This window comes from Granulosicoccus sp. 3-233 (genome assembly GCF_052681095.1).
In genome coordinates, this window is record NZ_JBQYLE010000006.1 from 316,880 (window position 1) to 432,222 (window position 115,343).

Sequence of the window (115,343 nt, forward strand, 5' to 3'; positions counted from 1 at the left end):
CCTGCAAGCTTCGGTCTGATTCATGCCAAGTGGCATGAGCATGTAACATGCAGACAATTGTTTGACATAAAAAAGTCGAAAATATGTCGCACCAGGTTCTCGAACTATGATATTAGGAACCGCCTTATCAACAAGAGACCAATGCTGATGTAACCTCGCTCACCGGCACCTGCCCTGCGGATATAAACACCGGAAAACATTCTATCTATCTGTTTTTATTGGCCTTTCAGCATTGTTCAAAAAAAGAACAATATGTCACAGGCGTGAAGTGGCAAGGGCTGCAGGGCACTATCCTACTTAAGTCCACAACCTTATCCACAGATTTTGTGGATAAGCAGCGTGAGCCGGAGTGGCGAGCGACTGGATACTGACTCGGTAATACGCTTGTGATGTATCACGACGGTGAACATCGCGTACGCACCCATCGAAACGCGTAATCGTGCAGGATTGTTGTCTCCCGTCCTCGGGTGCACTGTAGACGCCAGGTTCGAGGTTCGAGGTTCGAGGTTCGAGGTTCGAGGTTCGAGGTTCGAGGTTCGAGGTTCGAGGTTCGAAAGATTGTCGGTCAGCTGAGAAAATTCATGTACCGATACCTTCCTGAAGCCTACATGGCATCTAACCTGTTGCTGCCCGAAAAAACTTGTTTGATTAACCTTTTGCCCTCCCGGAAACTTGACTTGTTCAGAAACAGTCAGCTGTCTTATGCACATTGAGGCCAGTAGGGAAACTTCTATCTCTCAAACAGTGGTCTTGTTGAACGAATACAGTTCAAGTATCTGTTTTTCATGGAATTTTTTATTGTTCAAAAATTAACCAATTTGACAATACTGTTACATTCTGCGGGATACAAGGCTAATTCCGGCCTTCATCCACAACCTTATCCACAGATTTTGTGGATAAGCTTTTGCAGGTGATGATCGATTGACACCTGCCCGGGTACCACCGTCCTGACGTTAGTGTGATCACGGTTTCGCACGCACGACAAAGACAACATCTGGCGATGCAGTTTTGCCTGCTCGGCAGACACGGTGAATACGGCCGGCTCAAGTACCTTCATCTCGTCCTTCCGGTGTTTGTGGCCCTCCTGAGCACCTCCAATCGACTCGCGGACGCCATGTTCGTGACTGCACTCGCTCGTGTCCGGATATCGGATAACCTGCCTCGCTGATTCCGCTGATTCCCGCTACCCCCGCTACCCCCGCTACCCCCGCTACCCCCGCTACTCACATTAGAATTGACAGTCTGACTGAAAATATCGGGTGTTCAGACACCCCCGACACTTGACCCGGGGCGCATCAGCTGATCTGTGCACAGGCATTAATAATGGTGCCAACATCAGAAACGGCCCCTTCGTACAGCGTTACACTCTGAACGGTTTCAGTAAACCATTGAATTACATGACAAATTGGACTTGATCAATTAATGCACAATATGACGGAAGCGTTACGCTGAGCCATTTCGGAGCGTTTTCAGCGCTCGATCCACAGGCTTATCCACAGATTTTGTGGATAAAGCGAAGAAAGGTTGATTACAGGCGGTATTTCCAGGATTCATTGCTCGGGACTTCTGCCCGAAAAGAAGCGAAAGAGCTGAGGAGCGAAACGCCTCTGGGGTCGAACGAGCTGGCAGTCGCCAAGCCAGGATTGCCGCAGGACCCGCCTCTCGTCACTCGTCACTCCAGGGTTGTCTAGTGGTCAATCAACTCAATGGGGTGCGCTGAGCGAAAGCGACAGCAAGTGTGCCACCATCAGTGTATTCAAGCTCACTGCCAACCGGCACACCTCGCGCAATCTGCATGACCTGAACACCATGCCGAGCTGCGATATCGCCGATATACCGAGCTGTTGCCTGCCCTTCAACCGTCGGATTGGTCGCCAGAGTGATGTCATCGATACCACCTTGCTCAAGGCGAGACTCAAGCAGGTCGAGCCCCAGGTCCTTGGGGCCTATGCCGTCCAGTGGTGACAGGTGACCCAGCAGAAGAAAGAACTTGCCGCGGTAAGAAGTCGACCGGTCGATAGCCAGAACATCGGCCGGCCCCTCGACGACGCAAAGTTGCGACGACAGGCGCGCGGGGTCCGAACACCAGCGACACAACTCGTTCTCCGTGAAGATTCGACATTGTTGACAATGATGAACCTTGTCCATCGCCTTGATCATTGTCTCACCGAGTCGTCGTGCCGCATCACGATCGCGCTGCAACAGGTGCAGCGCCATGCGCTGAGCCGACTTCGGTCCTACTCCCGGCAGACAGCGCAGGGATTCGACCAGGTCCTCCAACAAGCCACTGCTAGACACGCTCTACCACTCCTGAACCCGGTCGATCAGAATGGCAGTTTCATGCCGGGAGGCAGTTCCATGCCATTGGTCAGACCACTCAATTTGTCCTTTGAAGCCTCTGCCAGACGGTGACTAGCATCATTGACTGCAGCAGCAACCAGATCTTCCAGCATGTCCTTGTCATCGCCGACCAGAGAATCATCGATGGACACCTTGCGCAGCTCGTGCTGACCATTCATGGTGACTTTCACCAGTCCACCACCACTCTGCCCCTCGATCTCCATATTGGCGATCTCTTCCTGCGCGCGCTGCATGTCCTCTTGCATCTTCTGCGCTTGTTTCATCAGATTACCGATGCCACCTTTCATGTTTCAATCCTCAGTCAATCAAAGAAATAGTCTAGACACAATAACGGAGACTGATCGTGCTGCAGCGCTACCCCTGAAAATTACCGAACGATTCTGATCGGCAAGCGACAGTGACCGGCGACAGGCTGCGTTCAGCTGTCTCCCTGCGGCGCAATGCTGGCTTCGTCCACCGACCCGTCAACTCGATCAATCAGCTGTCTGACCAGCGGATCCTGATCGATCGACATCCGGGCTGCAGCCATATCATCCTCTCGCTGCTTTTCATCCAGGCGAGAAGGTGTCAGGAGTTCCGCCGTGGAAAGCTCGACGCTGACACGCACCGGTCGGCCCAGCCATTGTTCCAGCGCGGCCTGAACGCGCTCGGTAAAACGCGGGGTATTGAGATGCTCCGAAGCAGCCTCCAGACGCAGCTGGAAATGATCGGCCTGCAACGCTGCCAACACGCAATTGCTGGCCAATTGCCGAGGCATGCCCGACACGTCCAGCTCTGCCACGATCAACGGCCAGTCTTCCGGCTTGATGTTGTTCCGATCAATTGTCGTCACGGTAACGCTGCCCTGCGTGCCTGACATCTGAACAGCCGTCTCCGGCGTCTGAGCAACAGATGCCTGCGGCGCTGGAGCCTGGCTAGCGGGTGCTCGAACCGACTCGGCCTGAGTAGCTACCGCCGGAGTCGGCGGCGCTTGATGAGCTGCGACAACCTGGGCTGCTGCCGGCGCCGATTCTGCCGGGGCAAGCGACGCTGCCTGCGCAGACCCTGCCGGTTTTGCGACCTCGGGTGGCGCTTCTCCTCGAGCGGCTGCCAGAGCCGCTGCGCGCAAGTCTCCACCTGCCGACACCGCCCCACGAACGGGCAGACTGGGCGCTGCCGCTGAACTCACCGGCGTCGAGCCTGCCGCACCGCTAACCGCCCCGGACGCTGAACCACCACTACTCGAGTCTGGCTGATCGGTGGCATCTGTCGAGCCTCCCGGCCCGGGCTGATCGGTGGTGAGTTGTTGCGGAATGCCCTGCGGCCGGAAAGTGTTCATGCGCAGCAGAGCCATATCAAAGGCCTCACGCGGATCCGGCGCAAAAGGCATGTCACGCCGCGCGTGTGTGCCTATCTGGTAATACAGCTGGACTTCATCACCGGCGAGGCTTCTGGCCAGCTCGCTGAGTCGTTCGTAGCCCGGGGATTCTTCCGGCACGCTGCCAGGCACTGTCTGCAACAGAGCCACGCGATGCAGCAGACTCAGAAGCTCACCCATCAATTCATTGAAATCAGGCGCATACTCGGCCAGCTGCTCCACCCGTTCGAACAACTGGGCCAGATCACCGGCACCCAGAGATTCGATCAGGCCCAGCAGGCGATCAACGGATGCCCGCCCCAGCATGGATTCGACATCGGCTTCGCGCACAGCCCCCTCGCCGAATGCGGCCGCCTGTTCGACCAGGCTCAGAGAGTCACGCACACTGCCTTCGGATGCACGGGCAATCAGATCCAGCGCAGGTCGTTCATGTTCAATGGACTCTTCGCTCAGAATCTTCGACAGATAATCGGCCAGAGAACCGGGTGCCATGCGTTTCAGATTGAACTGCAGGCAGCGCGACAGGACTGTCACCGGGACCTTCTGCGGATCTGTCGTGGCCAACAGGAACTTGACGTGTTCGGGAGGCTCTTCCAGTGTCTTCAACAGCGCATTGAAGCTGTGGTTGGAGAACATGTGCACCTCATCGATCAGGTACACCTTGTAACGGCCGCTGGACGGTGCATAAGGCACGTTCTCCAGCAGCTCACGCGTTTCTTCCACCTTGGTACGAGACGCAGCATCGACCTCGATCAGATCGAAGAAGCGACCAGCTTCGATATCCTTGCAGGCGCTGCACTCGCCACAGGGTGTGGAACTGACCCCATTGGTCTCACAGTTCAGACACTTGGCGAAAATGCGCGCAATGGTGGTCTTGCCAACGCCCCGCATACCCGTGAACAGATAGGCATGGTGCAGTCGATCGGTATCCAGCGCATTGATCAGGGCGCGCAATACCGGCTCCTGTCCGAGCATGTCTCGAAAGTGCTGCGGCCGCCATTTGCGCGCAAGTACTTTGTAGCTCATCGATGCCGATAAATGGATAGGGAGAAGGTGTGAGGGGAGCCCATGAGCCTGTCATAAGGCGGCATTCCGTACCAGCCGCATCCCGGCGCCCGAATCCACTGCTGCCGCTGCTCCCTTCCGGGCCTGACGGGGTTCACAGCTTGTCGTCGCGAGAGTGCCGATACGGAACACCATTACCCCCCCATTCTGAGGGCAGAAAGCCCACGGTGCAAGTCTCGGGTGAATTGTTTTGAGTGAATTGCACTCGTTGCACGAGCCTGAATGCGCCTGATTCACCGTGTTGTCACATTGATTCAACACACTCGCGCCAAATTCGATAGCGCGTTACCATTTGATGAATACGAGCCAACAGACGAAAAACACGGATATGCCCGCGCATATACTCACGGTGGAAGACGAAGCCGCCATTCGCGACATGGTCAAATTCGCTCTCGAGCGACATGGTCACACGGTACACAACTCCGGCACGGTGTCCGAAGCGCGCCACCTGATGGCAACGCAGGACATGGACCTGGCCATTGTCGACTGGATGTTGCCCGGAGGCAGTGGTCTTGAGTTCGTCCGATCGCTGCGCAAGGATCCACTGCACAACAATCTGCCGATCATCATGCTGACCGCTCGGACCGAAGAGCACGATATCACTGCAGGGCTGGATGCAGGTGCCGATGACTATGTGACAAAACCCTTTTCACCGCGAGAGCTGCATTCGCGCATCAAGGCCCTGTTGCGCCGTAGCCAGGATTTCAAGGGAGACGCCACCATCGTTCACGGAGCCTTGAGCCTCGACATTGCCGCACACCGCCTGACCGCCAATGGGGAGGAAGTCACCCTGGGTCATACCGAATTCAAGCTCTTGTCATTCCTGATGAAGAATCCCGATCGCGTCTACAGTCGCACCCAGTTGCTGGATCATGTCTGGGGGCCAGGCACCTTCATCGAAGAGCGCACGGTCGACGTTCACATCCTGCGCCTTCGCAAGAGTCTCAAACCTCACGAAGCGGATTCCATGCTCGATACCGTCAGAGGTGCCGGATACCGCTTTACACACAGCTGAAACACTCCAGTGGTATCCAGTCAGCCCATACGTTTCACCTAGCCCCCAATGAGCACAATGAAGTCGGTATTATCTGATCTTGCCGTATCCATGATGCCGCCCTATATGCTCTCGTCCGGACTCAAGAAGGAAATCAACACTTTCCTGTACGGGCTGATCGGTGTGGCGCTTGCCGGGTTCATCATCGGCTGGCCAGCCATGTTGACCATTGTCTATCTGACCGGGTACAGCCTGTGGTTGCTGCGCCGCATGGATGCCATGGTGCATTGGCTCAGCGAAGGTGCGCGCCCCAACAAGGCGCCGCCGACCACCGGCCTGACCAATGACATGGTGCAATTGATTCATCGCGAGAAGAAATACAGCCGCAAGCAGAAGAACCGTTATCGCAACACCCTCGCCCAGTTCAATTCCCTGGCTGCCGACCTGCCGGACGCAACGGTGGTTCTGGACAAGAGCTACGAGATTCGCTGGTCCAATTCGGCGGCGCTGGAACTGCTGAATATCCACCCCGATCGTGATCGCGGTCAGCGTATCGACAATCTGGTCAGAAATCCCGAGTTCCGTGAATTCCTGCACAAGGGCGCCGAGCAGGAAGAGCTCGAGATGTCCGGAACCGGCTCATCGGCGGAACGCGTCATTGCTATACGCAAGGTTCCCACCGGGAAGCACATGATGGTACTGATTGCCGCCGACATCACGCAGCGCGTACAGGTCAGGGAAATGCGCAAGGCCTTCGTTGGCGATGTCTCGCACGAACTGCGAACCCCCTTGACCGTCATACGCGGCTATCTGGAAATGTTACGGGAAAATGACACGCTGGACCCTGAAGTCACCGAGGGACTGGCACAGATAACCGCACAGTCCGACCGCATGCGCGGCATCGTCGAGGACCTGCTGCAGCTGTCCAAGCTTGAAGGTAACCCATTGGCGGACAACGAAGGCGACGCGCTCAATGTCAGCGCCATGATTCGCTCGATGGTCAGCACGCAACATGAAGCTACCGCTTCCCATCAGTTCGAGCTGGCGCTGGACGACACTCTGGCAATACTGGGCTCGGAAAGAGAGATATACAGCGCCTGTCAGAACCTGCTGACCAATGCCGTACGCTACACGGATCCCGGCACTCTGATCAATGTCTCCTGGCAGATCGGTGATCAGGGGGAGGCGGTTTACACAGTAGCCGACGACGGTCCCGGCATCGAGGCAAGGCATCTGTCCAGGCTCAGTGAACGCTTCTATCGTGTGGATGCCGGTCGCTCTCGCGATGATGGCGGTACCGGACTGGGTCTGGCCATCGTGAAACATGCTGCGCAACGCCATGGCGGCCAACTGAGCATCGAAAGTACGCCGGGTAGCGGCTCGGTTTTCTCCATAACCTTTCCCAAGTCCCGCTGCATCCTGTTGCCGCAGGCAGTGAACCAGTAGATTTCACGGATCTCCGGAGGTTACTCGTGTCACAAAACAGGATGACAATCACCGTCGTGTAACTGCTGTGTCATATTCGGCTCCGATACTGCTCGTGTTGACACAACGTCCCCTTCACGTAAAGAGATCACCATGAAAAAGTCAGTATTACTGCTTGGTTCAGCGGTATTGGCCTCGGCCTTCGCCGGCAACGCCGCAGCTCGCGATGGCATCAGCGTCGTTGGCTCATCCACCGTCTATCCGTTTGCGACTGTTGTTGCCGAACGTTTCGGCAAGACAACCGACTTCAGCACCCCCAAGATCGAATCGACCGGTTCAGGTGGCGGCCTGAAGCTGTTCTGTTCCGGCATCGGTGTCGATACACCGGACATCACCAACGCTTCCCGTCGCATGAAGACCAGCGAATACGAAATGTGCCAGGAGAACGGTGTCACTGATATCGTTGAAGTACTGATCGGATTCGACGGCATTGCCGTGGCCAATTCCATCAACGCTGAGCAGTTCGACATGGGCACAAAGGAACTCTACCTGGCCCTGGCGAAGATGGTGCCCAACCCTGACGGCTCCGAGTCTCTGGTGGAAAACCCCTACAAGCAGTGGTCAGAGATCAACCCTGAGCTGCCTGCCACCGACATCGAAGTGTTGGGACCGCCTCCCACATCCGGTACTCGTGACGCCTTCGCCGAGCTGGCCATGGAAGGTGGCTGCAAGCAGTTCGAATTCATCAAGGGCATGGAAGACGACGACTTCAAGGCAACCTGCCACACCATGCGTGAAGACGGTGCCTACATCGAAGCCGGTGAGAACGACAACCTGATCGTGCAGAAGCTGGAAGCCAATCCCGATGCACTGGGCATTTTCGGCTTCAGCTTCCTCGAGCAGAATTCCGACAAGGTGCAAAGCTCTGTCATCGATGGTTACGAAGCTGATTTCGATGCCATCGCCAGCGGCGACTACGGCATTTCACGTCCCCTGTACTTCTACGTGAAAGCTCAGCACATCGGCACCGTACCCGGCATCGCCGAGTACCTGGCGGAATTCACCAGCGAGCAGGCTTGGGGTGAAGACGGTTACCTGGCAGACAAGGGCATGATTCCTTTGGGTGACGAGCAGCGCGCCGAAGTCGGTGCAGCGGTAAAATCACTGCAGAAACTGGTTCTGAACTAGAATCTGGTCCCGCCGCAGAGCGCACTTTTCGCTCTGCGGCCAGAACACCAGACAGTGATCAAAAGGTCTTGCCTTCGGTGGCAAGACCTTTTTTCTTGACAGAACCACCTCTGTATTGCCCCGTCCGCCCACGAGTACCTTCCTCTCCATGTCCGCAACTACCCTGCTGTTAGTCACACTGGGCCTCGCCCTGGCATCCTTTGCCTACGGTAGAAGCCGCGCCTACTCCGTCGCAAGACTCGGTGGCGGTGTGCGATCCATGCATTCCCTGCCCAGCCACTACGGCATGATGGTCGCCCTGTGGTGCGCCTTGCCGGCGCTGGCCATCATCGTCGGCTGGAAACTGTTCGAGCCGAGTGTCGTCAGCGGGTTTCTGCAAGATTACATTCCACAGAGCGTCTATGAAGCCGGCGAGAAATCGGTAGAGCTCTACAAGAACGATATCGGCAACCTGGTGGACAGCCAGGCCATTGCCGACATTCAGGATCCCGACAAGAAGATCGCCGCACAGCAACTGGCCAGCATGCGCCATATCAGCTCGCTGGCGCTGTTTGTACTGGCGCTGGCCGCAGCGATTGCCGGTGCAACGCTGGCGCTGAAGAGAATCAAGGCCGACACACGAGCCCGACACAACGTCGAGAAGATCGTGCAGTTCTTCCTGATCAGCTGTGCATCCATCGCGATTCTGACCACGCTGGGGATCGTGCTGTCGGTACTGTTCGAATCCCTTCGCTTCTTCCAGGAAGTCAGCATCATCGAATTCATCACGGGCACCACCTGGAGCCCGCAGACTGCCATCCGTGCCGATCAGGTCGGATCGTCAGGTTCTTTCGGAGCCGTGCCCCTGTTCCTGGGCACCATGCTCATCTCCTTCATCGCCATGGTGGTTGCCGTCCCCTTCGGCTTGATGTCCGCCATCTATCTGGCAGAATACGCCAGTCGTCCGGTCCGCAGCATCTGCAAGCCCTTGCTGGAGATTCTGGCTGGCATTCCCACCGTGGTCTACGGCTTCTTTGCCGCATTGACCGTGGCGCCGGCCCTGCGCTCATTCGGCGCAACGCTGGGTCTGAGTGTCTCCTCTGAAAGTGCACTGGCCGCCGGTGCTGTCATGGGCATCATGATCATTCCCTTTGTCTCCTCCCTGTCTGACGATGTCATCACCGCGGTACCCCAGTCCATGCGTGATGGCTCCTACGGACTGGGTGCTACCAAATCCGAGACCATTCGAAAGGTGGTCATCCCGGCTGCATTACCGGGCATCGTCGGCGGTGTCCTGCTTGCAGTATCGCGTGCCATCGGTGAAACCATGATCGTGGTCATGGCCGCCGGCCTGGCCGCCAATCTCACTGCCAATCCACTTGAAGCCGTCACGACCGTCACCGTGCAGATCGTCACTCTGCTCACCGGCGACCAGGAATTCGACAGTGCCAAGACGCTGGCTGCCTTCGCACTGGGTCTGATGCTGTTTGTCGTCACCCTGTGCCTGAACGTGATCGCCTTGCATGTCGTTCGCAAGTACCGGGAGCAATACGAATGAGTGATTCAACGACCAAGGTTCGCGCATCCTTGAAAAAGCGCTACGCCGCAGAGAAACGCTTCCGGCTCTACGGCGTGACCGCCATTGCTGCCAGCATCGGCTTTCTGTTCATATTGCTGTTCAGCATTGTCAGCAAGGGCTTGCCGGCATTCCAGAGCACTTTCGTCAAGCTGGATGTTCAACTGGACAGTGCCACGCTGGGTATCAGTGATGACCCGACCGAGGCTGAGTTGCGTGCGGCCAACTTCGGTGGCCTCATCAAGCAGACCATGCGTGAGCGCTTTCCGGAAGTCAGCAGTCGAGGTGACAAGAAAGCGCTGTATCAGATGATCAGTACGGGCGCCGAGTACGAACTGTATGACCAGGTAGCAGCGGATCGTGCATTGCTCGACACCTCGATCAGCCTGTGGCTGCCTACTGATGACGAGCTCAGCGCTCTGATCAAGTCCGACGCCGATCTGAGCAACCCCGACTCGATCGTCACTCGCATGAGCGACAAGCAGATTGCCTGGGCCAAGTCGTTGAAGGATGCCGGTCAACTGGAGGTTCGCTTCAACCGTACCTTCTTCACCAACGGTGACTCTCGAGAACCGGAGCTGGCGGGCATCAGGGCTGCACTGATGGGTTCTGCGTTCACCTTGCTGATCACCTTTGCCCTGTCGTTCCCGATTGCCGTTGCGGCCGCCATCTATCTCGAAGAATTTGCGCCGCAGAATCGCTGGACCGATATCGTTGAGGTCAATATCAACAACCTGGCAGCAGTGCCGTCGATCGTCTTCGGTCTGCTCGGGCTCGCGGTATTCATCAACTTCTTTCACCTGCCGCGCTCTGCCCCGGTGGTTGGCGGTATCGTGCTGAGTCTGATGACCTTGCCGACCATCATCATCTCCAGCCGAGCGGCCCTCAAGGCCGTTCCCCCGTCGATTCGGGAAGCTGCCCGCGGTCTGGGTGCATCGCCCTTGCAGGTCGTCACCCATCACGTACTACCGCTGGCCATGCCGGGCATTCTGACCGGCACCATCATAGGACTCGCCCAGGCACTCGGCGAAACTGCCCCTCTGTTGATGATCGGCATGGTGGCCTTCATCGTCGATATTCCGGCATCGGTCACCGATGCTGCCACCGTACTGCCCGTGCAGGTGTTCCTGTGGGCAGATAGTCCCGAGCGTGCCTTCGTCGAGAAGACATCCGCAGCCATCATGGTGCTACTGGTCTTTCTGGTCGTGATGAATGCACTCGCGGTATTTCTTCGCAAGAAATTCGAACGTCGCTGGTAGGAGATACGAATCATGAATACAGCAGTCGCAACAGATACAATCGATACCTCCTTCATCCCGAGAGATCCAGTGAAAGACAGTGCTCAGGAAGCCTTCAACAAGTTGACCGAAACCGTCGGCACGCCCACGGTCGAGAATGCCAAGATGCGTTCTCGGGGTGTCAACGTCTTCTATGGCGAGAAACAGGCCATTTTCGATGTCGATCTGGACATCGGCAACAATGAGGTGGTTGCCATGATCGGCCCATCCGGCTGCGGAAAATCCACGTTTCTGCGCTGCCTGAATCGCATGAATGACACCATCCCGTCCTGCAGGGTCACCGGTGATCTGTCTCTGGATGGCGAGGATCTCTACGGCGCTGACCTGGATCCGGTGCTGCTGCGTGCTCGCGTAGGCATGGTTTTCCAGAAGCCGAACCCCTTCGCCAAGTCGATCTACGACAATGTTGCCTATGGTCCGCGCATTCATGGTCTGTCCAGCAATCGTGCGGAGCTTGACGATATCGTGGTCGACAGCCTGCGCAAGGCCGGACTCTACGATGAAGTCAAGGATCGGCTCGATGCGCCCGGCACCAGCCTCTCGGGTGGTCAACAGCAGCGATTGTGCATTGCGCGCTCCATTGCCGTGAGCCCGGAAGTCATCCTCATGGATGAGCCCTGCTCGGCACTCGACCCCATCGCCACTGCCCGCATCGAAGAACTGATCGACGAGTTGCGCCAGAATTACGCGATCGCGATCGTGACTCACTCCATGCAGCAGGCGGCTCGTGTATCACAACGTACAGCCTACTTTCATCTGGGAAAACTGGTCGAAGTCAATGCTACCAACGATGTCTTCACCAATCCTCAGCATGAGCTGACAGAAAACTATATAACCGGTCGATTTGGCTAGAAGACGCAACTCCCTTCTATACTTGTCTGCATCTTGATGATGCATCTGCAGTTCAAGTACAGCGGCAGTTGCCTGAATCTGATCTTCTCAATACATTGCACCATCAGTCTTCACTGAAAGGCCTCGGGTACCCCTTATGGACAAGCTCCATCTTGATCAACATATCTCTCAACAGTTCAATCTGGAACTGGAGGATATCCGCAACAAGGTTCTCACCATGGGAGGCCTGGTCGAGCAACAGGTCACCAATGGTCTGACGGCCCTGTTGGAAGCCGATAACGACCTGGCGACCAAGGTTGCCGAGAGTGATCACGAAATCAACCGCATGGAAGTCGACATCGACGAGGATTGCACCCAGGTGCTGGCCCGTCGCCAACCGGCTGCCAGCGATCTACGACTGATCGTGACGGTCATCAAAGTGATCACCGATTTGGAGAGAATCGGTGATGAAGCTGAAAAGCTGGGCCGGTTTTCACGGGATCTGACCGAAATGGCGGATGATCTGCCAAGTTATCGCAAGGAATTGCGGCATCTCGGTGAACTGGTGAAGTCCATGCTGCACGACTCTCTGGATGCGTTTGCCCGATTGGACGTGGATGCGGCACTGGCCATTGCCCAGCGCGACGAGGACGTCAACAACGAGTACCGGACTCTGGAGCGACTTCTCGGTACACACCTGGTCGAGGATCCACGGCAGGTATCGAAATTGTTCAAGATCACCTGGTGCGCCCGTGCACTGGAACGCGTCGGCGATCACTCGGTGAACATCTGCGAATATGTCGTCTACCTGGTCAAGGGGCGTGACATTCGCCACACCAGCTTCGACAAGATCCGATCGGAATTCATCAAGTAGTTCATTGGTCACTGCTGACCTGGATCAGATGAAGCTGATCCGGGTGCAGTGCCTGAGCTTCGTGCTTCGTGCTTCGTGCTTCGTGGGACGTGGGACGTGGGACGTGGGACGTGGGACGTGGGACGTGGGACGTGGGACGGCAGTGTGCTCAGGCTTGCTGGCGTTGTCCAGTTCCGCCCCGACTCGGCTCGGCTCGGCTCAGTCAAATCGAGGATCGCTGTCGAGTAATACCGGCAGCGATTTCGCCAGCTTTCCATCAATGAACTGCAAGCCCCTGCCTGGCTGGAAGCGGATCTGATCCTGCCATTGTCGCCACAGGTGGGGCTCGACCGGTTGGCGGTAGCGCGTATTCAACAGCTCGGCCAGCCGAGAGTCCAGCGCTTCGGCCGGGGCCGTGGCAGCGTCGGGGTTCTCTCCACGATCGCCGTCCATGATCAGAACCAGGTCGATTCTCGACAGTTTTCCGGCGATGAGCACATAGGAGATCTGCGGTACGCGCCAGTCAGCCAGTCTCTGGTCTTCCCTGGCCAGAACAAAGCACTGCTCTGTCATGAACAGGCGGCCCGTGCCACGCACCGCAGTCTTGCCTGTCCGGCATTGCGGCTCCTGCCAGAATCTGGCCGGTAGTGCCTGCATGACCGCTTCCCGATCAAGACCCAGACGCAAGGCGTCGATACCGGCTCGCTGCCCGCCCTTGTTGAATTCCAGTTGCCGGTCAGCATCGGTCAGATCCGGTTTTTCAGTGGAGTGGGCACTGCATCCTGTCAGACGCAACGCAGCAGCCAACACGAGCAACAGCATGACGGCCGGGTTCAGCGCACCACCAGACCGGGTACTGGCTGTCCCATCCGCCCCCTTGGGTGAACTGTCCGTCGATGCACTCGCCTGACGACTGGCCACAAGATCGGCAGACTGTTCGGGCACGCTGATGTAATCACTCAGCCACGGAATATAGTGCGAAATATTGGTGTAGATACCGTAGAAATTCGCTTGAGCGCAGCCATTGCCGAAACTGGTAATACCCACCTGCACAGGCTGACCACTGTCGAGAATGTACAAGGGTCCACCACTATCACCGGCGCAGGTATCCACCGCTCCAGTGCTGAAACCTGCACACAATTGCTCCTGCTCGAGAAGCCCGTTGTAGGAAATGGGTGCGTTACAGGTCTCCAGCGACACCAACGGCACGCGAGCTTCCTGCAAGATCGTCGGATATCCACTGGCCTGATCGTTGCTGTAACGCGTCGCTCCCCAGCCGAGAATAAAGCCCAGCGTATCGGTGTACTCTTCCGTCTCCCCGGCAAACAGCTGTCCGACAGGGGCATCCACCGTGTTCGACAGCTCCAGCAAGGCTATGTCATCAGGGGGAGATTCGAGCGAGTTGTCATAGTCCGGATGGAGGATGATGTTGGTGACATCGATTTCCTCAAATCCTTCGTCATCGGACAGATCATGGATGCCGGCGACAATTCGCAAGCTGGATACCTCCTCCAGCCTGCCATAGATATCGAACAGGCAATGGGCCGCAGTCAGCACATAACGCTCGGCCACCAGGGTTCCAGCACAAAAGAACCGGTCTTCCAGCGGGAAGATACCGGCAGTGGCGATGACCACCATGGACGGCCAGTCGCCGAACTCTGCATCATCCCCACCAAGGACGCGTCGCGTGATTTCCAGATCGTTGATGATCGCGTGCGTTTCGCTGGCGGCCTGACCCTGCTCGTCCGCAATGACAGACTCAGCCGACCAGACCGCCCCGTTCATCAACAGGCAGGTACTGATCAACAGGCCGAGCAGCATCAGCCACCGGCGCCAAAGAGCCACGATGTGGTGTTTTGCAGCGTGTTGCCACACACGACGGAAAGTCAGGCCCTGCATCTCGTTGGCGCTCTCGATTCTCTTCTCAATCAATCTCTTAGCGACCACTACAGCAGTTTTCACACCATCGAAGAGGCTGTTTGTGACGCAGACGCCTTCCACCAGCCGTACTGGCCGTGGTCGGAAAGCAAGAAAAGCGGGGCCTGGGTAACTTCCGTTATCGGGCGGCGGCGAACCGGAAGAGCGCCATCAAGGGCTCTCGCCTGTCAGGATTCGTCCTCGGACTCGTCCTTCTCGAGGGGGTAGCCCGGCATCAGTTTGTAGGGGTGTTCCCAGCCCGGGAGCAGCCTGATACGTTCCAGCCAGACTTCGATGGCGGGAAAATCCTGCCAGGAGCCATAGCCGATTTCGTCAGGCCAGAACAGATAGCCACACAGGGAAATATCGGCGATGGTCGGTTCATCGCCGGTAACGAACTCCGATTTGTCGAGTCGACGATCGAGCACTGTCAGCGCCGCTGTCGCGCGACGATGGAGAAACGCGGTCACGTCGTTCTCACCCTGATCGGTGAATTGCCGAATGAAGCGCAGCGGAGCAACACTGCCTGTCAACTTGTGGTTGTCAAACAGAATCCAGCGCAGGACTTCCCGGTGCTGGGGTACCGAACTGGCGTCATATTGCTCGAAGGCATCTGCCAGATAGTCGAGAATGACCCCCGATTGCGCCAGCGTGACATTCTTGGCTTCCAGGGTAGGCACTTCACCCATCTCGTTGAGCTCGAGATACTCATCGCTACGGGTGGCGCCATTGAAGAAATCAACGAATACAGGCTCCCAGTCTGCAGAACACAGGTTCAGCATCAGGGCAGCCTTGTAGGCGTTACCCGATTGGGCAAAGCAATGGAGTCTGAATTTCATCGGATAAACCGCTTTCCGGACAGTGCCGTCAGGTGAACAGTCCGTAGTTTATCCAGCTATCGTCAAAATTGCTCAGATCAGGAAAAATGCCAGCGATATCGGAATTGGACAATCCCATCCACGACGCCAGGGCTGCACCATACTGGTTTACCGACATGGAAGGAATGACACGCCCCTTGTCACCGGTGTCATCATTTCCGCCGATGGCGTAGCTGGGCCAATCTCCCACCAGCTTCCGCCCGTTGACGGCGCCGCCCATGACCAGGTAATGACCTCCCCAGCCGTGATCCGAACCGTCACCGTTGACCGTCAGGGTTCGCCCGAAGTCCGATGCGGTGAAGGTCGTGACCGCATCGGCCACACCTAGGGCTGCCAATTCCTGCTGAAAGCTGCTGAGCCCCTTGTCCAGGTCCGCGGTCAATTGCTCCAGTCGAGGAGACTGTGCGTCATGGGTATCCCAACCGCCCATTCCGACAAAGTAGATCTGCCGCTTCTGCCCCATGATTTCACGACCCGCGATCAATCGAGCGACCATCTGCAGCTGTTCTCCCAGATTGCTGTTTTCGGTATTGAAATCCAGGCTGGAAGGCCCGTGTTGATTCATGACGGACGCCAGTAGCCGCGAGCTGTCACGAGCGCGTCCGAAGGACTCGCCGGCAAACTGCTTGAGTATGTGATCGTTCTGCAACGCTAGAATCTGTGACATCGCGGCATCCCGGCCCGCATTGCTGCTGTAGCTGTTGGCATCCAGGTAGTCAAGCAGCTTGGCCCCGGACTTCGCATTGATCGAAATCGGTGATGTCTGGTTGCCCGACTGGAAGTAGTTGCTGCCTGCCACCGTAAAGGATGGTGGCAAGGTCGAACCGGCATTGGCATCCCGCAACAGATCGGCCATTCGTCCGCCCCAGCCGGCACCGACAACAGACGTTGGCTGACTCGCCAGACCTTTCTGCCATTGTTCCTGCTGATGGTTGTGCGCGAACAGGTCAGCCGGTATGGACGCCGAGCCGTTGAGAAGGCTGCTGCGGGTGACCGGCTGAATCAGATTGCCGGCATTGGCCACGATGGCGGCATTGCCATCTTCATAAAGCTGTCGAATACCGGGCAGATTGCCGTTGAAACTGACGATGCCATCACTGGCTGGCAGCAATTGACTCTGATCCAGGGCCAGACTTCCGCGCGCGCTGCTGTATTCCGCATAGCGAGCACTGTCGGACGGTACGAACAGGTTGAACGAATCACTGCCGCCGTACAGAAAGACGCAGACCAGTGCCTTGTAATCATTCGTGCCTGCAAAATTACTGGAGTCCGCCAGAGCGGAACCAACCAGGCTCAACTTGCCACTCATGGCACCGGCACCGCTGCCGGCAATTGCACAGGCCAGCGAGCGCTTCAGGAATCGACGTCGTGCTTGATAGTGTCTGTTCATCAAGTGCTCCTTACATTTGAACCAGATAATCGGGCGATGCCATGATCAGGCTCAGAGCATCACGCACTCGTCGAGATTGGCCTTCCCGGGTGTCCGCCGACGGCAGCGATTCCAGATGATTGCTCAGGATATCGCGCAGTCCATCACTCATGCTGCCCGAGAGCAACAGCAGATCGAGCCTGTCCAGCAAGGCATCGGTACTGACCGCGGCCAGCGCCCTTTCTCGGGACAGATCGATATAGGACGACTTCCGGGCATTGCTGTCGCCATCATCATGCTCGTACTGTATCTGCCGGTCTATACGGTTGGTCATCAGCAGGATCTTGTCCTCGGTATAGATCTCTGCCTCAGGTGCCACTTTGCCACTGCTGTAGATCGGCCCCAGCGGCGCATAGTCCGGATGAAAGAAATTGAAGACCGAGGGGGACTTCAGTACGGCCTGGCCACCCACCGAATCCAGATCCTTCAGATGGGGAGAAGCCGTGTTGTACACCCCGTTTACACTCTGCGAACCCACGCTGACATTGAACGCTCGCCACAAATGCGACAGGCGCAGGATCGGCTCACGCAATTTACCGAAATCCTTGATATTCAGATGCCCGGACCGGGCTTCTTCATCGAGCAGAATCGCCTTGACGACAGCGCCGAGATCGCCTCTCTCGCCCTGACCATTGTCATTGAACACACGGCTGACTCGAGCCACATAGGCAGGTGTCGGGTTGCTCGTGACCATTCTCTGGATCAACTGCTTCGACATGAAGGGAGCCACATTGGCATGGCCTGCGATGGTGTCCAGAGCCATCTGCAGATCCAGCTCCGCACTCTGTCCGGCCGCCAGCGTCACGCCTCCCAACAGGGCTTTTGCACCGTTATCATGATACTCGGGCCAGGCTTGCATGGGCGCGATCTTGTCGGCACGGCTGTTGATGGCAGCCAGAGTCCAGTCGGTAGCGCCACCGAAGTTCCAGCCGGTAAAGACCCGTGAGTATTCCTCGATCTGCTCCTGCGTATAGGTATGAATGGGCTTGCCACCCGATTTCTTCTGGGTGCCATCGATGTTCAATTCGTACAGGCCGATACTGAACAGTTGCAGGACTTCACGTGCGAAGTTTTCGTCAGCCCGTGTATTGCCCTGCATCTCCCCACGCTGATTCTGCAACATGCTCAGATAGACCCCCATCACCGGACTGAGCGTGACCGTTTCCAGCAGGTCGCGGTAATTGCCAAAGGCGCCCTCCTGCAGCTGATCGTAATAGTGGGTCACACCGTATTGCGCGTTACCCAGGGTGTATCCCTGATCGGAGACCACGAATATCTGACTCAGCGCGAAGGCCACGCGCTGACGCAACTGGTCTTCCCCATTGACCACATCACGCCACCAGACCTCATGCCGCGGTTCCTGACGGCTGCCATTGCTGTGGGCCCGCACGAAGTCCAGATGCGGTGCACCCATCGGCAGGCTCAACTGCTCGTCGATCCAGCCTTCAAGGCCCAGAGTCTGAACTCTGGCAATCGATTCACTACTCGGCCCGAATGTGGCCTGTGCCAGCAATCGCGCGGCATCTTCAGGGGTCACGCCATTGTTCGGGTCGGCGGCATTGACGGTCAACATCAGAGTGGCAACGGACTCCGCCTCCAGTTCGTCACGCACGGTCAGGGTGACCGCGTATTCCCCGGCAACCGTCAGCTGAGTCTCGACACTGATACCCGTTGCGCTGATGCTGTCTTCTGCCAACGGCTCGCCGGACTGGTCAAGTCGTGACACCAACCACTGGTAGCTCAGATCACCCTGTCCACCACTACTACCGGAGGCATCCAGAGTGACATCGAAAGGCGCTTCGCCGGACACCGCGCTGGCCGTTACCGACGCAAGCAGGGGTTCACCTTCGTCGTCCAGCTCGGTGATCGTGATCACTTGCGTGGCTGTATCCATCTGGCCGGCATCGTCCACAACGGTCAACGTCACCGTGTAGTCACCCACCGAAGAATAGCTGTAGCTCGGGTTGTGCTGATCGGATTGTCCGGTTTCGGTCGCGTCACCAAAATTCCACAGAACACTGGCGATCTGACCATCGTCGGTCGAGTCATTGACAAAGCTGACCGTGGAGCCTTCGATCGGTGATGCCACCGTGAACGCTGCCACGGGCGGTTCATCGACTGGCTCGGACTCAACCGTGATGACAAGGCTGGCGCTCGACTGGTTGCCATTGGCATCGCTGACCGTTACCCGCGCCGTATACTCCCCGGCCTCCGTGTATTCATGACTGATGGACACCAGGTCTTCACCTTGCTGAACAGCGCCATCACCGAAATCCCAGGCGTATGACACGATCGCCTGATTATCGGAGGACCCCGACGCATCGAACACGGTTGTCAGAGGTGCCTCGCCTTCGCTGACACTGGCCACCAGATTGGCCGTCGGAGCCTGCGAATCATCCAGAACCTGAATCGTCACCTGATCACTGGATTGCTGACCTGCCGTATCCGTGACCGTCACGACAGCCGTGTAGCTGCCCGCCAGCGGATAGACGTGGGATGCCTCATCCTGCTCGCCACTGACCGGCTCACTTCCATCACCGAAGTCGAAGGAGTAGCTGACGATGCCATTGTCATCACTGGATTCACTGGCATCGAAACTCGCCAACAAGGGTCCATCGCCCTCTAGCGGACTGGCGGACAAGGCAGCCAGTGGCAGTGCATCGGTCACCGTCAGCATGCGAATGTCATCCACCCGGAAGTCGCCCCGGAACTGCACACCGTGGACCGCAATCAGCTCGTTGTCCGGTTGCAAGGCCGCCAGATCCTGTCGCACATTGCGGGTGAATGTCTGCCAGGTATTGTCGTGAGCACTGCTGCCCAGCCCATAGCGCAGGTTGCTACTGCTGCTATTGCCACGGTTGCCGTTGTATTGATCGTAGATCAGATAGCGAAAGCCCTGTGTGGTTTCCACCGGGACATTGACCGAGAAGCCCGCGTCGGTCTTCATCGACCAGCGCAGATGCGACTGTTCGGTATTGTTCCAGCCAGCCCCGCGACTGTCGGTATTGCCGATCAGATAGGCATTGGCCTGACCGTTGCCGGAAAGTTCGATGACCCGGCTGTTGCGTTCGTTGTCCTGCACATTGGCCACCACAGCACCACCAGGCGTGGTATCGGTGATGCGCCACCGTGCAATGGATGAATCCTCGGCGTCCTCGTACACCGGTCCCTCGTCACCGCCGCCACCATCAGTAGCGATGAACATCTGGATGTCGTCCACCCTGAAACTGCCGCGAAACTGCACGCCATGAACCGCAATCAATGCATTGTCGGGTTGGAAGGTCGCCAGATCCTCGTAGACATTGCGAGTGAAAGTCTGCCAGTGTCCGTCATGGGCACCGCTGCCCAGGCCGAATCGCAGACTGGACGCGCTGTCACTGCCACGATCGGTGCTGTACTGGTCATAGATGAGATACCGCAGTCCGTCCGCTGTCTCCAGTTGCACATACACCGAGAAGCCGCCGTCTGTCTGCATCGACCAGCGCAGGTGCGTCTGGTGAAAATTGTTCCAGCCGGGAGCCTGACTGTTGTGGTGACCGATCACGAAGGAGTTCTGCTGGTCGGTGCCACTGAGTTCGATGACACGGCTCCCCTGATCCGCATCCACGATGTTCTCGACAGTCGCACCCGACGGCGAGGCATCGGCAATACGCCAGCGACTGGTCGAAGAATCCTCGCCATCTTCATAGATGGTGGCAACCGAACCATCCTGAACCGTCAGCGTCGTTGTCGCGCTATCGCTCAGTCCTTCATCATCGGTCACCGTCAGCTGATAGGTGAAAAGACCGGCCGATTCGGCGCTGACGCTCAACACGGGATCGGAGCCCAGAACGGTGCCAGACTCGTCCGTCCACTGATAGGCGGCCACCGCCGAATCGTCGGTGCTGCCCGAGCCATCGAGTTCGACGATGTCGCCGATCAGCAGGACCTGGTCCCCTCCGGCGATGCGTGCCTCGGGTGCAATGGCCTCGACGTCGTCTGCTGCCGACAAGCGGATGTTGTCCAATCTCAGGCTGCCACGAATCAGCAATCCGTGAACGGCGATGAGCGTATTGCCAGGCTCACCGATTTCCAGATCAGCGGCCAGATCACGACTGAACGTGTGCCACTGCCCGTCCTTCGAGGTACTGCCCAGTCCGAAGCCGATATTGCGACCATTGGAGGCCAGCAAGCTATCCGAATTGCTGTTGGAATACACCAGATAGCGCCAGCCATTGGCCGTATCCACGCGCACATAGACCTGATAGTTCTCGGATACCCGCATGTCCCAATCCAGCTGGAACTCGGACTGGTTGTTCCAGCCATCAACCGTATCCAGCCCTCCCAGCTGATAGCCATTGCTGCGTCCGGCACCCGTCGTCTCGTACACCAGGCTGCCGCTGAGTTCATCGCTGACAACCGCAATCGTGGCACCCGCCGGTGAGTTGTCGAATATCTTCCAGCCAGCCGTCGAGCCATCTTCTGCCGTGGCATCGACGACACTGCTCACAGGAGGCAACACGGTTTGATTGACTGCTTCCGTGGCCAGGGTGATGTCATCCAGGCGCATGGAGCCACGCACCAGAAAACCGTTGACCGCCAGCAAGGTATTCTCAGGCTGGGCGTTGGTCAGGTCACTCGCCAGATCCCGACTGAACACCCGCCAGGTGCCATCTGTTGAACTGCTGCCAAGACCGTAGCGAATGTACTGGCCGGTGGAATTGGCCAGAGCGTCGCTGTTGCTGTTGGAATAGGTCAGATAGCGCCAGCCATCGCTGGTGTCGATGCGGATGTAGAGCGTATAGGCCTCCGTGACCTGCATACGCCAATTGGCGTGAAACTCGCTGGTGTTGTTCCAGCCGTTTTCCGCGCTGGTGCCACCCAGCAGATACCCGTTGTTGCGACCGACACCGCGAGTCTCGATGACCTGACTTTCCAGAATGTCATCATATTCGGTGACAATCTCGGCACCTGCCGGTGATTGATCATAGACCTGCCAATCTCCGACACCGCTCTCGGCATCCGAATAGGTCGTGGCAAATGCCGGCGACAACAGACACGACAGGAGCACGGCGGCGGCCAGATACCCTTTTCTCAGGCTGCCTCGCAGTCCTTTTGAAGGCATGGCCACATGCGGTTTGCGGGCAAGTCTCGGCATCCTGAACACTCCTGATCAAGGTTTCTTACAGCGGAATAGTTTCGACGTCAGCCATGACGGAAATGTGACGCAGAAGGAGTTTAACCTTGAACTGTGACGGAGGAAAGTACCTCGTTGCCATCAGTCAACATCGCACCGAATCAACGACACACTATGGTGCAGAAATTTTTCGGGATTGCCTGCCAGCACGCTGAAAGACTGATCTGACGAACCGCATTGATGAATCCCGGGCGACCTGTCACCGAGATGTCTTGACCAGCGAGGCCTGCTCTTCCATCCGCATCAATACAAGCATGGGTAGCGAGATCTCAGCCACAGGACACTTCACCGGGCAACCATCCTTCCTCGCTTTTCACTCGATGCGCTTTCGGCAAGGCAACTGCCGCGGATGACTATCGATGGGAGATGGTGTTTCGGCTGACCGGATGCCCAGTCTGGGTCTGGTGGGGTTGACTGCGCACCTGCGCAGAGGGCAATTGGCGGAGAGAGAGGGATTCGAACCCTCGATACGAGTTACCCCGTATACCAACTTTCCAGGCTGGCGCCTTCGACCACTCGGCCACCTCTCCGTACTGCTTGCCTGCGTCGACCGATTGAACCTCAACCTGTCGAGCGCCGTAGTTTAACCTGTTTATGCGTCCGGTGTACGCCCCGGAGTGTAAATTGGCGAAGGAAATTGCGTGACGTTACCCTTCAGCTCGACAACTTTCGCCGTGCCGCGCTTTTCCACCTCATCAATCCGGATGATGGAATGCATGGGAATGATGGTCTGCGTCACCCCTTCAAACTCGGTCTTGAGCTTTTCCTCGCCCGGATCGACAACGACCGTCTTGTTGGTGTCGAACACCAGTTGCTCGATCACGACAAAACCGTACAGATCGCCCTGATAGACCTCGCGAGCATAGATTTCATACACCTTGTCCTGGCTGATGAAACGCACGCGGTAGAGAACCTTGTCTTCTGTCATTTACGGCTTCTTTGCTGTGCCTTGCGGCGGTGTCTGGGATGAACGGGGATGATACGCAACTTGGCCGGCGGCCGCGGCTCCAGCCCTGCGGCCTTGGCAATGTCCTCGATATCCTTCGGTGGCAGTTCGAATACCTTGCCTCGAGCCAGCCAGCGCGGCAGAGTCACCGGTCCGAACCGGGTTCTGATCAAGCGACTGACCTGCATGTCCTGCGATTCCCAGAGCCGTCGAACCATGCGGTTGCGCCCCTCTTTCAACGATACGCGAAACCATTGATTGGCATGCTCGGTATCCGCCTCAGCAACAATCTTCTCGAACTTTGCCGGGCCATCTTCCAGCTCGACTCCGGTTGCCAGACGCTCGATGATTTCCGGACTGACGCGACCATTGACGCGGACAGCGTACTGGCGTTCGAATTCCGAGGATGGATGCATCAACGCATTGGCCAGTTCGCCGTCATTGGTCAGCAGCAGCAGGCCCAGCGTGTTGATATCCAGCCGTCCCACGGCAATCCAGCGGCCATGATGCAAGCGCGGCAGGCGATCGAAGACTGTACGACGACCTTCCGGATCGTCTCGGGTGGTGACCTCGCCAAGGGGTTTGTGGTAGACAATGACCCGACGCAGATCCTGATCATCAGTGACGACCTTGTAGAATCGCCCCTTGACCACCAGATCGTCGTTGAGATCGGCCCGGTCGCCCAACTTGGCCACTTGCCCATTGATCTTGATTTCGCCAGCCGCAATCCAGGTTTCCAGCTCTCGCCGTGAACCCAGACCGGTATTGGCCAGTATTTTCTGTAATCGTTCCGCCATCATCGAAGTCTAACAGGCGCGAGCCCTCGTCATGTTGAATATGCATCACTATGAGCAATACAAATTTCAGTAAATTCAAGCCGCTTAACATTGCGGTGCTGACCATCTCCGACACACGCACCGAAGAGGAAGATGTTTCAGGCAAGAAACTGGTGACGGCCCTGACCGCGTCCGGCCACCAGCACTACGAAAAGGCTCTGGTTCGCGACGACAAATACGCCATTCGCGCCGTGGTGTCCCGCTGGATTGCCGATCCGGAAGTCGATGTGGTGCTGACCACCGGTGGTACCGGCATCACTGGCCGTGACGGCACCCCCGAAGCCATCAAGCCTCTGATGGACAAGGAGATCGAAGGATTCGGTGAGATGTTCCGCGTGCTTTCCTACGAGGACATCAAGACATCCACGCTGCAATCACGCACCGTGGCAGGTGTTGCCAATGCCACTTATCTGTTCGTACTGCCCGGTTCCAGTGGTGCCTGCATGACCGCCTGGGAGAAACTCATCTCGCATCAGCTGGACGCTCGCACCAGACCCTGCAACCTCGTACAACTGATGCCCCGCCTCAACGAGGTTTGATCGGACGATAGGGTTGTCTTTGTCGGACGCCCACGTACGCAGGCGTTGCGGCCGACTGGCGGGGATACGGAGTCCGTGCCATTGGCAAGTGCCAGCAGGCCATTTGCACGCCAGCCGGAGCCGGCAATTCGAGCCTGCTCCGGCCCCCGCTCTACCAGCCCTTGCTCTCCTTGATGCGCTCGTAGGCCTTCTGGATATGCTGGGTCTTGTCGGTGGCCAGCTTGATCATCTCATCCGGCAACCCCTTGGACACCAGCTTGTCCGGGTGGTGCTGGCTCATCAATCGTCGGTAGGCCCGCTTGACCGAGGCCTTGTCATCGGACGATTGCACGCCCAGCACCTGACAGGCATCCTCCAGACTCATGCGCTCGACGCCCGGCGAACTGCGCCGACGGCCCTGAGATCCCGGCCCGGTGCCCCGCCCTGCCCCATAGCCACGACCGGTACCGGCTGACTGGTCGGCCCCCATGCTGAAACGCACCAGCATCTCCAGCTGCCTGAAGGAATACTCCGAGAAACCGAGAATCCCGGCCACCTTCATCAGAGCTGCCTCTTCTTCGGGCGCCATGACGCCATCGGCCAGCGACGCCTGAATCAGAATCTCCACGAACATGCGGTAGAGACTGGTGCGACGCTGACATTCCTGGCGAAATTGCAGGACCAGGCCTTCGACATCGAATCCCTCCTGCTTGCCTTCATTGAACAGCTTGATCGCGGCGGCACGCAGTTCGGCATCCAGGTTCATGCGCGACATCAGTGCTTCGGCCAGCGCAATCTCCGACTTGTCCACCTTGCCATCGGCCTTGGCGATATAGCCCATGACCGAGAAAGTGGCGGTGAAAAACGCCATCTTGATACGTTCGGCATCTCCCGGTGGCAGATCTTCATCCGGCGTGTCGTGTGCCAGCTGCAGATTCATGCCCTTGTCGAAGGTATGACCCAGTGCGGCTCCCAGCACGGCTCCCAATGGCCCGCCAATCATGAAGCCGAACGTACCGCCCAGCAGTTTTCCCCACACCATGTCAATACAACCTCGATTTGAACGGATCTCGACCCCCGGTCGGACCCTGAAAGCAGCCGCCTTTCAAGCAGAACGGTACAACATCTGCCACGAAAACGGGATTATCGTTCCGGTTCGGCACACAGACCCAATTCCCGGAGCAAGGTGGTGGCGAAAACACCCGGCGACAAGTGGAAAGCCAGCTGCAGCGTTCTCGCATCCAGCCATTCGTGCTGGAGGTCGGTGGCACAGGCTCGCAAGGCACGTCGCTCCTGAGGCAATCCCGAGCGTTCCAGCCCGGCACACAGATCAGCAGCATTACTCAGCACCGACTCCTCGAACTGAGCGCATGTCGAACTGGCCAGCGTTCGGCCACGTCCCCACCAGGGCGCACTGGGATGAATATCGAACCGACTCAGACGCGCTGCCAGATCCTCTGCCGATTCGGTTTCCGAATCAAAGAAACTGCGACTGCCGGCAAGGGCCGCGGGTTCACCGGCCAGCAATTGCTGCCAGTTGTCGTTCTCGACCCGCGCTGCACAGACACGATTGAACAGCTCACTGCGAGCGGCTGACAGCCACAGACTGCGCTGTTGGCGAGACGTGCGCTTTTTGGGCTGACGGAACCACTGCCGCGCGCGCACCAGATTCTGCCCGCCACGACCAAAGCGCTGTGGGCCGATGTAATTGGGAAATCCGCACTGTCGGATCTGCTCGAGCCGCTGTTTCACGCGGGAGGCAAGATCGGCATCATCGAGCTCGGCCAGGGCGTTCAGGTCGCGCAGAATGATGACGAAGGCGTTGGCGCTGTGCGTGCCGCGGCGCAACTTGCGTGAATGTCGGGCTGCCTGCAGCAGCCTCAGCTGCTTGCCGCCGGATGCAGCGGCCGATGCAGTCTGTTGCTCATTGAATGTCTGCAGGGCTTGTTCGATCTGTTCCCGAGGCACTGGCGAGCGTACGCTGAACCATTGTGTCGTCACCGCATGCCGATCTTTCATGCCCGACAGACCGACATCAGCCGAGTTCGCCGAGCAGGTGGACTCCAGCAGGCTCGCCACTTCATCGGTATTGGTCGCCGTCTTTTCGATCTGCAGCAGCCAGTGCTCACCAGCACCATCCGGCTCGATACCCAGCACTTCATCTACCCGAAAGTCGGCAGCAAGCACCTTGAAGGAGGCGGAGAACAGAGCGGGCCCCAGGGCGGCAGGCATATCAGACATGGGCGGACAGGTTTCGACAGAGAATTGTGAAAGAGCGGAAGCCAGTGAGCGACGCGGTTGGATAGTACAATGCGCAGCGTACTCATACGGGAAACAGGAAATACATGTCTCAATACGCTCGCCTGTCAGTCGACGACGCACATCAGATGATGCTGAACCGCGAGGTCAATGTTATCGACATCCGTGACGCCGACAGCTTTCGTGTGGGTCATATCACTGATGCCGTTCATATGGACAATACCGGTATCCAGTCCTATATCGAAGACACAGACCAGGACATTCCGCTGATCGTCTGCTGCTACCACGGCAACATGAGCCAGAGTGCCGGCGCCTACCTGGCCGAAAAGGGCTTCGCCCAGGTCTTCAGCCTTGACGGAGGCTACGCCGAGTGGTCAGCCCGATTTCCGGATGATTGTGAGCCTGACTGAAGTGTTCCGGTATTACCTTTCTATACACGTCTGCAAGCAGCGGACGCGTTGCGGTAAGGCGAACGCCGCCAATGCCGGGTGCAGCCCGCATCAATCGAGGTAAGTATCTGAAGTAAACGTGGTTCACTTGACCAGAAACCAAACCATGTAAGTGTTACAAATTGTCGTGACAGTCGGCATGAAATCGTGCGCTCGCTGCCAGACTGGATTCATCCGCTCAAGGGAACTGCGAGCCGTTGAATTCATCACAAAAGCAGATGCTTAACGACTATATTGTCACGGGGAGTACAGCTCTTGCATACGTTCGCGAAAGGCAGGCCTTTCATCGTCGAATTCTGTATTGCGTTGGCCTTCCAACGCTGGCTGAAGCTGCCGATCATGCCAGACCTGCGGCCTCATCTCCGGTAACGTCATTTTCGTGAACAGTACTGCCTCCAACTCTTTCCACAGACTTGTCGCGACCTGCCTGCTGATCCTGCTGCCGCTGGGGGCTAGCCTGGCCGACACCACGCTGACCGTCAGCGGTGTCAAGGGAGAACTCAAGCAGAACATCGAGTTGGTGGTCGGCAAACCGCCGCCAGCCGAGGAAAGCCGGCAATACCGACGATACATTGCCGGTCTTCCGCAACAGAGCGCTGCGGCCCTCAGCGCACTGGGTTATTACGCTGCCGACGTTCAGGTATCGGACAGAAGGGATGCCTCCAGCGGCAATACGGTGGTCTCCATCACGGTCACGCCCAATGACCCGGTACGGATCAACAACATCGCCATCCAGATACAGGGAGACGCGCAAGACGACCCGTCCTACACCCGTATACTGGACGATCTGCCCATCAGAAAAGGCAATATCTTCGTCTCCGGGCAGTATGAATCGACCAAATCGCTGCTGCTGGATCAAGCGCAGGATCTGGGCTACTTCCAGTTCGAGTTTTCCGACGCTGCGGTGAGAGTCAGCCGCCGGCAACTCACGGCAGACATCACACTGACAGCCGTCAGCGGGCCGCGCTACACCTTTGGCGACATCATTTTCGAACAGAACATCTTCAGTCGCACCTTTCTGGAGCGCTGGCTGCCGTTCGACACCGGCGACCCTTACGAATCCAGCCTGATCGGTGAGCTGACGCAGAATCTGCAGACCAGCGGCTATTTCCAGAGTGTCAGGGTCATCCCTCAGCAGGATCGGCGCTACGGCACGCGAGTGCCGGTCAAGGTCAATCTGAAGACCCGTGACGAAAACGAGGTGGCCGTGGGCATCGGCTATTCAACCGACACCAGAGCCAGAGTCAAGCTGAACTGGGACAAGCCCCTGATCAACCGCCGAGGGCACTCCATCTCGACCCAGTTCGGCGTCTCCCGAGACCTGCAGAATGCCAGTATCGCCTACCGGATTCCACGCCGCAACGAGCCCCTGTTCAACTACTGGGGCATTGAATATGGTCTGCTCAATGACACTACCGGTGACAATGACTCGTTTCTGGGCACATTGAATTTCCAGCGTGTATCGAGGACCTCGACGCAATGGATAGAATCGATCTTTCTGCGTTGGGAGCGGGAGACCTTCACCGCCGGTGACAATGGTGTCGAGCAGTCCACCGACCTGGTGCTGCCCGGTGTCAGCTACAGCCGCAGTCGCAGCAAGGGCTCACCCTTTCCTACCTGGGGTCAGTCCGCCAGCTTTCAGATCATGGGTGGCTCGAAAGAGGCTCTGTCCACCATCGACTTTCTGAAGGCAACGGGCAGGTTCCGTTACTTGCGAGCCATCTCCGATCGCAACACGCTCATCGGCACACTGCAGTACGGCGTCATCCAGTCGAATGACTATCCTCGCGTGCCGATCACCCAGCGATTCTTTGCTGGCGGTGATCGCAGCGTTCGCGGGTTTCGATACAAGGATATCTCGCCCAAGAACACCGATGGTGAGGCCGTCGGCGGACGCTTTCTGGAAGTTGCCAACATCGAATACAACTATCGCTTTCTTGACCTTTGGAGTGCCGCCGTCTTTGCGGATGCGGGCCGTGCCTTCAACAATTACAGTGACGGTTATTCCGTTGGCGCCGGGGTCGGCTTGCGCTGGCAATCACCCGTCGGCCCCTTTCGCATCGATCTGGCCGTTCCGGTCAATGACCCTGACGACGTCGGTGGATTCCGGGTTCACCTGTCACTCGGACCGGATCTCTGACCATGAAAAGGCTCCTCAAATGGTTGCGCCGATCCGTTCTGGCAGTGCTGATACTGGTGCTGCTGATTCTCGGGCTTGCAGTTTTCCTGCTGGGCACCGATACCGGATTCGGTACAGTGGTCACGCAGGTATCGAAACGCATCGATGGACTGGATCTGGGCAAACTCGAAGGCAATCTGACACGGGGCCTGGTCAGCGATGAACTGTCCTATGGTAACGAGGCCATGGCAGTGAAAGCACGCGGTCTGGATTCCGAATGGCGCCTGGCCTGCCTGGTTCATCGCGAGTTCTGCCTGGACAGGATCACCATCGATGAACTGGATATCGAGACCTTTGCCACCGATACGCCGCCCAAGGATCAACCCAATGGTCCAGTACAACTGCCCAGCATTCATCTGCCCATTGACCTGACAGTCGATGACATCCTGATTCGCCAGCTGCGTTTTCAGCCGCCCGGCGACACCCCTGTTCAAGTGCTGGAAAACATCCATCTATCGGCCAGAACACGCGGTAGCGAATTGACTGTCGATACATTGTCCCTCGATTATCAGACATACGACGCCGAGGTGAACGGTAACGTCACCCTCGAAGGTGATTACCCGCTGGATCTGACAGTGACCCTGAATGCGGCAGATCTGATACCTGATGAGCTACCGGAAGGCACAGGTGCACAAGCTGCCACAGTGGTTATGCGACTCGGCAACACACTGCGCCAACTCGACATCGACACCACGGTATCGGGCACCGTCAACGCCTCCCTGTCGGGAACCGTACAACCACTGGAACCGGACCTGCCAGCCTCCATCACGCTCACCAGTGAGCATCTGGGTTGGCCCATTCAAAGCCAGTCTCAGGTTCAGGCCGACGATGTGTCGCTTGGCGCAGATGGCACGCTGGCAGACTATCGGTTGACGCTTGCCGCCACTATTGACGGCGAACAGCTGCCATCAACGGAACTGGCCGTGTCCGGCACTGCCAATACCGAACGCCTGTCACTACCCGGCATCGACATTCGTACCCTGGGCGGCACCGCCAAAGCCAGCGCGAACGTGTCGTGGAAAGATCTGCTGCAGTGGGATACACAGTGGACACTGCGGAACATCAACCCATCACTGCAAGTGCCGGAGATCAGCGGCAAGCTGAACGGTAACATCCAGGCGTCCGGCCGAGTCGAGGATGGCAACTGGACATTGAAGCTGCCTAGAGCCAACATCAACGGCTCCTTGAGAAACTACCCCTTCTCGCTGGACGCCGTGGTGTCCAAGGGCCTGGACAATGTCTGGCTGATCGACAGGGTACTGTTGAACAATGACCAGAACCGGATCGATGCCAAGGGCAAGGTTGGCGATAGTTGGGATATCAAGGCCCTGATCAATCTGCCGCAGTTGCAGAACCTGATGCCGGAGCTCGCCGGTGGTTTCACGGCGGATCTGAGCATGTCAGGCCCTCTGACAACACCTGATATCGACCTGAATGCAACATCGTCTGTCGTCAAGTTCAACGACATCGTGGTTCAGGGGATCAGCATCAAGGCGGATATCCAGGAACTGTTCGTCAAGCAGAGTAGCCTGAATGTGGCGCTCGGCACTCTGCAATCAGGTGATCAGCTTGTTCAGAATACACGTCTGACCCTTGCAGGTCGACGCGCCGAACACCGTCTGACTTTCTTTGCAGATGGTCCTGATGCCACGACCATCAACCTTGCCGCCGAGGGTTCCCTCAACGAGCAGTTCGACTGGAATGGCAAGCTGGAAAGCGTGGAACTGGAAGTTCCGGCGCATGACATCCGGCTCGATCAACCCACCGCGCTGAGCTGGAACAACGCCACCGGAAAATTCGCCGTGGATGCACACTGCTGGACAACGGAAGGCAGCAATCTGTGTCTGCAGAACCAGGTCGTCGCCGAAGCCGATGGCCACGCCACCATCACTCTGGATCAGTACGCCCTGGCCCGCCTGAATGCCTTCATGCCGGCTGAGACCACGTTGCTCGGCAGCTTGCAGTTGGATGCGGAAATCCATTGGGGTGAAGGCCAGCCGGGTGGTTTTGCCGCCGACATCAGCACCCGGGTCATCGACGGTGGCGCGCGAGTCTCGGATGCGGACGATAACCCGGTGACGTTCACTTACGACACATTGAATCTTGATGCCGAGGTGAATCCGGAATCGGTCAGTGCCCGGTTGGACCTGAGTTCGAAGGATCTGGGACAGGCCAACATTGCCTTGCAGTTGGATCCCGCTGGCGACGCCAAGCCGATCAACGGCACGGTGTCTCTGGATGGACTGGATATCCGCATAGCCAAGGCCTTTCTGCCGGACTTCGACGATATCAGCGGCAGCATCAGTCTGAACGGCGAGGTCTCGGGCCAGTTGACCGACCCCAGATTCGACGGCCAGCTGGTTCTGGATAACCCGATTCTTCGCGCAGAGATGCTACCGCTGCCGATGACCGGCGGACGTGTCGTCACCAGCATCAAGGGCAAACGGGCCGTCATCGACGGCGAGCTGAAGAGCGATGAAGGACGGATAGTCATCGAAGGCAGCGCGAACTGGCAGGATCTGGCCGCCTGGCGCGCCGACATCAGCCTGGATGGCAACAAGCTGAACCTGCAAAGCGACCCCTTGCGGGAGTCCGAGGTCAATCACGAAATCCAGATACGCGCCCGGCCCGGTGTCATTCGTATTGACGGCGACATCGACATTCCCATGGCCAGCATCGATGTCGAGGATCTGCCACAAGGTGCGGCCAGCGTCTCCAGTGATGTGGTCATCGTCGAAGACATTGAAGAAGACAGACGTGAGCAAGCGGCCAACCCACCGAGCGATACCAGACTGCAAATGGCCCTGGCCATCAATCTGGGCGATGATGTCAATCTGTCTGCCTACGGACTCACGGCTCGTCTGACCGGTGACATGGATGTACGCATGAACAGTCCGAAGCCGGTACAACTGGGTGGAGAAATCGAGGTCGTCGATGGAATCTACAAGCAATACGGCCAGAATCTGCAGGCCGACGGTCAGATTCTGTTTGTCGGCCCAGTCAACCAGACGCGCCTGGCGATTGATGCCGTGCGGGTGATAGACACCGAGGATCCGGAACGTACTGCCGGACTGCACATCACCGGAACGGTTGCCAACCCGGAAATCACGCTGTTCACCGAACCGGATGACAAATCCGAGGATGCCATTCTGTCCTATATCGTTCTGGGAAGAGATATCAACGAGACCAACGATCAGGAAGCCAATCTGCTGGCCACCGCAGCGCTGGCACTGACAGTCAAGGGTGGACGCAACATCGCCGGTGGCATTGCCAACGCGCTGGGTGTTCAGGACTTTGCACTGGAAACTCGTGGCAGTGGCGATGACACCGAGCTCGTCGTCAGTGGTCGCCTCAACGATCGTCTGCTGTTGCGCTATGGGCGAAGCGTGTTCGAGACCACCAGCACGCTCTATCTGCGCTATGACCTGACCAAGAAACTCTATCTGGAAGCCGCCCAGGGAGCAGTCGATCAGGCCGTTGACATTTTCTATTCGTTTTCCTTCTGACACCGGCGCCCTGAGGGTAATACCGGCCAGCATTCGAGGTGACGCGGGCCAGCCTGCCCAGCTGTTTGCTATACACTGAAGAAAACAGCAGAAATGACTATCACATGGCCCCAGCGACAGACCAGAGCCCGGAAGAACTGTACTCTCAGGCACTCTATATCGATACAAGCGAGGCCCTGGTAGAGCTGTGCAAGGAGCTCCGCCAGCGACCCTATATCGCCATCGATACCGAATTTCTGCGCGAACGTACCTATCGTCCCGATCTCTGCCTGGTGCAAGTCAAGCATGAAGAACTGCTGGCATGCATCGACACCCTCGCCATCGACGATCTGGACGCCCTGTCCGAGCTGTTGCTGGACACCTCCGTCACCAAGGTATTCCATGCAGCCTCTCAGGATCTGGAAATCTTCTATCTGCTGGCAAAAAAGGTCCCGACTCCCCTGTTCGATACCCAGACCGCCGCCCCCCTGCTTGGCTACAACGAACAGATCGGCTATGCCAATCTGGTGAAGGAACATCTGGGGGTGGAACTGGCCAAGACTCACACACGCGCGGACTGGACACGGCGTCCTTTGCCGCGCCAGCAGATCACCTATGCGCTGGACGATGTCATCTACCTCGAAGCCCTCTATCTGGACATGCACAGCCAGTTGCGGGAACTGGGCAGACTGGCTTGGTTGCAACCGGAATTCGACGATGCCGCCCGAGTCGAGAAATACGATCAGCCTGCCGGTGAGCGCTGGAAGAAGATTCGCAACATCCAGCGTTACAAGGGGCCAGCGCTGTCCATCATCCAGGCACTGGCCAAGTGGCGCGAGATCAAGGCGCGTGAGATCAATCAGCCGCGCAACTGGCTGCTGAAGGACGATGTGCTGCTGAACATCGCCCAGCAGCAACCGGATTCCACGACCGAGCTGGCGCACATCAGAAGCCTGGAGCGCAAGACACGCGAGCGCTTTGGTGAAGAGATACTGGCAGTGGTGGACGTGGCCAGACACGAGCCACCCGAGCCTCTGCCACCCTTCAGCAAGAAACAGAAGCTCAATGGCGCCAATCTGGCACGTGTACAGCTGCTCAACGCCTGGGTCTTCCAGCGCAGCCAGGAGTTGGGGATCGCACCGACCATTCTGGCGCCACAGAAACTGCTGGAGAAGATGGTCACCTCCGACGGCCGGGCGGCCCTGAGCGGCTGGCGCGACCCGCTACTGGGCGACGACCTGATGTCGCTGCTGGACGGTCGCGCAGCGATTTCCAGCACATCGAAGGGTCTTGTATTGACGGCAACGTGACGGATGTGAAACGCTGTTGTAACCTTTAGCCGCCAAGGCAAAGGCCAATTCCAAGCAAACCCACCGAGTTCCCATGACCTCCTCCAGTACTGCTGTAACGCTCAATCGTCCGCTTTCCAATACCAACATCCTTGCAGAGAAGACGCTTGTCTCTCCGGATACTCTCAAGCAGCGCTATCCGAGAACCGAGAAGGCCAGCCAGACCATCGAAAACGGCCGAGCCAGTGTCGAAGCCATTCTCGATGGCCATGACCAGCGCCTACTGGCCGTGGTCGGCCCCTGCTCGATCCACGATGTAGACATGGCGAGGGACTATGCGCAACGATTGATGAAACTGCGAGAACAGGTCGCCGACCGTATCGAGCTGGTCATGCGTGTCTATTTCGAAAAACCGCGGACCACCGTCGGCTGGAAAGGCCTGATCAACGACCCACATCTGGACGACAGTTTCGATATCGAAACCGGCCTTTCACGTGCCCGCGAGCTGCTGGTCTGGCTGGCCGATCATGGCATGCCAACCGGCACCGAGGCACTGGACCCGATCAGCCCGCAATACCTGTCAGATCTGTTCACCTGGTCTGCCATTGGTGCCCGCACCACCGAATCCCAGACGCATCGGGAAATGTCCAGTGGCCTGTCCACGGCCGTCGGCTTCAAGAACGGCACTGACGGCGGACTGGAAGTCGCTATCAATGCCATGCAGTCTGCCGCCAATCCGCACAGCTTCCTGGGCATCGACACGCGCGGCCAGGCAACGGTACTCAAGACACGCGGCAATGCCTACGGTCATGTCATTCTACGTGGTGGCAATCAGGGGCCCAACTACGACTCGGTCAACGTTTCTCTGGCCGAACAGGCCATGGAGAATGCCGGTCTTCCCAAGCGCATCATGATCGATTGCTCGCATGCCAATGCCAACAAGGACCACAACCGCCAGCCACTGGTTGCTCGCAACGTGGCCGATCAACTGGCGGCCGGCAACGATTCCATCATCGGCATCATGCTCGAATCCCATATTCATGCCGGCAACCAGTCCCTGAAGAACCCCGAGGATCTCGAATACGGCGTTTCCATCACGGATGCCTGCATCGACTGGGATACCACCGAAGCGCTGATGATGCAATTGCACGGCGTACTGGCTGGACGGTTCCAATAAGGCATGAGCAGCCCTTCTCCGTCACAGTCACGCGATTCGATTTTCGCCGCCCCGCTGGGAGATATCGAAGGATTTCGATTCAACCAGGCGGTTGTCGACGTCTTTCCGGACATGCTGCGACGCTCGGTGCCCGGCTACGAAGCGATCATTACCCAGTCAGCACTGCTGGCCAGTCGCTACGTGCAGCCGGGCACCCACCTGTATGACCTGGGGTCATCGCTGGGTGCCACAGCCATCTCCATGCGCGATGCCCTGTTGCAGATCGATCCCGCCAGCAGTCAGGGGTGCGAGATTCATGCGATCGACAACGCCCCGGCGATGATCAGGGCCAGCCAGGATCTGATTGCATTGCATGAAGACCAGCAGGACACGGCGCATCCGCCTGTCCCTATCTTTCTGCACGAGGCCAATCTGGAGGAACATCCGCTCTCCCGGGCATCGGTGGTTGCGATGAATTTCACGCTGCAGTTCGTCAATCCGGCGGCCCGTGCGTCCCTGATGCGCAAGATCGCCGATGCGCTGCAACCGGGAGGCGTTCTGATCCTGAGCGAAAAGGTGTGTTTCGACGATCCGGTCGTCAACGAGATGCACATCGACATGTACCACGCCTTCAAGAGTCGCAACGGCTATTCCGACCTTGAAATCAGTCAGAAGCGCACGGCACTGGAAAACGTATTGGTACCGGACACGCTGGAGCAGCATCGTGCACGCCTGCTGGATAGTGGCTTCACCCATTGCACGGTCTGGTTCCAGTGTTTCAATTTCGCCTCTCTTGTTGCCATCAAGCGTTGACCAGCTGGCACACTGCGAGGTCTCGCCGCGATCATGCACGGATGATCGCGGCATCACTATCACCCGGACGTTCAGAACACCCTGACCGGCCAGTAGATTCCACGCTGCATGTCTGAACTACAATTCGATGCCGAAGGACTGATTGCATCACTGGCAGATACCTCACTGGCGCCCTGGAGCGAGGCACTCGCTGCCGCGGTGCTGAACCAGGGGCATGCGCTCAAGCATGGACATCTTCCGCGTTGGGAGGCGGCCATCAAGGCCTTGCCCGAACACGATGGTTCTGGCTGGCGGATCGAGGATGGTGCCGTGTGTACTGCTGCGCAGCTGGCATCCGATCAGACTGATGCGCTCGAGAAGGCACTGTCGGAACTCATGCCCTGGCGCAAGGGCCCCTTTCTCATCGGCCCCATCCTGCTCGACACCGAGTGGCGTTCGGACTGGAAGTGGGATCGCATCATTGACCATCTGGAGCCTCTGCAGGACCGCCTGGTTCTGGATGTCGGTTGTGGCAGCGGATACCATCTGTGGCGCATGCGTGAGGCGGGTGCCAGGCAAGTACTGGGGATAGACCCCAGCCTGCTCTACCTGAAACAGTTCGAAGCCGTACAGCACTATGCGCGTGAAACGGCCATGCATTTTCTGCCACTGCCCATGGAAGCATTGCCGGAAAACATGCAGGTTTTCGACACGATCTTTTCCATGGGTGTGCTGTACCACCGGCGTGAACCGATGAGCCACCTTGCCGAACTGCGTCAAGCCTTGCGCCCGGGTGGCGAGCTGGTACTCGAGACGCTGATCATGCCGGGCGAAGGCGATGCCTCGCTGGCGATTGGCGAGCGCTACGCCAATATGAGAAACATCTACGAACTGCCCACCATCGAGCATCTGGAGAACTGGGTAGCGTGCGCCGGGTTCAACAAGGTACGCACGGTCTCCGTGCAGGAAACCAGCCTCGAGGAGCAACGCCGCTCCCACTGGATGCAGTCACATTCGCTGGAACAGGCCCTGCGCGCCGATGATCCTTCCCTGACCATCGAAGGGTATCCGCGCCCCACACGAGCGGTTGTACTGGCAACAGCCTGACATCAATTACTTCGGATATCCTCTGCGCTGTCGACATCTGGCCTGCTGCAGGATCGTTCGACTTGACTGATCTGCCCGTCCTGCCCGACCTACTCGACCTGCAAACCCACCGATATATTTTGTCGACCAGATCACATTGTTTACAGTCCAGAATCTGCTCACGCACATCTGTAATGTCTGTCTCAGATTTCGGACAGTGCAGCATCCGACACTGAAAATCTGTTTCTTATCAAATGGTTGAATTTTCTGCGCGGGGTGTTAGCCAGATTGCCTCTGTAGGAAAATTACCTGAATGGGATCGGTTTTGTAAAAAGCGGTCATCTCAGGGCTGGCACAACCTATCCATCTGGTTATACTGCCGCCTTGAGAGCAGTTTGACCGGTGTTACATGCATATAGCCCAGCCATCAATCCACCCTGCAGCAACCGATCGTCCTACCTTGCTGGCCAATGCGACGCCACCTGATAATGGTGAACGACGCACGGTGGATGGTGCCGACTACATTCACTTTCATGGTTACTGGGTTCGCTACTACCCACCTCTTGAAGAATCTCTGGCTTCACGCAAGACACTGATCGACCACCTGACACGTCGCGCCTTTCACCACACCGAACCGGGTATCAATACTCCCGGTGAGCGACTGGACACCGCGCGCGCCTATTACATGAACCAGACAGACCCTGCCATGAAACGGGTCAATGCCGCCATGCTGGCCGGTGCGCTGTTCAATCGTGCAACCGACATCTTCACGGCCATCGTGGAACTCGAGGAAAAAGGTGTTCGCATCAGCCGCGACAACGAACTGATGAGAGCCTGCGGCGATTATTTCAAGGAAGCACTGGAGCTGGGACGTGAAGTTCGCCATTTCAGCGGTGAAGAAGGTATTGACGAGCTCTGGGGAGAGCCCTTTCGTGCCTTTACTCTGCCAATTACGGCCTACTACGAGTCCCGCTTCATCAAGGTTGCGCAGGCCATGGCCAATATCGACAAGATCGTGGCCCGCCTGTGTGAACTGTTCTGTTCGCGTCCGGAATTTTCCGAAATCGCGCCCTTGCTGGATGGCTACGCATCAGCGGCCAGACACGAATGCGAAACCATGAAATCGGACGTCTGCATCTTTGATATCTGGCCGCGCTTCATTGCTGCCGGCGAAGCTCTGGGCAATGTTCAACCGCGCATTCAGAACGACTGTTCGAGAGAATGCCGCTATGTCATGGAAGAGGCACAGAAAACACTGATTGCCGGCCGTAATCTGATCAACTGGATTGCACGTGCCCGAGTCCCCATGCCGCGCAGTACTGCCGCCTACTTTGCCCGCTGTGAAGCACTGAAGGAGCGCATGCAATCCTGCTGAGGCGGCCCTCAACCGGCACGCAGCCAGGCTGTACGAGCCTGCCCGCACCTCGCATTCATTGAACTGACCGACGCTTCGAATACCCGAGCAACACAAACTGTGACCACGATCCTTACTGCCGATGGGTCTCGCACGCTGCACAGTGAACGTTACGGAGAGACCTTTCACTCCGTCAATGGGGCTGTTACCGAATCACGCCACGTATTCCTGAACGCCACCGGCGTCGCCGATCGACTGGCTGCCAGGCAACCCACGCGCATACTCGAAGTCGGATTCGGTCTCGGACTCAATTGCCTGCTGAGTATGGATCTGGCCAGCGATTGCCAGACACCTCTCGACTACCACGCCATTGAAAACGACCCATCGGTTCTGTCCCTGCTCCCCACGGTGCATTACCGGGAGCTTCTGAACAATCCCGGCTTGTATGATCGCTTGATTGAAGGACTGAACGCCATCGGCCCCCTGTTCGACTCTGGCGACTCTGGCGACTCTGGCGACTCTGGCGACTCTGGCGACTCTGGCGACTCTGGCGACTCTGGCGACTCTGGCGAAACGGGCGAAACGGGCGAAACGGGCGAAACGGGCGAAACGGGCGAAACGGGCGAAACGGCAAAGGTACCGATTACCTTGGCACTGAGCGCAAACATCACCTTGACGCTGCGTTTAAGCGATGCGATTCAGGATGAACTGCCAGGCGGGCGGTTCGATGCCATATACCTCGATGCCTTCAGTCCTGACAGCAATCCGGAATGCTGGTCCCCGGAATTCCTGTCTCGCTTGCGTGGCAAAACGGCCGTAGACGGCGCACTGACTACCTATTCCGCCAAGGGCAGCGTGCGTCGGGCACTGATTGCTGCCGGTTACAACGTCAAGAAAATGGCTGGTCCACCGGGAAAACGGGAAATGTTGCATGCCGGGGCTTGATTTTCGAAACGATCACACAGTTTTTACAATGCGTTGCTCACATCTCATCAAGATGTTGACGGCTACTCATTACCATTACCCGCGTTGGACACTATAATCCCCCCTGACTTTTCTCATCTGGCAAAACCGGATCAAGGTTTTTCACTGGCACGGTTCGCGCAACCAACAACCCGAATTCTCCCGATCTCATCGTGCTGCCTTGAGGCGCCGATAAGCGAGTACTTTTTTCTTTTCAATGTAGTGGAAAGGCAGTCAGTGACTGCCACAATTCAGGAATAATAATGAAAGTAACGATTTACGGCTCCGGCTATGTGGGCCTGGTGACAGGCGCACTGATTGCGGATGTCGGCAACGAGGTACTGTGCGTTGATGTCGACGAAACCAAGGTAGCCAATCTGCGCAAGGGAATCATCCCGATTTTCGAACCGGGTCTGGATGACGTCATCAAGCGCAATGTGGAAGCTGAACGCCTCGATTTCACCACCGACATGGACCGGGCCGTTGCCCACAGTGAAGTCCAGTTCATAGCCGTTGGCACACCACCGGGTGAAGATGGTTCGGCAGACATGCAATACGTCGCTGCTGTTGCCAAGACCATTGCCGATCGCATGACCGAGTCCAAGATTGTCGTCAACAAGTCAACCGTACCGGTAGGCACCGGCGACATGGTTGAGAAAGTCATTGCCGAAGGCCTTGCTGCGCGTAACGAAACCATCGACTACGCCGTCATCTCCAACCCGGAATTCCTGAAGGAAGGCGCGGCCATTGAAGATTTCATGAAGCCGGATCGCATCGTCATCGGTACCGACGATGAGCATGCCACGGAAGTGATGCGTGAGCTGTATGCGCCGTTCTGCCGTAATCGCCGTGACCGTCTGATCTTCATGAGCCGCAAGTCTTCCGAGCTCACCAAATACGCGGCCAACTCGCTGCTGGCCACCAAGATCAGCTTCATGAACGAGTTGTCCAACATTGCCGATCGACTGGGCGCCGACATCGAAGATGTCCGTGTCGGCATCGGTTCCGATCCGCGTATCGGTTACCACTTCATCTACCCTGGCTGTGGCTATGGCGGATCGTGCTTCCCGAAAGACGTCAAGGCGCTGATTGCCACGTCGCGCGAGAACAACTACGAGGCCCAATTGCTGCAGGCCGTTGACAGCGTCAATGATCGCCAGAAGCATGTGTTGTTCGAAAAACTGATGAAGCATTTCGACAACAACATCGAAGGCAAGAAATTCGCAGTCTGGGGACTGTCATTCAAGCCCAATACCGACGATCTGCGTGAAGCACCCAGCCGCGTTCTGATCGAATCCATCTTCGAGCATGGTGGCACGGTTCGGGCCTACGATCCGGTAGCGATGAAAGAGATGCGTCACTTCTATCCGAATGAGAAGCGCCTGGAACTGGTCGGTACTGCTCAGGACACGGTCGACGGTACCGATGCGCTGCTGATCAACACCGAGTGGCGTGAGTTCCGCAGCCCGAATCTGGACTCCTTGAAGGAAAGCCTGAAGAACCCACTGGTGATTGACGGTCGTAACCTCTACGATCCGGAACACATGATGGAGATGGGATTTACCTACGACTGCATCGGGCGTCCTCGGTAGTTCCTGGCAGTGTACTGAACCTGCAGCCGCATGACGTACTGATGGTCGCTACACTGAAGCTGTAAATGTCGATGTCGATGTCGATGTCGATGTCGATGTCGATGTCGCCAGTTTGAACTGAATCGACGGGGCGGCGGGCACGCAGCCACAACGCTGGCAGAAGTCAGCACTCGTCGCGTTTCGAACAGGGGCTCCGGATATCATTCCGGAGCCCTTTTTCGTTGAACAAGGCAGGATCGTGCCGGGACTGCTGTAACATGATGCAGTGATAACGGAAGCCGCCAGCCAGGCGCAATGGCGCAAGTATCTTCTCGGACTCTCCCTGCCCGTCATGCTGTCCAACGGCATGGTGCCGATCGTGGGCATCGTGGATACCGCGGTCATGGGCCGCATGGGCTCTCCGGAATGGATAGCGGCAACAGCAGTCGGAGCCTTGCTGTTCAGCAGCATCTACTGGATGTTCGGCTTTCTGCGCATGGGAACCGGCGGGTTGGTAGCCCAGGCTTTCGGTGCCAATGATCTGATGGATGCCGGGCGAATCACAACGCGTGCCCTGGCGATTGCCTGCGTTCTCGGTGCTCTACTGATTGCCTTGCAGGTCCCGATACTGCACATCGGACTGGCAGCTTTGACCGACAGCGAGGACTGGAAATCGCTGACAGCCGTCTATTTTTCCATCCGTATACATGCCGCACCGGCCACCCTGATGCTGTACGTCATCATGGGCACCTTGATCGGCTTGCAGCTGATGCGTCAAGTGCTGATGCTGCAGTTCCTGCTCAATGCACTGAACGTCGTGCTGACCATCAGCTTCTTCTCCCTGACAGAGCTGAATATCGCCGGAGTGGCCTGGGCGACGCTCATCAGCGAGTACATCACGCTAGCCTATGGCCTGTATCTGCTGCGTCACGTGCTGCGCAGTGCGCTGGCACACAAACCGGTGCTCGGCTGGTTGCTCGACTCACAGCAGTGCATCAAGTATTTTCGCATCAGCGGTAATCTCTTCATCCGAACACTTTGTCTGATTCTGGCCATGTACTGGATGACTGTGCTCGCCAGCCGTATTGGTGTGGCGACGCTCGCTGTCAATACCGTCCTGCTGCATATGGTCAATCTCGCCGCCTATTGCCTGGATGGTTACGCGCATGCGATTGAAACGCTCACCGGGTATTCCATGGGTAAACGCAGCCTTGCACTGTTCAGGCGAGCCGTTGCCACGGCAGTGGAACTGGCAGCCGTTACCGCACTGGTCTTCTCGCTCGCCTTCTGGCTTTTCGGTGAGTCGCTTACCGCCCTCATGACAACCGATGAACAGATCCGTGAACTGGCCGCAGTGTGGCTACCCTGGGTCATCGTATTGCCAATCACCGGTGTCTGGAGCTTTCTGCTTGATGGCATTTTCATTGGCGCGACCCAGACAGCCAACATGCGCGACAGCATGCTGGTCTCGTTGCTGGTTTTCGGCCTTGCGTCACTGGCCCTGGTACCCCTGCTGGGCAATCATGGTATCTGGTTGAGCTACCATGTCATGTTCCTGACCAGAGCTTTGACGTTGGTCAGGTACTGGCCGTTGCTGATTGCACGCATATCTTGACCGCCTGCGACTTTTGTTACTCGGGCAGTCAGCGCAGGCATGCCTGTTGTTCGCAACGTCAGATGACAGATAGGCGTTTCAACGGTATTTCCACCGATTCGATAATACAATTGGTGCACATCAGACGAGGTCCAAACGCGCGAGACATGGTAATTGAGCATGATGTCGATCTGACTCCGTATACAACGTTCGGCTTCAAGCAACGTGCGGCGCATTTCGTGGAAGTCGATGGAGAGCAGGCGTTACTCGAAGCGGTTCGGCATGCCCAGCAGCGACACTGGCCCATTCTGGCGTTGGGGGGTGGCAGCAATCTCGTCTTCACCAGGGATTTCCCGGGGCTCGTGATCCGACAGATTGACAGCTCAGTCCGATACACCGATGCAACCGATGGGAATGGCACACATGTCACCAGCAGTGCGGGTGTGCTCTGGCATGAACTGGTCATGGATACTGTGGATCGCGATTTCATCGGCCTGGAAAACCTGAGTCTGATTCCCGGACAGGTGGGTGCCGCCCCTGTACAGAATATCGGGGCTTATGGCGTAGAACTGTGCGATCGCTTCGTGGCCCTGCGTGCTCTGCACGTACCAACCGGAGAATGGTTGACGATGACCGCAGAGGAGTGTCATTTCAGTTATCGAGACAGCCTTTTCAAGCGACAGCAAGACGAATACATCATCGGACAGGTGACACTGCACATTGGCGGTGATCTGGAATTGAATACCGAGTATCGTGCTCTGGCCGAATATCTCGCTTCGCATTTTCAGGATCGCAGACCCGATGTGAAGCTGGTCAGCGAATCGATCTGTGCGATACGAACATCCAAGCTTCCCGACCCTGCCCGGCTACCGAATGCAGGAAGCTTCTTTCACAACCCGGTTGTCTCCCGCAGCCATTACACCGATTTGTTGCAAAATTACCCCGACATGATCGGCTACCCACAGGAAAACGGCAGCTACAAGCTCGCAGCCGGCTGGTTGATAGATAAACTCGGTTACAAGGGATATCGGCAGAACGGTGTGGGTGTACATGGGAAACAGGCACTGGTACTGATCAAGTACCACCAGACTGACGCCGTTGCCTTGATCCGACTTGCCGAGAAAATCCGCGATCATGTGCTTCAGGAGTTCCAGGTCTCGCTGAAAATCGAACCTCGAATACTGTAACCGGCATCAAGCTCTTCTTGTCAGACGACTTTCCGCGAGACCATATCCAGACATGAGCAATCCATCAGAACCGCTCACCGGTATTCAGCTCCATCAACTGATCACCGAGCTGTATCCGATCATGCGCAGCATTACAGGCCCCGGAGTCAGAGAGTCGCTTGTGAAGCTGCAAGCATTGGCACCAATCGATATCCGTGAGGTTGCCAGTGGTACGCCGGTACTCGACTGGACCGTACCCGAGGAATGGCACTTCAGGCGCGCCTGGATAGAAGATCAGAACGGTATACGTCTGGTCGATACCAACAACTCCAATCTGCATGTGGTCAACTTCAGCGTGCCGGTGGACGCAACGCTGACACGGGAGGAACTGCTACCTCATCTTCACACCTTGCCCGACAAGCCGCTCAGCATTCCCTACCGAACCAGCTATTATGCCGAGAACTGGGGTTTCTGTCTCAGTCAGGAAAAGCTGGATGAATTGGGCGATGGGCCATTCACGGTGCGGATCGATGCCGAGCGCAAACCCGGTGTGCTGAATTATGGCGAACTGCTCATCACAGGCAAGAGCGAACAGGAAATACTCGTCAGTACGCACATTTGCCACCCCCAACTGGCCAATGACAATCTTTCCGGCATGGTGCTGTCCGCGGCGCTCGCCCAGTGGCTCGCTTGCCGCGAGCAAGAGCTCTCATGGCGTTTCGTGTTTGTACCCGGCACGATCGGAGCAATAAGCTGGCTCGCCAACAATCGGCAGAATCTCAGCAATATCATCGGTGGCCTCGTCATTACCGGCCTGGGGGATGAAAGCCCGTTCAACTGGAAACAGACGCGCGAGGGATCTCGATGGATGGATCGACTGATGGAGCAGTGCCTCCGGGAAATTCACCCGGACAGGCATCATATTCTATCGTTTTCTCCCTACGGCTACGACGAAAGGCAGTACTGCTCGCCCGGTTTCAATCTGCCGGTGGGTAGACTGTCGCGCAGTGTGCATGGCACCTTCCCCGAATATCACACCAGCAAGGACGATCTGGATTTCGTGACGGCGGCCGGGCTGGAAGAGTCGTTTTCCTTGCTGAGGCGCATTGCCGACTCATGCAACAACGACATCATCTATCAGAATCTCGCCCCCTATGGCGAGCCTCAGCTCGGCCGCCGAGGACTCTATGGTGCGCTGGGTGCCAATACCGATCCGGGAAAGTTGCAGATGAGTCTGTTGTGGCTACTCAATCAGTCTGATGGCGAGACCCCACTTTCCACAATCGCGGCCAGATCAGGTATCAGCATGAAGGAGTTGAATGAAGCCGCTCGGCTATTGCAACAACACCAACTCCTAGCACCACGCAGACATGCCGGAACCTGGCTTAATCCAGTATCCGGGGATGTGGAATCGGCACAATGAATTTACCGCCCCAATCGCGCACATGTGCCAGCTGTGCTGTGATTTCCTGTTGCAGATTCCAGGGCAGGATCAAGACATAGTCCGGCTTCACCTCATCGATATGCTCAGGTGGAAATATCGGTATTCTGGACCCAGGGCAGAATCGCCCATGCTTGTGCAAGCTTCTGTCGCAGGTTGATGACAACAAGTCGGTCTTGATACCGCAATAATTCAGCAGCGTGTTTCCCTTTCCCGGCGCGCCATACCCGATCACTCGCTTTCCCTCTCGCTTCAATTGAATGAGCAAGCTCAGCAACTCATTCTTCACTTCAGCCGCTCTGGCGCCGAAGGCCAGATAAGTGCTCATGTCACGCAATCCGGCGTCTGCCTCCTCCTGAAGTATTTCCGCAACGCTTTCGGTCGCTTCATGTCCCAAGGCCTTGTGCTCGAGAAATACGCGCAGCGAACCGCCAGCCGTTTTCAGTCGCTGCACATCAACGACATGCATATCCACGCTGTCGAACATGCGGCAGATCGTATATAGCGAGTAATAGGAGTAGTGTTCGTGATAGATCGTATCGAATTGACACTGCTCGATCAGTTTCATCAAATGCGGGAATTCGAATGTCGCCGTCCCATCCGCTTTCAACAATGTGGCCACGCCTGCGATGAAGTCATTGATGTAGGGCGTGTGGGCCAGTACATTGTTGCCGATGATCAGATCCGCCTGCTCACCGTTTTCGCACATTGATCGGGCCAGCTCATCGGTAAAGAATTCCACGCGGGTGCTGACCCCGACCTTCTCTGCCGCCGCTGCGACGTTCCCCGCTGGATCGATCCCCAGACAAGGTATGCCCTTGTCGACGTAATTCTTCAGCAGGTAGCCATCGTTGCTGGCTATTTCCACCACTAAACTGTCAGCAGTCAGCCCGAAGCGCGGAATGGACATGTCGACATAACGACTGGCGTGTTCCAGCCAGCTCGTTGAGTACGATGAATAGTAACCATAGTCGTCGTCGAAAATTTCGGTGTTCGAGCAATACTCCCTTGCCTGTACCAGCCAGCATTCGGAGCACACCAATACTTCCAGAGGAAGAAAGACTTCCGGTTGGTCCAGCTCATTCCGACACAGAAAATCCTCGCACAACGGCGACAAGCCCAGATTGACCATCGAGTGTTGCAGCCCGGTACCGCAGAATCGACAGCTCATCGGTTTGCTCACTACCGAATGGTGTACTGCAACATCAAGTTCGGCCGGAGAAACTTTCGGGATGTTACCGGTCAGGTTATTTTCCACGTTCGTGGCAATGGATTTGTTCATGCTGATCTTTCCTTGAAACTACGCGGCACCTTGGCAGCATCGAAGACGCCCGCCAACTTTGCCATGGTTTGAATGTCGTGAAATGAGGGGTAGCTCCCCAAACCTGCAATCAGTTCCGTTTTCGGTAAGCGGACTGACTTGCAGGACCATGCAGGAAGTGCTCGACACCTTCATCCAACGCCCGCCGATAGACTTTGCAGGCGCTCTCCAGCGCAACAGTGGTCTGTTCGATATCCGCAGTTTGATGTGCATAGCAAGTGTAGAAAGTTGGTGCCAGAACCCCTGCGCCACACAGCTCCTGCAGAAACAGGGTTCGCAACGCCTGCGATGGCATCCCGTCTCTATCGGTGGTCGAATACATGAGGTTGCAGTCTCGTCCTGCAATAGTGACGTATTTCTCAACACCCGCCGCCTCTGCGGCCTGTTTGAACCCGACTCTCAGCCGACGCCCCATGTCATAGAGATGCTCGATCACCGGCTCATCACGATAGATACGCATCGTCTCGATAGCCGCTGCCAGAGCCACGCTTTCAGCACCGTGTGTCGTGGAGAGAAGGAAGACACGATCTGCTGTCGTCTGCTTCAAACCACCCAATTCCATCAACTCGCGTTTACCGGCCAATGCTGACAGGGAAAACCCATTGGCCATCGCCTTGCCGAAACAGGACAGATCAGGGGTCACGCCATAGAGTTGCTGCGCGCCGTTCAGATGCACACGAAATCCGGTCAATGTCTCGTCAAAGATCAGCACTGCTCCGTGTTGACTGCACACCCGTCGCACGCCTTCCAGGAAGCCTTCAGCCGGTTCGATCAACCTGCTGGGTTCCATGACCACGCACGCAATATCACAGGGGTAGCTATCGAAGAGCGATTCCAGTGATCCGAGGTCGTTGTAGTCAAAACCGACGGAAAGATTCTTGATGGCTTCGGGAACTCCAGTGTCGACGGCTGTCTTGCCGATGAACCAGTCGTCATACGAATAGAAAGGACTATCGTTACACATGGCAATGCGCGTGCGTCCCGTAGCAGCTCGTGCCAGCTTGACGGCTGCCGTCATGACGCTGGAGCCGTCCTTGGTGAACTTGACCATGTCTGCACCGGGAATCAGCTCAAGCAGCATTTCCGCACACTGCACCTCCAGTTCGTGAGGTCTGTTGAAATTGTTACCCAACTGCAAGGCATCGGTAGCCGCCGCAACAACAGACGGCCAGCAATGGCCCAGAGTCGTCGATCGAAGTCCAAGGGCAAATTCGATGTATTCACGCCCTTCAACATCCCAGACATGACAACCCTGACCTCTGGCAATGAAGGCAGGCGCATTCACCGGGTACTGATCATCGCCTTTCGCGTAGGTATGGCACCCTCCGGGAATCGCCTTGTGGGCACGCAGTTGCAAGTCGCGTGATCTTGCCCGTTCTGATTCGCCGGGTTCGAGCTTGGAGGAAAGGGTGTTTAGGTCAGACACTGCTTTTTCTGTGGTGGACGGGCATGGCGCAAGGGGCAATTTCCGTAAATACGATCACGCTCGAACGCGAGCGGCCAGAACGATATATACCACTGAAATCGATGTCCTGCCGAGGTATTATTACCCCGTTTTCAGGGATTTCTGATGATCCACTATCGAAGAAATCCTGTCTGCAAGCATGTCTGTATCCAGCGACAGATTACCGTAATATCTGTTCATGCTACTCAACACGGAATCATTGTCGAAGACCAGATACTGGTAGTCCATACCCAGATAACAGGCAATGGAGGTATAAAAATAGGTAACGTAGCTTGCCGGAAACAATTCAAGCACACAGGCGTCAGAGCGGCACAACATCAGATTCGTCAGCCCGGCACCGGTCAATCCGACTATCATTTCAGCCTGAGCGAACAAGGCAATCTTGTCGTTGAAGTCGTAGCTTGACATCTCGACGGGCTCGAAGCCGAACTTCTCCAGACAAGCAATGATCTCCTCCTCATTCACGAACTTGCGGCTACCGGCATCACGGCGCGAGATGTAGATCCGTTTCCCTGCGGCCACAGCGCCTTTTGCTGGCAGTAGTGCCTGGCGAAAACCGTCTATCAACCAGCCTGGCGTATTTGACGAGCTGAAACCGCGAGGGGCAGTCGTCACGATCAGCCGCTCGCATCGTACGCATTCGAGGACGTCGATCTCCACGATCTTGTGGCTGGGTATGCCCAACTCCAGAAGGCTTTCTCGCTGAAAACCGTACTTCAATTTAGGGACGAGCACGTGATCGATACTGGTCAGATCGTGGTGACGCAATGCCAGAAAAAGCCTTGCCAGACCATCGATCATCCAGTGTCCGATGTTGCCCGCTGTATTCTCCACATTGCCATACAGCGACAGTGTGGTCCCAGGAACGTACCGATCGATATCCAGGTGCCTGGAAACCGGAACCACTTTGCCGTACTTCGCATACGAAAACTCCGGAACGCGTCGGTCGTGGCGGTCGAATACCGAGACATGAGTGACGCCGTTGCTGCAGAAGGACGCTTCGTGGTAGATCGCACTCTGGTACTGATAAGTTGCCTGCAGGCGCCCATCCGGCAGCTTCTGGTCCTGACGAAAACGAGTGCCCTCTCCCTCGAGCAATGCCTCCGGCATACTGACTTGCGACGTGTAATCCCACTGCTCATGATCGGACCTCACGGCGTATTCGGTCCCGGCTTCGACAACCCCTTCCTCACGAGCGACAGACCGCCGCCCGTCGGCAAGTTTGCGCAGCCCATGAAGAGAGACCAGCCAGCGTTCCTGAATCAGAATCCCGACTTTCGCCCACTTCGCTCTGGAAGTCAGCATTTCCACGACAGCAAAAATCATTGCTTATCCATTGTATTAGTCAGCAACATCAACCGTTGCAAAATCAGTAAGCATCCTTGCCCGAAATGACGTGAGCCACCGTCAGCAGGATAATCTTGATATCGAGCCATGGAGACCAGTTGCGTATGTACTCGAGATCGTACCGAACACGCCCTTCCATCTTCTCAAGCGTATCGGTTTCTCCTCGCCAACCGTTCACCTGGGCCCAACCCGTGATACCCGGCTTGATCTTGTGTCGCATCATGTAACCGTCAATCTTTGACCGGTATTCCTCATTGTGCGAAACCGCATGTGGCCGAGGCCCCACGATGGACATACTGCCCTGCAAGACATTGAGAAACTGAGGCAGTTCATCCAGAGAATGCTTGCGCAAGATGGCTCCAATGCGAGTGACGCGAGCGTCGTTACGCGTGGCCTGTACCACATCGCCGCCGTTCTCCTGCACGCTCATGCTGCGAAATTTCCAGACCTCGATTTCCTTGCCATCGACGCCATAACGATGCTGGCGGAAAAGAACCGCCCCCCGACTTTCGAACTTGACAGCCATGGCAATGATCAACAGAACCGGCGCAAGCACAATGACCGCCAGCAGTGCAACGACCCAGTCGAACAGTCTCTTGAACAGTTCGGCCGACCCGGGCAAACGGATATCGGACACATTGATGACAGCAACATCCGCGATATTCATTGCAGCGCCGGTGACCAACTGCATGCCAAAGGCATCGGGTACGACACATACGTCCACCGAGGAATTTCGCAGACTTGAAATGATCTGCTTGATACAGGACTCCCGAGCCAACGGCAGCGCAATCCATACCTCGGCAACAGGATCCGACGCCTGCCTCTGGGTCTCGACAAAGCCCGACAGCGCTTGCAACACACCGGATGCGTCGATCGGATTCTCCGCGCAGGCATCGATAGGCCCATCAAGACGAAAGACTTTCGCCAGGTCGTAACCAGACCATCCGTTGACACTCAATCGCTCGACCAGGTCATCAGTCCGATTCGCATCGCCGACAACAACAACGGACACACGAGCCGACCCATGCTTCTGACTGACGACCATCAGAATGGCCGAGGCAATCCGCGCTCCGATCAGCCCCAGATAGGACAGAATGGTGGACAGGCCGAACCAGACTCGCGACACATCCTCGGCGACCTTGGTCAGAAACGCCAGCAGCGCAACTGAGGTGATCACCAGAAACCAGCCAACCGTCATCCGGTTCAGCACCGAGTGCAGCAACAGAGTACGGCTCGTCTTGTAGAGTCCCGCTGCCGCGAAGGCGATGTACGCCAGCCCGAGTGCAGCGATGACGATGACGATACGCTGCGGTGAGAATTCCAGTCCGTCCAGATAGAAATAATGACAGACCACGAAACTCAACAGAATGATCAGCAGATCCAGACCACTGAAAGAACGTGCTCGCAGTGACTGTTGATAGCGCCTCAAGGCGTTCATTCAATCTTTTCCCGCTACTTTGATTGACTGGATTGCAACCGGGCTCGCAGACACATGCGAATGAATTGAAGATTGGTAAACAGGTATCTGCGCCACAACCGTCCTGGTTCCTGAATCAACCTGAACAACCATTCCAACCCGTACTTCTGCACCCACATCGGCGCCCTTTTCAACTTTCCGGCGTGGTAGTCAAACGCAGCCCCCACCGCCAGCATGGCCGAGTCGACCTTGCCAACGTGATCGGCAACCCAGTGCTCCTGGCGCGGGCAACCACGTCCCACCAGTACGATATGAGCGCCACTGGCGTTGATTCGTTCAATGTCAGCGGCGTCTTCTTCGGCAGTGGCATCGCGAAAACGATCCTCGTGAACGCCAACTACCGTGACGCCTGGATACGAAGAAGCAATATGGTCCTGAAATCGCTGCAGAGTGTCGGCAGTGCTGCCGTACAAGAAGACATTGAGCCGCTGCTCATTCGCAAGTTTCAGAACTTCAAGCGTCAGCGTCGGCCCCGGAATCTTGAAGTCGATATCCAGATGATGAAACGCATTCAATGCCCAGACCACCGGCTGACCATCGGGAACGATCATTTCAATGCGATTGATCTTTTCTCCCAACACGCTGTCATTGACCGATTCGACCAATCCATGGACCGCCAGGGCAGCAACACCGAAGCTCTGTCTCTGACTCGCCTTTTCCAGGATGACGCGGGCTGCTTCCTTGCAAGGGAGAGCACAATATTCGGGAAGGAAGAGTTTGTAACGCGGAAATTGAGTAGTGATTTTCAAGGCTCTCAAGACAGGACTACATTGCAGACAAGTCATCTTCAGCGAATCAGCACAAGTGCAATGACCGAAATATGACGAAGCCGGTTATGATGTTGTGATGTTCAATGCTGACAACAAACTGTCACATAGCGTCGCTATTTTACAGCCGAATTGACGGCTCCGTTCGTCAATATTACCGAAGTCGCCAACTGGTAAGCAGACCCGCTTTACCGCAACCCATGAAACACGGAACCAGAGCACCCATGCGAACAGCATCCAGCCATCCAGTCCCCAGCATCCTTCTGTCGGTCTTGATCGGTGTCATGGGCAGCAAGGCGGTTCTTGCCGATTCCAGCGAAGAATGGATTCCGGATGCGAACGCCACCCCTGCCAACCCTGACGATCTCACCATCGAACAATGCCTGCAGATGCCTCGGGAAAATCTGGATTTCGGGGTGCTGAATGTGGACAGCATCGAACAATGGTCAGGTCTGGAAGACTGGCAATTCATGACGAATACGGACTACCTGGCACTCGGTCTGGATGAGAACGGTCCGGCGTACCTCAGGCAAAAGCTCGAACCCACTCATAAAGGCTCGATTCATGTCGTCGGCAAAGGTGTACTCGCACCTTCACGTACCTACTCCATCACGCAGTCGGTCTACCTTGAACCGGACTTCGACTGGGGTGGCAAGAATGAAGGAGGCAAACTCGGCTTTGGACTGGGCGGCGGCTCAACTCCAACGGGCGGAAACCTGTATCAGGATGGATTCTCGGCACGATTGATGTGGCGTGGCAACAAGGATGGCACAGCTCGCCTGGCAGTTTACGCCTACAGCTCCGACCGCAACCAGAACCTGCCTTATGGCGATGATTACCCGCTTCAGGATTTTGAAGTACCCGTGGGAGAATGGTTCAAGATCACAATGGAAGTCACCAGCAATTCCTCGACTGGCGCATCCGATGGTGCAGTCAGAGTCTGGGCAAACGATCAACTGAAGCTGTATCGTGACAACATTCACTGGCAGGCAGCCGGCTCGCAACCCGTGGTCGACCACATCATGTTCGCGACGTTTCACGGTGGAAACAGCAGCAGCTGGGCGCCTGATCACACGGTATTCGCACGATTTTCATCGGTGTGCTGGCAGCCAACCGAATACACGCCCCCATTGCTTGACGAACACGGCATGCCGATCGTCGACGGCAACATGCTGGTCCAACATGTCGATGGCCCATCACACCCTTGACAGAACGGGCGGTTGCACCCGATTCACCTTCTCTTCGATTCTGCCACGATCATCAGACATTCGCGACAATAGAGCGCCTCATCGAGTTGGCGGAGACAACACGGCATAATCATCGCAGTGTGGGGCGGATCACGCCCCTGCCTGCCTGACCATGGAAATCAGTAGTATCCTATGTGGACTCGCTGATTCGTGCAGCGCAAGCGATCTCTGCCCAATCCATGAACCAAGATTCGAGAAAAATCTACTCGTTCACTGCGTTTGTCATCGTAGTGACGATGTTGACATGGGCCTTGGGTCTTCTTGATATCAAATATCATCTGGACGGCAGCGTCGCCTTCGAAAGCGGTTTTCCCGGCGATGTCTCTGCATGGCAACGTGCCGGAGACTGGTCGAATATCGATATCGAAGATGATCGAATTTCCGTTACGCGAGAGACCGACAACCGCAGTTTTGCCAAGCGCTCATTCCCTCTACCCGTAGGAGAATATCCGAGCTCCAGCAAACTCCGGATCAGAGGCACACTCGAGACCCTCGGAATCACTGAAACTCCCGCGGATAGCGACGGTCGTGGTGCTGCCTATATGGTATGGCTTCAGGATGCAGACGACGAAGTCAAGCGATATCTGACCATCCAGGATTTGACAGGAGAAAGGGAGCGATACGAGGCCGAAAGAATCGTCAGCATTCCCGATGACGTTGCGGCATTCACTCTGGTTCTCAACTCCCGTGATTCAGGCAACAGCTTCAGTCTGACAAATGCTTCCGTAGATCTCATCAGTATCACACCGATATACAAGGCAGGCATTCTGCTACTCGTCATTGCCTGGCTTGCCATATTCGCAATGGGAGCAATATGGATATACAAACGCGGATCGCGAACGCTGTTCATCACATCCTCGCTGCTGATCACCGGTATCATTGTTGGTGTCATGCTTCCGGAGACTGCTACTGTCGGCGTTGTCGATCCGGCCTTCAAGACGATTTCCCACCTGATTCCCGCATTCGATCTCGAGGCGGCACATTCAACTTACAAGATCGGGCATTTTCTGTTCTTTTTGCTGATATCACTGGTCCTCGGCTGGCATGCCAGGTCCTTGCCTGCAAGTGGGGTTATTCTTGTATTACTACTGTTTCTGCTGGCCATTGCCAGCGAAGGGATGCAACTGCATCTGTTCAATCGCACCACTCGACTCTCTGACCTCGGTATAGACGGCGCTGGAATCTTGCTGGGCTGGTTACTGGCAACGACTGCCGTGCGCATGAGTAGAAACTGACTTCATATGACACAACGTTTGAGAGCCATCCTTCTCCTGATGATGGATTCGCTTGCCCCACGATGAGTCTTCTGCAAAAACTGACTCAGCGAGACCTGCTCAAGCAATACGCCAGTGTCATGGAACAGGTTCTGATGAGCGGGTCGAACATGCTGGCCTCCATTGTCGTGCTCAAGGTCGCTGATGTTGCGCAATTCGGCATTTACAGCTTCATATTTGTCTTGAGCACGCTTGTTGCCGGGATCTTCGGTACGCTACTGCACCGTCAGATGATGCTCGAAATCGCATCGGAGAACGATACCGTGCGACGGCGGGTCTTCCTTGCCACCATGGCTATTGAAATAACCGGCCTGATCGCCTTCATGGGCACCGTAGCTGTCCTGGCCGGCATTCTGCCTTCGGTATCCGACCTTCGCGTTCCCATCGGAATCGTTTTGGCAGGAAGCGCATACATGACCCTGAATATCGTGTTCGATGCCTTCAAGCAATTTGCCTATACCACTGGCAACCAGATCTATTCGTTGCGCTGCACTTTCATTTACGTCTGCATGCAGATCCTGCTTCTCGGCGCCATAGTGCTCTTCTACGACGGAGCTCATGTTGTCGAGGCTGCCTATGCCGCATTGTCCGTCAGCCTCATTATCAGCCTTTCGAGCAATATGCTATGCCTGCGATCCCTCCGAGATGCTCAATGGCAAGGCAGACATTACGTCATACAGGTGCTATCCGGTTTTTTCAAGCAAGGTCGATTCAGCCTGCTCGGCATGGGGATTACCTGGGCGCAGAACCAAAGCATGAACCCCTTTCTCATGCTGATCAGCGGACCGACCGTTGCCGGTTATTTCAGTCTTGGCAGATTACTGATCATGCCGATGGCAGTCGTCAGCCAGGGTCTGGTCAACAGCTCCACGCCGACACTGCGACGCCTGTATCATGAAAGCGGTATCACCAGACTGATGCCTCGCATACATACCTACCTTGTGAAGACAACATTGTTTTCCGCCCTGTACATCAGCACACTCGCATTGGCACACTTCTCTGGACTGCTTCAACGTCATGTCCCGGATTATCAACAGGTACAGTGGTTCCTTCTGGTATGGATCATACTGGCCTCTTGCAGTATTGTGCGCTTCTGGCATGGTCAGTTCTTCGTTGTCTCCATGGAATTTCGTTTTCTGATGCGAGTCAGTATCATCTCCCTGGTCGTCACGGCCACCGGTATGCTGATGTTCGGAGTTGGCTTCAAGTCGATACAGTTGGCTCTTCTTTCAGTCATTGCCGGAGAACTGGTAGCGCTCGTGATCTACAACAGAAAGCAGTCAGCGCTGCTGAAATCACTTCATTGAATCAGATCCCTTCATGAACGACTCTGCCATTTCGATCGGTGTCATCACTCTGCAACAGCGTACTGCCGGACTCACCAAGCTGCTGAAGCATCTGATCCCGATTGCGGAAAATCACCAGGGTGACATCGAGATAGTCATTGTCAACAACAGTGGCCAGTCAGCACACTCGGAAATCTCAGGAACAATTGACGGCAGTGGCATCGCCAGAGTCTGCCCTGTGAATCTTGTCGATTCGCCAGAAAACAATATTGCTGTCGCCAGAAATCTGTTACTGGATCATTCTCGGCACGATCTGCTGGCCTTCCTCGATGACGATGAGTACCCGGTTGTTCAATGGCTGGATAGCCTTCTACATATGATGAATACCTGCGATGCTACCGTTGTCGCTGGTCCGGTTCCCGCTGTCTTCCATGAATCCGCCCCCTCCTGGGTGCACACCGTGGATCTGCACAACACGCGTGGACGTGAAAATGCACAGATTATCGAACATACAGGCACCGGGAACGTTCTGATCAACAAGACTCGTATAGGCGGTTTGCGCTTCGATGAAAGTTTCGGCAAATCCGGTGGATCCGATACCGATTTCTTCATTCGTGTACGCGAGAATGGTGGCTTGATCTACTGGGCCAATGATGCCATCGCTTATGAGGACATTCCGGAAACGCGATCCAGTGCATCCTATCTGATTCACCGCTTCATCAAGCAAGGTGAAAATTATCGACGTATCAGTTCAGAACGAGACAACGCAAGCTCCCCACTGTTGTTCAGCTCGAAGGCCATCGCTGTTGTACTGATATCCATGCCGATTGCCGCGTTGATGGTGTTGACCAAACGCCCGCAGGCCGGCGACTGGGTGAAGCGTGCGTTCTCCAATTATGGAAAATTGCATTCTCCCAAAAAGCAGCTCTACGCCTCTTGAAGACCATTACGACGATCACTGATCAATTCACACAACGCACGAGCTGCAATACTTCTGTGGTGTGACCCAGATATTCAATTAGCGCTCTGACAAACCGATACGTGTGACAGGGAATAGCCACATCACTGAAGAAATGTGGCTTCTGTCAATAAATGATTCGTTAGAAATCATATCGGTAGCACTAATTTGATGAATACTCGCAAACTGTCACATACGATCAGTCTGGTCTGCATGATCATACTGTCCGCCAGCATGATCGGTTGCGGAGCCGGCGAGGAGTATCTGGAGAACATCAATGCAACCGAGGAGGAAGCATCGTCAGAGATCGATAGCGATGTTTCCACCGCTGGCATCAGCATAGACACAAACAGTTCGGTGGATTCCACCGATTCAGCTCTCCCCCCAGACCTTGGCGCTGCAGTAGGCGGCGACCTACCCGGTTTCATCCCACCTGCAGATTCCGGGGACCAGGTCGTTGTCGTTGTCACGAACAACATCGTTGCCGAGGTTCTCCCCGCCCCTCACTCAGGGAGCAGTGACAGAACAGACAATGAGCCCGCCCCCGAGCCGGAACCTGCCCCCGAGCCGGAGCCTGCTCCCGAACCGGAACCTGTTCCCGAGCCAGAGCCTGCCCCCGAACCGGAACCTGCTCCCGAACCAGAGCCAGCTCCCGAACCGGAACCTGCCCCCGAGCCAGAACCTGCCCCCGAGCCAGAACCTGTTCCCGAACCGGAACCTGCTCCCGAACCGGAACCTGCTCCCGAACCTGCTCCCGAACCGGAACCTGCTCCCGAACCGGAACCTGCCCCCGAGCCAGAGCCTGCCCCCGAGCCGGAACCGACTCCGGAGCCAGATTCAGGTGCGACCGAAGACACAGGCCTCAGAATACTGTCGCCTGCCCATGGTTTCGTGGCAGATTCCGCATCGGTATCTTTCTCGTGGTCCGACCCTGACCAACCGGACGCGGTTTACGACTTGCAGATCTTTGCCGACAAGGACCACAAGGTGAAAGTCATGGGAACTGACGGCACTCAATTTGATACGCGAAGTATTGGTACAGCCACCAGCCATACGTTCAGCCATGATCCCTCAGATGGCGGTGATCGCTTCGCTGTGCTCTACCAGTGGCCAGATTCCGAGTACTCCATGGCACACATGAAGACACTGGAGTTTCAGTACAAGGCGTTCGATAACGGTTCAGCGAATGGGGGCGAAACGACAACAGAGACTGAACCAAGCGCAAAGCGGCAGGGCGTGTTCAGTGGCGACATGGGACTCAACGAAGTGCTCGGCAGTGCCGAGTGCATCAACATCACAGATACCAGCAAGAGCTACGGAGAGGTAAGCGCGAATGACTGGCGTAGCTGGCTTAGCAATTACACTTACTCACTGAGACCTGAGTATCTCGACACGGGTATCGATGGAGAGCGCGCATTCTTTCGTCAAAAGCTTATTCCGACAAGCATCGGATCACACCATGTACAAGCAGGAAGCAATCTGAGTTCCGCACGAACTTACCGAATAACGCAGTCACTTTATTTCGAACCCGGCTTCGACTGGGGAGGGAAAAATGAAGGTGGAAAGGTTGGCTTCGGTTTTGGCGGTGGCTCTTCACCCAGCGGTGGTGCACTTCAGACGGACGGATACACCCTCAGACTGATGTGGCGCGGGAACAAGGACGGTACTGCCAAGATGGTTGCTTACTCCTATGCCGCTGACCGAGGTCAACATCTGCCATATGGTGACGACTATCCGTTGGAAGGTTTCGAGATACCCATTGGTGAATGGTTCGATATCACTCTGGAGGTAAAAACCAATTCCAGCATCAATGCCAGAGACGGATCACTCAGAGCCTGGGCAAACGGACAACTGAGTCTGCAGCGTGACAATATAGGCTGGCAAACCTCGGGCAATCAACCCGCTGTACAGAAGCTCGTTTTCACCACGTTTTACGGTGGCAACGATACTTCCTGGTCACCTTCTCATACAACCTATATTCGTTTTGCCGATATCTGCTGGGCCCCCGTACTCAGCGACTCGATGCAAAGTGACCCTTCATCCTCTATTCAGATCCCAGCCGTCTTGCTGGAAGATGCCGTGCAGACAGCTCGTGGTCGCATCATCCAGACAATCAGCGACCTGGAAGTGCTGTTGCCCATAGACAGTGCAGAATCCAACGCTACTCTCTACAATGCCCTTGATGCCATCAATCGGTCATTGGCAACAGACCAATGGTTGACCAATGACAGCGTGAAACTGAACTCCAGGACTGTTGACGAGTTGAGCCAGGCGGTCATCGAACTGGAAATACTGGCAAATGACAGTAATGAAGCCGAACACGTAAGACAGCAATCCGACCGTAATGGAAATCTACTGGTCTATTCCGCCTACTCGCTGACAGAGAATTCTCGCCTGCACGTTGAAGAGAAGCTGAATATGCAGGGCTGTACACCTTACGGCAGCTCGAATTTCTGCTCAGATGCCTTCATGCAACTCGATCAGGCAGACAACTGGCTCAGGTTATCCAACCAGGAAGGTTTGAGCCATCAGGACCAGATCAGCCTGATCAACAGAGCCTGGACCAATGTAACCAAAGGCTCAGGTTCCCTTTGACCAGATTACACATGATCAGCCCCAGCGAAGTTTCTCACCTCTTTTTCTGCGGCCAGAACGAGCGCCACTGAAACGACGGCTTTTGCGCTCCTTGCTGCCCAGACTGAATTGCAAGGAGACGCTGACCGCCGGGCTGTAAGTCAGCATGGTGAAGGAGATCATGTACACCAGCCAAAGCTGACTGTTGGGTCTGAGCAACGAGTATTCACTCATGTTCAACGCCAGCAATATCAACAACGGCAACAACAAGGGAAACGCATTTGCGTCCTTTCGGAATGTACGTAGAAAAACCTGACAGAATCTGACCAGGTTGTAGCCGACCAATGCCAGCAACACGACACCGCCTGCGACAACGGTATCCAGAAAACCATTGTGGTAGTGGTTGAATCGCACGGAAAATGTTCGTTCAGCCATTACCGACTGGTGGGAGTCGAACCCCCAGCCCAACCAGGGTTTCAGATTGATCGCGTCACTTGCAATCGCCCACAATTCTGTTCTGCCGGACAAGGTGGCATCCTTTCCCATACTGCCCGTAATGGATAGATAGAGCTCCGCAGGCGTTGTAAACAACATGCCGTACATGAACACGAAAACGGCAATCAATATCAGAGAACCATTGAGAATCAGACGTATTTTCGGCTGGAAGGCTGCCAGAATTCTCAGCCAGGCCAGTGCAAACAAGACCAGCAGAATGGCAGCCGTCGAGGTGCCGCTGCCTGACAAGGCCGTATTGAAAAACAACAACAGCAATCCCAGAAGCGCCAGGACACGTACCGCTCGGCTGCTATGCGCCGACAATAGAATACTGGCGCCTGCCCACACACCCAGCACCGCCGTGGAACCCAGGGAATTCGGGTTTCCTGCCAAGCCCCCGTACCGCTGAGTCGAGGCGAGAAAGCTCAGGAGGTCGACATCATACAGATTCAGTATGAAAAGACTTGCCAGGTGCAATAGCACCAATGGCCAGAAGACGACGTGAAAGAAGCCGTCATAACGCCCCGGACTTGAATAGGCAGTCGCAAACAATATGGCCGCCAGAAAACCGATGAATATCAGAATACTGTTGGTAACCACCTTGACGGGGTCCATACTGTAGAGGACGCCTACCAGCAAATAGGCAACGATCAATACCAGATGCGGCCACTCCATCAGATAACCGACAATCTTGCGCCAACGGAAAGCGCAAAGGAACAACAGCAGAAGATAGACGTACTGAAGCGTATCAGCCTTCAGAGTCTCCGCCGCATCCCGTCGCGAATCGTTGTACGGTACCGGCAATTCTTCGAAAAACAGACTTCTGGATGCATCGGAAACGTTCGTGAGAATCAGGAAGTCCGTGGCAGTGATACCAAGCAGAAGTAACAGCGGTACTGCGCAGATCCAGGCCGATTCTCGGAGCCAATGCAGAAACGGTTCAATCAGACCTGAGCGTATCCGTCTCAAATAACGGGATAACGCGCTTTTTTTCCGGCTTCCGGTACTTCGTGAGCCTCGAGACCGGGAAGAGCGACGGCCGTGCTCTTCGACTTCCCTGGTGGCGAGATCGCTGTTCATTGTGCTGGTTGAGCGGTATTAATCATGCAGCTCGCAAGATCCACGCATCATGTATTTCCTGAAACGTGGTCTTCAGATCCTTCGTGATATCCCAGGCAGGAAAATGCGAGCGCATCTTGCCAAGATCAGAGATATAACACATGTGATCGCCGCTCCTGTTCTGTTCATCGTAACGATACTTCATCGGCTTGCCCGAAATGGCAGACACCAATTCGAACGCTTCCAGTATCGAGACTGAATTGTTACGTCCACCACCGATGTTGTAAACCTCTGCAACTCGAGGCGCTTCTATGAAAGCATGGACAAACGCAGCAACATCGTGAGAATGGATATTGTCACGAACCTGCTTGCCCTTGTACCCGAATACCGTGTACTCACGCTCTTCGAGATTGCATTGGATGAGATAGCTGAGGAATCCATGCAATTCCACGCCAGAATGATTCGGGCCTGTGAGACACCCTCCCCGCAGACAACAGGTTGGCATGCCGAAATAGCGACCGTATTCCTGCACCATGACATCCGCAGCAACCTTGCTCGCACCAAAAATGGAGTGTTTGCTCTGGTCAATCGTGAACGATTCGGATATGCCATTTGCATATGCCTCATCGGCATAGTCCCAGCGTGTTTCTGTCTCGATGAGCTCAAGGTTGTTGGGGGCATCACCATAGACCTTGTTGGTCGACAGGTGTACGAACGGTATCTCCGTTGAGTATTGACGAACCGCTTCAAGCAGATTCATGGTACCTACGGCATTGACATCAAAATCATCGTAAGGCCGACTGGCAGCCAGATCGTGACTGGGCTGAGCTGCCGTATGAACCACAGCATCCGGTTTGACACTTGCTACCAATGCGCGTAAGGCATCACGATTCCTGATATCGACCGCTTCGCAACGATAGTCGGCAAATTCGGCTTCCATGCGCCGCGTGTTCCACGTGGTGTCACCCTTCGGACCGAAAAAATCGGCACGCATATTGTTGTCCACGCCAATGACTTCCCAACCAAAACGTGAGAACCAGGCAACCACCTCACTGCCGATCAAGCCAGCAGCTCCTGTAACCAACAACTTCTTTTTCATTTATCTGGAAACGACCTCGTGCAGAAGGGCAGCATTGACACCTTCCGAATTCAATCCTCACGTGAACTGGCAGACCGCCTTTCCACAGCTCGGTAACAGAGGAGAATCTTACCGTAGTTGGCAATAGCCATAGTGTCTAAGAAGCCATAACTCATGCGATTTCCTTGATAAACAATGTAAGATCCGAGAACTCAGTAGTTGCACCAAACAGCCTCAGGAAACACCAGCATGCGCGTTGTGTTCGTTCAGAAATTTGTTCCGCACTACCGGTTACCATTTTTCGAGCGGGTGAAAGAGATTCTGGCTGAGCGCAATATCGAATTCGTCCTCCTGTATGCTGACCCTGACCCCTATGAGGCTTCAAAGGTTCGCATGGTGCAGCCAGAATGGGGAATCAACCTGAGAACCCGGCATTTTTCCCTGGCAGGCCGATATCTCTACTGGACAGGTGTCGCCAGACATCTGAAACGAGGCGACTTCGTCGTGGTCGAGCATGCGGCCAAACTGCTGGACAACTACGTGATCTTTGCCGCGCGACAGTTCGGCTACCTCAAAATGGGTTATTTCGGACACGGAGAAAATTTCCAGGCAACTACTGAATACCGATTGTCTGCCTGGTTGAAAAAGGTCATGCTGAATGTCGACCGATGGTTTGCATACACCGAGGTATCCAGAAGCAGTCTGTTGAAACAATCTGTGGATGACAACAGAATCACGGTCGTCAACAACACTCTCGAACAATCAACAAACGCTCATTTGGGCAACAACCCACCATCACCCAATTCCTGTGTATTCGTTGGTGGCATGTATGATCTGAAATTCCTGCCGTTACTACTGGACGCTTCAGACATCGTCGCGTCCAAAGTCAGTGACTTCCAGCTGCATCTGGTCGGCGATGGCCCCGAACGAGCTGCGATGGATGAAGCCGCTCGATCACGCCCCTGGCTACATGTTCACGGCTCCCTGTATGGACTCGATCGAGACAAGATGCTGGCCCAATCGTGCGCCATTCTCATGCCAGGTCTTGTCGGCCTGATAGCCATTGATTCGTTCCAGTTTTCCAGACCGTTGATCACCTCCGATGCAGGAGAGCACAGCCCTGAAATTGCCTATCTGACAAATGGAGAAAACTGTCTGATCGACACTGGCAAGGTTACCGCTGCCAGCTATGCTGACTTGATCATCCACTATCTTGGCGACCCGGAATTGCAACAAAAGCTGATGCAAGGTTGCCGCAACAGTAACGAACTCTACAGCCTCGAGAACATGGCTCGGAATTTCTGCAACGCTCTTTCCTGACACCCTCTGGCAACAGACGTTTCATACGCTTTGCCCATGACCCTGCGCAAAAAAAGCCCGGTACCACCTGATCAGCGGTACCGGGCTTTATTGATGGGCTTGTTGTCCTGAATCAGCGACAGACTACCCTCCTATCTGGTCATACGATATCCAGATCGTCGTCCAGCAGATCTGCTGATGTCTTACGCCTGGAGTCTCGTTGCGCAGGCGCCGTATCAGGACGCTCGATTCTGGCCGTAAAATCAAACTCGTCAGTGTTTGCTGAGCGATTGGCGCGACTACCCGCGCCATAGTCCAGACCCAGGTCCACATCACTGTCATCGGTACGGATATCCATCAACTCCTGTTGAGTCAACTTGAGCTTGCTGTTTACTCGCTCCGATTTTCCGCCAGCCTTGCCCTTCTCTGTGTATCCGTAGTAATCGTAATATCCCTGATAGTAGTAATCACCACCATAAGCCGTGATCTTGTGAATATCCACTTGCGTTATCAGCACGCCAGCCAATGGCGCATTGACCTGGTGCAAACGCTGGATACCACGCTTGACCAATTCCATGGACGTTTCATGAGATTTGACAACGTAGACTACTGCATCGCTCATACGCCCCAGAACCAACGCATCTGATACTGCCTGAGTTGGCGCGCTATCTATGACGATGCGATCATAGTGATTACCCAATTGCTGCAGAATCTTCTCGAATCGTTTTGAGGACAACAACTCCAGAGGCTGCTCTGCCAATGGGCCGGAAGGCAGTATATCGAACGCGCCTTCAAAGACTCCACGGATGATGCAGTCCTTGGCGGCCGCCGTATTGGCAATCAGATTACTCAAACCCGCAATGTTTCGATCCAGCCCTGCTGCCTTGGCAACTGTCGGTCGACGCATGTCACAGTCGATCAACAGTACGCGTTCGAGTTGTGACAACGAATAGGCCAGATTGATCGCTGCAGTAGATTTACCCTCTCCAGGAATTGAGGATGTGATCGTGATCACCTTGCGAACAGATTCGTTATCTCCCAGACAGATTGCGGTTCTGGCCGTATTGACCGACTCGGCGAAGGTTCTGTTCTTTTCCGGAATCTCCAGTGGGCTCAACGGTAAATCCTGCTTTGTGTTGAACAATCCCCCCTTGATCAAGGGAAGAATTCCGAGCAACTTCAGTCCCAATGTCCTCTCGACATCACTGGTTCCCTTGACGGTGTCATCCATTTGCTCGTACAGGAAAGCCATCAACATCGACAACACCAGTGAACCGAGTGCCGCCAGTGCGATGATCAGCTGCTTCTTCGGTTTGACAGGTGTCACGGGTGTTTGAGCGTAATCAGCAACACGCGCATTGGCAGATTCGAGGCCATCAGCAGATTTCGCTTCTGTGATACGGCTGAAGAAAGTGTCGTATATCGTGCGGTTGGTAGCAACTTCACGCTCCAATGCGTCCAGTTCGAATTTCTTCGTACCGATTGCCTGAATTTCACTCTTGCCGGAATTCAACTTCGCTTCAATGGAAGCTACCCGCTGTTGGGCCAGTTGGAAATCCTTGGCCACGCTCCCCACAACACGCGCAATATGACCTTCAAGCGTTGCATTCAGTGTTTCGAGTTGCGACATCGCATCGACAACCCGTGGATGTCTGTCACCGTAACGATTTCGCAGTTCATCCAGCTGCCGCTGAGCCTGCCCCTGGTCTACCTTGACGCCCTGCACCAATGGGTCGGCCTGGAAAGCGGGGATGGATTGCAGCAGATCCGGTTGTCCCTGCAAGGCCTGAACCTCACGGTAGACATCTGACTTCGCTGACAACTCACTTCGAGCTTGTGCCAGCTCGGCAGTCACCAACAACAGCTCCTGCTCGTTCAATCGCCCGACACTACCGCCCACATCGACCAGGCCATTTTCCTGCTTGAATGCGATCAGACGATCCTCTGACTCATCGAGGACAGCCTTCAACTGAGTCAACCGCTCGTTCAACCATGATGACGCGCGCGTCGTCAGCTCAAGCTTCGCGTCAAGGTAGCTGTCGATGTACTGCTCGCTGACCGTGTTCGCGACCGCTGCAGCATGCTGTGGATCCGTGGACTCATAGGAAATCTTGACCAGTTTGGTCTTTCTGACCGGATCAATGGACAAGCGTCCCATGAACCTGCCGAGGACAATCTGCTGGTCCTGAGTCAACTTTCCGGCATCCCCGAATGACTCTTCGTTGAGCTCTACCGAAAATTTCGGCCCATCAGTGCCCGAAAGCACTCGACGATCGATTTCGGCAGCATCGGCAGCAGAGATCTGCGTGCCGGAGGCGCCATCACCCGACGAAGCGGCAGGATTGTCAAGATCGACTATGACGCCAGTGTCGGAATCGCTCGAACTATCCAGCCCCAGTGAGTTCTTGACGCCATCGACCATTCCAGAAAGACCGGTAGATGCCGATTCGGATTGACCTTGTTCGCCCTCTTCAGAGGCAACAGCCAGCTCAGGATCGTTCCACAGATCCATCACATCGACCACTCGCTTGGCCAGCCCCAGGGACTTCAACAGCTCATACTGTGTCTCGTAATAGTCCTGACCTTCGGCTTGTGCGCCTACCAGTTCTTCAAACGAGATAGACGTATTTGCCTGAGACTCGATGAGCAAGGTAGAGGTAGCCCGAAAAACCGGAGTGGCCGTGTAGGCATAGTAGCCCGCCAATCCCGTAATGGCTGCCGTAAACAGCATGATAGGCAATTTGTGCTTCCGCAAGATCCGCACATAATGCTGAAGATCGATCTGATCCAGCCCGCCGTCAGCTTCATCCCGGTAATCCGAGTCGAAGCTGTCGCCGCCTGGATTTACATCCATTGAACGCGCCATTAGAAGAACCCTTCTTTAATTGTAATGATATCCCCAGGACCGATCCTGGAATTGAGAAATACCCTGGAGCCTTCTTCCGATGCGCCCCCGTTCTGACCTCTGGTCACGAACATTTTCCGAGTCGATGCCCGATCTGTCAGCCCACCAGCCAAAGCTATCGCCTTGTCCAGTGTCAACCCCGGCTGGTAGGGATAACTACCCGGTGTGCGAACTTCGCCATTGATATAGAACGGTCTGTATTCCAGCACGGTGACATTGACCGATGGATTTACCAGGTAGCCGTTCTTCAACAGACCCGCTATGTGACGTTCCAGTTGCACCGGCGACTTGCCAGCTACCTGAATGTCTCCCAGATAGGAGTAGTTGATGCTTCCGCTGGTTCCAACGGCTGTACTCAACGTCAGATCAGGCTCATCAAAAACCTGAATGGAAATGGTATCGCCCTGGCCCAGAATGTAATCATTCTGAATGACGAAGTTGTCGGCGTCAGATCCTGTTTCGGCACTGGCAGCTGCATCTACAGTTGATTCAACCTCGTCGGGGATGGACGTTGCCGTACCACAACCGACTGCTGTCAGGCAGAGGAGAAATATGGCTGGTAGGTGAAGAATTCTCATCTAAAAAAGCTCAAAGGATTGTTGGTGGCAAGACTACTAGGGTCGGGATCCGATAGACCTAACAGGGTTCTCAAAAACTACTAACGACAAATGCCCGGTATACCAGACAAGCCAGACCGATCGCAAAATGTTCAAGTAACGAGGCATTGGCACTATACTCGTGCAACGACAAACGACTGACAGCCACGACTGAACAACAGATACAGCAATCTACAAGGTAGCCCTGACATGGGCGCCCACTACGGATCTGTCGTAATCAAGCGCTTCCAGGACAGCTGGAGTATCAACACAATCCGTGATCGAACGACTTTCCTGGGTACCGCTGATACCAAATTGCAACCAGCGACGAACCTGATAATTCAGTTCGATTTCGAACGCAACGGTCTGATCATCAACATTGGGACACTCTCTATCGGAGTTATCAAGGCTCAAGGTTGTCCGTGTCTGGAATCGACTGGACCAGTCATGTGTCCAGACAATACCGGCGGTATCATCGATTGCGCGACCTATGTTGTCGACATTGTTGTCCTCAGTCTCGAATGATCTGTCAAAACTGATATCAAACCGACTATAAGACACTGGTGAGTACTGCAATCCAACTTCAGCAATCAACTCTGTCGTGTCATTGTCACTGTCCTGATCAAAGCTGGCTTTGGCCACACCAATACGGGCATCTCCACTGAGCTTGGAGGACGCACTCATTTCCACCCCTGTCAAAAGAGCGACCTCATCACGGTCGCGAGCATCATCGTCGTAATCAAATGCCGTGAACCTCAGCTCTGTGAGAAAACGAGTATCTGGCGAGAGACGCAGAGAGAAAACACCATAAGGACGGACAAATGTGTAGTCGTCACCGTCTGTGAATGCTTCAAGGTTCGAATAACTCAAAGATCCGAGAATCACTCCGCCAGTCAGGTTACCACGGCTGTTTCTGGCACCATACGTGTACTCCGCTCGACCGAATACTCCAGTTACCTCAACCTGTTCGTCCAGAACATCCAGCACTCCACTGGCCTGACCAGTTCCTTGTTCCTCTGCAAAGTTCGTTACTGAAAGACTAGCCAGAAAACGTTGCCTGCTGGAGATATCACCGATGCCTCTCAATCTGAGGTAGTGATTGTCGTAATCCAGGCCGTCTTCTGAAAAGGACGCATAATCGCCGCTATACAGCGCATCGAAGGTCAGAAGTCGACGATCCGCACTCCATACCAGCTCCGGCTTGACATGTACACCAGTGCCAGAGACCTCATCCGAAGCCTTGCGATAAACGTTATCAATGGAGACATAGTCCACTCTGACTGCGGGTGTGAGATTCGTTTCGCCCAGCTTGAAGGAAGCCGCCTCTTGTGAAAGTGCGTCAGCAGAGATGATCATGGCCCCGGAAAAAGCCAGCGACGCCATACGTCTATCGGCAAAGGGGCGTCCGAGTTGACAGACCTTTGCCAGCTTGAAATTTGTACACAAGAAATGATTCACTCGCTCACGCGCCAATTTCAGATTAGAACTCTGAATTATACCCGAGTCAGGCCAAGGCTTGACAGATGGGACAGACGGTAGCAGCACAGTATTCGGTATTGTTACCGCTTCGAGCAAGTGTGTTATCCACACAGCCATGAAGAACTTGTTCTGATGAACAAAAACTGGCATTACCTAACAAAATAACTCGACTTACACCACATCTTGTGAATCCACTTCACAGAACCTAAGTGAAATAGAGACGCTTCCCTGTAGAAGTTCGCAACTCTTTCCTACTTAAAACATGATCTGCTCGATATCGATCAGCAAGCTGTTTGTGAACAGAACACTGAATGTATGAACTTTCTGCACGGATACTGGCAGTCTCTCTTGCGAATCAATGCGGGTCCATGGCGGCGCGTTTGCTGCCCCGCGTAAATCTGGCTTTGAGGTAAGGGTAGATCCAGATTTCTATCACATAGGACACTACCAGGCTCACAACGAGGTAACCAACCCACTCGGCGTACACATTATTGAAAAAACCCAGGTATTCACCATTTCGAGCCAGCGGCACATGCACAATATACAAGGCATAGGAAATAGGGGCAAAAATCAGAAATGGACGCGTAACAATGTCGAATGGCGCCCAACTGAGTCGGTTGATAATCAACGCTCCTACCAGCGCAACGAATGCGAAGACAAAATGCCGCATCTCTATTATCGGGTGGGTACCCAGCAACAACCTCACGCCGTCGGCACGTTGCAAAACCACATTGACGCCTAACACGACAACAATCAATGCCAATGTGCAGACAGGAAGGATGTGTCGCTTGTAGTCATCAATGACACCATCCAGATAGGCGTCAGCCAGGCGCACACCGGCCCACCAAATAGCCAGATACATACCGATTCGAACAAAATACTGCGGGAGCACGAGATACAGCAAAGCAAAGCCGATAGCCGTACCAAATACAATGCGATCTCGCGCAGTCGTTGACATCCTGAGGTTCACGATGGGGAAGTACAGCATGTAGAACCACCACTCGTACGACAAGGACCATAGCGGCCCGTTGTCCATGTAGGAGTCGACGATGACATTGGGTCGTGCAAACGCCCAATCCTGCAGCATGAAGATATTTCCGACAAGAGTCTTCAGGTCGATATTCTGCAAACTTACTGCGTTGTAGGAGAAACTGATATAGCTGATGATAAAGGCAAAGAATAGCGGGATATAGATTCGGTAAAAACGGTTTTGAAAATAGCGATTGAACGTCTTGTCCTTACCGAGTCGATATGAATAGTTGATGACAAACCCGGACAGAAGAAAAAACAGAATTACGGCTTCCTGCCCAAACCTGGCAAAGTAGCCGATATTGAATCCGCCAACCAGATATGTGTGCGGCAAAGTGTGATGCATTACCACATAGAACGCAGCCAGTCCGCGAACTGCCTCCAGTCGCAACAGTTTTTGTCTGGCAGGTCCCGAGCTTGCATTTTCCATTCTGTATTCACGAATATGTTGCGTTGGTGCATCTCAGCGAATGTCTGAAAAATGCATGAAGCTTTCAGCCTGACGACTAATCAATAGAACTGCCAGACCCTTTGAACTCTTCCATTATGCCGTGAGTTGGAGAGTCGATGTCTTCTCGCCACAACACTTTCTTCACAGTCAGCAATAAAATTCTCATATCGAGAAATAATGACTGGTTTTCCACATACCAGACATCCAGATCGAACTTCTCTTCCCACGATATGGCATTTCGGCCATTGACCTGAGCCCAACCCGTAATGCCTGGCTTCACGGCGTGTCGTCGACGCTGGTGGTCATTATAGAGCGGCAGATACCTGACCAGTAAAGGTCTTGGCCCGACCAGACTCATCTCCCCCTTCAATACAAGCCAGAGTGTCGGTAGCTCGTCAACACTGGTGGCTCTCAGAGCACGACCAAAGGGCGTAAGACGGTCGTTTTCCGGAATCAGCTCACCCTCGGAACTTCTCTCGCCCAGCATTGACCTGAACTTCATCAATTCGAACTGCTTCTCATGCTTACCAACACGCGTCTGCCGGAACAGCACCGGCGAACCCAAGCGTATCCGCACCAGAATCGCCGCCAATGCAATGACTGGAGACAACACAATCAGAAGGAACGTCGCGACGAGAAAATCCAGAACTCGCTTGAAGGCCTTGTTCAGAATCTGGATCATGCTCGACCGTATTCATCTCCGACGCGCACGATGTCATCTTCTCCCAGGTAGGATCCTGATTGCACCTCTATCAACTCCAGAGGAATGCTGCCGGGGTTGTAAAGTCGGTGCATGGTACCCAAAGGAATGTATGTGGACTCGTTTTCAGTCAGCAGAATCTCTTCATCGCCGTTGGTCACTATCGCCGTACCTTTCACCACAACCCAATGCTCCGAGCGATGAAAGTGTTTCTGCAGCGACAACTTGGCACCGGGCTTTACACTGATGCGTTTGACCTGGAAACGAGGATGTAGCTTGAGGCTTTCATAGTGTCCCCATGGTCGGTAGCAAGTTGTATGTTCTGACAACTCCTTGCGCCCTTGCTTGCTCAGGATCGCAATAGCTTCCTTGATGCTTTGAGCATTGGTATTATCAATAACCAGCACGGCGTCTGAAGTTTCTATCACGGATATGTTGTTGGTTCCCAAGGCCACAACAAGCCGGGAACCGGCATGCAGGTAAGTGTCTTTGGCACCGTGATGAAGAACATCGCCTGTTCCCGAGTTTCCATTTGCGTCCCGCTCGCTAGCCTTGTGTACTGCGTCCCAGCTGCCAATATCGGACCAACCGGAGTCATAAGGCATGACGACAACGTTGTCGGCTTTCTCCATGACCGCGTAATCGACAGAGAGGTTGACGCATTGCGAAAATGAGGATTCTTCAATGCGTAGAAAATCGAGATCCACACTGGCCTTGTCAACTGATTGGCGAGTAAATTCGTGCATGTCTGGTTGCAACTGCTGCAAAGTTTCAAGGAACACCGAGGCCTTGAATACAAAGATGCCCGCATTCCAGTAGCAGTTACCAGCGGCGATCAACGACTCAGCCGTGCACACATCCGGCTTCTCGATGAATTTGTCTACCTTGCGACCGCCACCGACCTCGCCGGTCTCCTCGCCAGACTCGATATAGCCATAGCCGGTTTCCGGGGCTGTCGGAGTGATACCCAATGTTACCAGATGACCTTCCTGAGCCATTTGACTCGCCTGGAACACAGTTTCAATAAACCTGTTGTTGTCCGCGATCAAATGATCTGCCGGCAGAACGACCATGACCGCATCGGAATGGTCCTTGAGCAACTGCCATGCTGCAACGGCAATGGCAGGAGCTGTATTGCGAGCGCAGGGTTCCAGCATGATCGTGGCATTTTGACCCTCCAAGGCCTGAAGCTGTTCTGCAGTGAGAAAACGATGCTTCTCGGAGCAGACAACCAAAGGTGCAGCCACATCCGACTCGTCGAATCTTGCTACAGTCTGCTGAAGCAATGACAGTTCTCCACCCAGAGACAGAAACTGCTTCGGGTAGTCCGTTCGCGACAGCGGCCACAGTCGAGTACCGGAGCCCCCAGCCAGCACAACGGGCACCATGAGTTCAGATGATTTGATCACTTTCAATTCTCACAATTCTATGCTTTGGAATACGCTCTCGCCTAATGCGAAAGCACACAAACTCAGACCTCAAGCGGTTCTGAAAACCTGGCTACCACCTCACCCAGTTTATCGACAATGTACGCCTGATCTTCCAGCGCAAGATCAGGACTCATGGGGAGACTCATGACACGTTTCGCTATCGTCGCCGATACCGGAGTTCTTTTTGAATCGCCCAGGTGCCGGTAGGCAGGTTGTTCGTTCAACGGCACCGGGTAATGAACAGCGGTTGGAATGCCGCGCGACTCAAGCTCAGCCTGTACTCTATCCCGTTGATCGACAAATATCGTGTACTGAGCAAACACGCTGTCCCTGTCTGGCTTTTGCTGTACCCGCATGATACCAATCTCGTCCATTCGAGCATTGTAGCTCTCGCCCAATAAAAGCCGCTGCCCTACTTCCCACTCAAACCGTTCCAACTTGGCAAGCACAACAGCACACTGCAGCGTGTCCATTCTGCCGCCAACGCCTACGCGCGTGTGTACATATCGCTGGCTCTGGCCGTGTACACGTATTTCACGACATGCGTTGGCAATAACCTCGTCATCCGTGAAAATGGCACCGCCATCACCGAAACAACCCAAGGGTTTACTGGGAAAGAAAGAAGTGCAGGCAATGCCTGATACGTTGCAACTTTTTTTGCCCTGATATGTGGCGCCGAAACTTTGAGCGGCATCTTCAATGACTTTCAACCCATGCGTGTGCGCCAGCTGATTGATTTCCGTCATGTCAGGCACCTGACCATATAGACTCACAGGAATGATCGCACGCGTTCTTTCGGTAATCGCCGCCTCTACAAGCGTTGCATCAATGTTGCAGGTATCCGCTTCCACATCGACAAATACCGGAGTTGCACCCAACAGTACAATTACCTCCACAGTCGCAATGAAGGTAAAAGGCGTTGTGATCACCTCATCACCAGGACCAACCCCCAATGCCATCAGGCTGATGAGCAACGCTTCCGTTCCGCTGGACACAGTAATGCAATAAGGAGAACCGGTAAGAGCTTGCAGGCTGTTCTCAAGCTCAGCCACCTCTGGCCCCATGATGTACTGACCGTGATCCAGAACCGCATTCATACGGGCCTGCAGGGAGGCCTGAAGCGCCGTGCTGGCGGTTTTCAGGTCTATGAATGGGATCTGCCGTGTCACGTGATACCGTCCTTTTACTTTCCAGGGATCATTCAATCTATTCGGCTACAAACCGAACCCGACAACTCATAACGCTCTCCTGATGATGGGCACACCGCTACGCCATCGCCTGAAACAGGGAGGTCCAGCTTTTCTCCAAATTCACTCATCCAGCCAATCTGCCTACCAGGAACACCCACAACCAATGCGTAGTCTGGAATATCCGAGTTGATGACAGCTCCGGCACCGACAAAAGCGTAGCGGCCGATCGTTGTGCCGCAAACAATCGTACAGTTGGCCCCGAGCGTGGCCCCCTTCCTTACCAAGGTATCGCGATACTCATGCTTGCGTTCAATCATCGAACGCGGGTTGTAGACATTGGTGAATACCATACTGGGACCGCAGAATACCCCTTCCTCAAGTACGACGTTGTCGTAGACAGACACATTATTCTGCACCTTGCATTTGTCTCCGATAACAACCCGGTTTCCCACGAAAACATTTTGCCCAAGCGACACACCCTCGCCAATAGTTGCGCCACTGCAGACATGCGCAAAATGCCATATACGAGAGTTGGCACCAATAGTTGCCCCATCGTCGACTATGGCGGTCTCGTGCTTCTGGTAGTTCACTCCAAAGCTCCTCTGATAGTTTTCATGCACGTTCCGAAGACAGAAACGGATGGAAGTCGCCGGTTAACGGTGCCAGTTCGGCATTCCTGATGTGCGCCACTGTTTCAATGGCCACCCTGTTCTCTTCAAGACCAAAGCCGCGTCCTGCAAGGATCTCCTGATAACTGACCGTGTGCAAATCGGTAAAGCCACCCGAAAATTCGATTTCCTCACCATTGGCAGTTATGGAACGGTAGGTACGACTTCCCTTCTCCTTCGCAACAGCAGGCAAGTCACCAGCATCGATTGACAGGAACCAACGTACTCGAGCATTGGCATATTCGAGATAGCCTGCCGCACGTGTCGGCTCATTGAGGTGGACGATATTGTCCTGTAAATCGCCAAAAACAAAGTGCAGCATGTCGTAGAAATGCACTCCTATATTGGTTGCTATTCCACCAGATTTTGCCTGCTCACCTTTCCACGATTGCAGATACCATTTGCCTCTGGAGGTGATGTATGTCAAATCGACATCGTACTTTTCGTTACCTGATCCTGCCGCCACCTTCTTCTTCAGGGCAAGGATGGCAGGATGAACCCGTAGCTGAAGAATCGTGTTGACTTTTCTCCCGGTATCTTTCTCCACATCCAGCAAACCGTCGATATTATGAGCATTCAACACCAGCGGCTTTTCACAAATCGCATCGGCATTGGAACGCATGGCGAACCGAACGTGAGAATCGTGAAGATAGTTCGGCGAACACACAGAGATATAATCAACAGGATTGCCCTCACGCCGCATCAGATCTATGTGACGATCAAAACGCTCGAATTCGGTGAAGTAATCTGCATCGGGGAAGTAACTGTCGATGATACCGACAGAATCGTTTCTGTCCATGGCCGCGACAAGCACATTTCCGGTATCGCGGATAGCCGTCATATGGCGTGGAGCGATATAGCCGGCGGCACCGATAATTGCAAAACTCTTCATACAGCACTGACCTATGGGGTGCGTGCCAGACACGCACTGGCAGGAATTGGATTGAAGTGGATTCGAGCTCACTCAGCGAACATCCGCTCCATCGGATGAACAGGATTCACGGCGGCAACTCATTTCAATGGGTATGGCTACTAACGCAAGAAAAGCGTCCTTAGTGCTGCATCGCTGCCACACCAGCGCTGGTTTGTCGAGTATCGCCAGCTTTGTCTTTGGGCGAAGCCAATGTCTCAACTGCTTGTGCTCCACGAAACACGATACTGAAGAGCTGCGTTCTGAGGGCATCGGCCTTGTCATCAAGAAGCCCTTCCTGCAGCGTAGTCAGATCGCTCTCCAACTCGCTCCAAGCGAGACATTGCTCGTGCGCACTCATGACCTTGTCGATGGATGTCTGCTCGCAACTGTCATCAAGAAACAACTCCTCGTACATTTTCTCGCCCGGCCTCAGCCCCGTGACCTCTATGCGTATATCAGGACGAGTCCCCCCCGCCTGCTCCACTTGTTGACAATGCAATCTGATCATGGTCTCTGCCAGATGAGAGATCATGATGGGCTCCCCCATATCGAGCACAAAGACATCACCACTACTGGATATTGCACTAGCCTGTATGACCAGCTGAGATGCCTCAGGGATCGTCATGAAGTAACGAGTGATGTTCCGATGAGTCAAGGTCACTGGGCCACCCGCGGCAATCTGCTTCCTGAACTTTGGTACGACTGAGCCATTCGAGGCAAGCACGTTGCCGAAACGAACCATGGATATGAGGGTGTGATCCGACATGTTGGCCTTGGCTTGCAACACGAGTTCTGCCACTCGTTTTGTTGCCCCCATGGCGCTCGTTGGTCGAACTGCCTTGTCCGTAGAAATGAATACAAATCTGTCGACTTTGGTACGCATGGCCGCATTGACCAGATTGAGCGTGCCGAAAACATTGACCTCGATTCCCTGCTCGGGGAAATTTTCTACCATGGGCACGTGTTTGTAGGCTGCCGCGTGGTAAACAGTGTCGAAGTGCAGAGATTCGAACAACCGATCGATACGACGTTGGTCCGTCACCGAACACAAGACTGTATCGAATTCCATCTCCGAAAGATCACCAGACTCCCTTCGCAGTTCCGTGAGTTCTTCCTCGATGTGATACAGGTTTGCTTCACTGTTATCCAGGACAGTCAATCTCGCCGGGCGATGCTTGATGATCTGACGACACAATTCTGATCCGATTGATCCGCCCCCCCCTGTCACCAGAATCGATTTGCCCCTGATGGCCGCCGCCAGCAGGATCGGATCAGGCACCACTTCATTACGCCCGAGAATGTCTGTTACGGAAACTTCTCGAATTTCGCTGATAGCCGCCTGTCCGCTGACCAGTTCAACAAAACTCGGAGATGTCTTGAACGGAAATCCCAGATCTTCGACTCGATCATAAATGCGTGAGTACTGAGCTGAATTAACCGACGGGATGGCAATGATGATCTCCGATACTTCGTACTTGGCCAACTGCGCCGCCAGGTTCGAGCCCACGCCATTCAGAACCGGTCGCCCCATGACCGTTGACCCTGACAAGCCCGGATTGTCATCGATGAAGCAAACCGGACTGTATTCGTCACCATTTTTCAGAATGCCGGCCAGTTGCGTACCGGCGCTTCCGGCACCGTAGATCGCCACCGGCGCCCCCTTTCCGTCCGAATTGAACAAGCCTTTCCAGGTTAGCCTTGTTCCCACGCACAACATGGCGAGCACAAGCCCGTAGATAAGAAATGCTGAGCGTGGCTGGACCCCGTCAGCGGGCATGAGGTAAAACATGGCCAGTAAGGCCGCCGACGATGCACAGGCTCCTTTCAGCAATTGCAGATACAAACCAAAGGTTGACGTACGAACTACCCAGCGATAGATTCCTAACCCTGTAAATATCAATACGGTTAACGGTGTCAACAAGATGAAATGCCAGGACAGGTGTGCAATGTCGACATCAAAAGAGCCAAATCGCAGTGCATAGGCAGCCCATAGCGACACAATCACCATGAAGGCATCCAGCAACATGCTGATTGCCTGCTTCTTCCCACGACCGGTTGCCGACAGATTACGCGCAATCACCTGTACAAACGTGGGCACATAACTATCTTGCTTGACTTTTTGTTGCATCACCAGTTCTTTGCTTCCAGCTTTCCTTGGTTCCCGAAGTCTCTGTCACGAGTGAAGTGCGCAATGAAATCAGCGATGAAGAACACGCTTGGAAAGCCAGTGAGTTTAGACCGTCAACCGCCCCACTACAACGAAATCATTTGGTAAAAGTGCCGCCATCGACCGATTACCTTGCATCTCCCTATTGTACCGGCAAAAAACTGACGAATCTGCTTAATCATTCGGATAGGTTGTGATACAACGCACGCAACTTCCAGATATTGCTCGAAACTTATCAGGCCCGAGGGCTACTGGACGACTCTCGTAGACAAGGCGTTGCGGAGCGGCCAATAATAAAACTCTTGACCTGCTCATTCAATGCCTCCATTGCCTCACAAGTCTTGGTCATGTGTGACTCTTCAAGGGTTGGGTGGACCAGAAACATCACGCTGGTTTCGCCCAACGCTTTCGCGACTGGCAATCGATTCGCGGGACGAAAACCTGTACCCTCGAATGCTTTCTCGAGATACACCTCGGAACAGGAGCCGGAAAACGCCGGAACGCCTCGTTCATTCAAAAAAAGGAGGATTTCGTCACGATTCCAGCCTGCTGGCAGCTTTTCCGGTCGTACGAAAACATAGGCCTTATATGCGCCGTGGACTACATGTTCTGGAATTTCCGGCACCCTCAACCACGACATCTTGCCACAAGTGGCCCAGATTCGTTCAGCATTCGCCCGCCGTACAGCCCCCCATTTTGTCATCCGCAATAGCTGAATCCGGCCTAACACGCCTTGGAGCTCTGTCATCCTCCAATTTGTACCGAATGAATCATGCAACCATCGATAACCAGGAGGGTGCTGACGCTCATAAACAGCTTCCCAGGACTTTCCGTGATCCTTGTATGACCACATTCGGGACCACAACTCTCGATTGTTGGTGGTCACCATTCCACCTTCACCGCCAGTCGTCATTATCTTGTCTTGACAGAAGGACCACGCAGCGATGTCCCCCATACTCCCAACCGACCGCCCCTTGTACCGAGCCCCATGAGCTTGCGCGCAATCTTCGATCACGTGCAAACCATGCGACTTGGCCAATGCCAGAATCGGATCCATGTCAGCAGGCATGCCTGCCAGATGTACAACGATGACAGCACGTGTGGCCGGTGTGATGACAGCTTCAATAGTGGATGCTGAAAGGTTCTGGCTATCCTGATCTACATCGGCGAAAACGGGCCTGGCGCCGGCTGTCACCACACTGGAAATCGAAGCAATAAATGTCCTGGGGGTCACAATGACTTCATCACCAGGGCCTATTTCAAGAGCCTTCAAAGCCAGATCCAGTGCCAGAGTCCCGTTAGCCAGTGCGACCGCATGCTCGCAATCGGCGAACGCTGCAAACTCCTGCTCGAACTTGCGCGTCTCTTCTCCCGTCCAGTAGTTGACTTTATTCGACAGCAGGACGCGATGAATTGCATCGGCCTCTTCCTCCGTGAAAGACGGCCATGGTGGGAAATTGGTATTGAGCAAAGTTGACTTACCTTGTGAGACCTGTAAATATCAATGATATGGACGACGCGCTGCCAGCATCAGGAGATGCGCAGTGCCAATTGGAGTCAGGATTGTATGTGATATGGCACGCATGGTCACCCATAAGATTCGGAAGCTTGAAGCGTAGGCTTCCTCACCCGGCAAGTACATTCCCACCGAGCGCTCCAACAATCGGAAGTGGCATTCATGAGCCTGGTAGCCCAAGAATAACACTTGACAGGGGCTCTTCACGTACTCATCCAGCGTCAGAGCCTGGCCGCGTTTCGCCTCATAGAGGTTAAACTCCAGCGAATGCTCCATTTACCGCTCGCCACGTGCCTTGCCGCTGTCAGCATCACAGTACTGATTGACCGTCGGGGAAAGCACCGACGAAATGAACACGTCGCCGCATGTCGAGCATCAGCCGCTCCAGCGGATTCCTGGACCTGATACACATTCAGTGACTGACGGAGAATCGACAGTAGGTCAGTGTCTGGTCGATTTTCTCCTGGAGCAACCCTATCTTTCCATGTCGCGTGTTGCTCGGCAGAGATCGCGCGACTTCCTCTTGGCCACTGCGAGGCGCGAGTGAGCATGGATCGCGTTCAGCAAGGTCTCACACTACTTTACCCCACCTCATTGCACACAAAATCAGCCGGTTTCCGGCTGAGCTCGAATGTATCTCATCCCCTCTGTGAACGACAGGACGCGCTCCATCCCTTGCCAGATGGTTTTCGCGCCAGGCTCACCATCGCTCTTTCGTCCGAGAAACCCTCCCGCCATCGCCACCAGCCTGACCACCTGGTTGAGCGTCGGTGGCTTCTCTGGTTGGGATTTCTTGTTCAGAATATGGGCTGCCACAATCTCATCCTGTTCAAAAAGCAGGCTGGCATCGACATCGGGCAGGTTGCGACCCAGGCGCATCAGTCGATTGATACGCCAGGCGACGATCATGAACAGCGCCAGAGCCACTTCCAATCTCGGCAGGGTTCTCAGCTGCAGAGACTCTACCTTGCAACCATTCTTCAGCACGTCAAAATACATTTCGATTTCCCAGCGGGCTCGATACCAGTCAACCAGCTCGGCAGCTTCTGCTGCACTACTGAGCGAGCGATTGGTCAACAGTCGCCATTCGATTGGCTTGACCCCTTCTGTTGTATTGATTTCGCGGCAGATCAGACAAGTGGCTTCCAGTGGCGCCAACTTCTCCGTCTCCTTGGCCAGTACAACGCGTTTCACATACAGCTGTTGGATTACGTCACGAGCCTTCACACCGCGTCGGGGCCGGAAATGAAAGCGCGCCTGGCCAATCGGTTTCTCGGCACTGACCGAGCTGAACAGCTTCTGCCCATCAGGCAACGCCCTATCGTGCTTGGCGCGTACCAACCAGTCGACAGGCTCTCCGAGTTCGGCTGCTCGACGCATCAACGGCATCATGTCCGATTCACGATCGCCCACGTAGATACAGCGCGTATCGGGCATCGAAGCGGCACTCTCAGCGATACGCTCATACCCATCAATCCAGCGCTGGCTTTCACAGATCTCGCTCGGCCGTGCCCCATCGCTTTGGCGAAACTCCCGGGCCCAGTGCCACGAATCGGTCAGTCCCAGTGGCTCGCGCTGAGGTGTGACCACATAGGTGGGATGCAGAAGAAGGCCTCGCTGCGGTTCGTACTGCAGCGGCCCAAGCCCGTCGATATCCTTGCCATTGAAGTCCAGCGTCGTCGTGTCCTGCAAGCACAATACGACCGGGCAGGCTCTCATGCGTTGTTCGGTAGCCTCAATATGCGGGCCGAGAATCTTCCAGAAATCAACCGAGGGGTTGTCGACAAACCGATACGCAGCGCGCGTTTCAGCCCAGCCACCACACGCATCCGGAATGCTCTTTGTGGCATTGGCAGAGAACTGCTCGGCCAGCAACACGGCGCGCTTGTCCAGATGCTTGTCACCCAGATCAATCGTTTCGAACTCCTCACTTGCCCAACCCATCGTCCACAACAACCCGTAGCATCAACACCTTGAACGTAGTCAAGCCTCAGCAGAACGCCAGTGGAATGTCAGACTTGTGTGCAATGAGGTGACTTTACCCTTGTATTCGGTATCCGACTGACCACAGTGCGATGGACATACATCGCCTGGACTGACGTTCACACTTCAATCTTAACTGACGACTGTCACACCTCCAGTTAAACTTCGAGCCTGGTCTGATGGCGAGGCGTTAAATCGTGTATAAGCCTCTGCAACTTGTCACGCAAACGCCAATCTTACCCTTCATTATTCTGAACCTGAATAATTGACTGCTCACCCGTAATCCTATCAGTGGTAATTATGGTTATAAAGCCCGTACCTTCATCGATGATCTCAATGAGAAAATCTGTGGTTTCGAAAGTTCCAGGCGTTATATTTCCATTTACATCCACTATATCCCTGGTGACTGCACTGGTGATTCGACTCAATAGTGAGCGCTCCAACCTTTCATTGAAGTCTTCCAGCGGAGTAGATTCCTCACGCTCCTGCTCAAACTGCTTTTGAGCGGCAGCGATCCCGAGCAAATATCCGCCATTATTTGGATTACCCCCAAATGACGGATTTTGCGGTGTATATACCATTTCCGAAGCATGGGCTGGAACCAGCACTGCACAGGCGAAGCCTATCGATAACAGGGTCTTCATCATCTTTCCTTTTTCGAACATTCGGGTTCACCTGAATCAAATACTCTGAATATTAAAAATCAGAAGCTTTGCAAATCTCATGACATATCGCTCAGCTTGATGAGACTATGCGTTTCTCGCGCTCAAGATGCTCCACCAAAATTCGTGCGAGCGTAGCTTCGTCAAGAAATAGATTCAATCGGGAGACATTATAACTGTAGTTGAATCTCTGCCGTCCATTTACATAGAGCGAAAGTGTCCAGTTTCCGTTATTGTTACGCCTCTCTCGCAATTCAATTCCGCGCGTCAATCGATAATTTCCGACAACAAAACGTTGCACCATCTGACGTTGCACACCAAGGGCATAAGCTGTACTAACTTGCCCTACCATGAAATTCTGCGGGTGCGCCACCCCCATCAATAGAAATGTCAGGAGAAGCATGGCGAACAGCTTTCTCATAGCGGAGTTATCAATCAACTATTCAATAATCAAGGTATCACCGTTGCCGATCTGAGTAATGTCGAGCGATAAGCCACCACCGTACTGGGAGATATCCATGGAGTTGTTGCTACCAGCCTGCACCAGATTTGCCAAGTTCGAAGAACCAAGCTGATTGAGCACCAGCTTATTGTCGCTACCGGACTGAGCGATGGTACCGGTGTTGTTGTCACCATTTGCAGAGTAATCAATACTGTTATTGCTGCCTGATTGTTCAATCACAACATCGATAACCGAGCCGATGAGCTCCATACCCATGGTATTGGCAATACCTGCCTGCGATACGCTCAGACTTTGTGCCTCGCCAGCACTATTCAGATCGATAGAACCTTGCTGTCCAACTTGAGATATGCTTCCTGCCAATGCACTATCGATAACCATTTCCAGATTATTCGCTACTCCACCCTGCTCCAACTCGATAGCGAATTCCTTGCTCTCTGTCACCACATCGATGATCAAAGAACTGAATCTGGAGTTCTGGTCGATAATCAACTCACCTGCACTAACCATTGTGGCAGGTAGAAAAGAAGTCACTATCGATGAGAGCAGCAGTAGTTTACTGTTGCCGAACCCGTTGTTTGTAGTCATGCTTTTACCATTGATCCTTCGGTGAGTCACCAATCCACTTTGCAATCGACCTGACTCACAAGCCTCGCAATCCGTAACGTACAAGATCGGCCACCTGTAATTTTTGCCAACTGCCTCGAAAAACCCCCAGCCTGCCTTGCAGACCGGGGGCCTCTACCAATCCCGCGGTTGAAAATGCGCAGGAGTCAAACGCTAGTCAACCAATCAAGGTTGATTGACAGTAGGGTTACCAGAATCGGCAGTGGCGGTGCACTGGAAGCAGTCAATCTGGTTTATGGACAGCGCTACACCATCATCACCATTCACCAAAGTAGCCGTAGCGGTGTTTCCGCTGCCTCCTGATTGCACGATCGAAGCTGATGCACCAAGAACGTCAGTAGCGTCAATCATCGCCATGTGTCCCAAACCACTTTGATCAATCGAGAAGTTTCCATCCTGTGTGTCGTTCATGGAAATTGAAGCTTGATGGCTAACACCGAGATTGGATTGAGTGATACTGACAACACTGTCGAAGTCATTCTGAATGTCCAACATCGCGACATTCATATTATCGTTCTGATTGATATTGACGATAGTCTGATTCGCATTGTCGATAGTCAGCGATGCGACATTTTCATCACCACCGGCCAATCCCTGATTCACATTCAATTCGAACCTTGACTCCACGATGGACCCGTCGATCACGTTCGCATCATCAGCCTGATTGAAAGCCACGACCGAGCCACGATCTCCCAGGAACTCGAATGCTGCGCCTCCACCTACGTCATTTTCATCGCCATTCTGAACGATGGTCAGATTGGTCCTGTTGGACTCAATCAAGTCGACCAAGACCGTGTTTTGATCACCGCCCAATGCCCCCTGGGAAACATCTACTACCAGGTTTGCAGACTCCTGCAGATCGATTTCTGCCACGTTGGCATCGTCTGCCTGAAGGATACCCAGTGTACTATTAGTGTCCGAAATGCTTCCGTTTATCGTCGCCGAGTTCACCTCACCGCTTTGCGTGATCGTAGCCGCTGTTCCTGTTGCCCCATCGAGGCTGACGAAGGCTTCGTTCTCGAAACTACTGACGTCCTGGGAAACTGAGATACTCGCTGTATCGAGATCATTGCCCTGAATATCGACCAGGCCGAGGCGGCCTGCTTGATCCACGGTCACCATACTGTTCAAGGCACCTATAACTTCCACATCTGCCTGATTCTGACCGAGCGACTGTGTAATGGACAACATACTACCGTCATCGTCTTTCAAGAACACATCTGCCACATGCTCATTGCCCTCCTGGACAACGCTGACATTACTACCGTTGCTCTCTCGTACGACAACTATCGCATCGTTCAGGTCACCATCTGCAGACTGATCAATGGAAACAGTCGCAGCAGTATTGTTGAGAGCATTCGCACGAGCAGTGTTGCCTGTATCAGCCTGATTGATCGATATAATGCTACTGTCATCACCTTGCACCAATGATACCGCTTCATTAAAGTCACCCTGCTGTGTGGCGGACACGTTGCTGCCAGTTGAGTTCCTGACTGTCAAGGTCGCTGTGTTGCCATCACCTTCAACATTCTGCGATATTGCTACAGTGGCACCATCTGTATTGTTGAGAAATACACGACCATCGTTGGAATCATCACTCTGCTCTATGGTTACGGAACTTCCCTTGTCAAGAACGCTTGTCAACTTGGCAAAGTTTGAAGTACCTGTTTGACCAATAGTGGCTGTAGTCGTACCCGCGCCACCTGTCGTCTGTGAATCCGAAATATCAGCTTCTGCCTGGTTGTCGGCACCACCCTGATCAATCGTGACAGTTGCAGACTCGGCCTCAACCAACCTCACCGTACCCTTTTGCCCGATACCCGATTGGGTGACGCTAACCAGATCCCCACTACTCCGCTGCGAAATGATATCCACTTCTTGTGACTCACCGGACTGATCGACCATGTAGTCGTTGGGATTGTTAGCAGAGGCTGTGTTTCCGATTGCCTGAATGTTGACATCGAGATCGTTTCCGTCCTGATTGACGAGAATGTTGTTGTCAGTCGGATTCGTCTTGATCTGTCGTATGTTTACGTTGTTACCGATGAAGTCGCCGTCTTGATTGACCTCGATATTGAACGCCGCAGGTGTTCCTGCTTGTATTATGTCAACATTATGTGCTACGTCACCAGCCTGATTGACCAGAATATCTGCATTCGCACCACCATTCTGAGTCCAGTTCGTGACATGCGTTGCGCCACTCTGGTTGATGGTAACAGCCGCGAGAGAGACTCCCGGTGCAGCAACCATCAACGCTACTGCCGCCGCTATTTTTGTTCGCTTCATGTGTATTCCTCGTAGTTATCCATATTTACGTCGCTCTTGCAGCGGATTGCTGCATACCTTGATTTACGAAACTTTCACGTGCCTTGAAAGACATCGTTGATCAAGATTCCTTCTACACCGAGATACTGTGGCATTCAATAATCTCACTTATATGACTTGCATCACCTCTCCACGAACGGAAAAAATCAAATCCATTTTCAACCGAACCGAATATGCGTCAATTTTTTGATGAGTCTATGCGAATAATCATCACCATGCAACGGTAAATTGCATCAGATCAATCCAACGAATCTCCCGTCCTTTTTATCATTAACAACTACATCTAACAGAGCCATAAACGACAGATAATCACTTCCTATACCAATAGATAGTTTGCGAAGTAGCTCGCAATTTAATAGTATCGATATGTCGTGATGTACAATCGGTGCAAATCTCCCTGTCGGCCTAAATCTTGAAGGATCCGTTTTTCCTAGAACGGCCGAACCTGAACAGACTCGAATCCCAACTGCTCAAGATCAGCGAGTATGGCCTGGACATCTTCACTATCCTCCACTGGGCCTACGCCAACCCTGTAGCCATTGACTTCATCATCTTTCAGAAGCATCACATCTACCCCGTCATACCGTTCATCCATAGCGGCGTGAAACTTACGCGCCTCTTCCGCGTCTGCAACGTAACCAAACACAATCAAAACCGAATCCTGCACACTTTCATTCGCCACTGATTGACCCGGGGCTGGCAGCGACCCATCCGCATCCGACAACCCGGCATCTACCGACGCGTCTTGGCCCGCCTCTGTGGTGCTACTGGTCAATCCTGGCGATGCAACCTCTTCCACCAGCTCGGTGACTTCGTCATTGTCATTCTCTGAAACATCAGACGGCTGCACTGCTGTCCACTCAGAAGCATCGTCTTCCTCTTGCCTACCCGCGGATGTAACTGCACCCTGTACTCGAGGCAACCTGTCATCGGAAATCTCATCGATACTCGCTCTTGGTCTCGCTATGCCATCAGAGACAGTTTGAGGGCCAGGATCAGGACGTATTGGCCGAGGAATGCCTTCTCTATCCGCGGGCTCATCGCCCGACGACGACGCAGCCTCAGCAGGCGGCACTGACTCGCCCGCACCATTGATGACATCATCAGCCTGAGCCCTGCTGACCACCGGCTCTATTGCAGCCTCCTCAAGTAGCATTTCAGGAGCGGAGCTGACACGAATCTTGTACGCTTGCAGATCCGCCTCGCTCAGGAATCTGGAAAACGCTGGATGTTCAATATCTGCAGGGTTTTCCAACCTCCAGGTTCCACTCAGCACTCCTTGAACAATCAGATCGATCAGAGCCGATTCAATTGCTTCTTCCACTCCTCTTTGAACGGGTTCATTCACTGCGAACCCGTTTTCGACCTCAGCAATGACATCAAAATCAACGTAACCGAACAGACCCAAATTGACTTCTCTGGAATAGATAGTCTTCATGCTGTTGACGCTGTGCAATATCGTGCCTGTTTGCGCGTTGACGGCTCTCAGACTGATGGTCAGAACATCTTCTCGATAGTTCTTGAAACCTCCAATTCCCAGGTATTTAGCTCCCGCCCCCCCGGAACGGATGTTGAATTCATAGGCAATCACTCCCCCCTCGATAATCAATCCTGCAGGCGGAAGAGGAGCAAGCCTCCTTGTTCCATCACCACTCAATGCCAGTCGTTGATCCCATAGACTGCGCTCGGTGAGGATATTCTGGAACCCATTGCGTTCCAGAGGCAAGAACCATTTTGAATCGAGTAGCGCCTTGATGAGAAGATTCACTGCTCCTTGTGTCACAGCGGTCGATAAGCCACTGGAAGGAGCTGGCTTGTTCTGACCGGTCAGATCGCTGAAAGAATAAACTGCGGCTGTCACTGCTCCCGCCGGTTTTGGCAAGCTGATCAAATCCTTGTGAGTAGGACTATCCTCGGGTGGTGCAGCTCTTGAACGAATCCCATCAAATGGCTCCGGAACAGGCCCGTAACTGGCGCAACCGTTAAGAAACAAGATTGACAGAACACTCAGACAAAAAACCTTGTTCACATTGGCGGAAATCTGGCCAAAAACTCGCTGGAAAACAGGTAGTAAATCCGACCTGATGCATAATGCATCGATGTTGAATGGGTATTTATCTATGATCACGATCCTGTGCCATGTTTGAATTCAGCCTGAGCAAGGTCAGCATAGCTGATTAGATTTCCTGAATAGCTCAGCTTGCGCTGGCTGCTGTCAACTGCGCTACGAATGGCTCAGGATTCTACACATAGTTATTACGAGCTGTACAGGGAGAAACCTCCAGTTAGAGCTACCGCTGCCTCAAGCTTGTATGCGGGTCACACATGTACAACCACCTACACCATTTTCGGTTTCTCATGAATAACCCATTTGGGTGGTTCCAGAGAACGACTGGCTGTGACTGTGTCGCATGTTTGATGGAACCTCACTATGGTAATGTTTCCAAGGCCTTCAATGAATGCCTGCCAGTAAGCCATTGCCGACAACCAGCCATGCATTATCGGTTACCGAGGCAGTCTTCCCAACCATTGCAAAGACGTCGCCTTGCGACTCAAGGACTTCATTGCTTCACATGATTTCAATGAATCAATATTTCCCTTATCACCACGCGACCGAACAGTCAAATAATACAAATCCGTTTTCCATGATGCGTCATTCCAAAGCAGTAAGATTTCTTACACTCTGGCTGTTCTCGATAATCGCGTCGACACTGCTGACGTTCGTCACCATCCCGACCAAAGCAGGCGCAGCGGACCGACCGAATATCCTCTTTCTCTTCCTGGATGACGCCACATACGACGAGCTAGGCAGCTTGCCGATCGCACGGTATTTCCCGAACATGAAGAAATACGTACAGGACAAGGGAGTGCGTTTTACCAATTTCCATTCTATTGCACCATTGTGCGGGCCTGCCAGAGCTTCGCTGTTCCGGGGACAATATCCGCACAATAGCGGCGTTAAAGTGAACGCTCTTGGGTGGAAAATATTCCACGACAATGGCTACACTGATGCGGAGATGGGCATGTGGATGCGAGAAGCCGGATACACAACCGCTCTTGTCGGCAAGTACTGCCATGAAGAATACCCGGTTGCCAGCCGAGACCCAGCCTACCACCCACCCGGCTGGGACGAGTTTCATGCGAGTCTTGGCGGTGACTACTTCGATCTACCCAGAGTTTCCAATGGTGATCGTTCTCGCACCCGCCCATTCCCTCTCGATTACCGCACAGACATGGAGAGTCAAACTGCCACGGAAATAGTGAACCAGCACGACTATTCGAGTCCCCTGTTTCTGTATATCGCACCGTTCGCGCCCCACTATGCTCCCAGCAGCCGAGACCCGATGTCACACCCGCGTCATGCTGATTTGTTTTCGTCAGTACGTCTGCCACGTGTACCCAGCTTGAACGAAGCCGATGTAAGCGACAAGACGCAGCAGTACGCCTCTTTGTCCTTGCGATCAGCGGCAGAAATCAGGGCAGAAGACGAAAGGTTTCGTGAAAGGCTCAGATCGATCGCAGCCGTTGATGAGCTACTTGGTGACGTTGTTGACGCGCTGAACAACAAAGGGCAACTCGACAATACCTACATCTTTCTTACTTCAGACAATGGCTTCCAACAAGGACATCACAGAGACTTCGGAAAGAAGGATCCATTTGATCGAACTACTCGAGTCGAACTACTGGTAGCCGGCCCCGGGATCACACCTGATACTCAGTACAACCATCTGTTGGGGCATATCGACTTGGCGCCGACATTCCTGTCAATAGCAAATGCCCCCGCACCACACTACCTTGATGGGAAGTCATTCATGCCTTTGCTGATGCAACCCGACTCTGTTCCAGAAGCTCAATGGCGCGAAAGTCTGCTTATAGAGAACACGGAGCGCAAAAAAAATTCGTATGTCGATCTTGATCTGAACTACGTCGCACTAAGAAGATATGACGATATCTTCGTGCGCTGGGCCAATGGTGAAAACGAGTACTACGATCTTTCGAGCGACCCATGGCAACTAAGCAATCAATACGCGAATCTGCCATCCAGTGAACAACAAGCACTCAATGTAAAACTTGATGAGTTCATTGACTGCAGTGGAACCGAATGCCTGGATGATGGAAACACAGCGCCAAACAACTCTCGACTCGTTACCACAATTCGGCATTCAAATGACACAGGATTCGACAGCAATAATATCGTCTTGCGTGGCAACTCCCGTAGCAACGTCCCCGTAGACAAAGTGGAAATAGTCATCAGGCGCGTTCATGACAGAAAGTACTGGCAAGGGGATCACTTTGTCGATGATTATTCCGTCAATCAATCCACGCTGGAAGAGCTGGAAAACAACCGATATAGATGGTCATACGCAACCCAACTTCCACCAGAAGGACAAGCTTACTGGGTATCTGCTAGAACCACGGATTCCGCTGGCTTGCAGGATCCGTTAGCTGCCACAGCGTTTTTCACCGTCGATTTGCCACTTGACAAGAGCAAGCCAGTCGCGACCGTCGAATATCCTGCCGACACCAACAATATGGGTACACCCACCACCCTCTCCGGAGAAGCGTTCGACAACATAGAAATCGACAGGGTCGAACTCGCCATCAGGAACACCGATAGCGGACACTATTTCAACGGACTGGATTATCAACCAGACTACACACGGATATTGGTGGACAGTGAATACACTTCCAACCAATCGCTAGTCTGGACGTCTCCCACCCTTTCTCTGGAAGCCGGCTCACATCGACTCGGCATCTGGGCGTTCGACAAAGCTGGCAACAGGTCAGCAACCGACATATTGACAAACATTACAGAAGGCACCGGACCAGACAATACAGCCCCCACAGGTGTTTTCGCAACTCCCGAACAAACTGGTAGCCAGTCCAATCCTCCCAGGATTTCCGGAACTGCAGAAGACTTTGGTTCCGGTCTACAGCAGGTCGGACTTGTAGTTCGCGACTTGACCTCCAAACGATACTGGAACGGAATCAGCTTCCAGAACGACAGAGTAGTTCTGCAACCTGTCATCACGGGGCCCAACCGCCAGATTTCCTGGTACTACGATTTTCCAATTTCACTGGGTTCCGGAGACTATTTCGCTGGCCTGCAACTTCAAGACAATGCTGGCAATAACACAGTTGTCGGGCATCGATTCGCATTACTCAGCGCTGACCAATCCCCTCCAGCTCTCAGCATATCCGAGCCTGAATCGAATCGAATAACTTCAAATACCTTTCAGATAAATGGCAGTACCAGCGACGAATCCGGAATATCTCATGTGCGCATTGCGATACGCGATCTTGGAACACGACGCTTCTGGAACGGATCCGGCTTTCAGAGCACAGCGACGCACTTTGAACCCACCATTCTTGCGAACGAGTCTGAGCAGCACTTGAATTGGCGGTATGGGCCGTTCTCTCTACATTCGTCGAGATACATACTCACTGTCGACAGCTATGATACTTCATTCAATGAAACAACAGAAACGCTCGAACTCGGCGTGGGGCCAGACAACGAAGTTCCTCCAGCTGCGTTTCTCAGACCTGCAAGCTCACCGAACGCTCCGCCATACCGGCTGAGAGGTGAAGTGCTGGACGATGTCGGTGCGACACGACTGGAACTTACCTTGCGATCGAGCACAACACAGCTTTACTGGAATGGCTCATCATTTCAAGAGGAGTACACGAGAGTTTTAGCGCCACTGGGGCCATTCCGCCCTACCACTGGCTGGTCGTACGCTGTTTCAAGGTTACCTGCAGATGACTACTACCTTGGAATGTGGGCCTACGATGGGGACGGGTTGAGGTCGTTGAATTCAGACTCATTCACAATAACCGAATGATAAACAATGGCTCATGTCCCACTTGATAGCTCGATGTTGTGGGAAAATAGCAGAGATCAAGGTCAAGATCACTTGCCCTCAACCATCTCTTGAAACAATCGATCAATGCGCCCCCCTATCATTCACATTGGAGTTCACAAGGCCTTGTCGAGTTGGCTACAAGACCAGGTATTCACACCTGATGGCCCAGTCCACTGTGAGGATGTCAAGATAAGCGAAATCCTGCAATTTCTGGTGCCGCCACGAACTACGAATATTGCCGAGCCAGACTGGATCATCAACCTCAGAAAAAAGGCAACACTTGGCCAAACTACCGGAATAAGTGCGGAAAGGCTGTCTGGATACCCCATGTTGGGACTTCTCGGCCGACGGGAAATCGCAGAAAACATACACAGCGCATTCCCTGACGCATCCATACTTATCGTCATACGCGAGCAGGTTTCAGTCATACAGTCATATTATTATCAGTACCTTCATGATGGGGGAAGTCTGAGCCTGCAGGACTTTCTATCCCCAGAAGGTTTATTTGCCAACAATCGAACGTCCACATTCGACCTCAGATACTTTCAATACTCCTTCCTGGCAGACATCTATCGTTCCCTATTCGGGAGTGAGTCGGTCGTCATCGTACCCTATGAACTTTTTCGTCACGATTTCCCACAATGGCGAACACTAATGGAAAATCGACTTCAGATTGAGCTCAGTACATGTGACCCTGCCAAGAAGGTCAATACTTCTCGCGCCTATGCGGAACTTGCCTGTCACAAGTGGCTTAACCGCTTACTCGTCAGAACTTCCATCTCAGACTCCGGACTCATTCGCTCTGAGATACCGCGCAAGTTATTGAACAAGACATCAGCCGTGGTAAAGCGGGCTTCCCCGGAAAATTTCGAGTCCAATATCAAGTCGAAACACCTTGACCTCATACGCGAAAGAGTCGGTTCCTTTTTCGAAGAAGACAACCAGCGACTCAGCGATCAGACAGGCTTGAACCTTGAATCTCTTGGCTATCGATAGTACCGACCAACCAGAACGAGGAAACTGCCTTTCCGATAGCTACATCTTTGACAATGCGTGCTCGAACAGATGACGCGATTCCCCGTCCAGGGCATCAATACGCTCAAACAGATAATCACGAGTTGACTCAGGTAGACGAGAAGCAAGATCCTTTGCCTGACTTTTCGATATAAAGCCTTTGAGACAGGCGATCTCCTCCAGACATGCAACCTTCAAACCCTGCCTCTCCTCAATGGTATGTATGAAGTTGGAGGCTTGCATCAACGATTCATGCGTACCGGTGTCCAACCATGCAAAGCCTCGCCCCATCCAGTGACACGATAGCTTACCCATTTCCAGATAAAGGCGGTTTATATCGGTGATTTCCAATTCCCCTCGGCTTGATGGCTTTATCGACTCGGCCATACTCACTACATCATTATCGTAGAAGTACAAGCCCACGACAGCACAACTCGAACGCGGATTCTCAGGTTTTTCCTCTAGCGAAATCACCCTGCCTTCTTCATCAAATTCTACTATTCCGAACCGCTTGGGATCCTTCACATGATAGGCGAATATCGAAGCACCATCTTCTTTCTTTGCTGCAGCTTCCAGAAGGGAATGAAAGCCCTGACCATAAAACACATTGTCACCAAGGTGTAGTGCAACCGAGTCCTCACCAATGAACTCACGCCCGATGAGAAACGCCTCAGCCAGACCATTTGGGGAGTCCTGAATTGCATATTCTATTGAAATACCAAGCCAGGAACCATCACCCAGCAGGCGTTTGAAGTTATCCAGGTCACACTCGTTGGTGATCAACAGGATTTTTCTTATGCCAGCAAGCATCAATGTGGAAACCGGAAAATATATCATTGGCTTGTCGTACACCGGTAGAAGATGCTTGTTCATCCCTTTTGTTACAGGGAACAAACGACTACCGGTCCCGCCGGCCAGAATAATACCCTTGCTACAAGACATAATTTTTTCTCCAGAACCCCTGAAAACGAACCCGCATCCCGTTACCAGTAATTCTTCCAGTTGCTCTTGTAGAATTCATGAGTCCTTGCAACACCCTCCTCAAATGTAAAGGCAGGCTCATATCCTAACGACCGCGCTTTGCTAATGTCAGCAACATAGCCACCGGTCTCGATTGCCTTGTAGTTGTCCGGCCAATCAACATGCTCGTATGAACCTTGTCCGACTGTACCTACCACGGTTTCCACCATGTACTTGAACGTGATTCCCTTTTCATTGCCGAGATTCAGTGTTTCACCAACGGTAGAATCGGAAGCACCTGCAAGAAGAATGGCGGTAACGATATCTTCCACATAAATATAATCACGTAGTTGCAGGCCATCGCCAAATATACTTATGGGATTATTTTCCATGCATTGGCGAATGAACCAGTTGACCAGGCCGTAGTGATGATGCTGCATATGTTGTCGAGGGCCATACGGATTTGGAATGACAACATTCGTATACTCTATGCCGAAGTGCTTGTGATATATATTCTGATAGTTTTCACCAAGTAGTTTATGGGCCCCATAAATAACCAGTGGATTCGCTGGGTGGTTCTCGTTGACTGGCAGCTCGGATATGTTTCCATACTTCATTCTGGAACTGGTAAATACAACTCGAGCACCTGGATTGACGTGCCTGCATGCTTCAAGAACCGACAAGTGGCCGAAGCCGTTTATTTCAAGATCAAGAAACGGATCCGACATGCTGTGTGGATATACAACATGCGCTGCGCAGTGAACTATCAGATCAACACCCTCAACAACCTGCTTCATCTTCTCACGATCACGAATGTCGCCATTCATGATTTCGATTGAATCTTCATAGCCTTTCAAGTTGAACAGATTGCCGCCGTGGTGAGGCAGAAGACAGTCCATTACCTTTACACTTGCTCCCATGTCGGCAGCCTTGGTAGCAGCAAAACTTCCTATCATCCCGAGTCCACCAGTAACCAATACTGACTTTCCCTTATAGCTTTCTAATAACTTCATTAACCACGTTCCAGAGTACGCAATTTGTTCAAGCCGAGCATCTTGGTGCGGAGTGAAGCACGACTTCACCCTTCGAGGGTCGACCACCAGGTTGACGTCCTGTCAGAAGAGACATCACCATTGTAACCCAACGAAAAAAGGTCACATAACGGAATCCGAAAGTATGTAGAGTCAATAGCAATGGAATAGAATCTACGTGAACCGGCTCGCACGAAAACTCACTGAACCTGACGTGGCTCTGTTGAACTGGCGCCAGCATATGACAACGCTTGCAAGAAAAATCTGCGCCTTGTGTCAGGAATTGTGAACAGTGGCAGCCTATCTCGGCATCCTTCCTACCCACCCAGAACAAGTCGGAGCCACCACTCTTGTTGACTCAATTGAACAAACACCGATGAAAACCTTATCTCAGCTACAACGCCGTCTGCTGAGCGGAAGTGCGACGGTCATGTTGACCAGAATTGCTGCGATTGTCGTTAATATGGCTCTGCATGCCTTGCTGGCTCGCACACTGGACCCTTCTTCCTACGGTCAGCTGATCGTCGCGCTGAACACAGTGATCTTCGTCAGCATTCTCTGCATATTCGGCCTTGACCAATCATCAGTGCGATTCCTCGCAGGCAAATATGGATCATCAAACGAAAGTGATCGCTCACAATTGATAAAGCGAATGGCAGTCATCTGGGCGTTGGCTACTACCGCAACAACCATTCTTTTACTGACACTTTCAAGATTGGGACTTTCTGACTGGCTGAATTTGAGTCCTCAGGTGGTACCTTTCATCATCATACTGGGCGCACTCCTATCAATGGAGCAAAACCTTTCTGCCGTATTGAGAGGTTTTCACAAGATGTTGGATTCCTCTCTCTTGAATGGACGTACCGGCGGTGTTCTCAGCAAATTTCTTTGGCTTATGGTCAGCTTGGTTCTTGTAATCGCCGGACAGGAAGTTTCCACATCGACAGCGTTGTTCTATTTTTGTGGCTGCTTGTTAGTTAGCTCCATAGCGGGGTTGGCTTTGGTTTCAAAAGTCAGAAAAGAAGGCGTCCGTATCTCGAAGAACAAAGAAGTTGCTACCAGCGAAGTATCGACACCTTCAGATGATACGAAGCCATCGTCTACCCAAATGGAGATACTGGGCTACAAAACAATAGCTGCCTCATCAGGCAGCATTCTAGTCTCCAGCATTCTCATCTTTCTGACGCTTAGAATGGACGTCTGGATCGCAGGCGCAGCATTGCCACCCGACGATACCGCAATTTATGCCAGTGTCACCTGGCTGATATTGCAGACCATAGCACCCTTGCAAATTTTAGCCATTGCGATCTCCCCATCAACAGCACAGTTGTATTCTGAATCAAGACTCAGCGATCTTGAACACATGCTCAGAACAACAGCCACTGTCTATTCAACAATTACTATAACCTTCCTCATATTCTTGTGCCTACTCGCTGGTCCGGTTCTGAGTACGATATACGGCGACTTCTATGCAGCAGGTGCCCCGCTGCTGGTCGCACTGGCGATTGGCCAGCTTTTCAACTGCTTGACTGGAAACAGTGGCCAGGCACTAGTCATGGCTGGCAAGGAAAAAGTCAACATGACGGTCAATGCCATCAGCGCAATCGTACAACTGGCTCTGGGCTGGTATGCAGCCAACAATTTCGGTGCACTGGGACTGGCGATATCAACTTCTTTCACGATCTCACTGCGTTCCATTGTCATCTGGTACCTGGCCAAGTTGCTCGTCGGAGTATGGACTCATCCGACTCTCTCACCGGTCCAGGCATTCAAAAACCTGAAGTAGCATCATCTTCCAGAGTAAGATCATGCGCAAGCTTGTTTATTTGCGCATGATCACCAAACGAATCCAGGTCCATCCCAACAACCAACAGGCGAATAAATAGAATGCGTCTACTTAACGCATTGATTCCTCCAGCTTCCTCAAAATTTCTTCATTCAGCAACAAAAGCGGTTTGCCCTCCTTAACGGTCGCATTCAGCGTACCTGCGCCTGGACTGATATTGATTTTTTCCAAATGAAATGAATCCAGGTTTGCAGGTGGCCATTCCTCTTTCTCGGCGACGATGGTGTCGATGCTGTAAACCGTACCTGCAAACTCTGGAACCTCCAGAGTTATCTCGCGCTCAGCCCCGTAAGCCTCTTTTCTCATACTCCAGACAAACATGTAGTTTCCCGCAGGACCTTCTACAAGCACCTTGAAAAGACCATCTTCCTCGACAAATATACACTGGTCTACCGGTGCTACGGAGAACAGCCTGGACAGCAGGAAATAGCTGAATGCAGACTTCTTGGGCCCACTGAATACTTGTTTTCTGTCGTATTGTTTTTTCTCCGAGTACCAGAGTCCATTCAATGCAAAAGGATGATCCGAGAAAGCTTTTTTTGCCCCAAAACTCTCTCTTTCTACAGGGTAACCAAACGCCGTATAGGAAACGCCACCCGCACAGCCTAAAAGAACAGAGCGAATACCGTAAGAGGCCTGCATTTCCTCTGACTGGAACCCCAACTCTCTGGCGACTTCGCCATTCTGCTTACGAATACGCGCTACTTGAGTGTAGGTATTACTTTCGGTCATCAGGAATTCAATTTCACTTCCCTTGAAGTAAGACTTCACGCGTGCAATGTGATCCACGAGTTTTTCTGCATCTGCATATTCTCGATGCCAGTGTATGTCAATGGTTTGAACGTCCTCTTTCGCGTTCCCATGAATTGCTTCCACCAAAGTTTCGAACATCCTTGTCCTGGCCTTCTGCTCGAATACTCGAGTGCTGACTGACACGCCTGTCCTTGCCCCCGGCGAAATACTCTTGATCGCACGAGAATAGCTGGATAGCAGTTTGGCGAATGAGACCATATCAGTCTCTGCATACGGGAAGTATCGCCTGGATGCACTATCCGACTCATTTCCCAGCTGCCAGTAATCTACACGCCCATCAAGTCTAGAGGCGAGGGATCGTACTTCGGCGAGAAATTCAGTCTCCTCGGGATATTCGAAAAGATTGATCTGGACCAGTATTCTGGCGTCCAGTGAATCCAACGCTTCAATGGTCGAAATTAGACGGTCTACCTGTTTTTCGCTTTTCCAATCACCCAGGAACAATCGAATCAGACCTGGTTGCAGTTGCACTATCCTGTCAACACCTTCCGGATGAATGTGCGTGTTCAGAAATATTGCAAGCGGCTTTCTAGAGGCAAATGCAACTGAGGTATGAGTAGTCAACGCGACGACTATCAACAATAGAGAAAACCAACTTTTCAATGTGATACCTGCATATTATTCGCTCTCTACCACCGAGTTTTTCGAGGATCAAAAAAGAGGATCAATGCCGGAAGTCGAGTACACATCAGGCTGCAATATTCATTTTCTTGCCTTGTAGCACGCCCAGCAACAGTTCGACAAACTGCAGCCTGATCACTTGCATATCGTACCTGGAACGAATCAAATTCGCTGCTGACTTACCCATCTGGCTCTTTCGTTCCGGCGCTTCTGAATACGACTTGTCGATACAATCGGTGAGAGCGCGCACATTTTCACTCTCGAACAGCAAACCATGACAGCCATCAACATAGCCAGGAGGTCGCGATGCATTGTCCGGAAGAATAGAGTATTTTCCCAATGCAAGAGCCGTAAGAACTACCAAAGGCAAGCCCTCGAATCTTGCAGAATGCACAAACACGTCAGCGGCCGAAAGCAACTCAATGAAATCGTTCCGCCAGCCCGTAAAAATGACTCTCTTTTCCAAGCCCAACTCGCCTACAAGCTTCTTGACTTCGCTTACATGCACCTGATCTGCATTGTCCAACGACCCAACAATCAGCAGTTTCGAAGTACTCTTGAAGTGCGAATCTGCAAACGCCTGCACAAGCATATCCTGTCCCTTCTGCCGCTCCAATCGGCCGATATTTACGTATAGCGTAGTCTTATCGTCAATTCCCAAATCTTCTCGCGTTACCTGACGAACCAAGCCAGATGATTCCTTCACGTCTTCGAGTTCTATACCGTGAACCAGCTCAACCAATTTATCTTCAGGAACGCCAAACTCAACAAGATATTCTTGAGTAACAAATTGCGAGCTACTGACAATCAAATCTGTCTTGTTTACCCAATGCGCGTACAGTCTGCGTTTGATCGCAGGCAGAATTAGTGGGCCATGAAATGCTAACTGGTTCAGCCCACATACAACACTCTTGACTCCTGCCTTGCAGGCAACCGCAACTGCTACCGGGCGGTCACGCTGATTGATTCCGACCACGATATTAATTTTCCTGTGTTGGACCTCCCTGACCAGTCTGGAGACGATTCTCGTTCCGAAGGGCTGATCAAGTGATTTGTCCTCCAGCAACTCGACACCAGCTTCTCGCAATTCTTCCAGATACAACTCTCCCCGCTCGCGAAAGTTATCGATTGGTCCGTGAACTACAAGAACTCTGCCTCCGTTGGCAACAATACTCGAGGCGTACTCCAGCGCTACTCTTGAACCGCCGGTATTATCAGGTGTTCGCAGGGTAAATAGACAACGCAAATCACGCGCATCGACACCCGTAGCCATCGTTCGACAATTATCTGCTTCGCTTCCTGATACGGGCTTATTCATTTTCTGCCAGCATTTTCTCTGTGAGAAAGAGGGCTTGTTTGGCAACTATGTTTGAAATCTCGTACTCGAAATTTCCTTGTCGACCCAACAACTCGATTCCAAACTCTTTCAGCACTGCTTTTTCATGCGCGACCGTTTCAGACTGACTATTTCGATAGACGGGGTAGGCATCTACGGTCAGATAATGACCCACCAACTCAGGCTTTTTTAACGTCAATCCAGTTCTTTCAATATGTTTCTCAAAGTCATCCGCGATAACAGAAATATCGTCTTCCTGTACATCATCGTCCACTGTAATCTCGACGGTGAAGTAATCGTCCTCTCGTGCATCCGAGCCGGTTTCATAAAACCGGGAAAACACGGTAATTCGTTTCCACGAAGCATCATAGGTAAAGTTGAAGAAGGTATTGCCTGGCTTCGCAATATTCCCGACATAGAACAGCGATACCAGATTCCTTGTCTCTACGGCAGATGAGGGCACTTCTCCAATCAATGCCATTGCATCGGGAATCGGAATAGTCGATATCACGTCATCAAATTGATATTTCTTCTCGTTCGATGTCAATTCAAAGGTATCGTCTACTCTCACCAATGACTCGAGCTTCTGCCCATTCAATATAGACACGCCCTTGGCTTCAAGCACTTCCCTGATCGTCTCGTACATTGAACCGAACCCTTCCACGGAACGAACCAATCGTAGACCACTGACAGGCTTGATAGGCAACTGCCTTCCCGGCAACTTTGAAACAATCAGATTTCTGAGAGAGTTGTTTCGTATCTGCGGCAATCTTCTGATAGCGAATTCCACGTCCAGTTCGATATCATCGACATTGTGCAAGCGCTTGATGTAATTCTGCAAGCCACTTCGCTTGTATACGGTGCCCCCCATGTAGTATTTGCAATAATCCGGCACGCTTTGGCGGGATCGATACCTCAACTTGCTGAAGAGAAGATCTGCGACAGCGATTCCAGTTCTGAAAACACCATTATCCTTGACAAAGCGACCGATCGAAAACGGGTATCGATCAATACTATATTGAGGATTGATCGCCCGCGGAGCATATCTGACAGCGATCATTTGCTCCGCAAGATGTGGAAACGCAGCCAACAGCCCATGCTTTTCATTGAACAGGATGGTTCCGACATCAAACTCTCTGCCTTCCTGACCCTGCACTTCGAAACTCTGGTGGAGCCCTCCTACATTCTCTGATTGCTCGAACACGGTGACATCAATGTGTTCGTGATCAGAAAGATATCTGGCCGCAGAAAGACCTGCAGGCCCGGCCCCAAGGACGGCAACTCTCCTTCTATTCATACGAGTCGCCCTTTGTAGATATACACATCAATTCAGCAATCCGCCCTGTTTCTGATATACATCTTGAGTTTTCCTGCACATGTTATCCAATGTGAAACTCTTCGCAATATCCCGTGCGTTCACAGAAAAAAGATCTCGCAACTCGACATCGCAAAGCAACTTTGAGATCGCCATCGCCAGCCCCTCTGAATCCCCGAAAGCGCGCACAAATCCGTTTTTGCCGTCGAGAACGATCTGACTGGCATTGGCTTCCACAGTTGTCACAATCGGCAATCCAGTTGCAGCAGCTTCGATCAAGACATAAGGAAATCCTTCGTATCGGCTTGGCAGCACAAACATATCGAAGGCCGCCATAGACTTGGGTCCATCCTGGTATCCCAGGAATCTGATCTGATCTTGATTGAAACCATTCTCGCGCACAGCCTCTCGCATCTCATCTCCCATAGGCCCTTCTCCCACAATGGCGAGTGTCACGGGCTGCTTGACCTCAGACGACAGTTTCGTGTAGACGTCGATCAGTGCATCTGGTGATTTCTGACGGTCCAGCCGCCCTACAAACCCCATTACAAGATTATCTGGAGGCAAGCCCAGATCGTTCCTTACCTGGTTTTTCCTGAATTCACCTATCTCACCAATGCCGTTGGGAACCATTGCGATTCTGGACGGATCAATTGTGAGCTTTAGCAGGTGACTTCGCTCTTCAGGGGAAACGGCAATAATACAATGCGTGCGCTTACTCAACCTTGTTTCCACAGTTGAAACGGCAAACCGCATAAAGGTAGACAACTCCGGATTCATCGTATAAATGGCATTAGGCGTGTAGATTATTCTGCTTTGATCAGGATTGGCACATAGTCGTGCCAGAACGCCTCCCTTGCTGCTGTGTCCATGCACGACATCAGGCTTGAAGTCAGCTATCTTCTTTCTGCACAATTGAAAAGACTTCCAATCCTTGGCACTAACAAACCGGGATGTCTCTACAGGGACCCAGTTTACAGCTGGCATTTCGAGGGTCCGAGCGAGAAACCCCGAACTACACCGATTACTTCCGTAAATCACCGTGACTTCGTGAGATTTCTGCTGCCATTCGGCCAGATCCTGAACATGCCGACCAACACCCGCAAAGGAGGCCTCTACAATGTGAAGGATTCTCAAGCTATCAACCACTCCATACAGTTATTCAATTTTTCTTCCAACACGGTAATTCCCTGCCAAGGAGACTTTCGGTCCAATCTATCGTGCTCTGGAATTCAGACTCCAGCCGGCTCCTGGTTTCAGGCAGCATATCTATGGAAGTCAGATTCTTTTTACGAATCGACTCTCTGAAAGATTGCGACGTAGTCGATTTGATCAGTTCCCTGATGAACCCGTTCTTGCGTAGAAATGACATGGTTTGCGCGAGAACCTTTGAACGCGGATTACCTCCCACATTGATCTTTTGCTGAGTATCAATGGCCATATTCTCCAATTCAAGAAACTCGAACAAATCTGAAAGTACCGCATCAGGGCTTTCCGTGAACTCCTCGGAGACAATGAAGTGAAAACGCTCTCGCCCGTAGTGATCGATAAACGGTGCCAACCGTTGGCGGTATAAACTCAACCACGAAAAAAACCAGAGATGTTGCCAATTTGAAGCTCTCCGCTGAGCTTCCTCCTCCAGACCTTGCTCGAAACTTCCAGCAATCCAACCTCTGGACAGACAATACAGGTAACTGGAAAATGCACGATCTACCGGGTGTCGGAGCATCACGATGAAACGACAGTCATCGTCACAGTATTTGTCGATATTCTTGATGGCCATGTCACTGTAGCTGACCGTAGTGACGGATGCATCACCTATATATCTGCTGCCACTTTCAGCCCCGAACAACGCCTGCCAACGGATACGATCATAAACATGCTCATCATCGAACGCTTCAGAGCCTGGACCTTTGATTATGGTCTCTTTTGTCCCAAGTGCCAGAAAATGCGGCTCTTTCGGCTCACAGAACCTTATTTCGGCATGCTGATTCAATGCCTTCACGAGAGCTGTCGTGCCGCACCTCGGAAATCCGATCAACAACAGGTTGGGTGAGCTAGCCGCTGTGTTCAAAGACTTCGCCTCTTGATTGTTCTGCTACGACTGACCAACCCCTCCGCCCGCAGTGTATTTGATTGAACAGCCAGGGCAATGGCCATAGCCAACAATACGGACAACTCGGGAAACCCGGCATTACCACCAACCAGCGACTTGATGAAAAACGGGAGAAACAACATCGCAAGGATCTTGAGACGAGGTGCCGTTATTACCGACAGAAACTGCAGGAAAACAAACCAGTACATCAAGCAGACTGCCAGGAGCCCGAGAATTCCTGCATGGGCCCAGTTTCCCAGAAAGAAATTGTGGAGTGTATTGCCCGAATACGAGATATAGAACCCGACGCCAGTCAGGTAGTTACCCGATATAGCATCAAAAAACTCGTCAATCTGGCCAAGTCGATATTCGTAGGAATATGAATCCAGAAATATTCGTTCATAGATTATTTCCCCGAAGTCCGTGTTCGTCATGAGCAGGAGCAAGAGTCCAGCCCCCAGGGAGCCGTAAATAACGAGACGTATGATTGCACCACGCGTTACATCTCGCCGTACAAGTATGTAGATGACAACAGACAGGAACATGATTAGGATTGCTGATCTTGCGAACATTGTCATGACAAGAAGAAGCAGGAACAGAAAAAGCATGAAATCAAGAACAGCGTATTTCTTCTGATTGAGTTGAAAAAACCCGAAAGCCAACAGGTACATGATCAGCAACAGGCTCATGCTGAAGGCGTTGCGCTTGCTACCTGAAATCAGCAAATCATCACTCTCAGGTGAAAATGCATTGAATATCGGCCTGTAAAATGACGACAACATGGTTCGATATTCGTAGTGCGTCAGCCAGGCAACAAACTCGGAGATGAAGTTCATTCCCATTGAGTTCGCTGACAACACAAGAAATACAGCTGTACTCAAAGCTCCTATACGTCCCAGCACAACCAAGTCCGTAGACTTGACTCCATTAACGACAACCAGATAAATAACTGCTGAATACAACATGCACTGCTGAATCAGATCGAAACCATTGAAGGTAGCGTGTGAAAGGAAAGCTACAGCAGACGTAACGGCCACCAGCAGATAGGCGATCAGGATGGTCTTGAATCTTCTATCCAGACTTCGCCTGTCGGTAAAAAATATCGCGAAGGCGAGCAAGATATAGAGAATACTGCCCGCATCTCTGATGTTGATGCTGCCACCAGGAAAGCTGATACGGCCCCACTGCAAAGGTACAAATGCGATGAGCAAGCAAAGTGATGCCAACCGGAATCTGTTTCTGGTGTTGGACTGTGACATTTGAAAGGCTACTCAATCGTTACGAAAGACAGAAATATTCTAATGCGCGTCTTTCGAACTCAAGACAGCAGGCACCGTTTTCAGCAGAATGACAAAATCCAGCCAAAGTGACCAGTTCCTCAGATACCAAAGGTTCAGCTGTGCGCGCTTCTGGTAGCTGAGCGAGCTTCGTCCGCTTACTTGCCACAATCCGGTCAGCCCAGGCCTTACCCTCTCGTAGTCCACGAGACTATCGCCATACTGTTCTCTCTCGTCTGGCAAAATTGGACGTGGCCCCACAAGACTCATGTCTCCCAATACGACATTCCACAGTTGCGGCAACTCATCAAGGCTTGTTCGTCGGAGTAGCTGGCCAAATTTACTGATTCTTGGGTCGTTTTTCAGTTTGAAGCTCGTTAGCCACTCGTTTCTGACCTCACGATCGGTGGCGATCAGCTTCTTCAGTCTATCGTCAGCATCTTCATACATCGACCGGAATTTGTAGCATTTGAATGTTCTCCCGCCTTTCCCTATTCTGGCAGAGCCATAGAAAACCGAACCGCCGTCCAGTTTTGAGATTCCTGCAACGAGAAGTAGAACAGGCGAGAGCACAAGGAGCAACATACTTGCCAAGGATATATCAAACAGCCGCTTGTAGACTCTGGCGACTGGCTTGTTGAAATTCGCGAGTCGCACGAACAGAGTATCGAATTTCTCTACAGTAAGAATTTCGGAGTTGACTGTCGACAAGCCGTGCATCGGCCTTGCAATGACCACGTAGCTGAAACTTCTGACGATGTTATCCACCAGTCGACCTGTATTTGTCGTGCTGTCTTCGTCGCTAAGTGCAAGCAGCAAATGCGCGGTTGGAAATCTCATTTGCAACGCGTTGATAAGTGCATAACAATTTTCCACCGCACCACCCTCATCTGAATCTTCTATGAGTTTCAGTGAGTCCATATCAATCAAGGCTGCAACCCTGTACCCGAGCGAATAGTCGCTATTGATAGCCTCTACACAACTGTCAACACGATGCCTATGCCCAACGACAATCAGTGGTACATGTAGTAATTTCAGCCGTTGCAAGATTCTCTTTGCACACAGCCTGGCAATTGGGCAGAAAAGTGCCAGCATCAGATATGATGATCCTACCCAGAGGCGAGACGCGTGAGCCTTTTGCAGATAAAGGAGAAAGACTACGATCACGGCTGAGTAGATCAACATTTTCAACAGGTCGCGAGTTTCATCCCAAAACGACTTCACGCGGGTGTAGTGCCCCCAACTGTACGAGAACCACAATATCGCGCACAACGGAACGGCAAAGGCCAGGATTACCGACGAAGACGACGCTATCGTGGGTTGTGGCTCGATCCCGATAAAAACGCGAATTGCTGGCACAAGGAAATATGCCAAAGACAAGGCCACCATCGTTGCGATGATGTCAGTACATACCAGCACCCCGGAACGAACGAATGTGGATTTCGCGAAATGGTCTTTATTCTGGATCAGCGTGACAGAACGAGAGAACAGGCTGTTGTCCCTTCGATGCTCAGTCAGTTCCACGACAGGAGCGGACCTTTTCTTTTGTTCGCTGGCCCTTCTCTTCTCGAGAACCATACCGCTTTTGCTCATTCCACTACCTCATTACAAACCAAACCAGGTTTATTGACATGCTCGCTGGCCAACGTCCACCACGGGGCCACTGAACTGCAATGACCGTCTGACATACGATGTTCTCTAATTTCTCCTTTATTTACTGAGTTCCACACCTCAGTAAGGGCTTTGGCAGTCATATGGTTCATCAAACTTTGAATTCAATTGTCGAGCCCTCGATGATTTCTCGCGCACAAGACAGATCGAGAACCACAAACAAAGGGCACATCCAAACTGTACGCCTCATAGATCATGATATGTCATCCCATACCTCTCTTCGGCAAGAGACAACGATCCAAGCGAGCACAAGTCATTTGCACTCAGAGTCGATCTACAGCCGATCATTTCGCAGAATCGGATTGTCTTCGAGGGGTCCACAAACGCGGGCTTGGGATGGAATTCATGAGGAACAGGCAGCATTGGCTTCCAACTTCTACTTGATCGAAAAAACCTTCCGCAACCAACATGTTGCCTTGATGCATGGCATTCATATCAGCAGCCGAAAAGTAGTGCTATCCGTCTTGTCAGCTCTTGGAGTCCGTACCGCGCACCATGATACCTATAAGATTCCTTATTGGGGGGACTGAAAGTAGATTGTTGCAATTCAACAACATATGGACACGATCGCGCCTGACTGACGTACTTGCATCCGTATGACAGGGGCCATCTGAGTCTCTCGAACCAGCTCCCGATCCTGAACCCGATATCGCCGCCAAGACCCGGTTTCGCCACTTCGCCTGCCGGATCAACCGGCGGTTTCAAGGCGCCAGAATATGTAGCGAACGTGCGAGCCTACCCCCAACAGTTGAGCAATTGTCAAAACGTCAACAACCATGAAGAACAAATAGTGCCTACAGATGCTCCGCATACTTTCACGTGCCATCGGATGATCACCCCGCCCCCCCCCAACGATGAAACGGGGACTTGTCAGAACAACTGCTTCGATTGACAGAGATTCAAAACCATGGAGTCCGTTTGGCATTTGAGTTCAGAGCACTCAAGCGAAAAGAAATTCTGTACCAGTGATGCTGCTCTACGACTTGCCAAAAAACAATCGCTACAACACAGAACAATGCTCCGGAAAGCAATTGCGATTCGGCAGTTCTTTGACACGTAGCAATTCCAGGGCATCAACGAGTTACGGAGTTCTGACAAATGCCTTTTCTCAATCTTGCCAAACGCAAGGACCACTGAGAATCTCGCCTATTGAGTCAGTCCCCGTAACCCCCATAGGCCCTGGTTGCACCTGCGCTCCAGCAGACCCGACGCCACCAGACGGCCCTGGAGGTCCGGCTTCACCCTCAGCCCCCTGTGGCCAGCCGCTCCTCCAGGTCCCGGAAGACTCACTGGCCCAGTCATGCCGATGGCAATGGCTTCGCAACTGCGCCTGCAGCCCTCACCGTGTTGCACGATATTGAAGAGCCTTCCCGTACGACTCACACAGATATTTATCCCACCATATACCGGGCCAGCTCCTCAATTGCTTGCGCACCAGAGACAACCGCAACCCTCGCAAGTATACAAACATCTATTAATACAATACCCAACAGTCAATTTGATAATGATTCCCTGATGCAGGACGGTCAACTATACTTTCTACTAGACACACACCTGTCCTCGAGACGATTCCCGCACTCTACCGTCGTCATATCACTTTAGCGTATGAGTGTTAGCGTCCCTCAGCCGGATACAAACCGTCGATGTTTCACTGGACCCAAGGTAACCGTCTCATGCGATTGAATATTCCACCCCGAAGCAGCGTCTCTGCTGTGATATTGCTTGCGTCAGCGCCTACGCAGGCATCTGTCGTCATCAACGAAGTTCTGGGTAATACAACAGGCCCCGATACCGAATTCATCGAGCTGTACAATACAGGCCCGTCCGAGGTTGACCTCACGGGCTGGACTATCGAGCTCTGGGACAGTGACGAAGGCAGCAGTTTCGGACTCAGTGACGGGAACAGTCCCTACAGCCTCATGAAGGGCGCCCTGCTGCCAGCTCAGGCTCATTACCTGCTCGCCAATTCAACGGCAGAAGCGGCTTTCAGCGTTGTCGCTGATCAGCCTTTGCCGGCCAACGCCATCGAGAACAGTTCGTACACCATTCTGCTGAAAGATGCCTTCGGCAACATCGTGGACTCTGTATTCATCACGGACGGTGGTGAAGACGACAGCGCCAACGACATGAGCACTCCCATCTCTCCCGCTCTGGTAGTGGGGCCGGATGGCAATTTCTTGCCTGCCGGTTTTTCACGATCACCCGATGGTAGCAGTGATGTCGTTGTTCTCGAATTCAGCCCGGTTCCTGCCGCATCCGGAACTCCGACTGCCCTCGGCACTCAACCCGTGGATGACACAGTCGTGGCCAGCATCATGGCAATTCAGGGTGCGGGCCACAGCTCTCCTCTGGAAGGGCAGAATGTCATCACCGATGGCGTGGTCACCGCAGTCGATTCCAACGGCTTCTTTCTGCAGGATGCTCACGGCGATGGGGACGACACCACGTCAGATGCCCTGTTTGTCTTTACCGGCAGTGCACCGACTGTGTCAATGGGCGACGCTGTGACCGTCGAGGGAACTGTCGGCGAGTTCTTTCCCGGTGGTACATCCAGTGGCAATCTGTCAACCACCCAGATCAGCAATGCCCAGATCACCGTGCTGAGCCAGACCCTACTGCCAGCACCTGTCATTCTGGGACTGGCCGGGCGAGTCGCCCCGGATCAGGTCATCGACGATGATGCATTCACCTCTTTCGACGCCACTACCGACGGCATCGACTATTTCGAGTCCGTGGAATCCATGCGCGTGATCGTACCTGATCCATTGGTCGTTGCACCCACCAACCGATTCGGTGAAATCTTTACCGTTGCAGATCTGGGAATCATGGCCTCTGGTCTTGGCGCACGGCAGACGTTGAATATCAATGCCAGCGATTTCAATCCTGAAAGAATTCAGATTGATATCGATTCAAGCATCCTGCCGGGGTTTGCGACCCCCACGGTCAATACCGGCGCCTTGCTCTCCGATGTATCGGGAGTAGTAGGTTATTCCTTCGGCAATTTCGAAATTTACCCAACTACGGATTTCAGTTGGACAGAGTCACTGCTGACCCCTGAGATCTCAAACCTGTTCCCGGACAGCGAACACGTTACCGTAGCAACCTACAACGTACTCAATCTCGACCCGGAAGACGGTGATGGCGACACTGATGTGGCTGACGGCCGATTCAACGCACTGGCCGCGCAGATCAGCAACGCATTGAACGCACCAGATATCGTCGCTCTACAAGAGATTCAGGACAACGATGGCTCACTCGATTCCTCAGACACATCTGCCGAAGCGACGCTGCTATTGCTGGTGGATGAAATAGCAGCCGCGGGCGGCCCGCGCTACGAGTTTCAGGATACCGTTGGTCTGGAGCCTGAGTCGGTCGGCGGACAGCCCTTCGGTACAATTCGCGTTGCCTACCTTTATAACCCGGATCGCGTACAACTCGTATCGCCCGCCGAGCCACTGACCGAGCTGAGCGATCACGCTGACAATCCTGAAAATCCGTTCTTTGGCAGCAGAATGTCATTGCTGGCGCGGTTCGCTGTTAACGGTGAAACAATCACACTGATCAACAACCACTTGTCCTCCAAAGGAGGCAGCGCTCCCATTTTTGGAACATCACAACCCTTCGAAGCACGACAGGAGGATGTTGCGGTGAACGGATCACTGGATGAGCGTAGGCGCCAGGCTGAGGCCATTGCTGACAAGGTATCTCAGTTACTGGAAGAAGATAATGATGCTCGAGTCATTGTCCTCGGCGACATGAACGAATTCGAGTTTGTATCGCCTGTGGCAAGTATCCTCGGTAACGAACTGTTCAATTCGACCGAATTGCTGGCCGCGGATGAGCGTTATTCATTCATTTTCCAAGGCAATTCCCAGCAGCTGGACCATGTGCTGGTCAGCAGTTCCATATTCGATTCCGTCGAGGTGGATGTCGTACATGTGAACAGTGAATTTGCCGAAACCGATGCGCGTGCCAGTGACCATGACCCGGTGATCATCCGGTTTGCCATGGGTAGCGACGCCGATGCTGACCAGGTTGCCGACTCAATAGACAACTGTCCACTGATACCCAATGGCGAGCAGAATGACTTCGACGGAGACCTTATCGGTGACGCTTGCGACGATGACGCAGACGGAGACGGGCAATTGAATGAGGTGGACTTCTGCCCCCTCACACACATCCCGGAATTGGTACCGACGCGCAGCCTGCGTCGCAATCGATATGCGTTGACGGGTAGCGAGGAAGATGCTTACCAGTTCACCAGCACCTCTCGACGCAACCTCAATCTCGCCGACACGGCTGGCTGCTCCTGTGAACAGATACTGGAATCGACAGGAATCAACAGCGTTAACCAGCTCTCCTTTGGTTGCACTGCATCCACTTTATTGAGATGGCAAAGAGAAATTACCCGGCCGCGACGCAGCAACCCGAGGGTGCGTTAGACGCACTGATCCGAGCAGCCAGTCACTTTGTACGTGGCTGGCTGTTTCACCCCAAGGCAGCTAGCAACTGTCAGACAACACCAGAAGGGAAGATTCCTGCGCACCTGCTGAACGCAGCGGTTGTAAGACCTACCGCAGTTGAGTAATACTGATGCATCGGTTGGAGGGAGAATGAACATGTCTGCTCACCCTGTTGAACTGATCCTGTCCGGAATCAAGCGGGAAAGCCCCAGTGCTCTACTGGCCGCGGTGAGTCTGCTCTGCTCGACCATCAGCTTGGCACAGGAGCCTGTACCAGCGGGTATCCAGAGTATCGAACCGACTGACCACGTAAGTGGGAATGCCAGGACTACGGAGGCCTACAGCATACTTCGCCCCCTTATCAGGATCAACATACCGTCTCACGATGAATTGCTCGTTGGTGAGCCATTGGTATTCAGTGGTACTGTCAGCAACACCAGCCTCGCTTCACTGGAAAAAGTGGAGGCGGCACTGTTCAATATTGTTTCCAGACAATGGCTCGACTTTTCCAGTAGCAGCTTCTCATCGGATGTGCCGGTGACTGAACAGGCAGAGCTCACAAGCGATGACGAAGGTAATGTCATCTGGAACCTGACCACCGGTTTACCCCAGGGTCGCTACCAACTGAATGTTCGTGCGATCAATCAGGATGGCATACGATCCCGTGACAAGGACAATCACCCCTGGAACCGGCAGCGGTTTTTCGTGGAGGGCAGTGATACTCAGTGGCCAGAGATAAGCTTTGAGAATCCGGCCTTTGATGGTGACCTGTTGCCACTGAAACCGACCTTGTCCGGTTTGGCAAATGATGCTGGCGGTTCCGGAATCGCTCGCGTGGATGCTGCCATCAAATCCTTGAGTTCCGATCTTTGGCTATCATCTGACGAAGGCACGTTTGCCAGTACGAGAGTGAATCTGCCAACACAACTGACACCAGCACTTGGTGGCGCGCAGCAGTGGTCTCTCGACACCCATCTGCCTGCGGGACGATATCGCCTCTTGCTGCGTGCCTATGACAATGCGGGCAACCGGGCAGAAGATCCCACGACAGCATCGGTGCTATTCGTGCGCCATTTTCGCATAACCGGCAATGACACCGTACCGCCTACGGTTGTGTCAACGCGCCCACTTCATTCCCGCACTGTCTTTATCGGCTCCAGCCCACGATTCGAAGGTGTCGCGGAGGATCCGGATTCAGGTATAGAGCGCGTGGAATTTGCTGTCAAGGAAATGGAAACCAACCTCTGGCTTGATCCAGACACAGACACATTCAGCCTCGACAGCCGAGGTATCGAATCAGCCTTGCTCTACCCTTCCGATGATGGTCACACCGTCTGGGTGGCGCAGGCTCACGGCTTTCGCACTGGACGCTACCGACTCAGTTACCGTGCTATTGACAATGCAGGCAATCGCTCTGTGAACGACAACGGCGGTATCTGGAACATCATTCAGTTTGACGTGTCAACACGCTGCGTGGGTTGTTGATGGCTTGTGCAAGTACAACTCGGCTTCCAGGGCCACACCGTCACATTCATTCGACAGGCTAGACTGTAGATTCGCAAATTTGCAGATCTGCCGCAGAAAAGTTGTCAACAGATATCCAGGTAGCTACCTGTTCCGATTCTGCACTCACCTCCAATGTCCCATCGATATTGACCAACTCGAGTTCTGCGTCTCCAGTGTCGGAGTCCGGTGAACTCATCGAAAACATGCTATTGCCAAGTGACGTGAATACACGATTCTCAGCGTAGAAACAGTTCTTGCCCTCTGGATCCTCCACGTAGCTGATTGCCTCTCCATTGCCGCCAATCAGCAAATAGGACTCGAAGCCACTGCCTGGCTCGGCTATATTCCAAAATCCCTCTATGGCACGAAACTCACCCTGTACCTCTTCTCCAACCACGTCGTCAGAATCTTCAGTAGCAATCTCTTCATCGGCAGCGTCATTTCCACCATCACCAGCCCCATTGTTACATCCGCTCAAACTACAAACACACAAAAGAAAAACCCATTGACGCCAGTCAAGCCGACACATTGACATTCTGAAAATGATCATTGTTCCCATCCTGAAAGCCATTGGAGATTTCGTACGGAAATGTTCGATACCCACGATACTCTATCAGTAAAGAAACGCCCTACACAGGTAGGGCGTTAATCGAAAAGACAAGCAGCGCGTTAAAACCTCACCAACCCATCAACGGCTACCGGAGACATGCCGCTCCCACCGGAGCAATGTCGTGCTGGTGCAACCGTAAAGCTCTTGATTGCGATTCTGATATCCGGGTTGCTCCAATATCTGTTCGCAAGAGCAGCCACCGGTGTCCTCAATGGTGAACTGTCTTCGCGAAGTACTGGTAAACGTCTCCGGGTCGTCCAGCAATGCAAATCGATTCGTTCTCAGATTCCTCTCGGGCACCCCATTCTCCGGAAAGGCAGTTGCAGGACAAAAGTCAACCTCATTCAACACAGTGTCACCATCTGTGTCATCAGATAAGGTTTCAACCCCATCAGATGCCAGGAGGGCACCGACTGACAGCGCATAGGCGCCTGTGTCAGCGGAAGCATCTTCATGCTCCACGGTAATAACGTGACCACTGGCGTCCAGTAGCGTGGAGGGTACGACAGCAATCACCCCAGAAGATGGGTTGGGACTACTTGACAAGTCAGTGCTCAGCAGCGTTGCATTTCCTGCATTGTCCTTCAGCTTCACGAGAGGCTGGATATTGTCTCTCAATGAGGTTGCTCGGATAACTACTGCTGAAGAGGCATTACTCGGAATGAAGCTAAAACAATCCACATCACCAGCGAAATCGATTCGTCCCAGCGTATCCAGGTTATCGTCATTCACCGACGTACAAGCTCCAACGTCCTGCCCATGATCATCTGAACTGACATTCGTTACAGCCGCGTTCACCACCCCTACTCGAGTAAAGTTTTCAGGAACCGGTGTGTTGGATGGCTGTTGGCTCGTACCATCTTCCAATATGGATATGGCAAGCCCTTCGTTCGTCTTTACCGCGTTTCCTGATGCGTTGGACGCTGTCACGACGATTGTATGGTTTCCATTCTGTTCATACGGTATATCCGCCGAATAAACTCCGTCAGACTGTATCAAATCAGCATTCAGACCATCATCCAGCAATTGAATGGATTCCTGAGCGCCATTGGGTTTGGTGACCATTGCTACGACATCCAGACCAGCCAGCGGCGACCCCTTACTGACCAACGCTCTGACTGTAAAACTTTCCGGATAAGCGATATCTTCTACATCGACTGCCACATCGTAACTTTCGAAAGTATCAGGTGAACCGGAAACGAGGACCGATACCTGCTTGTCGGAACCCGTCAGATTGTCGATCTGCACCCCATACTCACCAGCTCCCATTGCCTGGACGTCAACCTGCGTTTCACACGATACTTCTGAAGACGATGTACAGCTGAACGTTACGCCAGTATCGCTCCCTGTACTATCGATCAAAGTCAGTGCCACATCAGATTCCGCCAGCTGATAGGTGACATTGATTGATACAACACCAAGTGTGCTGTCAAGCTGTATGGTTCTGACCTCCGTCGCCCCCCCTGATGCGAGCGCGGTGCCTGAAGATACCACTGTACTGGAAGAAAATGCAGCGTTGGCTGCTATGAAGGCCTGCTGTATTGCGGCAAGACTGGTCGGGGAGAAAAAATAGCTACCGCCAGTGCCATCTGCAAGATTTCGCAGCAATGTTGCATCAACACCCGGTCCGAAACCGAACGTAATCAACGGAACACTTGCAGCCGTGTATTGCGAAACCACGTTGGAGACGTTGACACCACTCTGCCCATCTGTAAGCAGAAAAACGACCGAGGGTCTCGCTCCGCCCTGAAAGTTTTGCGTCTGCTGCAATGCCGTGATGGCAGCCGCTTCGATGTCGGTGCCACCATTAGCTGAAAACCCGTTAATGGTCGATTGAGCTGCGCTACGAACACCTGTGTCCGGGTCCGGTATATCAGTGATGGGGAATGATTGTATCGCGAGGCTGGAGAACTGGCCCACACCTACTGCGCTCTGACCTTCGGTCAGCTGCCCCACCAACAGACTGGCAGCCGATTTCGCGTTGGCAATGGGAGTACCAAGCATTGAACCGGAAACGTCGATCATCAGCTCGACCACCTGATCTCCAGCCCACACGATATCCAGCTCACTTCGTGCTGTACTTTCGTTGTCATTGACCAGCAGATTGCCTGTTGGAGCCACCAGGTTCGTATACTGAGTGCGTGGTGGAAGAAAGCTGTGTCGAGGATCTGTACCCGGATCTCGAGTCAGCGTGTCCCAGGCCGGCTCTTGAAATGTGCGGAAATGTGCGTTGGTAGCATCACCCCCCGCATTACTCAAGTAGGGCTCAACACCTGAGGTGGAAAACTCAAGATAATCAACGCTACCATTTGCAGCGGCCCATTGGTTGTTCATTATCGAGGGAATGGACGCAGTGTCGGTAGACCGCGGCAACCATATAGGTGGACAAAACAAACCCAACAATCCGCAGTTAGTAGTGCCGCTAGCTATATATTCATCATATACGCCATAGGAATAATGTCCCCACTCGTGCGCCAACGTGAATCCAGCACCTTTGGGTGTATCCATCGCGTTGGGGGCACCAGTCCAGTTAGTACAAAAGTAAATTCGCTTTCCCGGAACTCCGAATCCACTCGGATGCGCGCGCGGACCACTGTTCAACGAGCAATTTTCGATCCATTGAACATCCGCATTATTAGCTTGATCGCCGTCTCTGAACATCGTGACCGTGCCGATCTTGTGCTTGCCATTCGTCATCTGAAAAACGGCGTCAGCGAACTCCTCTATCTTGCTCTCGAACGCGTTCTGAGCATCATCACCAGAACCTGAGTCGGCCGAGTAATCGTCATCTCCAGTTGGATTCTCTTCAAGCGATATTGTCAGGTTAAACACTGATGTCGCAGATGTTTTTGCGGATCTCGTACCGTAATCGCTTTGCACTACAGGCCCGAGAGCCACTGCTCCACCCTCTTCAGTTGTGACTGAAGATAACCAACTTGACCCGGCGTACATCGGCTGAGAAATTACACCAAACACGCTCGCAGTAAGAACACTTACCCCAATCTTGGATTTCATCTGTCTCATCTCACTCAATACCTCCGTTGTAAAGGCGAATCACCCACAATTACTTTCTGACGTTTTGAACAGCTCGCACAAGATGCCAATCTTGCGTTTGAAAGGCAAAGATTTGACAGCGATACAGATACCTGAGACAAGACGCTATTGCAGTTCGCGCACCCCAACGCCATCAACAATGTCTGACACGCCATGCAGACTGTTCCAAACGCTTTCAGCAAGCTCATTATCATCAATAACGACTGCTCAACACGAGCATCGAGATATTCATTATTGCTAACAAGGCGTCCTGGCAGTGGATCATAAACCTGAACCACAAAGCCACGCAAGATAAATTGCGAAATATCTATAATAGTGCGCTAAATTGCCGAGAACGATTCAAGCAGATAATTTGATGAAAAGCAGTGACCATTCGACCAACGAGACGATACTAGCCATAAGTTCAGGTTGAATCAGCGTTACGAATCAAATTGAGCACACTTCCGTATAATCACATCCTTGCCCGATAAATACCTGAAGAGTGTGAAAGTACGTGTAAAATAGCCTGACCACGCTCAGACCAACAGGATGACTACGAATTCATGGCCGAGCATGTTGGTCAGCCCGGTACAGATTCCATAGCCTGAACAGGAATCAAACCTTCCTCAGGTGGCTTTGAAATACATTCTTTCTCCGATATGGTTTTTCGTAACGACTACCGTATCGACACTGACTTTTCATGGATGAACAGATGACATCGAATCGTACCTTGCTCGGTCGGTATCTCATGTCGAGCTTCATGATTGCTTTCATGTGCTTGATGGGGTCATCACCGGTAGCGGCTCACTTCGAAATAGGTACCACCTACCGGTACTTCATTGTAACGGAGGAAAACGGCGAAACAGAGGTTTACGTCAGAACTCCCATAGCCTTGATTTTTGGGGATATATTATCGGGAGCACCGGATGTCGACAAATATCTATTAAACCCGGATGAAATCAACAATTCACCCCTGTTTCTTTCTGTAAATAGTGTGGACGCATCCAGGGCTTCCTTCAGTGCAAGACTGGCGGATAGTCTTCAGTGGAAAGTCGGCAATAATTCGATATCAGGCAGAGTTCGTTCTTACAGAATACTGGCGCACGAGCCTGAACTGCATCTTCTGACAAGCTCTGCCGCTCGCGAATCTCTTTCTGAAAATTCCGTCGCAATCGATGTTCCCATTGGTACGGGCTACATTGACATGCTGATCAGTCTACCTACTTCACGATATGAAGGTACTCTGACCGCTAGTGCAGGCTTCCCCGAAGTCACACTGCCTGATGGTGTCGTTATTCAGAACAAAATAGTTGATGAACGTGATACGGCCAATCGGATTCGATATACGCGGCAGGGCCAATTGACCAGACCCCTGAAATTTCCTCGAACACTTGTAAAAAGAATGAGCGAGTATGTCTATCAGGGCGTGCTACACATATTTGCTGGCGTTGACCACATCTTGTTGGTTCTCGCCATGGCGTTAGGTACGAACAAAGTGTGGAGGTTGATTGGGCCGGTAACCGCCTTCACTGTGGGACATGCGATCACACTCGTTGCAGGTTTCTTCAATTACGTTCCGCAACTTTCCTGGTTCATTCCTCTTGTAGAAATGTCTATCGCAGCGACTCTTGTAGCAGCGTCTATCTCTGGTTTACTCAAACGCAAAAGCTCCTTACTGATCTACCTATTCATTGGGCTATTGCACGGCCTCGGATTCTCGTTTGTCTTG

At 53.5% G+C, this 115,343-nt stretch carries 79 protein-coding genes, 1 tRNA gene and 1 other RNA gene (1 of these 81 cut by a window edge); 33 read left to right on the forward strand and 48 right to left on the reverse strand.

Translation table 11 applies throughout. The annotated features are described in order from the left end of the window. Positions 1-1,698: 1,698 nt before the first annotated feature. The 4 genes from recR to ffs all read right to left on the reverse strand — a co-directional run bounded on the left by recR (position 1,699) and on the right by ffs (position 4,907). On the reverse strand, positions 1,699-2,298 hold the full coding sequence (gene recR / locus ACUNV4_RS17530) for a recombination mediator RecR (RefSeq protein WP_430879888.1): 600 nt from the start codon (positions 2,296-2,298) through the stop codon (positions 1,699-1,701). Positions 2,299-2,324: 26 nt separating this feature from the next. Further along, positions 2,325-2,648 carry a YbaB/EbfC family nucleoid-associated protein gene (locus ACUNV4_RS17535; RefSeq protein ID WP_430879889.1) on the reverse strand — a complete coding sequence of 108 codons (324 nt, stop codon included), beginning with the start codon at positions 2,646-2,648 and terminating at the stop codon, positions 2,325-2,327. A gap of 131 nt (positions 2,649-2,779) precedes the next feature. Next, positions 2,780-4,744 carry a DNA polymerase III subunit gamma/tau gene (gene dnaX, locus ACUNV4_RS17540; protein WP_430879890.1) on the reverse strand — a complete coding sequence of 655 codons (1,965 nt, stop codon included), beginning with the start codon at positions 4,742-4,744 and terminating at the stop codon, positions 2,780-2,782. A 66-nt stretch (positions 4,745-4,810) separates the two neighbouring features. After that, an RNA gene (gene ffs, locus ACUNV4_RS17545) (signal recognition particle sRNA small type) lies at positions 4,811-4,907 on the reverse strand. Positions 4,908-5,111: 204 nt separating this feature from the next. Between ffs and phoB the strand changes: the two genes are divergently transcribed. From phoB to phoU, 7 genes are all read left to right on the forward strand, one after another. Continuing rightward, positions 5,112-5,798: a phosphate regulon transcriptional regulator PhoB gene (gene phoB, locus ACUNV4_RS17550; protein WP_430879891.1), complete on the forward strand. Its 687-nt coding sequence runs from the start codon at positions 5,112-5,114 to the stop codon at positions 5,796-5,798. 48 nt (positions 5,799-5,846) lie between these two features. Next, complete coding sequence (gene phoR, locus ACUNV4_RS17555; RefSeq protein ID WP_430879892.1) at positions 5,847-7,223, forward strand: phosphate regulon sensor histidine kinase PhoR; 1,377 nt, start codon at positions 5,847-5,849, stop codon at positions 7,221-7,223. A gap of 132 nt (positions 7,224-7,355) precedes the next feature. Continuing rightward, entirely contained in the window at positions 7,356-8,390 is a 1,035-nt protein-coding gene (locus tag ACUNV4_RS17560; protein ID WP_430879893.1) for a substrate-binding domain-containing protein, read from the forward strand. Between the two features lie 148 nt (positions 8,391-8,538). Continuing rightward, entirely contained in the window at positions 8,539-9,927 is a 1,389-nt protein-coding gene (gene pstC, locus ACUNV4_RS17565; RefSeq protein ID WP_430879894.1) for a phosphate ABC transporter permease subunit PstC, read from the forward strand. Then, a complete protein-coding gene (gene pstA, locus ACUNV4_RS17570) occupies positions 9,924-11,204 on the forward strand; it encodes a phosphate ABC transporter permease PstA (RefSeq protein WP_430879895.1) in 1,281 nt (426 codons plus the stop codon). The genes pstC and pstA overlap by 4 nt, the downstream gene beginning before the upstream one ends. A 144-nt stretch (positions 11,205-11,348) precedes the next feature. Further along, positions 11,349-12,095, forward strand: a complete 747-nt coding sequence (gene pstB, locus ACUNV4_RS17575) for a phosphate ABC transporter ATP-binding protein PstB (RefSeq protein WP_430879970.1) — start codon at positions 11,349-11,351, stop codon at positions 12,093-12,095. A gap of 136 nt (positions 12,096-12,231) precedes the next feature. Further along, positions 12,232-12,948 carry a phosphate signaling complex protein PhoU gene (gene phoU, locus ACUNV4_RS17580; protein ID WP_430879896.1) on the forward strand — a complete coding sequence of 239 codons (717 nt, stop codon included), beginning with the start codon at positions 12,232-12,234 and terminating at the stop codon, positions 12,946-12,948. A 198-nt stretch (positions 12,949-13,146) separates the two neighbouring features. Here the strand turns inward: phoU and ACUNV4_RS17585 are convergent, their stop codons facing one another. From ACUNV4_RS17585 to rluB, 7 genes are all read right to left on the reverse strand, one after another. Next, entirely contained in the window at positions 13,147-14,859 is a 1,713-nt protein-coding gene (locus ACUNV4_RS17585; protein ID WP_430879897.1) for a serine protease, read from the reverse strand. A gap of 173 nt (positions 14,860-15,032) precedes the next feature. Beyond that, entirely contained in the window at positions 15,033-15,683 is a 651-nt protein-coding gene (locus ACUNV4_RS17590; RefSeq protein WP_430879898.1) for a glutathione S-transferase family protein, read from the reverse strand. A 28-nt stretch (positions 15,684-15,711) separates the two neighbouring features. Then, the gene (locus ACUNV4_RS17595; RefSeq protein ID WP_430879899.1) at positions 15,712-17,112 is read right to left on the reverse strand and encodes a DUF1501 domain-containing protein; all 1,401 of its coding nucleotides are present in this window, start codon (positions 17,110-17,112) and stop codon (positions 15,712-15,714) included. A gap of 10 nt (positions 17,113-17,122) precedes the next feature. Beyond that, positions 17,123-22,288 (reverse strand): DUF1800 family protein, encoded by a 5,166-nt coding sequence (locus tag ACUNV4_RS17600; protein ID WP_430879900.1) that lies wholly within the window; start codon positions 22,286-22,288, stop codon positions 17,123-17,125. Between the two features lie 477 nt (positions 22,289-22,765). Further along, positions 22,766-22,857 (reverse strand) — tRNA-Ser (locus tag ACUNV4_RS17605). A gap of 62 nt (positions 22,858-22,919) precedes the next feature. Then, positions 22,920-23,255 (reverse strand): DUF1820 family protein, encoded by a 336-nt coding sequence (locus tag ACUNV4_RS17610; RefSeq protein WP_430879901.1) that lies wholly within the window; start codon positions 23,253-23,255, stop codon positions 22,920-22,922. Beyond that, on the reverse strand, positions 23,252-24,070 hold the full coding sequence (gene rluB, locus ACUNV4_RS17615; RefSeq protein ID WP_430879902.1) for a 23S rRNA pseudouridine(2605) synthase RluB: 819 nt from the start codon (positions 24,068-24,070) through the stop codon (positions 23,252-23,254). The genes ACUNV4_RS17610 and rluB overlap by 4 nt, the downstream gene beginning before the upstream one ends. 50 nt (positions 24,071-24,120) lie before the next feature. On the opposite strand from rluB, the gene moaB reads away from it, so the two are divergent. Further along, on the forward strand, positions 24,121-24,648 hold the full coding sequence (gene moaB / locus ACUNV4_RS17620) for a molybdenum cofactor biosynthesis protein B (protein ID WP_430879903.1): 528 nt from the start codon (positions 24,121-24,123) through the stop codon (positions 24,646-24,648). A gap of 151 nt (positions 24,649-24,799) precedes the next feature. Here the strand turns inward: moaB and djlA are convergent, their stop codons facing one another. After that, on the reverse strand, positions 24,800-25,669 hold the full coding sequence (djlA, locus tag ACUNV4_RS17625) for a co-chaperone DjlA (RefSeq protein ID WP_430879904.1): 870 nt from the start codon (positions 25,667-25,669) through the stop codon (positions 24,800-24,802). 101 nt (positions 25,670-25,770) lie between these two features. Continuing rightward, positions 25,771-26,868, reverse strand: coding sequence for a tRNA pseudouridine(13) synthase TruD (gene truD, locus ACUNV4_RS17630; RefSeq protein WP_430879905.1), 1,098 nt, complete (start codon positions 26,866-26,868; stop codon positions 25,771-25,773). A gap of 104 nt (positions 26,869-26,972) precedes the next feature. Here truD and glpE point away from each other — a divergent pair, with 104 nt between their 5' ends. The 13 genes from glpE to ACUNV4_RS17695 all read left to right on the forward strand — a co-directional run bounded on the left by glpE (position 26,973) and on the right by ACUNV4_RS17695 (position 45,393). After that, a complete protein-coding gene (gene glpE / locus ACUNV4_RS17635; protein ID WP_430879906.1) occupies positions 26,973-27,296 on the forward strand; it encodes a thiosulfate sulfurtransferase GlpE in 324 nt (107 codons plus the stop codon). Between the two features lie 418 nt (positions 27,297-27,714). Beyond that, a complete protein-coding gene (locus tag ACUNV4_RS17640; RefSeq protein ID WP_430879907.1) occupies positions 27,715-29,475 on the forward strand; it encodes an autotransporter assembly complex protein TamA in 1,761 nt (586 codons plus the stop codon). Between the two features lie 2 nt (positions 29,476-29,477). Then, positions 29,478-33,020, forward strand: coding sequence for an autotransporter assembly complex protein TamB (gene tamB / locus ACUNV4_RS17645; protein ID WP_430879908.1), 3,543 nt, complete (start codon positions 29,478-29,480; stop codon positions 33,018-33,020). 104 nt (positions 33,021-33,124) lie between these two features. Further along, positions 33,125-34,309 carry a ribonuclease D gene (rnd, locus tag ACUNV4_RS17650; protein ID WP_430879909.1) on the forward strand — a complete coding sequence of 395 codons (1,185 nt, stop codon included), beginning with the start codon at positions 33,125-33,127 and terminating at the stop codon, positions 34,307-34,309. 73 nt (positions 34,310-34,382) lie between these two features. Next, positions 34,383-35,465, forward strand: coding sequence for a 3-deoxy-7-phosphoheptulonate synthase (locus ACUNV4_RS17655; RefSeq protein WP_430879910.1), 1,083 nt, complete (start codon positions 34,383-34,385; stop codon positions 35,463-35,465). A gap of 3 nt (positions 35,466-35,468) precedes the next feature. Continuing rightward, positions 35,469-36,257: a carboxy-S-adenosyl-L-methionine synthase CmoA gene (cmoA, locus tag ACUNV4_RS17660; protein ID WP_430879911.1), complete on the forward strand. Its 789-nt coding sequence runs from the start codon at positions 35,469-35,471 to the stop codon at positions 36,255-36,257. Between the two features lie 108 nt (positions 36,258-36,365). After that, a complete protein-coding gene (cmoB, locus tag ACUNV4_RS17665; RefSeq protein ID WP_430879912.1) occupies positions 36,366-37,343 on the forward strand; it encodes a tRNA 5-methoxyuridine(34)/uridine 5-oxyacetic acid(34) synthase CmoB in 978 nt (325 codons plus the stop codon). 388 nt (positions 37,344-37,731) lie between these two features. Beyond that, the gene (locus ACUNV4_RS17670; RefSeq protein WP_430879913.1) at positions 37,732-38,697 is read left to right on the forward strand and encodes a hypothetical protein; all 966 of its coding nucleotides are present in this window, start codon (positions 37,732-37,734) and stop codon (positions 38,695-38,697) included. 99 nt (positions 38,698-38,796) lie between these two features. Further along, a complete protein-coding gene (locus ACUNV4_RS17675) occupies positions 38,797-39,621 on the forward strand; it encodes a tRNA (5-methylaminomethyl-2-thiouridine)(34)-methyltransferase MnmD (protein ID WP_430879914.1) in 825 nt (274 codons plus the stop codon). 281 nt (positions 39,622-39,902) lie between these two features. Beyond that, complete coding sequence (locus ACUNV4_RS17680) at positions 39,903-41,231, forward strand: UDP-glucose dehydrogenase family protein (RefSeq protein WP_430879915.1); 1,329 nt, start codon at positions 39,903-39,905, stop codon at positions 41,229-41,231. A 265-nt stretch (positions 41,232-41,496) separates the two neighbouring features. Continuing rightward, a complete protein-coding gene (locus ACUNV4_RS17685; protein ID WP_430879916.1) occupies positions 41,497-42,825 on the forward strand; it encodes an MATE family efflux transporter in 1,329 nt (442 codons plus the stop codon). 146 nt (positions 42,826-42,971) lie between these two features. Continuing rightward, positions 42,972-43,991 carry a UDP-N-acetylmuramate dehydrogenase gene (gene murB, locus ACUNV4_RS17690; protein WP_430879917.1) on the forward strand — a complete coding sequence of 340 codons (1,020 nt, stop codon included), beginning with the start codon at positions 42,972-42,974 and terminating at the stop codon, positions 43,989-43,991. Between the two features lie 52 nt (positions 43,992-44,043). Beyond that, on the forward strand, positions 44,044-45,393 hold the full coding sequence (locus ACUNV4_RS17695) for a DUF4910 domain-containing protein (protein ID WP_430879918.1): 1,350 nt from the start codon (positions 44,044-44,046) through the stop codon (positions 45,391-45,393). On the opposite strand, the gene ACUNV4_RS17700 is transcribed toward ACUNV4_RS17695, so the two are convergent. From ACUNV4_RS17700 to ACUNV4_RS17720, 5 genes are all read right to left on the reverse strand, one after another. Continuing rightward, positions 45,356-46,693 (reverse strand): methyltransferase domain-containing protein, encoded by a 1,338-nt coding sequence (locus ACUNV4_RS17700; protein WP_430879919.1) that lies wholly within the window; start codon positions 46,691-46,693, stop codon positions 45,356-45,358. The two genes, ACUNV4_RS17695 and ACUNV4_RS17700, sit on opposite strands and share 38 nt — an antisense overlap. A gap of 109 nt (positions 46,694-46,802) precedes the next feature. Continuing rightward, positions 46,803-48,158, reverse strand: coding sequence for a glutamate-1-semialdehyde 2,1-aminomutase (locus ACUNV4_RS17705; RefSeq protein ID WP_430879920.1), 1,356 nt, complete (start codon positions 48,156-48,158; stop codon positions 46,803-46,805). Positions 48,159-48,278: 120 nt separating this feature from the next. Then, positions 48,279-49,523, reverse strand: coding sequence for a glycosyltransferase family 61 protein (locus tag ACUNV4_RS17710; protein WP_430879921.1), 1,245 nt, complete (start codon positions 49,521-49,523; stop codon positions 48,279-48,281). A 43-nt stretch (positions 49,524-49,566) separates the two neighbouring features. Next, complete coding sequence (locus ACUNV4_RS17715; protein WP_430879922.1) at positions 49,567-50,982, reverse strand: undecaprenyl-phosphate glucose phosphotransferase; 1,416 nt, start codon at positions 50,980-50,982, stop codon at positions 49,567-49,569. Between the two features lie 14 nt (positions 50,983-50,996). Then, complete coding sequence (locus ACUNV4_RS17720) at positions 50,997-51,770, reverse strand: WecB/TagA/CpsF family glycosyltransferase (protein WP_430879923.1); 774 nt, start codon at positions 51,768-51,770, stop codon at positions 50,997-50,999. Between the two features lie 242 nt (positions 51,771-52,012). On the opposite strand from ACUNV4_RS17720, the gene ACUNV4_RS17725 reads away from it, so the two are divergent. From ACUNV4_RS17725 to ACUNV4_RS17745, 5 genes are all read left to right on the forward strand, one after another. Beyond that, positions 52,013-52,996 carry a polysaccharide lyase gene (locus ACUNV4_RS17725; RefSeq protein WP_430879924.1) on the forward strand — a complete coding sequence of 328 codons (984 nt, stop codon included), beginning with the start codon at positions 52,013-52,015 and terminating at the stop codon, positions 52,994-52,996. 290 nt (positions 52,997-53,286) lie between these two features. Further along, the gene (locus tag ACUNV4_RS17730; protein ID WP_430879925.1) at positions 53,287-54,270 is read left to right on the forward strand and encodes a VanZ family protein; all 984 of its coding nucleotides are present in this window, start codon (positions 53,287-53,289) and stop codon (positions 54,268-54,270) included. Positions 54,271-54,332: 62 nt separating this feature from the next. Continuing rightward, positions 54,333-55,616 carry a lipopolysaccharide biosynthesis protein gene (locus tag ACUNV4_RS17735; protein WP_430879926.1) on the forward strand — a complete coding sequence of 428 codons (1,284 nt, stop codon included), beginning with the start codon at positions 54,333-54,335 and terminating at the stop codon, positions 55,614-55,616. Positions 55,617-55,629: 13 nt separating this feature from the next. Next, positions 55,630-56,535, forward strand: a complete 906-nt coding sequence (locus ACUNV4_RS17740; protein ID WP_430879927.1) for a glycosyltransferase family 2 protein — start codon at positions 55,630-55,632, stop codon at positions 56,533-56,535. A gap of 189 nt (positions 56,536-56,724) precedes the next feature. Further along, the gene (locus ACUNV4_RS17745; RefSeq protein ID WP_430879928.1) at positions 56,725-59,148 is read left to right on the forward strand and encodes a polysaccharide lyase; all 2,424 of its coding nucleotides are present in this window, start codon (positions 56,725-56,727) and stop codon (positions 59,146-59,148) included. A 15-nt stretch (positions 59,149-59,163) separates the two neighbouring features. Here the strand turns inward: ACUNV4_RS17745 and ACUNV4_RS17750 are convergent, their stop codons facing one another. Then, positions 59,164-60,591 carry an O-antigen ligase family protein gene (locus ACUNV4_RS17750; protein ID WP_430879929.1) on the reverse strand — a complete coding sequence of 476 codons (1,428 nt, stop codon included), beginning with the start codon at positions 60,589-60,591 and terminating at the stop codon, positions 59,164-59,166. Between the two features lie 133 nt (positions 60,592-60,724). Then, entirely contained in the window at positions 60,725-61,780 is a 1,056-nt protein-coding gene (locus ACUNV4_RS17755) for an NAD-dependent epimerase/dehydratase family protein (RefSeq protein ID WP_430879930.1), read from the reverse strand. Between the two features lie 228 nt (positions 61,781-62,008). Between ACUNV4_RS17755 and ACUNV4_RS17760 the strand changes: the two genes are divergently transcribed. Next, the gene (locus tag ACUNV4_RS17760; protein WP_430879931.1) at positions 62,009-63,079 is read left to right on the forward strand and encodes a glycosyltransferase family 4 protein; all 1,071 of its coding nucleotides are present in this window, start codon (positions 62,009-62,011) and stop codon (positions 63,077-63,079) included. A gap of 139 nt (positions 63,080-63,218) precedes the next feature. Here ACUNV4_RS17760 and ACUNV4_RS17765 read toward each other — a convergent pair whose 3' ends face one another. The 17 genes from ACUNV4_RS17765 to ACUNV4_RS17845 all read right to left on the reverse strand — a co-directional run bounded on the left by ACUNV4_RS17765 (position 63,219) and on the right by ACUNV4_RS17845 (position 86,287). Continuing rightward, positions 63,219-65,912 (reverse strand): GumC family protein, encoded by a 2,694-nt coding sequence (locus tag ACUNV4_RS17765; protein WP_430879932.1) that lies wholly within the window; start codon positions 65,910-65,912, stop codon positions 63,219-63,221. A gap of 11 nt (positions 65,913-65,923) precedes the next feature. After that, positions 65,924-66,541, reverse strand: a complete 618-nt coding sequence (locus ACUNV4_RS17770; RefSeq protein WP_430879933.1) for a polysaccharide biosynthesis/export family protein — start codon at positions 66,539-66,541, stop codon at positions 65,924-65,926. 210 nt (positions 66,542-66,751) lie between these two features. Further along, positions 66,752-67,942: an outer membrane beta-barrel protein gene (locus ACUNV4_RS17775; protein ID WP_430879934.1), complete on the reverse strand. Its 1,191-nt coding sequence runs from the start codon at positions 67,940-67,942 to the stop codon at positions 66,752-66,754. A gap of 451 nt (positions 67,943-68,393) precedes the next feature. Beyond that, the gene (locus tag ACUNV4_RS17780) at positions 68,394-69,497 is read right to left on the reverse strand and encodes an acyltransferase family protein (RefSeq protein ID WP_430879935.1); all 1,104 of its coding nucleotides are present in this window, start codon (positions 69,495-69,497) and stop codon (positions 68,394-68,396) included. Between the two features lie 76 nt (positions 69,498-69,573). Beyond that, a complete protein-coding gene (locus ACUNV4_RS17785; RefSeq protein ID WP_430879936.1) occupies positions 69,574-70,200 on the reverse strand; it encodes a sugar transferase in 627 nt (208 codons plus the stop codon). Continuing rightward, positions 70,197-71,633, reverse strand: coding sequence for a mannose-1-phosphate guanylyltransferase/mannose-6-phosphate isomerase (locus tag ACUNV4_RS17790; RefSeq protein ID WP_430879937.1), 1,437 nt, complete (start codon positions 71,631-71,633; stop codon positions 70,197-70,199). Before ACUNV4_RS17790 ends, ACUNV4_RS17785 begins: the two co-directional genes overlap by 4 nt. A gap of 56 nt (positions 71,634-71,689) precedes the next feature. Beyond that, complete coding sequence (locus ACUNV4_RS17795) at positions 71,690-72,853, reverse strand: DegT/DnrJ/EryC1/StrS family aminotransferase (RefSeq protein WP_430879938.1); 1,164 nt, start codon at positions 72,851-72,853, stop codon at positions 71,690-71,692. Continuing rightward, on the reverse strand, positions 72,850-73,428 hold the full coding sequence (locus ACUNV4_RS17800; RefSeq protein WP_430879939.1) for an acyltransferase: 579 nt from the start codon (positions 73,426-73,428) through the stop codon (positions 72,850-72,852). The genes ACUNV4_RS17795 and ACUNV4_RS17800 overlap by 4 nt, the downstream gene beginning before the upstream one ends. Positions 73,429-73,450: 22 nt before the next feature. Further along, positions 73,451-74,398: a Gfo/Idh/MocA family protein gene (locus ACUNV4_RS17805; protein ID WP_430879940.1), complete on the reverse strand. Its 948-nt coding sequence runs from the start codon at positions 74,396-74,398 to the stop codon at positions 73,451-73,453. Between the two features lie 160 nt (positions 74,399-74,558). After that, complete coding sequence (locus tag ACUNV4_RS17810; RefSeq protein WP_430879941.1) at positions 74,559-76,547, reverse strand: polysaccharide biosynthesis protein; 1,989 nt, start codon at positions 76,545-76,547, stop codon at positions 74,559-74,561. A gap of 274 nt (positions 76,548-76,821) precedes the next feature. Continuing rightward, positions 76,822-78,057 carry a DegT/DnrJ/EryC1/StrS family aminotransferase gene (locus ACUNV4_RS17815; protein WP_430879942.1) on the reverse strand — a complete coding sequence of 412 codons (1,236 nt, stop codon included), beginning with the start codon at positions 78,055-78,057 and terminating at the stop codon, positions 76,822-76,824. Between the two features lie 651 nt (positions 78,058-78,708). Beyond that, positions 78,709-80,046 (reverse strand): IS4 family transposase, encoded by a 1,338-nt coding sequence (locus ACUNV4_RS17820; RefSeq protein WP_430879943.1) that lies wholly within the window; start codon positions 80,044-80,046, stop codon positions 78,709-78,711. Positions 80,047-80,321: 275 nt separating this feature from the next. Further along, a complete protein-coding gene (locus ACUNV4_RS17825; RefSeq protein WP_430879944.1) occupies positions 80,322-80,750 on the reverse strand; it encodes a curli assembly protein CsgF in 429 nt (142 codons plus the stop codon). Between the two features lie 70 nt (positions 80,751-80,820). Then, complete coding sequence (locus ACUNV4_RS17830) at positions 80,821-81,168, reverse strand: hypothetical protein (protein WP_430879945.1); 348 nt, start codon at positions 81,166-81,168, stop codon at positions 80,821-80,823. Positions 81,169-81,186: 18 nt separating this feature from the next. Next, complete coding sequence (locus ACUNV4_RS17835) at positions 81,187-81,795, reverse strand: hypothetical protein (RefSeq protein WP_430879946.1); 609 nt, start codon at positions 81,793-81,795, stop codon at positions 81,187-81,189. Positions 81,796-81,999: 204 nt separating this feature from the next. Further along, the gene (locus ACUNV4_RS17840; protein WP_430879947.1) at positions 82,000-84,120 is read right to left on the reverse strand and encodes a hypothetical protein; all 2,121 of its coding nucleotides are present in this window, start codon (positions 84,118-84,120) and stop codon (positions 82,000-82,002) included. A 469-nt stretch (positions 84,121-84,589) separates the two neighbouring features. Next, positions 84,590-86,287 (reverse strand): CsgG/HfaB family protein, encoded by a 1,698-nt coding sequence (locus tag ACUNV4_RS17845; RefSeq protein WP_430879948.1) that lies wholly within the window; start codon positions 86,285-86,287, stop codon positions 84,590-84,592. Positions 86,288-86,732: 445 nt separating this feature from the next. On the opposite strand from ACUNV4_RS17845, the gene ACUNV4_RS17850 reads away from it, so the two are divergent. Together ACUNV4_RS17850 and ACUNV4_RS17855 are read left to right on the forward strand one after the other, a co-directional pair. After that, complete coding sequence (locus ACUNV4_RS17850; protein ID WP_430879949.1) at positions 86,733-90,002, forward strand: sulfatase-like hydrolase/transferase; 3,270 nt, start codon at positions 86,733-86,735, stop codon at positions 90,000-90,002. A 105-nt stretch (positions 90,003-90,107) separates the two neighbouring features. Continuing rightward, positions 90,108-91,019 (forward strand): hypothetical protein, encoded by a 912-nt coding sequence (locus ACUNV4_RS17855; RefSeq protein ID WP_430879950.1) that lies wholly within the window; start codon positions 90,108-90,110, stop codon positions 91,017-91,019. Between the two features lie 39 nt (positions 91,020-91,058). Here the strand turns inward: ACUNV4_RS17855 and rfbA are convergent, their stop codons facing one another. Together rfbA and ACUNV4_RS17865 are read right to left on the reverse strand one after the other, a co-directional pair. Next, the gene (gene rfbA, locus ACUNV4_RS17860) at positions 91,059-91,979 is read right to left on the reverse strand and encodes a glucose-1-phosphate thymidylyltransferase RfbA (RefSeq protein WP_430879951.1); all 921 of its coding nucleotides are present in this window, start codon (positions 91,977-91,979) and stop codon (positions 91,059-91,061) included. 41 nt (positions 91,980-92,020) lie between these two features. Further along, positions 92,021-93,010 carry an NAD-dependent epimerase/dehydratase family protein gene (locus ACUNV4_RS17865; protein ID WP_430879952.1) on the reverse strand — a complete coding sequence of 330 codons (990 nt, stop codon included), beginning with the start codon at positions 93,008-93,010 and terminating at the stop codon, positions 92,021-92,023. Between the two features lie 310 nt (positions 93,011-93,320). Between ACUNV4_RS17865 and ACUNV4_RS17870 the strand changes: the two genes are divergently transcribed. Next, positions 93,321-94,814 (forward strand): lipopolysaccharide biosynthesis protein, encoded by a 1,494-nt coding sequence (locus tag ACUNV4_RS17870; RefSeq protein ID WP_430879953.1) that lies wholly within the window; start codon positions 93,321-93,323, stop codon positions 94,812-94,814. A gap of 111 nt (positions 94,815-94,925) precedes the next feature. Here ACUNV4_RS17870 and ACUNV4_RS17875 read toward each other — a convergent pair whose 3' ends face one another. The 7 genes from ACUNV4_RS17875 to wbaP all read right to left on the reverse strand — a co-directional run bounded on the left by ACUNV4_RS17875 (position 94,926) and on the right by wbaP (position 103,924). Next, positions 94,926-96,290 carry a hypothetical protein gene (locus tag ACUNV4_RS17875; protein WP_430879954.1) on the reverse strand — a complete coding sequence of 455 codons (1,365 nt, stop codon included), beginning with the start codon at positions 96,288-96,290 and terminating at the stop codon, positions 94,926-94,928. Between the two features lie 85 nt (positions 96,291-96,375). Then, a complete protein-coding gene (locus ACUNV4_RS17880; protein WP_430879955.1) occupies positions 96,376-97,626 on the reverse strand; it encodes a glycosyltransferase family 4 protein in 1,251 nt (416 codons plus the stop codon). Next, positions 97,619-98,941 (reverse strand): protoporphyrinogen/coproporphyrinogen oxidase, encoded by a 1,323-nt coding sequence (locus ACUNV4_RS17885; RefSeq protein WP_430879956.1) that lies wholly within the window; start codon positions 98,939-98,941, stop codon positions 97,619-97,621. The genes ACUNV4_RS17880 and ACUNV4_RS17885 overlap by 8 nt, the downstream gene beginning before the upstream one ends. Before the next feature lie 27 nt (positions 98,942-98,968). Further along, on the reverse strand, positions 98,969-100,096 hold the full coding sequence (locus ACUNV4_RS17890; RefSeq protein WP_430879957.1) for a glycosyltransferase family 4 protein: 1,128 nt from the start codon (positions 100,094-100,096) through the stop codon (positions 98,969-98,971). Positions 100,097-100,121: 25 nt separating this feature from the next. Next, positions 100,122-101,033: a sulfotransferase family protein gene (locus ACUNV4_RS17895; protein WP_430879958.1), complete on the reverse strand. Its 912-nt coding sequence runs from the start codon at positions 101,031-101,033 to the stop codon at positions 100,122-100,124. Further along, positions 101,030-102,313, reverse strand: coding sequence for an O-antigen ligase family protein (locus ACUNV4_RS17900; protein ID WP_430879959.1), 1,284 nt, complete (start codon positions 102,311-102,313; stop codon positions 101,030-101,032). The genes ACUNV4_RS17895 and ACUNV4_RS17900 overlap by 4 nt, the downstream gene beginning before the upstream one ends. 39 nt (positions 102,314-102,352) lie before the next feature. Then, positions 102,353-103,924, reverse strand: a complete 1,572-nt coding sequence (wbaP, locus tag ACUNV4_RS17905; protein ID WP_430879960.1) for an undecaprenyl-phosphate galactose phosphotransferase WbaP — start codon at positions 103,922-103,924, stop codon at positions 102,353-102,355. 1,751 nt (positions 103,925-105,675) lie between these two features. Here wbaP and ACUNV4_RS17910 point away from each other — a divergent pair. Together ACUNV4_RS17910 and ACUNV4_RS17915 are read left to right on the forward strand one after the other, a co-directional pair. Then, complete coding sequence (locus tag ACUNV4_RS17910; RefSeq protein WP_430879961.1) at positions 105,676-108,444, forward strand: lamin tail domain-containing protein; 2,769 nt, start codon at positions 105,676-105,678, stop codon at positions 108,442-108,444. Between the two features lie 177 nt (positions 108,445-108,621). Beyond that, positions 108,622-109,950: a hypothetical protein gene (locus ACUNV4_RS17915; RefSeq protein ID WP_430879962.1), complete on the forward strand. Its 1,329-nt coding sequence runs from the start codon at positions 108,622-108,624 to the stop codon at positions 109,948-109,950. Between the two features lie 58 nt (positions 109,951-110,008). Here ACUNV4_RS17915 and ACUNV4_RS17920 read toward each other — a convergent pair whose 3' ends face one another. After that, the gene (locus tag ACUNV4_RS17920) at positions 110,009-110,521 is read right to left on the reverse strand and encodes a hypothetical protein (protein ID WP_430879963.1); all 513 of its coding nucleotides are present in this window, start codon (positions 110,519-110,521) and stop codon (positions 110,009-110,011) included. Positions 110,522-110,659: 138 nt separating this feature from the next. Beyond that, complete coding sequence (locus ACUNV4_RS17925; protein ID WP_430879964.1) at positions 110,660-113,596, reverse strand: VWA domain-containing protein; 2,937 nt, start codon at positions 113,594-113,596, stop codon at positions 110,660-110,662. A 718-nt stretch (positions 113,597-114,314) separates the two neighbouring features. Between ACUNV4_RS17925 and ACUNV4_RS17930 the strand changes: the two genes are divergently transcribed. Continuing rightward, a protein-coding gene (locus ACUNV4_RS17930) for a HupE/UreJ family protein (protein WP_430879965.1) crosses the window boundary here: on the forward strand, positions 114,315-115,343 show its 5' portion. It continues 234 nt past the right edge of the window; the window shows 1,029 of its 1,263 coding nt (coding positions 1-1,029); its start codon is at positions 114,315-114,317; the stop codon falls past the right edge of the window.

Coding starts and splice junctions, on each gene's coding strand:
- phoR (WP_430879892.1), top strand. CDS start 5,847: ATGAGCACAATGAAGTCGGTATTATCTGATCTTGCCGTATCCATGATG.
- ACUNV4_RS17670 (WP_430879913.1), top strand. CDS start 37,732: ATGCATATAGCCCAGCCATCAATCCACCCTGCAGCAACCGATCGTCCT.
- ACUNV4_RS17810 (WP_430879941.1), bottom strand. CDS start 76,547: ATGCAACAAAAAGTCAAGCAAGATAGTTATGTGCCCACGTTTGTACAG.
- ACUNV4_RS17765 (WP_430879932.1), bottom strand. CDS start 65,912: ATGGATGTAAATCCAGGCGGCGACAGCTTCGACTCGGATTACCGGGAT.
- pstB (WP_430879970.1), top strand. CDS start 11,349: ATGCGTTCTCGGGGTGTCAACGTCTTCTATGGCGAGAAACAGGCCATT.
- ACUNV4_RS17715 (WP_430879922.1), bottom strand. CDS start 50,982: ATGAACGCCTTGAGGCGCTATCAACAGTCACTGCGAGCACGTTCTTTC.
- djlA (WP_430879904.1), bottom strand. CDS start 25,669: ATGGTGTGGGGAAAACTGCTGGGCGGTACGTTCGGCTTCATGATTGGC.
- ACUNV4_RS17915 (WP_430879962.1), top strand. CDS start 108,622: ATGTCTGCTCACCCTGTTGAACTGATCCTGTCCGGAATCAAGCGGGAA.
- cmoA (WP_430879911.1), top strand. CDS start 35,469: ATGAGCAGCCCTTCTCCGTCACAGTCACGCGATTCGATTTTCGCCGCC.
- ACUNV4_RS17610 (WP_430879901.1), bottom strand. CDS start 23,255: ATGACAGAAGACAAGGTTCTCTACCGCGTGCGTTTCATCAGCCAGGAC.
- ACUNV4_RS17785 (WP_430879936.1), bottom strand. CDS start 70,200: ATGATCCAGATTCTGAACAAGGCCTTCAAGCGAGTTCTGGATTTTCTC.
- moaB (WP_430879903.1), top strand. CDS start 24,121: ATGAGCAATACAAATTTCAGTAAATTCAAGCCGCTTAACATTGCGGTG.
- truD (WP_430879905.1), bottom strand. CDS start 26,868: ATGTCTGATATGCCTGCCGCCCTGGGGCCCGCTCTGTTCTCCGCCTCC.
- glpE (WP_430879906.1), top strand. CDS start 26,973: ATGTCTCAATACGCTCGCCTGTCAGTCGACGACGCACATCAGATGATG.
- ACUNV4_RS17805 (WP_430879940.1), bottom strand. CDS start 74,398: ATGAAGAGTTTTGCAATTATCGGTGCCGCCGGCTATATCGCTCCACGC.
- ACUNV4_RS17745 (WP_430879928.1), top strand. CDS start 56,725: ATGAATACTCGCAAACTGTCACATACGATCAGTCTGGTCTGCATGATC.
- ACUNV4_RS17560 (WP_430879893.1), top strand. CDS start 7,356: ATGAAAAAGTCAGTATTACTGCTTGGTTCAGCGGTATTGGCCTCGGCC.
- ACUNV4_RS17780 (WP_430879935.1), bottom strand. CDS start 69,497: ATGGAAAATGCAAGCTCGGGACCTGCCAGACAAAAACTGTTGCGACTG.
- ACUNV4_RS17600 (WP_430879900.1), bottom strand. CDS start 22,288: ATGCCGAGACTTGCCCGCAAACCGCATGTGGCCATGCCTTCAAAAGGA.
- ACUNV4_RS17725 (WP_430879924.1), top strand. CDS start 52,013: ATGCGAACAGCATCCAGCCATCCAGTCCCCAGCATCCTTCTGTCGGTC.
- ACUNV4_RS17830 (WP_430879945.1), bottom strand. CDS start 81,168: ATGAGAAAGCTGTTCGCCATGCTTCTCCTGACATTTCTATTGATGGGG.
- phoB (WP_430879891.1), top strand. CDS start 5,112: ATGCCCGCGCATATACTCACGGTGGAAGACGAAGCCGCCATTCGCGAC.
- ACUNV4_RS17700 (WP_430879919.1), bottom strand. CDS start 46,693: ATGAACAAATCCATTGCCACGAACGTGGAAAATAACCTGACCGGTAAC.
- ACUNV4_RS17535 (WP_430879889.1), bottom strand. CDS start 2,648: ATGAAAGGTGGCATCGGTAATCTGATGAAACAAGCGCAGAAGATGCAA.
- ACUNV4_RS17825 (WP_430879944.1), bottom strand. CDS start 80,750: ATGTTCGAAAAAGGAAAGATGATGAAGACCCTGTTATCGATAGGCTTC.
- dnaX (WP_430879890.1), bottom strand. CDS start 4,744: ATGAGCTACAAAGTACTTGCGCGCAAATGGCGGCCGCAGCACTTTCGA.
- ACUNV4_RS17775 (WP_430879934.1), bottom strand. CDS start 67,942: ATGGCGTCGCTGGCTTTTTCCGGGGCCATGATCATCTCTGCTGACGCA.
- ACUNV4_RS17910 (WP_430879961.1), top strand. CDS start 105,676: ATGCGATTGAATATTCCACCCCGAAGCAGCGTCTCTGCTGTGATATTG.
- ACUNV4_RS17880 (WP_430879955.1), bottom strand. CDS start 97,626: ATGAATAAGCCCGTATCAGGAAGCGAAGCAGATAATTGTCGAACGATG.
- tamB (WP_430879908.1), top strand. CDS start 29,478: ATGAAAAGGCTCCTCAAATGGTTGCGCCGATCCGTTCTGGCAGTGCTG.
- ACUNV4_RS17865 (WP_430879952.1), bottom strand. CDS start 93,010: ATGAAGTTATTAGAAAGCTATAAGGGAAAGTCAGTATTGGTTACTGGT.
- rluB (WP_430879902.1), bottom strand. CDS start 24,070: ATGGCGGAACGATTACAGAAAATACTGGCCAATACCGGTCTGGGTTCA.
- ACUNV4_RS17885 (WP_430879956.1), bottom strand. CDS start 98,941: ATGAATAGAAGGAGAGTTGCCGTCCTTGGGGCCGGGCCTGCAGGTCTT.
- pstC (WP_430879894.1), top strand. CDS start 8,539: ATGTCCGCAACTACCCTGCTGTTAGTCACACTGGGCCTCGCCCTGGCA.
- cmoB (WP_430879912.1), top strand. CDS start 36,366: ATGTCTGAACTACAATTCGATGCCGAAGGACTGATTGCATCACTGGCA.
- ACUNV4_RS17595 (WP_430879899.1), bottom strand. CDS start 17,112: ATGAACAGACACTATCAAGCACGACGTCGATTCCTGAAGCGCTCGCTG.
- ACUNV4_RS17735 (WP_430879926.1), top strand. CDS start 54,333: ATGAGTCTTCTGCAAAAACTGACTCAGCGAGACCTGCTCAAGCAATAC.
- wbaP (WP_430879960.1), bottom strand. CDS start 103,924: ATGAGCAAAAGCGGTATGGTTCTCGAGAAGAGAAGGGCCAGCGAACAA.
- ACUNV4_RS17770 (WP_430879933.1), bottom strand. CDS start 66,541: ATGAGAATTCTTCACCTACCAGCCATATTTCTCCTCTGCCTGACAGCA.
- ACUNV4_RS17820 (WP_430879943.1), bottom strand. CDS start 80,046: ATGGGTTGGGCAAGTGAGGAGTTCGAAACGATTGATCTGGGTGACAAG.
- rfbA (WP_430879951.1), bottom strand. CDS start 91,979: ATGTCTTGTAGCAAGGGTATTATTCTGGCCGGCGGGACCGGTAGTCGT.
- murB (WP_430879917.1), top strand. CDS start 42,972: ATGGTAATTGAGCATGATGTCGATCTGACTCCGTATACAACGTTCGGC.
- ACUNV4_RS17840 (WP_430879947.1), bottom strand. CDS start 84,120: ATGAAGCGAACAAAAATAGCGGCGGCAGTAGCGTTGATGGTTGCTGCA.
- ACUNV4_RS17590 (WP_430879898.1), bottom strand. CDS start 15,683: ATGAAATTCAGACTCCATTGCTTTGCCCAATCGGGTAACGCCTACAAG.
- ACUNV4_RS17925 (WP_430879964.1), bottom strand. CDS start 113,596: ATGAAATCCAAGATTGGGGTAAGTGTTCTTACTGCGAGCGTGTTTGGT.
- rnd (WP_430879909.1), top strand. CDS start 33,125: ATGGCCCCAGCGACAGACCAGAGCCCGGAAGAACTGTACTCTCAGGCA.
- ACUNV4_RS17760 (WP_430879931.1), top strand. CDS start 62,009: ATGCGCGTTGTGTTCGTTCAGAAATTTGTTCCGCACTACCGGTTACCA.
- pstA (WP_430879895.1), top strand. CDS start 9,924: ATGAGTGATTCAACGACCAAGGTTCGCGCATCCTTGAAAAAGCGCTAC.
- ACUNV4_RS17680 (WP_430879915.1), top strand. CDS start 39,903: ATGAAAGTAACGATTTACGGCTCCGGCTATGTGGGCCTGGTGACAGGC.
- ACUNV4_RS17835 (WP_430879946.1), bottom strand. CDS start 81,795: ATGACTACAAACAACGGGTTCGGCAACAGTAAACTACTGCTGCTCTCA.
- ACUNV4_RS17710 (WP_430879921.1), bottom strand. CDS start 49,523: ATGATTTTTGCTGTCGTGGAAATGCTGACTTCCAGAGCGAAGTGGGCG.
- ACUNV4_RS17755 (WP_430879930.1), bottom strand. CDS start 61,780: ATGAAAAAGAAGTTGTTGGTTACAGGAGCTGCTGGCTTGATCGGCAGT.
- ACUNV4_RS17695 (WP_430879918.1), top strand. CDS start 44,044: ATGAGCAATCCATCAGAACCGCTCACCGGTATTCAGCTCCATCAACTG.
- ACUNV4_RS17740 (WP_430879927.1), top strand. CDS start 55,630: ATGAACGACTCTGCCATTTCGATCGGTGTCATCACTCTGCAACAGCGT.
- ACUNV4_RS17920 (WP_430879963.1), bottom strand. CDS start 110,521: ATGATCATTTTCAGAATGTCAATGTGTCGGCTTGACTGGCGTCAATGG.
- ACUNV4_RS17655 (WP_430879910.1), top strand. CDS start 34,383: ATGACCTCCTCCAGTACTGCTGTAACGCTCAATCGTCCGCTTTCCAAT.
- ACUNV4_RS17850 (WP_430879949.1), top strand. CDS start 86,733: ATGATTTCAATGAATCAATATTTCCCTTATCACCACGCGACCGAACAG.
- ACUNV4_RS17900 (WP_430879959.1), bottom strand. CDS start 102,313: ATGTCACAGTCCAACACCAGAAACAGATTCCGGTTGGCATCACTTTGC.
- phoU (WP_430879896.1), top strand. CDS start 12,232: ATGGACAAGCTCCATCTTGATCAACATATCTCTCAACAGTTCAATCTG.
- ACUNV4_RS17855 (WP_430879950.1), top strand. CDS start 90,108: ATGCGCCCCCCTATCATTCACATTGGAGTTCACAAGGCCTTGTCGAGT.